The organism is Variovorax sp. LG9.2, from assembly GCF_035018885.1.
GTDB lineage: Bacteria > Pseudomonadota > Gammaproteobacteria > Burkholderiales > Burkholderiaceae_C > Variovorax.
Window position 1 is genome coordinate 56,283 of record NZ_JASJXB010000013.1, and the last position, 85,062, is coordinate 141,344.

An 85,062-nucleotide genomic window follows, 5' to 3' on the forward strand; every position below is an offset into this window, starting at 1 on the left:
CAATTCCGAAAGCCTTTTGGGGCTGCGCGTGCAGATCGATTCGCTCGATCAGCAACTGCTCGAACTGCTAAACCAGCGTGCACACGTCGCCGAACAGGTGGGTGAGATCAAGAAACGCGAGGGCACGCCATTCTTCAGACCCGATCGCGTCGCGCAAGTCATCGAAAAGATGCAGCACACCAATGCGGGTCCGCTGAAGGATTTGCATGTGGCGGCGATCTGGCGCGAAATCATGTCGGCGTGTCTGGCGCTCGAATCGCCCCAACGCGTTGCCGTGCTGGGGCCGGAAGGCACGTTCTGCGAACAGGCTGCCATCGAATACTTCGGCGGCGCAGCCGACCTCGTTTACTGCGCGAGCTTCGATGAGGTCTTTCATGCGACTGCTGCGGGCAGCGCGCAATACGGCGTTGTCGGGGTTGAAAATTCGACCGAGGGCGTCGTTACGCGGTCGCTCGATCTGTTCTTGCATTCGCCCGCTCATGTAGTGGGCGAAGTAAGCCTGCTGATCCGCCACAACCTGCTGCGCACGACCAATGTGCTGGACGACATCGAGGTCGTGCTGGCGCACCCGCAAGCGCTGGCGCAGTGCCAGACATGGCTTTCCAAGCATTTGCCAAATGCCGAGCGTCGCGCGGTGTCCAGCAACGCTGAAGGTGCCCGGCTGGCGTCAACGAATCCGGCCTGGGCTGCTCTCGCGAGCGAGCGCGCGGCGACGCGGTTCGGCTTGCACATCATCGCCCATGCTATTCAGGACGACGCCTACAACCGCACGCGCTTCGCCATCATCTGCCTGCCCGAAACGCTGGCGACACCGCCCATCTCGGGGCGCGACTGCACGAGCCTCGTGGTGTCCGTCACCAACCGTCCTGGCGCGCTGCACGACCTGCTCGTGCCGCTGAAGACCCACGGTGTTTCGATGACCCGATTCGAGTCGCGCCCTGCGCGCACGGGCCAGTGGGAGTATTACTTCTACATCGACCTTGACGGTCATCCGCTGCAACCCAATGTCGCCGCCGCACTTGCCGAACTGCGCACCACGTGCGCGTTCTACAAAATGCTGGGCGCCTACCCTGTGAACGCCTGACGCCGCAATGTTCGAGCAACTCGGTTTGATCGGCTGCGGACTCATGGGCGGCTCGTTTGCGCTGGCGTTGAAACGCGCCAAGCTGGTAAAGCGCGTGGTCGGCTACAGCAAGTCACCGTCAACCACGGAGCGTGCCAAACAACTCGGCGTCATCGACGTTGCAGCGCCCTCCGCGCTGCTCGCCGTATCGGGTGCTGATCTGGTGCTGATCGCGGTGCCCGTCGCTGCATCCGAGGCCACTTTCAAAGCGATCCGTCATGGCCTCTCGCCCGACACGCTGATCATGGACGTCGGCTCCACCAAAGGCGACGTGATCGAGGCGGCGCGGCGCGGGTTGCAAGACCAGTTTTCGAGCTTCGTTCCAGCGCATCCGATCACCGGCAAGGAAGTGGCCGGCATCGAGCATGCCGACGCGGGGCTCTACGCTGGTCGGCAGGTCGTGCTCACGCCAGTGAAGACAACGCTCCGCTCGAAAGTTCAGTGCGCGTCTCAGGTATGGACCGACATCGGCGCGCACGTCGTCACGATGACCCACCAGGATCATGATTTGGCTCTCGCCGCGGTCAGCCACTTGCCGCATCTGGTCGCTTTCGCTTTTACCAACGCAATTGCGGCGCACCCGCACGGCGCGCGCTTCATGGCGCTGGCAGGGCCGGGTTTTCGCGACTTTTCGCGCATCGCCGCCAGCGACCCTGCCGTGTGGCGCGACATCTTGCTGGCCAACCGCGAGCAGGTGCTGTTGCAGTCGCAGGCCTTCCGAAAGCAGCTGACGCAATTCGAGGCGCTGATTGCTTCGGGCGATTCTCAGGCGCTGGAAAACGCGATCGCCGAGGCAAGCCGAACGCGGGCGCAGTGGCAGCCGTCCGGCTCCTCTTCCGGCAACTGACGCCCGATGTTTTCGACGCCATTTCTCGACCTGCCCCCGCTGGTCGCAGCGGCAGGCACGGTGCAACTGCCCGGCTCCAAGAGCATCTCGAACCGGGTGTTGCTGCTGGCCGCGCTCGCGAGCGGCACGACGACGGTGCACGACCTGCTCGATTCCGACGACACGCGCGTGATGCTGGACGCCCTGGTCCAACTCGGGTGCGGTGTGCAGCACGACGGCGGCACCACGCGCATCGAAGGGTTGGGCGGTCAACTCGGCGTCGCTTCGGCGGCCCTCTTTCTCGGCAATGCCGGCACCGCCATGCGGCCGTTGACCGCCGCGTTGGCGCTGCTCGGCGGCGAGTTCGAACTGAGCGGCGTGCCACGCATGCACGAGCGACCGATCGGCGATCTGGTCGACGCGCTCACGCAGTTCGGTTGCCGCATCGATTACCTCGGCAACCCGGGCTACCCGCCGCTGCGGATTCATCCAGTCGACCACGTCGCGCTGGCGCTCGACACGCCGATCCGCGTGCGCGGTGATGTGTCGAGTCAGTTTCTGACGGCCCTGCTCCTGGCGCTGCCGCTGGCCGCGACGCGCGACATAGTGATCGAGGTCATGGGCGAACTGATTTCCAAGCCTTACATCGAAATCACGCTCAATTTGCTTGCGCGCTTCGGCATCTGTGTGCGCCGCGATGGCTGGGAACGTTTCACGATTCCTGCCGGCAGCTGCTATCGCTCGCCAGGCGACATTCATGTCGAGGCCGATGCTTCGTCTGCCAGTTACTTCATTGCTCTGGGTGCGATCGCGACCGGAGGCGCGAAAGCCGCGGATGGCCCGAGCAGCGCAGTGGCCTCGCTCCGCATCGAAGGGGTCGGTGCCGACTCCATCCAGGGCGACATCCGCTTCGTCGAAGCCGCGCGGCAAATGGGCGCCGACATCACGAGCGGCGCCAACTGGCTCGAAGTGCGGCGCGGTGCCTGGCCGCTGAAGGCAATCGACCTCGACGCCAATCACATCCCCGATGCCGCCATGACGCTGGCCGTGATGGCGCTCTACGCCGACGGCCCGAGCACGCTGCGCAACATCGCCAGTTGGCGCGTGAAGGAAACCGATCGTATCGACGCGATGGCGAACGAACTGCACAAGTTGGGCGCCACCGTAGAGGCCGGACCGGACTTCATTCGCGTACATCCCTTGCCAACGGGCGGCTGGCACGCCGCCAGCATCCACACGTATGACGATCACCGCGTCGCCATGTGCTTTTCGCTAGCCGCGTTCAATCCGGATCGAATCGGGGTTCGCATCCTCGATCCACATTGCGTAGCAAAGACCTTTCCCGACTACTTCGAAACGCTGTTTTCGGTGGTCGAGCCTGCATCTGTGCCGGTCATCTGCATCGATGGCCCGACCGCTTCGGGCAAAGGCACGCTGGCGGTCGAAGTTGCGTATCGGCTCGGCTACCACTACCTTGATTCCGGCTCACTCTATCGCGTGACCGGCCTCGCGATGCGACGCCAAGGTTTCATGCCCGAGCCCCAGCACGAAGCGCAAATCGCAGACATGGCGCGCTCGCTGCCGCTGCGTTTCGTCGAAGGCAAGGTCATGCTCGCCGACGAAGACGTGACCGACGCGATTCGCAGCGAAGCCGCCGGTATGGACGCGTCGCGCGTGTCTGCATTGCCGGCCGTGCGCGAGGCCTTGTCCGCCCTGCAAAGGAGCTTTCAGCGGTTGCCCGGACTGGTGGCCGACGGGCGCGACATGGGCACCGTCATCTTCCCCGATGCGCCGCTCAAGGTTTACCTCACGGCCAGTGCCGCCCACCGCGCCGAGCGCAGGTATAAGCAGTTGATTTCAAAGGGTATTTCGACTACACTCGACAGTCTTCGCGCTGACTTGGAGGCACGCGACGCAAGGGACTCATCCCGCAGCGTTGCGCCTCTCAAACCCGCGCAAGATGCCCGCCGCTTGGACAACTCCAGCCTTTCGATCGAACAGTCGGTCGTCCAGGTGTTGGCTTGGTGGCAGCAAACGCAGCCCTTCAAGGAAGCTTGACCGGCTGCGTGGTTCCAGCCGGTCCCTGCCGCGCGACAAGCGCACCGGCCTGCTGGTTTTTTTAACTCAACCCGGGCTACTTGCCCACAACCGCCGTCTACAGAACTTACGCAGCCGCACGCAATTTCGCACTGGCGCCTGCTCACCCTGCCTGACGGAAGGAACCATAAATGTCTGAATCTTTTGCTGAACTGTTCGAAGAATCGCTGAAGCGTTCCGAGATGCGTACTGGCGAGGTCATCACGGCCGAAGTCATCCGCGTCGAACACAACCACGTCGTCGTTAACGCCGGGCTCAAGTCCGAAGCGTACGTGCCGATCGAGGAGTTCAAGAACGACAAGGGCGAGCTCGAAGTGCAGGCCGGCGACTTCGTTTCCGTTGCCATCGGCAGCGTCGAAAACGGCTACGGCGACACCATCCTGTCGCGTGACACCGCCAAGCGTCTCGCTTCATGGCTGGCGCTTGAAAAAGCCCTGGAATCGGGCGACTTCGTCACCGGCACCACCAGCGGCAAGGTCAAGGGCGGCCTGACCGTTCTGGTCAACGGCATCCGCGCATTCCTGCCGGGCTCGCTGATCGACACGCGTCCTATCAAAGACCTGACCCCGTACGAAAACAAGACCCTCGAATTCAAGGTCATCAAGCTCGATCGCAAGCGCAACAACGTGGTCTTGTCGCGTCGCGCCGTGGTCGAAGCCAGCATGGGCGAAGAACGCGCCAAGCTGATGGAAACATTGAAGGAAGGCGCAGTCGTGCGCGGTGTCGTCAAGAACATCACCGAATACGGTGCGTTCGTCGACCTCGGCGGTATCGACGGCCTGCTGCATATCACCGACATGGCATGGCGTCGTGTTCGCCACCCAAGCGAAGTCGTCCAGGCCGGCCAGGAAATCACCGCCAAGATCCTCAAGTTCGACACCGAAAAGAACCGTGTCTCACTGGGTCTGAAGCAAATGGGCGACGACCCATGGATGGGCGTTTCGCGCCGGTACCCTCAATCGACCCGCCTGTTCGGCAAGGTCACGAACATTGCCGACTACGGCGCGTTCGTCGAACTCGAACCCGGCATCGAAGGCCTGGTGCACGTCTCCGAAATGGACTGGACCAACAAGAACATCGCTCCGAACAAGATCGTCTCCCTGGGCGATGAAGTCGAAGTCATGGTCCTGGAAATCGACGAAGACAAGCGCCGGATCAGCCTGGGCATGAAGCAGTGCAAGGCCAATCCGTGGCAAGAGTTCGCGCAAAACACGAAGCGTGGCGACCGCGTCAAGGGCCCGATCAAGTCGATCACCGACTTCGGCGTGTTCGTTGGCCTGGCAGCAGGCATCGACGGCCTGGTTCACCTCTCCGACCTCTCGTGGAACGAAACCGGCGAAGCCGCTGTTCGCAACTACAAAAAGGGCCAGGAAGTCGAAGCGCTCGTGTTGGCAGTCGATGTCGACCGCGAACGCATCAGCCTCGGCATCAAGCAGCTCGACAGCGATCCGTTCACCACCTTCACGACCGTGAACGACAAGGGCCAGATCGTCACCGGCAAGGTCAAGACCGTCGACGCCAAGGGCGCTGAGATCGACCTCGGCGAAGACATCCTCGGCTACCTTCGCGCCAGCGAAATCTCCCGCGACCGCGTGGAAGATGCTCGCAACGTGCTGAAGGAAGGCGACGAAGTCACTGCTGTCGTGTTGAACGTGGACCGCAAGACCCGCAACATCCAGCTGTCGATCAAGCAGAAGGACATGGTCGACGAACAAGGCGCCATGGCCAACCTGAGCCAGCAGTCGGCACGCGAAAACGCGGGCACCACCAGCCTGGGCGCCCTGTTGCGCGCCAAGCTTGACAACAACGACAGCAAGTAAGCTGCGTCCGCAAGACAGAGCCGGCCAGGTGGCCGCTCTGTCTTTTTTTTCGCCTTCGTTTTTCTTGCGGCCTATGACACGCTCTGACCTCGTCGAAGAACTTGCAGCCCGATTCGCGCAACTGACACATCGCGATGCCGAATACGCGGTCAAGACGATTCTCGACGCCATGAGCGAAGCGCTCGTGCGCGGGCATCGCATCGAGATTCGCGGCTTCGGCAGCTTCTCGGTCAATCGGCGACCGCCGCGCATCGGACGCAATCCACGCTCTGGCGAGAGCGTGCAGATCCCCGAAAAGCGGGTGCCGCATTTCAAGCCGGGCAAGGCACTGCGCGAAGCGGTAGATGCTCGCACCGCCGAGCTCGACGCCGCGAGCCGCAAGGCCTGATGGCAAAATCGTCGCGCCAACGGGGATGCGCATGAAATACCTCCTGTGGCTGCTCAAGGCAGCCATTTTTTTTACCCTCTTCGCCTTTGCGCTGAACAACCAGCAAGACGCGACGGTCTATTTCTTCTTCGGTACCTTCTGGCGCGCACCGCTCGTGCTGGTCGTGCTGGCCGCATTCACGGGTGGCCTGGTGGTCGGCGCCCTCGGCATGCTGCCTGGCTGGTGGAAGCACCGCGTCGCCGCAACCCGAATCCCGGAGACGCTCCCCGTCGCAACGGCAGCCCCGGCGGCTAACGTGGAACTGCCTGTGGCACGACAACATGGACTTTGACTTCAGCTGGCTATTGCTCGGCTTGCCGATCGCTTTCGTTCTCGGCTGGCTGGCATCGCGCTTCGACCTGCGACAGTTGAAGCTCGAGAACCGTCAGGCACCCAAGGCCTACTTTCGCGGCCTTAACTTTCTGCTGAACGAACAGCAGGACCAGGCCATCGACGCCTTCATCGAAGCCGTGCAGAACGACCCCGATACGCAGGAACTGCACTTCGCGCTCGGCAACCTTTTTCGACGGCGCGGCGAGTACCAGCGCGCTGTGCGGGTACATGAACATCTGCTCGGACGCGGCGACCTGAGCCGAGCTGACCGCGACCGCGCGCAGCACGCATTGGCGCAAGACTTCCTGCGCGCCGGCCTGCTCGATCGCGCAGAAGCCGCACTGCAAAAGCTCGAAGGCACACGCTATGAGAACGAGGCCCGTTTGTCGTTGTTGGCAATCTACGAGCGCTCGCGCGAATGGGCGCAAGCGGCCGAGGTCGCGCAAAAACTCGATGACTCGGACCAGGCCAGCTACGGCACGCGCCGCGCCCATCATCTGTGCGAGCAAGCCGCCGAGCAGACCGCAGCGGGCGACCTTTCTGCTGCAGCGCAGTTGCTCGCTCAAGCGACCGCTCTGGCGCCGCAAGCCCCACGGCCGGCCATCGACACGGCCAACCTTCAACTGCGCAATGGCGAGTCGGCAGCGGCCTTCGAAACATTGATGGCCCTGTCGGAAGCTGCGCCGCTGGCGTTGCCGCTCTTCGCCGCGTCGTTGCAGCAGGCTGCCGTAGCGTCACAACGTGCCGGAGAAGCGCTCGCGTTGCTGCAGCGCCGTTATGCCGCGTCACCATCGATCGACGTGCTCGAGGCCGTCATCGCGCTGGGCGGCACGCCGATCCTGCCGGACGATCTCACCTCAGCCGAAGCACCGACGCCACGAGACGGCTACATCGCGCATTTGACCCATCAGCCCTCGCTTGTGGCCGCATCGCGCTGGCTCGCGGGGGAAACGCTGACCCACGAACAGTTTCATCCGCAGGTTCAACGTGCGCTTGACCAGGCCACACGGCCACTGATGCGCTACCGGTGTGCCGCTTGCGGCTTCGAGGCGCACCAGTATTTTTGGCACTGCCCAGGCTGCCAGGCATGGGACAGCTACCCGCCGCGACGTGTCGAAGAACTGTGAGTAAGAGCCAACAGAACGCTGAGCCTCACCCCAAGATTTGATGAGTTTTTGCGGCGTGGGTATTGAGACATTTGATTGGGAAATCCCGGTCAACGCCCGTTGTCGCGACTCCGTTGAAACGAAGCCGGCGCGTCTTGCGCCGTGCTTTCACATCAATAAATCAGGGAGTAGTAATCATGTTCAAGAAATTTGCAGCGGCTCTGGCCGCCATGGTGTTCGCAGTCGCTTCGTTCGCCGCAGTCGATGCCAATAAGGGTACGGCCGCAGAACTCGATGGCCTCAAAGGTGTCGGCCCCGCGATGTCGAAGCGCATCATCGATGCGCGCACCACCAGCCAGTTCAAAGACTGGCCCGACCTCATGAGCCGCGTCAAGGGCGTCAAATCCAAGACGGCAACCAAGCTTTCCAACGAAGGCTTGACCATCAACGGTGAAGCTTTCAAGGGCGCAGTCGATGCAGCACCGGCGAAGTCAGCTAAGAGCGCAAAGGTCGCCGTCAAGGAAGACGCCAAGCCGAAGGTCGCCGCCAAGCCGTGATCAGATCACGTGCTGCGATTTCAAAACGAAGTCAGCAGCAAAGAAAAAGCCGCCTTCGGGCGGTTTTTTTGCGTCTGCGTCGTCTGCGTGCTCACGTCGGTGCCGGTGCCGGTGCAATGACGGCATCGGCATGATCGTCCGGCCCTGCGCCGTCATGCTGCAGAACATGACCGGCAAGGACAGCAACGTGATCGCCAAGGCGGCCATTCCGTTCTTCTTTTGTTTGGTAGTCTGCATCGCGCTCATGACGATTTTCCCGAGTATCGTGACCCTCCGTCCCCACCTGATGATGGGCGTAGAAAAGTAACCAAACCATGTTCCTGCAAGGCCTCGCCATCTGCATTGCCGCGTGCGTCGGCGCTTTGTTGCGGTGGGGCGTGCAGCTCTGGCTCAACCCCGGCGGCACCTTGCCGTGGGGCACGCTGGCAGTCAATCTGGTCGGCGGCTTCCTGATCGGAATCTGCATTGCGGCCTTCGACGCCTTTCCCGATATCGACCCTGCCTGGCGCCTGATGGCGATCACCGGCTTTCTCGGCACGCTGACCACGTTTTCCAGCTTCTCCGCCGAGGTGGTCGGCATGCTGCTGCAGGGTCGCGCTGGCCTGGCGCTCGGAACCGTCGCGCTGCATCTCGGCGGCTCGCTCTGCCTGACCTGGCTCGGCTTTCGCGCGGCCCAATCCGTGCTTGCGTGAGTCGGGAAGTGCCTGTGACAGCGCACCCATGCAACGCACACCAAATGCCAAAGTAATACTTCTTCAATAAGGTCCGCCGTCGATTCCCTGGAATAAACACCCGTCTCCATGGTCCAGTTGGCTATCTAGACGTCATCACAGCGCAGCAATCGTTGTTGACGAGTGAGCGGCAGGCCGCGCAATTGATCGGCCAGCGCCTGCTGACATCGGTGTTTCTGGTGAAAGCATTGGGCGGCGACTGGCAGCCAGATGCCAATCTCGAGGCCGGTCGGCAAAGCCCGAAAAACTAGCGCAGTTCGCAAGGCTCGTCCAACAAGGCGGTCGATAGAATCATTCTCGATGCCCCTGGTTTTCCTCGTCGTCCTCCCCTTCGTTGCCAGTCTGCTGGCGGCGCTGCTGCCGTCCAATGCGCGCAATCGGGAGTCGACACTGGCAGGGCTTGTCGCGTTGGGCTGTGCGATTCAAACGGCCTGGTTTTTTCCGCGACTGGCCAACGGCAACGTGCTGCGGCAAGAGATCGAATGGTTGCCCGAACTGGGCCTCAATCTCGTGTTTCGCATGGATGGCTTCGCATGGCTGTTCTGCATGCTGGTGTTGGGCATCGGCGCGCTGGTGGTGCTCTACGCGCGCTACTACATGTCGGCGTCGGACCCGGTGCCACGCTTCTTCTCGTTCTTCCTCGCATTCATGGGCGCGATGATGGGCGTGGTGCTCTCGGGCAACCTGATGCAGATGGTGTTTTTCTGGGAGCTCACCAGCCTCTTCTCTTTCTTGCTGATCGGATACTGGCACCACCGGCGCGACGCCCGACGCGGCGCTCGCATGGCGCTCACCGTGACAGGTGCCGGCGGGCTCTGCCTGTTGGCCGGCGCGCTGGTGCTGGGCCGCATCGTTGGCAGCTACGACCTCGATGTCATACTCGCTTCGGGCCAACTGATCCGTAGCGACACGCTCTACCCGGTCGTGCTGGTGCTGGTGCTGCTCGGCGCCTTCACCAAGAGCGCGCAGTTTCCGTTTCACTTCTGGCTGCCGCGCGCCATGGCGGCGCCGACCCCCGTGTCGGCTTACCTGCATTCGGCCACGATGGTGAAGCTCGGCGTGTTCCTGATGGCCCGGCTGTGGCCGGTCCTGTCGGGCACTGAAGAATGGTTCTGGCTGGTCGGTGGCGCGGGCGCCATCACGCTGCTGCTCGGTGGCTTCATCGCGATGTTCCAGCGCGACCTGAAGGCGCTGCTCGCTTACTCGACCATCTCGCACCTCGGCCTCATCACGCTGCTGCTCGGGCTCAACAGCCCACTGGCTGCGGTGGCAGCCGTCTTCCACATCATGAATCACGCGACCTTCAAGGCGTCGCTGTTCATGGCCGCCGGCATCATCGACCACGAGAGCGGCACGCGGGATATCCGCAAGCTGAGCGGGCTGCTCAAGCTGATGCCGATCACCGGCACGCTGGCGATCATCGCGAGCGCATCAATGGCCGGCGTGCCGCTGCTCAACGGCTTTTTATCGAAGGAAATGTTCTTCGCCGAAACCGTGTTTATTCAATCGACTCCGTTGATCAACTGGGGCCTGCCGATTCTGGCGACGCTCGCGGGCATCTTCAGCGTGACCTATTCGGCGCGCTTCGTGTTCGACGTGTTCTTCGGCCCGACCTGCGCGTCGCCCGACGTGCCACGTACGCCGCACGAGCCGCCGCACTGGATGCGGGTGCCTGTCGAACTGCTGGTGTTGCTTTGTCTGGTCGTCGGCGTCGCGCCCGCCTGGTCGATCGGCGCGCTGCTGGCGACCGCGGCCGCGCCGGTGGTCGGTGGCGAACTGCCCAAATACAGCCTGGCGGTGTGGCACGGTTTCAATCTGCCGCTGATGATGAGCTTCGTCGCGCTGGTCGGTGGTGCGGCGTTGTACCTGCTGCAGCGCAAGCGCCGCGCGGCGGGCGCCCTGGAGCAAACACCGTTGCTGCATCGGTTCGATGGCCAGCGCATGTTCGAGCATGCGCTCGCACAGTTGAGCGAGGCAGGCCGCCGCAGTCGGCGTCTGCTCGGCACGCGCCGGCTGCAGTCGCAACTGCTGCTGCTCATCGGCTTCGCTGTCGTTGCCGCAGGCGCTGCGCTCTGGCAAACGCCGGCGGTACGCGGTGGCCGCGAGTTGCTGCCGTTCTCCCCGATGTTCGCCATGACCTGGCTCATCGGCATCGTGTGCGCGCTGGGCGCAGCGTGGCAGGCCAAGTTCCACCGCCTCGCCGCGCTCATGCTGGCGTCGGGCGCCGGGCTGGTCTGCTGCATCACTTTCATCTGGTTCTCCGCGCCCGACCTGGCGCTGACGCAACTGGTTGTCGAGGCCGTCACCACCGTGCTGATGCTGCTCGGCCTGCGCTGGCTGCCGATGCGCAAAGAGGCAACGCAGCCGGCCCGCACACAGCTGCGGCAATGGAGTCGCCGCGGTCGCGACGTGCTGCTTGCGACAGCGGCGGGCGCGGGTATGGCGTCGCTCGCGTGGCTCTTCATGACGCGGCCGTTTCCGCTCAGCATCTCGCCCTTCTTTCTTGAACATGCACAGACCGAAGGCGGCGGCACCAATGTCGTCAACGTGATGTTGGTCGACTTCCGCGGCTTCGATACCTTCGGCGAGATCACCGTGCTCGGCGTGGTCGCACTCACGATCTACGCACTGCTGCGCCGCTTTCGGCCGGCGCCCGAATCGATGGCCTTGCCGGCGCAACAACGCGCGCAGGACGACGGCAGCAGCGACCTGCTCAACCCGCGGCTCGCCAAAGACACGGCCGTCGGCTACCTGATGGTGCCGGCCGTGCTGGTGCGCCTGCTGCTGCCGCTGGCGGTGCTGGTGTCCATTTACTTCTTCATGCGTGGTCACAACGCGCCGGGCGGCGGCTTTGTCGCCGGGCTGGTGATGTCGGTCGCGCTGCTGCTGCAGTTCATCGTGTCGGGCACCGAATGGGTCGAGGAGCACTTGCGCATCTATCCGCGGCGCTGGATCGCCATCGGCCTGTTGCTGGCGCTGGTGACCGGCGGTGGGTCGGTGGTGTTTGGCTATCCGTTCATGACGACGCACACCGCGCACCTGCATCTGCCCCTGCTGGGCGAAGTGCACGTGCCGAGCGCGCTCTTCTTCGACATCGGCGTGTTCGCACTGGTGCTCGGCGCCACCATGCTGATCCTGACGGCGCTCGCGCACCAATCGGTGCGCAGCCACCGCTGGGCCGAAGAGCAGGACGAGCGCGACGCCGAGGCCAAAGCGTCGGCCTTATCCGCCCCACCCGCGGAGGCCGCTGCCTGATGGAACTCGTTCTCGCCATCGCGATCGGCGTGCTCACCGGCTCCGGCGTCTACCTGCTGCTGCGCCCGCGCACGTTCCAGGTCATCGTCGGTCTCACGCTGATGTCGTATGCCGTCAACCTGTTCATGTTTAGCACCGGCCGGCTGGCGGTCGACAGTGAACCGGTGCTGATGAAGGGGCTCAAGGCCACGCTCGCCAACACCGCCGATCCGATGCCGCAGGCGCTGGTGCTCACCGCCATCGTCATCGGCTTCGCGATGACCGCGTTGTTCCTCGTCGTGCTGCTGGCCTCGCGCGGACTGACCAGCACCGACCACGTCGACGGCGAAGAGGTCCGGCGTGAATGAGCTGACCCACATGCTCGACCGGCTGCTCGAGTTCAGCATGCCGCACCTAGTCGCTGTGCCGATCCTGGTGCCGATGTTCACCGCCGCGCTCATGCTGCTGCTGGGCGAACAGCAGCGACGGCTCAAGTCCGCGGTGAGCGTGATCTCCGGCCTGGTCGGCCTGCTGGCGGCGCTGGCGTTGCTGCGCTGGGTCAACGCACCCGACACCGGCACCGGGCCGGGCTCCATCGGCGTCTACCTGCCCGGTAACTGGAAGGCACCCTTCGGCATCGTGCTGGTGGCTGACCGGCTCTCCACCATGATGGTGGCACTCACCGGCGTGATCGCTTTCGCGGCATCGATCTATTCGACCTCCCGATGGGACCGTGCCGGCGTGCACTTTCATCCCTTGCTGCAACTGCAGTTGATGGGCCTGAATGGCGCGTTCCTCACCGGCGACCTGTTCAACCTCTTCGTGTTCTTCGAGGTGATGCTGGCGGCTTCCTACGGCTTGCTGCTGCACGGCTCTGGCCGTTTGCGGGTGCAGGCAGGCCTGCATTACATCGCGATCAACCTCGCGGCGTCGTCGCTGTTCCTCGTCGGCGCAGCGATGCTCTACGGCGCGACAGGCACGCTGAACATGGCCGACCTCGGCATGCGCATCGCGCAGATCGCGCCGGCCGACCGCGGCCTTGTACATGCGGCGGCCGCCATCCTGGCGACGGCCTTCTTCGCGAAGGCGGGCGCGTGGCCGCTCAACTTCTGGCTGGTGCCGGCGTACAGCGCCGCCGTATCGCCGGTCGGTGCGGTGTTCGCGTTGCTCACCAAGCTCGGCATCTACACGATCCTGCGTTTGTGGACCACGCTCTTCGCGCCCGACACCGGCCTGTCTGCGCAATTCGGCCAGGGCGTGCTCATCGGTGTCGGCCTCGTCACGCTGTGCATCGGCGCGCTCGGTATCGTCGGCACGCAGCGGCTGTCGAACCTCGCCGGCTACAGCGTGCTCATCTCCGCCGGCACGCTGCTCGCTGCGGTCGGGCTGGGCGACCCGGCCGTGTGGTCCGGTGCGCTCTACTACCTGGTGAGTTCGACCCTCGCGGTCAGCGCGTTCTTCCTGCTGATCGACATGATCGAGCGCTGGCGCAACGCCGGCGTGAGCATCGCGCCGCACGAGCAATCGGGCAATGCCCCCTTTTTGGCCGAAGATCTGAAGCCGCTCGCCGGCGTCAACCTCGACGACGAACAGCAGGCGCTCTATGGCCGCGCCATTCCGGCCGGCATCGCGTTCCTCGGCCTGAGCTTCATGGCCTGCACGCTGTTGCTGGCGGGCTTGCCACCGCTCTCCGGCTTCGTCGGCAAGTTCGCGATGCTGTCGGGACTGCTCGATGCACCCGTGGTGACGCCGGCCGGCATCGCCTTCATGGTGCTTCTGATCACCTCGGGCTTCCTGACGTTGCTCGCGTTGAGCCGCGCCGGTATCCGGCATTTCTGGACGCAGGTGCACGCGACCATGCCTTCGTTGCCCGCGCTCGAAGTGCTGCCCGTCGCGGCGCTCCTGGTCGCCGCCGCAGCCTGGACGATTGCCGCCAACCCGGTCATGCACCACGCGATCGAAACCGCCAATGGGTTGCACACGGCCACGGCCTATCGGCACGCGGTGATGAACGCGAGGCAGGTTGCCAATCCAGTACCCAAACGTGCAGCCGCCGCGCCGGGCCCAGTTTCTGGTGAGGTCGTGCAATGAAGCGCTGGCTGCCCTCGCCGCCGCTCTCGCTCGCGCTCTTCATCGTGTGGCTGCTGCTCAACCAGTCGATGGATTTCTCGACGCTGTTGCTCGCCGCCATCCTGTCGATCGCGGTGCCGCTGCTCACGCGCAGCCTGCGCCCCGCCACCGTGCGCATGCAACGGCCCGGCGTCGCGCTGATGCTCGTCGGGCGCGTCATGGTCGACCTGTCGGTGTCGGCATGGATGGTCGCTCGCATGCTGCTCACCCGCCGCACCGCAGACATCCACTCTGCATTCGTCAAGGTGCCGCTCCAGATGCGCGACCCCAACGGCCTGGCCGTGCTGGCGATGATCCTGTGCCTGACGCCCGGTACTGCGTGGGCCGAGCTGTCGTTCGACAGCTCCGTGCTGCTGATCCACGTGTTCGATGTCGACGACGAGGCCGCATTCATCGCGCAAGTGCAGCAAAGGTACGAGCGCCCCCTCATGGAGATTTTCGAATCATGACGCCGGTGCTGCTCTGGGCGCTCAAGCTGGCACTGCTGCTGCTGGCGGTCGCGATGCTGTGCGCGCTCGCCCGCCTGACGATCGGTCCCACCGCTCAGGACCGCATCACCGCGCTCGACTGTCTCTACATCAATGGCATGCTGATGATGCTGGTGCTCGGCATCGTGTACGCGAGCAATGTGTACTTCGAGGCGGCGCTGCTGATCGCGCTGTTCGGCTTCGTCGGCTCGACGGCGTTGGCCAAGTTCTTGTTGCGTGGCGAGGTGATCGAATGAACGACGCTTTTCTCGGCGGCCCGTTGCCGCTTTGGGCAGAGATCGTCACCGCGGTGTTCGTGGTGGTCGGCGCCGCCTTTGCCGCCATCGGCTCATTCGGGCTGGTGCGCCTGCCGACCTTTTTCCGGCGCATCCATGCGCCCACCATCGGCGCCACGCTGGGCGTGTGGTGCATGACGATCGCGACGATCGTCTACTTCTCAGTGCAGGGCGGCAACCTGTTCTTGCACGCTCTTCTCATCACAGTTTTCGTCGCGCTGACGGCACCGGTGACGACGATATTTTTGATGCGAGCGGCCTTGTTCAGAGAGCGACAAAAAGGGGGCGATGTTCCGCCGGCGTCGAAACGCGATTAAGGTGGCGCTCATGAGCAAATCGATCATTGCCCGGCTCGGGCTGTCTGGCCTGCTGGTTCCACTTGGCATGGCCTGCTTCGCCTCCGCGCTCGCGCAAGACGCACCGAAAGTCCCGATCCAGACCGATGACAAGGGCAGCGTCTACGTCGCACCCAATGTTTCGTCGACAGAGACCTCGATGGACGCGAAAGGCGCCACGGTCGGCGTTCAGCAGAAGGACGGCAGCGGTGTCTACACCGGCATGGACACATCGACTCCGCGTCCAACCTATTCGGTAGGCGGCAGCACCGGTGGCAACACGTCTTTCTCGGCGGGAGTCAACTCCAACGGAAAAGAGAACAAGGGCATGAAGGCCGGTATCACCATCAAGTACTGATCGCAGGCCGATGGCCCCGCGGCGCTTCCGAGTCGCTTATTCCTTGCTTATTCCTTCACCGACCCCGTCATCCCGGACACGTAGTACTCGACGAAGAACGAGTAGATGAAAGCCACCGGCAGCGAGCCGAGCAGCGCACCGGCCATGAGCGGGCCCCACTGGTACACGTCGCCCTGCACCAGCTCTGTGACCACGCCGACCGGCAAGGTTTTCATCTCGGATGACGAGATGAAGGTCAGCGCATAGATGAATTCGTTCCACGACAGCGTGAAGGCAAAGATGCCGGCCGAGATCAAGCCCGGCACAGCCAGCGGCAGCACGATCTTGATCAGGATCTGCCAGCGATTAGCGCCATCGATCAGCGCGCACTCTTCGAGCTCGGCCGGGATCGACCTGAAGTAACCCATCAACAGCCAGGTGCAGAAGGGAATCAGGAAAGTCGGGTACGTAAGGATGAGCGCCCAGCGCGAGTCGAACAGGCCGAGGTTGAACACCACATTAGCCAACGGAATGAACAGGATCGACGGCGGCACCATGTACGCCAAGAAGATCGACAGGCCGACCTGCTTGGAGCCGGTAAAGCGCAGCCGTTCGATGGCGTAAGCCGCGAACACCGAGGCTGCGAGCGAGACGAAGGTCGACACGACGGAGACCAGCACCGTGTTCCACAGCCACTGCGGATAAGAGGTTTCGAACAGCAGTTTGTAGAAGTGCCCGAGGGTCGGCTTGATCACCCAGAACGGATTGCCGTCGCGCGACAGCAGCTCCGCATCAGGCTTCACCGAAGTGATCGCCATCCAGTAGAACGGGAACAGCAGCACGATCAAAAAGACCAGCAGCGGCAAATACACCGTCACCATCTTGCGTGGCAACGAGTCCAGAAAACTCATGCCGACGGTGTCGACCTGGTTGTTGGGATTGCTCATTTGTCGCTTCCGCCTTGTTGCCATGCACGGCGTTGGAGGCCGAAGAAACTGAACATCACGCAGGCCAGCAGGAACGGCACCATTGCGATGGCAATGGCGGCGCCCTCACCGAGCGCACCGCCGGAGATGGCACGCTGGAACGACAGGGTCGCCATCAGGTGGGTCGCGTTGAGCGGGCCGCCACGGGTGATGACGTAGATCAACTGGAAGTCGGTGAACGTGAACAGCACCGAGAAAGTCATGACCACCGCGATGATGGGCGTCAGCAGCGGCATCGTCACGTGGCGGAACTGCTGCCACGGCGTCGCCCCGTCGATGGCCGACGCTTCATAGTACGAAGGCGAAATCGTCTGCAGGCCGGCGAGCAAGGTGATGGCCACGAAAGGCACGCCGCGCCACACGTTGGCGATGATGACCGCGATGCGCGCGTTCCACGGGCTACCGAGAAAGTCGATGTACGTATCGATCAGCCCCATCCTGACCAGAGCCCAACTGATGATGGAAAACTGCGAGTCGTAGATCCACCAGAACGCGATGGCCGACAGCGCGGTCGGCACGATATACGGCAGCAGGATCACCGCGCGGAAAAAGGTCTTGAAGCGGATGTTCTTGTTAAGAAGAATTGCAAGCCACAAGCCCAGAATGAACTTGAACACGCTCGCCACGGCTGTGTAGAAGAGCGTGTTGAAAAGTGCGAGCCGCACCACGGCGTCGCCCCACAGGTACTCGTAGTTTTCAAGCCCGACCCAATGGCCGGGGCGACCGACCTTGGCATCGGTGAAGCCCAGGTAGGTGCCCAGCCCCAACGGGTACGTCAAGAACAGCAGCAGCAATACCGCGGCCGGCAACATGAACATGAAGCCGAGCGCGTTGCGACTGTTCTGCATCCTTGCGAGCAGAGGCATCGGGCGCGCCGCGGCGGCTGGCTGCAGCCGACCGCCGTTGGCCCCTGACGATGAAGTGACGACCCGTGGTGTGGACATTTATCTGGCGACTTCTCTGAGCTGGTAAAGCTTGTGGTTAAAGCTTGTAGTAACGCTCGGCGCGCTTCTGTGCGCGCTCGGCGGCTTCCTTCGGCGTCTTGGCGCCGCTGGCGGCTTCAGCCACCATGTTCGGAATGATGAAGTCCGCTGCCGCACCAGCCGAGGCGTAACCCAGCTTGCCGTCGTAGCCCGCAGGACGCAGGTTCTTCACCGAATCGCGGTACGGCGTGTTCTTCGGATCCGAGCTCCAGATCGTGTTCGCTTCGTAAGCGCGCAAGGGCTGCGCGACATACCCGCCGCCACCTTGAAGCCACGGATCGAACTGTTCTTTTTCCATCATGAATCGCAGGAACTCCTTAGATGCCTGCGGAAATTTCGTGTACTTCATGATCATCTGGTTGAAGAACAGATGCGACTCGGTGGGCACGCCGACCGGGCCGATCGGGAACACCGCGTGGTTGATGTCGGCGGCCATCTCCTTGACCTTGGGGTCCGGCGAATTCTTGGCGGCGTAGTAGATCGAGATGCCGTTGTTGGTCACGCTGATCTGGCCATCGAGAAAAGCCTTGTTGTTGTTCGGGTCGAGCCACGACAAGGTGCCAGGAATGAAGTTGGCGTAGAGCTCCTTGCTGTACTCCAGTGCCTTGATGGTCTCCGGGCTGTCGATCACGACCTTGTTGGTCTTGTCGACCAACTTGCCGCCGAATGCCCAGACCAGCCAGTTGGTCCATACGCTGTCGCCGGTCGCATTGCCGAGCGCCATGCCACCGGGCGTGCCCTTTTCTTTCAGCGCCTTGAACAGTTTCAGAAAGTCGTCGGTGTTCTTCGGGAAGGTGTCGAACCCGGCTGCCTTGACCATGCTCTCGCGATACACGATGAGCGAGCCCGAAGCGCCGAGCGGCAAGCCCAGCCACTTCTTGCCGTCGGGCCGCATGAAGGCCTCGCCGGCCGGATACCAGCCGCCGTACTTCTTGCCGAGGTATTCGGCCAAGTCGGTCACGTCGAGCAGCTTGTCGGGGTACAGGTTGGCATCGTCGTTGGTCGACAGAATGATGTCGGGGCCGGCACCGGTGTTGGCCGCCACTGCCGCCTTGGGACGCACGTCTTCCCAGCCCTCGTTGTCGACGCGCACCTCGACACCCGTGACCTCGGTGAATTTCTTGACGTTGGCCATGTAGGCGTCGATATCGCCCTGCACGAAACGGCTCCAGCGCAAAACGCGCAGCTTGGCGCCTTTTTCGGGTTTGAAGGTCATCGTCTGCGCTTGCGCCGACGAAGAAAACAGCGCAGTGCCGGTGCCGAGTGTGGCTACTGCGGCGACGCCGGCAGAGCTTTCCAGAAACTTGCGGCGGTTGAAGTCACTCATTCATGTCTCCTAGGTGTGAACGGGGTCAACAGATAACTCAGGCCACCAGCCGTTCGCCGGTGCCTGCATCGAAAAGGTGTGCGCGCTGCAGGTCGGGCTGCAGATGGATCGTGGTGCCGGGCACGAAGTCGTGGCGCTCGCGGAACACGGCCGACAGCTCGGCGCCTTCATGCCGGCACGACACGAAGGTGTCCATGCCGGTGGGCTCCAACACCACGACCTTCGCAGGGATGCCACCCGCGTCGGCCAGCAACAGGTGCTCGGGCCGTGTGCCGTAGACGACAGGTTGGCCATCGGCACCGCCCGCCTGCAACGGCGCATCGAGCCGCGTGCCGTCATGCAGTTCGACATGCGCTGCACCGGAATTACGGCGCAGCGTGCCGGGCAGGAAGTTCATCGACGGCGACCCGATGAAGCCGGCGACGAACTGATTCGCTGGCCGGTCATACAGCTCGAGCGGACTACCGGTCTGCTCGATGCGGCCATCGCGCATCACCACGATCTTGTCGCCCATCGTCATCGCTTCGATCTGGTCGTGCGTGACATAGATCGACGTCGTCTTCAGGCGCTGATGCAGCTCCTTGATCTCGCTGCGCATCGCGACGCGCAGCTTGGCATCGAGGTTGGAAAGCGGTTCGTCGAACAAAAAGACCTGAGGGTCGCGCACGATGGCGCGACCCATCGCCACGCGTTGCCGCTGACCACCAGACAGTTGTCGCGGATAGCGGTCAAGCAACGGAATCAGCGCCAGAATTTCGGCGGCGCGCTTGACCTTCGACTCGATGATCGACTTGTCGGCCTTGGCCAGCGCGAGCGAGAACGCCATGTTGTCGCGCACCGTCATGTGCGGATACAGCGCGTAGTTCTGGAACACCATCGCGATGTCACGCTCCTTAGGTGGCAAGTCGTTGACGCGCTTTTCGCCGATGCGAATTTCGCCGCCGTTGATTTGCTCCAACCCCGCGATCATGCGCAGCAACGTCGACTTGCCGCAGCCCGAAGGGCCGACCAGCACGGTAAAGGAACCGTCCTTGATGTCGATGTCGACGCCGTGCAGGATCGGGACATCACCGAAGTTCTTCTTGACACCCTGGATCGTGACGCTGGCCATGCAGATGGAATCCTCAAAAATTCTCGAACAAACTTAAAGAATGCGGAGACTCCGCATTGCAGCCAGCGGAGTATCGACATTGCAGCCGTCTATCGCTATCAGGGCAAACCGGTAGGAGAAAACCCCCGAAAATTTGTATGATGACCTGATAACCGTGCTTCATTCCGCTGCTGCCGCACAGGCATCTCCCTCTTCAAAGCCCTTCCATCTGGTGGCCGACCGGCTGTCGGACAGGCTCGCGCTGCGCCTGATTTCGCAGATCGAGTCGGGCGCGTGGCAGCCCGGTGACCGCCTGCCGACCGAGCAGCAACTGGCCGAGTCGCACGGCGTCTCGCGCACCGTCGTGCGAGAGGCAGTGCACCAGCTCAAGTCAAAGGCGCTGGTCATTTCGCGGCAGGGCTCGGGCGTGTACGTGGCGCAAACGCCGGTCAACCGGCCGCTGGTGTTCGACCCGGCGGTGCTCGAGTCGGTTCAGGCTGTCGTGCATGTGGTCGAGGTCCGTCGCGTGCTCGAAGGCGAGATCGCTGCACTGGCCGCCGAACGCGCCACGCGCCCCCAGATCGCGGCCTTGCGTCGTGCACTCAAGGCGATCGACACGGCGGTCTCGGCCGGCCACGACGGCGTTGCCGAAGACCTCGCGTTCCATCGGGTCATCGGCGAATCGACCGGCAATCCGCAGTTCCGCCTGCTGCTCGGCTTTCTGGAGCAGTACCTGCGCGAAGGCATGCGCATTACGCGCGGCAACGAGGCGCGGCGCATCGACTTCATGCAGGCGGTGCAGCACGAGCATCGGGCATTGGTCGAGGCCATCGCCAGTCGCGACGCCACCGCCGCGCGGCACTACGCGACGCAACACATCATCCGCGGCGAAGAGCGGCTGGTCGAAGGCGGCGTCATCACCGGACAGCGCCGCCGTGCCGCGGCGCGTGTCTCGACACGTCAGACCCCAGTACGTCAAATCAAGACGAGACGAACCATTCAAAAGGAGACCCCATGAAATTGCTGATCACCGGAGGCGGCGGCTTCCTCGGCGCGCGACTGGCGCGCACCCTGCTGCGACGCGGCACCTTGGCCGGACAGAGTATCGACAAGCTCGTGCTGACCGACATCGCACCGCCGCCAGCCGACCTGCTTGCCGATCCTCGGGTCGAGGCGCGCACCGGCCCGCTTCTGACGCAAACCGATGCGCTGCGTACCGAGTCCTTCGACGGCGTGTTTCATCTGGCCTCGGCCGTGTCGGGCGAATGCGAAGCCGACTTCGACCTCGGCCTGCGCTCCAACCTCGACAGCACGCGCGCCTTGCTCGATGCCTTGCGCGCCAATGTGAACGACGGCGGCAAGATGGCGCGCGTGGTGTTCTCCAGTTCGGTCGCGGTGTTCGGACCCGACCCGGCGATCACCTTTCCCAAGGTGGTCGCCGACGACACGCTGCCAGCGCCGCAAACGTCCTACGGCGTGCAAAAGCTGATCTGCGAACACCTCATCGCTGACTACACGCGCAAGGGTTACATCGACGGCCGCGCGGCGCGCCTGATGACGGTTACGGTACGCCCTGGCAAGCCGAACGGGGCGGCATCGTCGTTCTTCAGCGGCATCATTCGCGAGCCGCTGGCGGGCGTCGAGTCGATCTGTCCGGTGTCGCCCGACGTGTCGCATCCGATGTCGTCGCCGTCGCGCACGGTCGACGGGCTGATCGCCGTGTACGAAGCCTCGCGCGAAGCTTTCTGCGGCCGGCTCGCACTCAATTTGCCCGCGCTCAACGTGCGCGTGAGCGACATGCTCGAAGCGCTCGAACAGGTGGCCGGCAAGTCGGTGCGCGCGCTGGTGCGCTTCGAGCGCGACGAGCGCGTTGCCGGCATCGTGGCCAACTGGCCGAGCGGCGCAACCGCTGCGCGCGCTGCCGGCCTCGGCTTGCTGCCGCACGAAAATTTTTCAGAAATGATTCAGCAGTACATCGATGACTGCTCCGCCTTGCCGACCGCACAAGAAACCCTCAAGGGGATGAAACGATGACGAAAGCCTCCACGCCCAAAAGCGACCCAAAGAGCAACCCCAAGAGCACGCCCAAGAAGCCGCGCACCAGCCCGCAGCGCCTGCGCTCGCAATCGTGGTTCGACAACCCCGACAACGCCGACATGACGGCGCTCTACATCGAGCGCACGATGAACTTCGGCCTGAGCTTCGACGAGCTGCAGTCGGGCCGGCCGATCATCGGCATCGCCCAGACTGGCTCTGACATCGCACCGTGCAACCGCCACCACATCGTGCTGGCCGAGCGCGTGCGCGAAGGCATCCGCGACGCGGGCGGCATCGCGTTCGAGTTTCCGATCCATCCGATCCAGGAAACCTGCAAGCGCCCGACCGCATCGCTCGACCGCAACCTGCAATACCTCTCGCTCATCGAGGTGCTCTACGGCTACCCTATCGATGGTTGCGTACTTACCACCGGCTGCGACAAGACGACACCGGCGCAGCTGATGGCTGCCGCCACAGTCGACATTCCGGCCATCGCACTCAATTCCGGCCCGATGCTGAACGGCTGGTACAAGGGCGAGCGCACCGGCTCCGGCACCATCGTCTGGAAAGCGCGGGAGCTGATGGCCGCCGGTGAGATCGGCTACCAGGAGTTCCTGAAGCTGGTCGCGTCGTCGGCCCCATCGACTGGTCACTGCAACACGATGGGCACGGCATCGACGATGAACTCGCTGGCCGAGGCACTGGGCATGACCTTGCCCGGCAGCGCGGCGATTCCGGCGCCCTACCGCGACCGGCAGGAGATGGCCTACCTGACCGGCAAGCGCATCGTCGAAATGGTGCGCGAGGACCTGAAGCCATCGGACATCCTGACGCGCGAAGCCTTCGAAAACGCCATCGTCGTCAACTCGGCCATCGGCGGATCGACCAACGCGCCGATTCACCTCAACGCCATCGCCAAGCACATCGGCGTGAAGCTGGACAACGACGACTGGGAAAAGATCGGCTACAAGGTGCCGCTGCTGGTCAACCTGCAGCCAGCCGGCGAATACCTGGGCGAAGACTATTACCGCGCTGGCGGCGTGCCTGCCGTGGTGGCCGAGCTCATTGCGAAGGGCAAGATCAAGCCCGCGATGACGGCCAACGGCAAGACCATCGTAGAGAACTGCGAAGGCCGTTTCACCGACGACCGCGACGTGATCTTCCCGTATGCCAAGCCCATGAAAAAGGACGCTGGTTTCCTGCATTTCAGGGGCAACCTGTTCGACTCGGCCATCATGAAGACCAGCGTGATCACACCGGAATTCCGCACGCGCTACCTTGAAAACGCCGCTGACCCGATGGCGTTCGAAGGGCTGGCTGCGGTGTTCGATGGCCCGGAGGACTACCACCACCGCATCGACGATCCGAAGATGAAGCTGAACGAGCACACCGTGTTGTTCATGCGCGGTGTCGGCCCGGTCGGCTACCCCGGCGCGGCCGAGGTCGTCAACATGCGCGCACCCGACTACCTGCTGAAGAAGGGCGTGACCGCGCTGGCCTGTATCGGCGATGGCCGGCAGTCGGGCACGTCCGGTTCACCGTCGATCCTCAACGCCTCGCCCGAAGCTGCGACCGGAGGCAACCTGGCATTGCTGAAGACCGGCGACCGCGTGCGCATCGACCTGAAAAAGCGCACCGCGAACATGCTGGTGAGCGACGAAGAAATCGCCAGGCGCCGCGCCGCGCTCGAAGCGGCCGGCGGCTACAAGTACCCGGCGAGCCAGACGCCTTGGCAGGAGATCCAACGCAACATCGTCGGCGAGCTGTCCGAAGGCATGGTGCTGAAGCCGGCTGTTAAGTACCAGAAGATCCATGCGACCTTCGGAGTACCGCGCGATAACCATTGATCGGCGAAGGCACGGTGCCGACGGCCTAAGGTCCCGGTTTCCCTACACCTTTTCCGTCGCCTTTTCCCCTGTTTGCCCCGTGTAGACTGCGTGGTTTTTCGCTCTGGACGGTATGGTGCAAGTGCCCCGGCGTGCAGGCTTCAGCGGGTCGACACTCGTTCGCCTCCTCGCCCGACTGACGGACATCGACGTCGCCGACTCCAAACGGTCTTTCGCAGATCGATTGAGTCAGTGGCTCGGCTGGACCGACGCGATCACGCTCTCTTCGGTGTTGAACGGCGAGGTGTCGAATGCACCGTTGCGCCTGCGCAATCCCCTCGCGGCATCGAGCACCGAAGAAGCCGAATGCGCACGCGTGCGGGCCGTGCTGGTCACCGCGATCAACGGAGACCTCGCGCCTTCCCGCAACGCGGCAACGGGCACGACCACCGACTTCGCGCCTTATCGCAGGCGCTACATTGCCCGACAACAGGCTATGGAGACGAATATCGCCGGCCTGCGCAGGCGCGTGCGCGTGGCGTTGGCGAGCAAATCACCGGCCATGGTGCAGCTCGCCGCGCTGGATGCGGTGATGGAGCGGGCGCTGGCCGTGCACGAGCAACGTTTGCTGGCGACGGTGCCGGGCTTGCTCGAGAAGTATTTCAAGCGCCTGGCGCATGGCGAGCCTGAAGCGTGGCGAGACGCATTCGTCAAGGACATGCAAAGCGTGTTGCTCGCCGAGCTGGAGATTCGATTGCAACCAGTCGAAGGGCTGCTCGAAGCCCTTCGAGAGACATAACGGGATGCCATGAGCAGATCACTTCACTTCACAGCGTTTTTCCTCGGCTTGGCAGCCATCTGCTGGGTCGGCATCGGCTACATCGGCGTGAGCCCGCTGGCGCTGGTGATGACGCTGATCATCGGCGGGTTCTATGTGATGGGCGGGCTGGAGCTGTACCGCTTCGATCAGGCGACGTCCACGCTGGCACGCGCGGTGACGGGCACATCCGAAGCGCCGGCTGGCCTTGCCGCATGGCTCGGCCAGCTTCCCGCTTCGTTGCAGAACTCGGTGCGTCTGCGCATCGAAGGCGAGCGCGTTGGCCTGCCTGGCCCGACGCTGACGCCGTACCTCGCAGGCCTGCTGGTGCTGCTCGGCATGCTCGGTACTTTCCTGGGCATGGTCGTCACGCTGAACGGCACCGGCACCGCACTCGAAAGCGCATCGGACCTGCTGTCGATCCGCTCGTCGCTGGCTGCGCCGGTCAAGGGACTGGGCCTGGCTTTCGGAACATCGCTCGCGGGTGTCGCGGCATCGGCCATGCTGGGCCTGGTTTCCGCTCTGTGCCGACGCGACCGGCTGCAGGTTGCGCAGTTGCTCGACACCAAGATCGCGACGACCTTGCGTGTCTTTTCGAGTGCGCACCGGCGCGAAGAATCGTTCAAGCTGCTTCAACGCCAGGCCGAGGTCATGCCGGAACTGGCCGACCGTCTGCAATCCATGATGGCCGCGATGGAAAAGCAGAGTCAGGCGCTGAACGAGAAGCTCGTCGCTGGGCAAGACAGTTTTCATGGGCAGGCCGAGTCCGCTTACGCGAGCTTGGCGTCGGCCGTCGGCGAATCGCTGAAAGAAAGCCTGACCGAAAGCGCCCGCATCGCCGGCGCGACGATTCAACCTGTGGTCGAGGCCACGATGGCCAGCATCGCCAAAGAGACGGCCGCTCTGCACACCCACGTCGCGCATGCAGCGCAGCAGCAACTCGACGGTCTGTCGACCCGCTTCGAGGCCAGCACGGCGAACATAAGCAGTCTCTGGAACACCGCGCTGGTCGAACACCGGCGTACGAGCGAATCGTTGGCCGAAGACCTGGGCACCTCGCTCGATCGGTTCGCAGAAATATTCGAGCAGCGTGCGACATCGCTCGTGCATTCATTGGGCGAAGCGCATGGAGATTTGCAGAACAAGATCGCATCGCAAGACCAGCAACGTCTGGCGTCGTGGACCGAAGCACTGGGCTCGATCGCCGGGTCGCTGCAGCACGAATGGCAGCAGACCGGCACGCAGGCCGCCAGCTTGCAGCAAGAGATCGTGAAGACGCTGGAGCGCACCGCGAGCGACCTGTCGGCCCAGACCGAAGCACATGCGAAGAACACCATCGCGGAGGTCGCGCAACTCGTGCAGGCCGCCTCCGAAGCGCCGCGTGCCGCGGCCGAGGTCATTGCCGAACTCAGGCAGAAGCTGTCGGACAGCATGGTCGGCGACAACGCGCTGCTCGAGGAGCGCGCCCGCATCCTCGGCACACTCTCGACCGTGCTCGACAGCGTCAACCACGCCTCCACCGAACAGCGCGCGGCCATCGATGCGCTGGTTACAACGTCGGCGGATTTGCTGGCGCGTGCCGGCACGCAGTTCACCGCCAAGGTCGACGCCGAATCCGAAAAGATGGCGGGCGTCAGCGCGCAACTCACCGGCAGCGCGGTCGAAGTGGCGAGCCTGGGCGAAGCCTTCGGTCACGCTGTGCAGCTCTTCAGCCAGTCGAACGACAAGCTGGGTGCCCAACTGCAACGCATCGAAGGCGCGCTCGGCAAATCGATGGTGCGCAGCGATGAACAACTTGCCTACTACGTGGCGCAGGCCAGGGAGGTCATCGACCTCAGCATGCTGTCGCAAAGGCAGATCGTCGAAGACCTGCAGCGGCTCGCAGATCAGCGCTCGCTCGTGGGCAGCGAAGCGTGATGAACGAACTTTCCGAAGACAGCGACGGCGGGCTCGAATCGAGCGTGCCGATATGGGCGGTCTTCGGCGACCTGATGTCGGGACTGCTCGGCGCCTTCGTGCTCATCCTGGTGTGCGTGCTTGGCATGCAACTGGAACTCGCGACCAAGCTCGAAGCCGAGGTCAAGCAGCGGCAAGCCGAGTCACAGCGCCGCGAGACCTTGGAAAAGGCGCTGGCCGGGCCCTTGGCTGCGGGCCGCGTGACGCTCAACAACGGGCGCATCGGCATCAGCGGCAATGTGCTGTTCGCGCTCAACTCGGCTGAGCTGCAACCCGAAGGCCGGCAACTGCTGAAGAGCCTGACCACACCGCTGGCGGCCTACCTGCAGTCACGCGACGAAATCCTGATGGTGAGCGGCTTCACCGACGACCGGCAGGTGCGCGGCGGCAATCGACAGTTCGCCGACAACTGGGAGCTGTCGGCGCAACGGGCATTGACGGTGACCCGCACGCTGATCGAAGAAGGTCTTCCGGCAGCGTCGGTCTTTGCCGCGGCTTTCGGCGCCGAGCAGGCCGTGGCATCGAACGCCGATGCGGATGGACGCTCAAAAAATCGGCGCGTCGAGATGGCGCCGACACCGCGGCCTTCTGGTGCCAACAATGCAGCCACTGGCACTGCAAAGGTCCGTGAGTAAGGGCGTCGTCGCGAGCGATGCCGGCGTGGACCACGGCGCCACGCTCGACGCGTTGCGCGCGCGTGGCGATCACCGTATTGACCCCGTGCGCTTCGGGTTCATCGAGGTGCTTGCGCGGCGAGCTTTGCTGCAGCAAGGGGCAGCGCGCCGCATCCTCGACGACAGGCTGGCGCAACTGTTGTCTGCTTACTGCGAGGACGTCGAAAGAGCGAGCCTTGCCAGAGATGCGGCGCAGGCAAAAAGCGATGTTGCAGGCGAACTGCCCGGCCTGCCGGGCGCCCCGGGTACAGGTTCCGCGGTTCGCAGCGCGCTTGCAGAACTGGCCGGTCAACTCGCACCGAGGGCGAACGGTGACGATGGCGCCATCGAGGGCTCGATGACGCGCGCGCTCAAGTACTTCAGAAGCACATGGTCGAAGCTCAGCGCCGAGCGCCATTTGTCCCAATCTCACGCGACGGTGCCGGACAATCCAGGTCCCCTCAACTCGCACCATCTGGTGCACCAGGCACTCAAGTCGATGCGCGATCTTTCGCCGGGTTACCTCAGCCACTTCATGTCGCATGTCGACGCGTTGTTGTGGCTCGACGATGCGAATGCCGTTGCTGCGGTGTCGAGTGCGAGTGCGAGTGCGCAGCGCGACGCGGTTCAGAAGAAGCCTGCGCGCAAAAGCTCTCGCGAGTCCAAAGGCAGCATCTAAAGATTCGCGGGAACAGTCTCCGCGTAGTTTCCGCTCCATGCGGACTGACCGGCTCCGCTGGCAGCGCTGGCTCTTTGCATCGCGGCATTGCCGGCAGCGATGGCGGCCTTCTTGCTGGGCAACGGGCCCATGGCAAAGTCGACGACAAAGGGAGTCTCTTTGGCCGGTGCGCGCCGCACCAGCGTCCAGAAAAAATGTCCGGGAATCGTCTCTTCAACAATCAGATCGAGCGTCTTGCTCATGTTCAAGCTCCAGTTGGTTTGAAGCCATTGGGCACGGCGGACGACATTCGCGGGGAGTGCAAAGTTCACATCTGCGGGAAGTGCGGTGCAAAGCCGCCTCGGTCCTACGGCCGGGTACGCCTGGCCCTACAACGAAGAGCGTTGCATATGAAGATGCCATCACTGCGCACGCCGCAAAGCGTGGTCGGCCTGATCAACCGCAGGGTCGACGAACTGCTCGCCACGCCCGAAATGAAGGCTGTTCTGCAGGGGCAAGGCGCCGAGCCGCTGCCGATGTCGTCGCAGCAAATTTCGAAGATGGTGAACGAGGACTACGTTAAGTGGAAGGGCATCGTCGAAGCATCTGGCGCGACGATCGAATAGACGCACCGTAGGCCACCTCAACCCGCAGCCGGTCCAGCCCTGCTGGGCCGCGCTCTGCTGCTCGGCCTCAGCGGTAGGTTGCCAGAAGGATGCTCGTCTCGGTGTTGCGGATCCCCTTGATCAGCCGCACCCGTTCCAGCACATTCGACAGCTCAGCCATGCTCTCGGCGCGCAACTCGGCCAGCAGATCCCAGCGCCCGTTGGTGTCGTGCAGCGCCTCGACGGCGGGCTCTCCGAGCAGCGCGGCGATGACGGCGCGGGTCTGGTTACCTTCGACCACCACACTCATCCAGGCCTTGATGGTGGCGGGCTCGGCGTCGGGCCTGAGGCGCACTGAATAGCCGACGATCACTTGCTCGTCTTCGAGCTTGCGCAAGCGGTTAGCAACGGTGCCGCGCGAGACGCCAAGCTTCGCAGCCAGCGCCGCGGCAGTCATGCGCGCATCCTTGCGCAACAGTGAAATCAGTTTGCGATCGGTGTCGTCCATGGCCATGGGCGAAGTATCGCCCGGCGGCGTGAACCGGCTGCCGGCTCACGCACTGCGCGCCTTCCGCACCGGCAGCGTTCAGTCGCCGCGCTCAATCGCCGTGCAGCGCCTTCGCCAGCGCCACGTCGGTCTCACGCGGCAGAGTGACCGCGTTCTTGACCGCGAGGATTTCGCCCATGACGCTTACCGCAATCTCCGGCGGCGTCTTGCTGCCGATGTAGATGCCGATCGGGCCGCGCAGGCGCGCCAGCGATTCGGCCGTCTGCTCGAAGTGCTCGATCATGCGGCTGCGCCGCGCCTCGGCGTTGCGGCGCGAGCCGATGGCCCCGACGTAGAAAGCATCGCTTTCCAGTGCTTCGAGCAACGCCAGATCATCGAGCTTGGGGTCGTGCGTGAGCGCGACCACACAGCTGCGACGGTCGGGCTTGAAGGCAGTCACCGCGTCGTCGGGCATCTCGGTCGTGATGGCGACGCCTGGCACCGACCACGACGACCGGTACTCGATCCGCGGGTCGCACAGCGTGACCGCGAAGCCGCTGAACTTGGCCATGGTCGCTAGGTATTCGGCGAGCTGGCCGGCGCCGATCAACAGCATTCGGTACTCGGGGCCGAACGTATTGACCAGTACCTTGTCGTCGACCATGAGTGCGTCGGGCGACGTGGCTTCGGCCAGCCGCACAGCGCCGTCTGCCAGCGAAACGGTGCGCTGCATCAGCTTGCCCGATTCGAGCGCAGCGACGAGCGTTTCCAGCGATGCGACATCGGGGTCGTACTCGAGCAGCAGCTCGAGCGTGCCGCCGCACGGCAAGCCGAAGCGATGCGCCTCATCGGCCGTGATGCCGTATTTGACGAGCGAGGGCGCGCCGCTGGGGATCTCTTGGGCCGCGCCATGCGATCGGCTGTAGCGCGCGATCAGGTCGTCTTCGATGCAGCCGCCCGAGACCGATCCGACCACCGCACCGTCGTCGGCCAGCGCCATGATCGAGCCGACCGGCCGGGGCGACGAGCCCCAGGTGCGCACGACGGTCGTGAGCAGCGCGCGTTTGCCGGCGCGGCGCCAGTCGAGCAGCGTGCGCAGCACCATGACGTCGAGGTTTTCCATGCTGGACCCGTGTGGACGCGTGATCAGGGCGCGCTGTCGGGCGCGCCTTCCTGGGCAACCTTCGGAGCATCGTCGGCAGCAGCCGCGGCGTCCTTGTCGGCCTTCTTTCCGAGCCCGATCTTCTTCATGAAACCGGCCATTGCGCCCGTCTTTTCGGCGGACGGGGCGGTGCCGCCGTCTTCGGTCTGTGCGGCGGGCGGCGGCCCGTAGCGGCTCTGCATCTCGGCTTCGAAACGCTTGAAGAAATCGTCGGCCGTGGATTTGGCCGCGCCGTCGATGAGGCGCTGACCGAGCTGCGCGATCTTGCCGCCGACCGTGGCTTGTACGGTGTACGCCAGTTCACAGCCGGGCTGCGCTTCGACGACCCCGGCACCCTCGGTGTCTGCCCCATCGGTGCTGGGCAAGGGCCGAAGCGTGACACTCGACGCGCCCTTGGCAAAGCCGGCCACGCCGCCCTGCCCCTCGAAGGTCAGCTTGTAGCCGTCCGGTGCAACGATGTCCGACAGCATGACCTTGCCCTGAAACTTGGCCGAAACCGGGCCAATCTTGAGGGCCAATGCCACGCTGTAGGTGTTGTCGCCGGTCAGCTCGAACTTGTCGCAGCCGGGGATGCACTTCTTCAGCGTCTCCGGGTCGTTGAGCGCTTCCCAGGCCTGTTGCTGCGTGATGCCGAGGTGTCGGTTGCCGAGCATTTCCATGTGATTCCCTTTCGTTGTTCGCAGTCGGGCGCTAACGGCCCGAACGCATCAGTTTGGCGAGACTGGCGGCCAGTTCCTCCAGTGCGCCGAGATTGTGGACTGCCAGCATCGCATCCGCATGGCGGTGCAGCACCGTGGCCCCGCGCGCCAGCGGAGCGTACCCGTCGAAGCGCAGCAACGGGTTGAGCCACAGGAGGCGCCGTGAGTGTCGCCTGAGCCAGAGCAATTCGTCTTCGAGCACATGAGGTTCGCCGGTGTCGAGCCCGTCGCTGATGACCAGCACCAGCGTGCGGCGGCCGGTCAGCCGGCGCGCATGCAGCCGGCGCAGGGTGGCGAGGGAATCGCCGAGCCGCGTGCCGCCCGCGAAGTCGTCGATCGCCAGGCTCGCAGCGCCCAGCATCTCGTCGGTGTCGGCCAGTCGAAAGGCCGGCGTGAGATCGGTCAGGTGCGTGCCGAAAGCGAAGACGTCGCGCCGGCCGGCCCGCCGGGTCGACGCATGCAAAAAGGCGAGCAACAGACGCGCATAGCGCTCCATCGACCCTGACACGTCGACCAGCACGAGCAACGGCAGCGGCTGTTCGCGGCGTGCCATGCGCGGAAGCCGCAGCATTTCGCCGCCTGTGCGCGCAGCCTCCTGAAGCACGCCGGGCCAGTGCATGCGTGCGTGCTGGGCAGCACCGCTTGCCACGCGCAGCCGCCGCGAACGTACCGTAGGCACAGGAAGAGAGATGTCGCGCGCAAGCCGCTCGACCAGTCGGTATTCGGAAGCGCCGAGCGCATTGAAGTCGGCGTGCTTGAGCAGGTCGCGGTCGCTGGCGGTCATGGCCGCGTCGAAGTCGACTTCGCGTTCGGTTTGCGCGGCCTTGCTGGGTTCGCGCGGCGCCGTCAGCGCCTCGCGAACGCGAGGACGCCGCTTCGAAGGTTCGGCTTTGCCCTCGGCGCTCGGCAACATCTGCGCCAGCAGCTTGTTGGCCAGCTCAGGATCGCGAAACCAGGCATCGAACAGCTCGCGAAACACCATGCGGTCTTGCTCGCGACTGACCATGACAGCTTCCATGGCAGCACACACATCGGCCCGCTCGTCGACGCCGACCAGCCCGACCGCTTCAGTCGCCAGGCCGATGCGCATGGCGTCGGTTCGCACGCCAGCGCGCCGCAAGGCTCGCCCAAACGCGACGATGTTGCCGGCGAGCTTGCCGCTGCGCGCATCGCCGAGCTGCGGAATCCGGCGGCTCGTGCTCTCCGTGCCTGCAGTGCCCGCCGTACCCGCACGACCGCCCGGAATCATGACGTCGGCTCTTTTTCCGGGAGCAGCAGTTCGGTTGCCAGGGTGTGCGTGAGGGCCGCCACGTCATCGCGTTGCTTGAACAGGATCCCGGCGGTGTCGATCACCACTTCCGGGTCGAGTTCGATTGTGTCGAGGGCGATCAGCGCCCGTGCCCACTCCACGCTTTCGGCGATGCCAGGCGCCCGCTGGAAAGCATTGACGAACGGTGCGCTGCGCAGTTTTCCCATGAAGGCTGCGACCTGCGCCGACAGCGCTTGGCCCGCCTCGGGAACCTGACTGCGCACGATCGCCAGTTCACGGTCGCGATCGGGATAGTCGAGCCAGTGATAGAGGCAGCGCCGCTTGACCGCGTCATTGAGCTCGCGCGTCCGATTGCTGGTGAGCAGGGTGATGGGCGGCACTACGGCCCGGATGGTGCCCAGCTCCGGAATGCTGACCTGGTATTCGCCGAGGTACTCGAGCAGGAAGGCTTCGAACGGTTCGTCCGCGCGGTCGACCTCGTCGATCAGCAGCACCGCGCCGGGCGCGGGCGTTTGCAGTGCCTGCAGCAGCGGACGGCGGATGAGGTAGTGAGGCTGGTACACCTCGGCCTCGACGTCGCGCGCTGCACCGCTGGCCTCAGCCGCGCGCATGTGCAGCAGCTGCGCGGCGTAGTTCCATTCGTAGAGCGCCTCGCGCTGCTCGAGCCCGTCATAGCATTGCAGGCGCAGTAACTGGCGCTGCAGCGCCTTGGACAGCGCCTTGGCAAGTTCGGTCTTGCCGACGCCGGGCTCGCCTTCGAGCAGCAAGGGCCGCTGTAATTTGAGCGCGAGGAATACAGCAGTCGCAAGGCGGCGGTCGGCGTAGTAGCCCGCGAGACGCAGGCCTTCGACGACCGCGTCGATGGTGGGAAACGTCATCCCGAAGCGCTTAGCCGAGCGCCTTGGTCACGGCTCGCTGCGTCAGCACACTGATCAGGTTGGCACGGTACGGCGCGGTGGCGTGCAGGTCGCTGTTGAGATCGGTCGAGTCGATCTTCACGCCGGCTGCGGCTTCGGCCGTGAAGCTCTTGTTGAGCGCGTCTTCCAGGCCTTTGTGCCGGAACACACCATTGGCTGCGCCGGTGATCGCCACCCTCACACCGCCGTCGTACTGCGCGACGAAGACGCCGACCAGCGGAAAGTGCGAAGCCTTTTGCCGCAGCTTTTCGTAGCAGGCGCGCTTGGGCACCGGGAATTTGAAGGCGGTGATGAGTTCGCCTTCTTCGAGCGCCGTAGTGAACATGCCCAGAAAGAAATCATCGGCGGCGATTTCGCGCTTGTCGGTGACGATGGTCGCGCCCGAGGCCAGGACGACGCTGGGGTAGCACGCCGCCGGATCGTTGTTGGCGACCGATCCGCCGATAGTGCCCATGGCACGCACCTGCCGGTCGCCGATGCGCGACGCCAGATCGGCAAGCGCCGGGTAAGCCGCCTTGACGTCGGCGTTATTGGCGACATCGAGGTGCCGCGACATCGCACCGATGGTGAGGGTGGCGCCGTCTTTCTTGATACCGGTCAGCTCTTTGATACCGCTCAGATCGGCCAGCTGTTCGGGCGCCGAAAGCCGCAGCTTCATGGACGCCAGCAAGGTTTGTCCGCCGGCCAACGGCTTGGCGCCTGCACTGGCGAGCCTGGCGGCATCCGCCAAGGTGGTCGGCTTTTCGAGGGTGAATGGATACATGGTGTTCTTCCTTGAATGACGACCGCGGTCAGACGACCGGACGGCCCTGGGTGCTGCCAGCCAGCGACGGTGTTTGCGGTTGTTGCGTAGGCGTGGTGCCGCCCTTTTGCATGGCTTCCCACACGCGATGCGGCGATGCGGGCATGTCGAAGTCGATCACGCCGAGCGGCGCCAGCGCATCCAGCACGGCATTGATGACGGCCGGCGGCGAACCGATGGCACCGGCTTCGCCGCAGCCCTTGGTGCCCAGCGGGTTGTGCGTGCACGGCGTGGAGTGGGTCGCCAGCGTGAACTGCGGAAAGTCTTCGGCGCGTGGCATCGCGTAGTCCATGAAACTGCCGGTGAGCAGCTGGCCGGTCTCGTTGTCGTACACGCAGTTTTCCATCAGCGCCTGGCCGATGCCCTGCACCAGTCCACCATGCACCTGACCCTCGACGATCATCGGATTGATGATGGTGCCGAAGTCGTCCACCGCGGTAAAGCGATCGACCTTGACCTCGCCGGTCTGCTTGTCGATTTCGACTTCGCAGATGTAGGTACCGGCCGGAAAAGTGAAATTGGTCGGATCGTAAAACGCGGTTTCGTCCAGCCCGGGCTCCAGCTTGTCGAGCGGGTAGTTGTGCGGCACGTAGGCCGTCAACGCCACCTGCCCAAAAGGGATCTTCTTGTCGGTGCCCTTGACGGTGAACTCGCCGTTGGCGAACTCGATGTCGGCGTCACTGGCCTCCATCAAATGCGCAGCGATCTTCTTGGCCTTGGTCTCGATCTTGTCGAGCGCCTTCATGATGGCTGCGCCGCCGACCGAGATCGAACGCGAGCCATAAGTTCCCATGCCGAACGGTACGCGGCCGGTATCGCCGTGCACCACGTCGACATTTTCGACCGGGATACCCAGGCGTGCCGCCACGACCTGGGCGAAGGTCGTTTCGTGACCCTGCCCATGGCTGTGCGAGCCGGTGAACACCGTGACGCTGCCTGTCGGATGCACCCGGATCTCGCCGCATTCGAACAGGCCCGCGCGCGCGCCGAGGGCGCCGGCGATGTTCGAGGGTGCGATACCGCAGGCTTCGATGTAGCTCGAGTAGCCCATACCGCGCAGCTTGCCCTGCGCTTCACTGGCGGTGCGTCGCGCAGCAAAGCCGGCGACGTCGGCCAGCTCGTTGGCTTGGTTCAGCAGGGTATGGAAGTCGCCAGTGTCGTACTGCAACGCGACCGGCGTCTGGTACGGAAAGGCAGTGATGAAGTTGCGCGCCCGGATGTCGCTTTGGCTCAGCTTCATTTCCCAGGCGCAGCGCGTCACCAGACGCTCGACCAGATACGTCGCCTCGGGCCGACCCGCGCCGCGGTAGGCATCGACCGGTGCGGTGTTGGTAAACCAGGAGTCCACCTCGACGTAGATCTGCGGCGTGGTGTATTGCCCCGCCAACAGTGTCGCGTAGAGGATGGTCGGCACGGCGGTCGAGAACGTCGAAAGATAGGCACCGAGGTTGCAGTCGGTGTGCACCCGCATCGCCAGGAACTTGCCGTCCTTGTCCATTGCCATTTCCGCATGGCTCACGTGGTCACGGCCATGCGCGTCCGACAGGAAGCACTCCGACCGGTCGCCCGTCCACTTGATGCTGCGGTTCAGTTGCTTGGCCGCCCAGGTCAGGCACACGTCTTCGGCGTACAAATAGATCTTGGAGCCGAAGCCACCGCCGACATCGGGTGCGATGACGCGCACCTTGTGCTCCGGCAGGCCGAGCACGAAGGCCGTCATCAACAGCCGCTCGACGTGTGGATTCTGATTCGACACGTAGAGCACGTAGTCCTCGGTGGCCCGGCTGTAGCTGCCGATGGCCACGCGTGCTTCCATCGGGTTCGGGATAAGCCGGTTGTTGACCAGATCGAGTTTGGTCACATGCGCTGCATTGACAAACGCCGCATCGACTGCCGCCTTGTCCCCGATGGTCCACTTGTAGCACTGGTTGTCGGGTGCTTCGTCATGGATGACGACACCGCTTGCCTTCTTGGCTGCATCGGCGACGCTCACGAGCGCTTGGTGCACGTCGTAGTCGACCACCACCGCTTCGGCCGCGTTCTTCGCCTGCTCGACCGTTTCAGCCACCACCATGGCGACGTGATCGCCGACATAGCGCACCTTCTTGATCGCCAGGATCGGGTGCATCGGCTCCTTCATCGGCGTGCCGTCGGGGTTGTTGATGAGCCAGCCGCAGGGCAGCCCGCCCATTTTTCCCTCGATGTCCTTGCCGCTGAAGATGCCGACCACGCCGGGCATCTTCATGGCCTCGGCAATGTCGATCGACTTGATGGTCGCGTGTGCGTGCGGCGAGCGCACGAAGATGCAGTGCGTCTGGTTCGCCAGGTTGATGTCGTCGGTGTAGTTACCGGCACCGGTCAGAAAACGGTAGTCCTCTTTCCGGCGAAGCGATTCGCCGATGTGCGGCAGGTTGGCAAAGTCGGGTGCGCCCATGGTGATCCCCTTATGCCGTGGCAGTGGCTTTGACCGGACCGGCGAGCATCGCTTCGCCGCCCATCTGCACGGCCTTCACGATGTTCTGGTAACCGGTACAGCGGCACATGTTGCCGTCGAGCAGCGAGCGGATTTCTGTCTCGCTCGACTTCGGGTGGTAGGTGCACAGGTCGATGGCGCTCATGACCATGCCGGGTGTGCAAAAACCGCACTGCAGGCCGTGACACTCCTTGAAGGCCGCCTGCATCGGGTGCATGGTGCCGTCGGCTTCGGCAATACCTTCAATCGTGGTGATGTCGGCGCCGGCGACTTGAGCCACCAGCACGTTGCACGACTTGACCGCCCGACCGTTGACCAGCACGGTGCAGGCGCCGCACTGCGCGGTGTCGCAGCCGACATGGGTGCCGGTAAGGTGGAGATGCTCACGAATCGCGAACACCAGAAACGTATTGGGGGGTGCGTCGACCGTGACCGCGCGGCCGTTGACGGTGAAGGGAACCTGCATGTTGGCTGTCTCCGTGGAAGGTGATGGCTGAGGCGATGCCTGCTTGGGCGATGGCCGTGGTGAAGGCCGCTATGGCGAATGGCATCTTGTCTGCGTGACCATGCCCTCAGCCTAGGCAAAACCCTAGGCGCTTGCGCCACGGCCGCGAAATTCTCAAAATGAAACAGATGCCCGCTTCCGTCCGCCCCTTCAGTCCCACTCCCCCCACGCCGTTTGATGCGTCGCGTTCTGTCGTCATCGCCGAGGCGCGTCGACGCTGGATCGACGGCGAGGCGGTTTCTCGTGATCTGCCGGCCGGCGCCCCGCGCATCGAACCATGGATCACGCGGTCATGGCAGCGTTGCATCGACGCTGGCCAGCGGTCGCAAGACCTCGTCACTTTCGATGCTGTTTCGAAGGCTGTGGCAAAGCGCGTCGCCGAACAGCATCACGCCCTGGTATCCGCGGCGCGACCCGTCATCGAACGCCTTTCTCGTGCCATCGCCGACACCCGCTATTTCGCGATCCTGACCGACGCCGACGGCATCGTCGTCGACGTCGGCAGCCTGCCCAGCGGCACCGATGCAGCCGACCGGCACGCCCGGGACATCGCACGCATCGGCATCGACCTGTCGGAGCGCGCGGTCGGCACCACTGCCATCGGCGCGGCGCTGGCCGAGCACGAGTCGGTCTGGCTGCACGGCGGCGAACATTTCTTCGACGCCACCAGTGTCTATAGCTGCGCTGGCGCGCCGCTCTTCGGGCCGGAGGGGGACTGCATCGGCATGCTCGACCTCACCGGCGTGCAGGTGGCCGAGCGGCCAGAACTGCGGCACCTGGCTTCGCAGTCGGCGCGCGGCATCGAGAACGCGCTGGTGCAGCGCCACCCTTGCGAACTGCTGTTGCATCTGGCGTGGCCCGGCTCGGCGGAAAGCGAATCGAGTGACGGCCTGCTGTGCATCGATGCCGAAGGCAGAGTCACCGGCGCCAATGCGGCCGCGCGGCAGATGCTGCATCAGCCGCTGCTGCGACAGCTCGCGACGCTGCACTGCAACGACCTGTTCGCGCTGCCGTTGGACATGTTGTTCGACGCGGCGCGGCGCGGCGATGCGGTCGAGGTGCCGTTGTGGTCAGGCCTGCGCATGCGGGTGCGGCCACGGCGTGGTGGTCACGATGGGCGCGACCGGCCAGAGGCAGTCGGTGTCAGTGCTGGTGTGTCCGCTGCGGGCGTCGATCGGCCACGTCTGCGCGATGTCGAGACCGCGCTCATCCGCAAAGCCGTGACCGATGCGCGCGGCAATGTCGCCGAGGCGGCGCGCGCGCTAGGAATCAGCCGGGCGACGGTGTACCGGAAGCTGTGGCACGGGAAGATCGCCGGGCGCGGACCGCGGGATCGAACAGACTGACCTTATGTGCGGCACCGAACACTGATCGCGCATCCCAGCTCCTATAGTGGGCAGAGCGCCTTCGAAGCACGAGCTGCCGGTATCCCCAATGCTTTGTGCCCAGTGACATGGAGGTCCTATTGCACCGATTTCTTTCGAGTAACCGCGACGAACTGATCGCGAGGTGCAAGGACAAGGTGGCGCAACGCCCTCTGCGGGCCGCCAGCGAACGGCAACTGGCCCACGGTGTGCCGATGTTCCTGGACCAACTTACCCGAACGCTCGCTGCGGAAGAAGACGATGAACCCGCGCTGAGCATCGCCATCTCCGGACCTTCTGGCGGCGATTCGCTGGCCCTGTCGGAAATCGGTGTGACTGCCACCGCGCACGGCAAGGAACTGCTGGGACTTGGCTACACCGTGGATCAGGTCGTTCATGACTACGGCGACCTGTGTCAGGCGATCACCGACTTGGCATTCGAGCAAGACGCACCGTTTGCCGTGGCCGAATTCCGTACTCTGAATCGCTGCCTGGACAACGCCATCGCCGACGCCGTGACCGAATTCAGTTTTCAGCGCGATGCGCAGATATCGACGCACCAGACCGCAGCCGAAAAGCAAAGGTTGGGCTTTCTGGTGCACGAGCTGCGCAATTCGCTCGGCACGGCCACCCTCGCCGTGCGGGCGCTCGAACTGGGCAATCTGGGAATCGGTGGCGCAACTGGCGCGGTCCTGAAGCGCAGCCTATCTACCCTCGGCCTGTTGATCAGCCGTGCCACGGCCGAAGTCAGGGCCGAAGGGTTGGACCAGCGCCAGGCGTTTTCGGTTGCATCGTTCATCGCCGATGTCGGGCTGGCGGCCCGGCTCGATGTCAATCTGAAATCTTCGATCTTCGATGTGGCTACCGTCGACCCGTTACTGGCGGTCCTCGCGAACCGCGAGCTCTTGCATGCGGCGCTGGCCAACCTGCTGCAGAACGCCTTCAAGTTCACGCACCAAAACTCCGCAGTGACGCTGACCGCCTACGCTTTCGGGGAGCATGTCCTGATCGATGTCGAGGACCATTGCGGTGGACTACCGCCTGGCGGCACCGCCAGGATGTTCGTTCCGTTCAAGCCGAACGAAGACAGCCGGGCCGGTTTGGGACTCGGGCTGTCCATCGCCCGTCAGAGCATCGAAGCGGATCATGGGACGTTGACGGTCCGGGACGTGCCGGGCTCAGGTTGCATATTCACGATCAGCCTGCCTCGCTACACGCTTCAATAGCCATCGGAGTTCGCCATGCATGCACCGAGGGGAGTCATGAATGGACCGGGACCGGCGATTCAGCGATGTCAGAGATCCTCGCCGATCTGCACACGCATCTTGGTGCCAGACTGCCGCTCTATCGTCAGACCCCCGAAGCCCACCCCATACGTCGTCGACGAATCACTCGGACTCTTGACCGAACGGACCGTCTGCCATTCTTCGGCAAGGTGTCGAGTCGACCCGGTGTACACCAGGTCCCCCACCTGCAATTGTTCGATGCATACGTCTTTAACAATAGCCAAAATCATTCCTTCCAGATGTTGAACGAAGTCGCGCCGTCGGCCTGTTGACCTTCGGTTGATTGCGACCCTGCACATCATTCAGCGCCTTTGGGACCTCAATAGCAACCGCGCTGTTCGCAAGGCGAAAGGTCCCACGCGTTGCGCCGGTTGTCATGGAGCCGTCGACGAGCAATGGTGTACGCCAACGCACATACACACGTCGAGCGATGCCCAATACTCTGCGGGCTCGCCCAGGCCGCTCTTGGGCGCTTGCGCCGTTTCGCGCAATCACATAAAGAAGAGACATCCAAAATGACATTCGAAGGCATTCACCGTTTCGATCTCGGCTCGATCCGGTTTGCGTTTTATCCCGATGGCAACGATGGCGGAAGAATCCTCGCCGACATTTCGGAGCAGACGCTCTCGCACGTTTTTGGCAACCGGCTGGGCGGAGAAAGCTGGATCGATTTGTGCGGTCGTCACCGAGACCTGCTCGCAGCCGAAGCATTGGTCCAATACCGCATCGACCCGTCACGTCCAATCGAACTCGCTGTCAAAGATTTTGCGGCGTTCCGCGGTGCCTCCGCAACGTCTACCGCGGTCAGTGCACCCGGCAGATAGAGTCCAGGTGCCCGACTTCAAGCCGCCAGCGCGACGACCAACGACGCCTCATCGATTTCGGCGGTGACGCGACCGCGCACACGCAAACCGCTGCCCGTTCCCGCGAAGCCGACCAATTGCACGCCGCCGCTGAAGACGAGCGAGACTTCATCGCCCGACTCACCCCGCTCCATCGAGGTCACTCTGCCGTCGATGCGATTCGATGGATGCGCCGCGGGCACCGCGTCATCGGCGCGGCAAACGCGGACTGCGGTCGCCTTGCACAGCGCGACCACCCGTATACCGACGACCAGACCAAGCAGTTCGGTGCTCTCACGGGTGATGCGCGCCGTCACCGCTGCATCATTGCCCAACTGCAAAACCACGCGCGAGATCGGACCTGTCGTGTCGATGGCCGCGACGATAGCGGGCAGTTGGTTGCGCATGCTGGTGCGCAGCGCGAGCCGGGTCACCCCCAGTTCCGCCACACGGTCGGCATCGACGCCCGCCGCGATGGCACCAGCGCCCAATGAATCGCGCCAGCGCTGTTGCACAGCCGTGCGCGCCACGTCGAGCGCCTCGGACAGTTCCAGCAATTGCACGCCCTGTGGTGTGAGCGAAGCACCGCCACCTCCCGCGCCGCCGACCGCGCGCTCCACCAGCGGCACGCCCGCCAGGTTGGTCAGCGTATCGATCGCCTGCCACGCGGCCTTGTAGCTCACCGACGCATCGCGAGCAGCTTGAGAAATGCTTCCGCTGCGCCCGATGCCGCGCAGGATATCGATGCGTTTGTCGCTCTGGCTGTGGCCCAGGGCATCGGTGAAACGAGGGGTCTTCATGCGAGGATTGTGCGGGTGACCGAATCGCTATGCCCTCCGCCCGGCCTACAGCAAGTCAGGCGCCAGACAGTTAGCGCCAAAGGCTGGTGCAGGGCACGGTGGTCTTTTCAACAAGGAGATGTCCCCATGAAAAGGCTTTTGCTGATCTTCGCCGCCTCATCGATGCTCGCTGGCTGTATCGCCGTTCCGTACGACCAGGGCCGCCCGCCACCGCCGCCGCGCCCATATGGCGATCGTGATCGCGACGGTGTACCGAACCGGGCTGATCGCGACCGCGATGGCGACGGCATCCCGAATCGCTACGACCGCGCGCCAAACAATCCGAATCGCTAATCGGCTCGCCACCTCGGCGCGCCATCGTTCATCGCCGGAAACCAGAATGCCGTGGTCTGGTTGCGAAGCGGGTTGCTGCTCGATAGAAAGCTAGCGGTAGAACGCCTCGACCTTGCCCTTCAGCTTGATCAACAGCGGCTTGCCCTTGCGGTCGAGCGCCTTGCCCGCGGGCACCTTGATCCAGCCTTCGCTGACGCAGTATTCCTCGACGTCGACCCTGTCTTTTCCGTTGAACGTGATGCCGATGTCGTGATCGAAGACGGCGGCCACGTGGTGCGGACTGCGCGGATCGATGGACAGGTGGTCGGGCAGCGGTGGCTTCTGCGCGGATTCGGTGGCGGTGGCGGTTGTGTCGGTCATGAATGTCGGTCCGGTTCCGGGTTCTTTCGAGTCTCTTCATTTTGAACGCGATTCGAGCAGGCTCGCTTTGCGCGTTCTACACTTTCGCTATTCCACTTTTGCATAGCGCCAGATGAACTCGACTGTCCGGCGCCAAGCAGTCCTTCTTGAACGCCGACCGACTCGCCACAAAGCCTGCTCGACGCGTCGCATTGTTATCATCGTTATTCCATATCTGAATAGCGTTCCGAAGGAGCTGCTTTGATGAAGACGACGACCCGCCGCCTGACCATCCCACTGCGCACCATGGCCTTGTGCGCAGTGCTGCTCGCAGGCAGCGCCGCCTCCCAGGCGCAAGAGCTCGTGGTCTCGGCCGCCGCCAGTTTGACCAACGCGTTCCAAGCCGTCGGCCGGGCCTTCGAGCAGAGCAAGCCGGGTGCCAAGGTCACATTCAACTTCGCGGCATCGGGACCGTTGCTTGCGCAAATCCAGCAAGGCGCGCCGGTCGACGTATTCGCGTCGGCCGACCAGGAAACGATGAACAAGGCCGCAACCGCGAACCTCCTGGCGGCGCCGACGCGGGTCGACTTCGCAGCCAACACGCTGGTGCTCATCGTGCCCGCCACCGCCAAGGAAACGCCCAGGAAGCTCGGCGACTTGAGCGGCGCGACGTACCAACGCGTGTCGACCGGCACGCCGGCCACCGTGCCCGTCGGCCGCTACACCACCGAGGCCATCGAAAAGGCCGGCCTCACCGCCAAGCTGCAGCCCAAGTGGATCTACGGCGAGAGCGTGCGGCAGGTGCTCAACTACGTGGCGCGCGGCGAGGTCGATGCCGGCTTCGTCTACCGCACCGACGCCATGATCGAACCCGACAAGACGCGCATCGCGCTGACGGTGCCGACCACCACGCCGGTGAGCTACCCCATCGCGCAGATCGCGATCAGCAAGCAGCCCGCGCTGGCCGTCGAATTCATCGCCTACGTGCGCAGCGCGCCGGGCCAAGCCATCTTGCAGCGCTTCGGTTTCTCCAAGCCGTGAGTGCGGAGAGCCTGCCCCTTTGCTCACTCCCCTCTGGCTGACGCTCAAAGTTGCCCTCATCGCCACGCTCATTGCGGGCGTGGTGGGCATTGCACTCGGTTGGTGGATGTCGCGGCGCCGGTTCGCCGGCGACAACATCATCGACGCGATCTTGATGCTGCCGATGGTGCTACCGCCCACGGTCATCGGGTACTACCTGATCGTGCTGATCGGCCGAAATGGGGTCTTCGGGCAGTACCTCGATCGCTGGTTCGGCATCAACCTCATCTTCACCTGGCAGGGCGCGGTCATCGCTGCATCGGTCGTGTCGTTTCCGCTGGTCTACAAGGGCGCGCGGGCAGCCTTCGAAGAGGTGGACGGCCGCTTCGCCAACGCGGCACGAACACTCGGTGCCGGCGAGTTCGAAGTCTTCGTGCGCGTCGCGCTGCCGCTGGCGGTGCGTGGCATCGCGGCCGGGCTCATGCTCACCTTCGCGCGCGCCATGGGCGAGTTCGGCGCGACGCTGATGATCGCCGGCAACCTGCCCGGAAAGACGCAAACGCTGTCGATCGCGGTGTACGAAGCGGTGCAAGCCGGCAACGACCAGCTCGCGTTATGGCTCACGCTCGTGATCTCGGTGGTGTGCATCACGGTGCTCGTGGTGTCGAGCCGCTTGCTGCAGGCGCGGCATTGAGATGACTGCGTCACTGCCTTCTATTGCTCCGGCGCTCGACATCGATTTGCGGCTCACGCTTCAGACTGCCGACCGCGTCTTCGAGCTGCATTCACGCTTCACTTCGACCGCTCACCGCACCGCGTTGATGGGTGCATCGGGCTCCGGAAAATCGACCGTGCTGATGGCAATCGCCGGCCTCACGCCCTCGGTGCGCGGCCATGTGCGTATCGGCTCGCATGCGCTACTCGACTCGGCACGCGGCATTGATCTGCCAGCGCGCTCGCGCCGCGTGGGCATGGTGTTCCAGGACTACGCGCTTTTCCCGCACATGACCGTCGCGCAAAACCTGATGTTCGGCGTGCATCGCCTCGGCACGCGGCCCGACGATGCGCAGCAGGCGCGCGTCGATGCGCTGATGCAGCAGTTCGATCTGGTCCGATTGCGCGATGCGATGCCGCGGCACTTGTCCGGCGGTCAGCGGCAGCGCGTGGCGCTGGCCCGCGCACTCGCGGCGGAGCCGCAACTGCTGCTGCTCGACGAGCCGCTGTCGGCGCTCGACGCGCCGCTGCGCGTGCGCCTACGCCGCGAGCTTGCCGAAATGCTCGACCGCGTGCGGGTGCCGACGTTGCTGGTCACGCACGACCCGCAAGACGTCGAAGCGCTGGCGCAATCGGTCATTCATATCGATAACGGGCGGGTCGTCGAGGCGGGCTCTGCCGATGCGTCGCCCGACGTGTCAACCGACGCATTGCCCGTCTTCGTCTCTACCGGAGTTCCTTGACATGCGCGCCTGGACCCTCTTCCGCTTGCTGAGGCACAGCCTGGCATCTTTCGCCACCCGCGACCGATGGTTACCGCGCCGTGTTCTCGTGGCCGGTGATTCGCAGCACAGCAGTCGGCGATGGCGTGCTGGTGCTGTTTGAGCGTGACGGTCATGCGCCACGTGCGCAACCTGGTCCGCATCGAAGTGCGCATTCTGGACTGATTGCATCGGTGCCGGCATCAGCCGCATGTGCTGCACAGTGCCGTCAGAATGAGCGCTTTTCATCCCTGCACACATGATCGTCCGACCCCGACCCCATTGGCTGCGCATGCTCTTCGTGTGGCGCGGGTCGGTGCTTCGCGACATCGCACCGCAACTGCTGGCGACGACGCTGTTCGCCATCGCCATCACCCTGCTCCACGGCCGCGTTTTCCAGTGGAAGATCCCGCTCAATTTCGTGCCCTTCTCGCTCATAGGCCTGACGCTGGCGATCTTTCTCGGCTTCAGGAACAGCACGAGCTACGCGCGGTACTGGGAGGCGCGAACGCTGTGGGGCACCCTGCTCAACGAGACGCGGTCGCTGGTGCGCCAGGCGCTCACGCTGGTCGATGAGCCCGAGCGTGCGTCGGCGTTGACGCAACGGCTGATCGCCTTCGTGCATGCGTTGCGGCATCAGTTGCGCAGTACCGATCCGACGGCGGACCTTGCACGGCTGCTGTCGCCTGCGGAATGCGAGCGACTTTCGGCCGTGCAGTACAAGCCCGCCGTCCTGCTCCTGATGGCTGGCGAATGGCTGCGCGACCAACGGCAAGCCGGCCGACTCGCGCCCGCGTTGCAGCAGGCGATGGAATGGCCGCTCAGCCGCCTCAGTGAAGCACTCGGCGGCTGCGAACGCATTGCCAGCACACCCATTCCGTTCACTTACGCGGTCATCATTCATCGCACGATCTACATCTATTGCGTACTACTGCCCTTTGGCCTGATCGATTCGATCGGCCCCATGACGCCGGTGATCGTGGCCTTCATCGCCTACACCTTCTTTGCGCTCGAAGCGCTCGCCGCAGAGATCGAAGAGCCCTTCGGCGAAGCGGCCAACGACCTCGCTCTCGACGCCATGTCCCACATGATCGAGTCGACATTGCGGGAGATGATGGGGGAACTCGCGGCAACCCCGAAACCGGTTCCAGCCAACTTCATCTTGACTTGAAACCCTTCGCAAGCGCCTGCGAATTGGACGGCGTATGTTCCGTGAGTTCAATTTTTCAAGCCTCGCTTTAAGCCAACGCACCGGAAGCTTTTTATGACCCTCACCCACGCCTACGCGGCCCAGTCCGCCACCACGCCGCTCGCCCCTTTCACCTTCGAGCGCCGCACGCCCACCGCACGCGATGTCGCCATCGACATCCTCCATTGCGGCGTGTGCCACTCCGATCTGCATACTGCCAAGAGCGAATGGGGACCGTCGGTTTTTCCGTGCGTGCCGGGCCATGAAATCGTCGGGCGCGTCACCGCCATTGGCAGTGACGTATCCAAGTTCAAGGTCGGCGACATCGTCGGCGTCGGCTGCATGGTCGACAGCTGCCAGCACTGCCAACCCTGCGCCGACGGGCTCGAACAGTATTGCGACAACGGCATGACCGGCACCTACAACAGCCAGGAGCAGGTCTCGCGCGCCAACACGCTGGGCGGCTACTCCGACCACATCGTCGTCTTCGAAAAGTTCGTGCTGAAAGTAACGCACGACGAAAAAGACCTGGCCGCCGTGGCGCCGCTGCTGTGCGCCGGCATCACGACCTACTCCCCGCTGCGTCACTGGAAAGTCGGCCCGGGACACAAGGTCGGCATCGTCGGTTTGGGCGGCCTGGGGCACATGGGCGTGAAGATCGCCGCGGCACTCGGTGCGCATGTGGTGCTCTTCACCACATCACCAGGCAAATCGGCGGACGCTCTGAGGCTCGGCGCCAAGGAAGTCGTGGTGTCGAAGAACCCCGACGAAATGAAGGCTCATCTCAACAGCTTCGACTTCATCCTCAACACCGTGGCCGTGTCGCACGACCTCGACCCTTTCCTCGCGCTGCTCAAGATGGATGGCACGATGACGCTGGTCGGCGCGCCGAGCACGCCGCATCCTTCCCCTGGCGTCTTCGGCCTGATCACCAAGCGCCGCAGCATCGCCGGCTCGATGATCGGCGGCATCCCGGAGACGCAGGAGATGCTCGACTTTTGCGCCAAGCACAACATCGTTTCGGACATCGAAGTCATCAAGATGCCGCAGATCAACGAAGCCTATGAGCGCATGCTCAAGAGCGACGTCAAGTACCGCTTCGTCATCGACATGTCGACGGTGCAGGAAACTCTCTGATGAAAATCAGCGCACGCAAGCCCTCCCAGGCAAGATCATTTCGGTCGTCCGTGGTCCAGTCACCACTGAAGTGACACTCGAAATTGCAGCCGGAGTCGAGCGTGATGATCAGGACCGACTGAGCGAGCGCTGGCCCACGCTCTTGACGTGACGCAGCCCGAGTAAATTGAGGCGGTCGTGGCCGAAGCCACGCGCCGCTTCGGCCGAGCGGGGCGCTCGTCAACAACGCAGGCTATGGCTATCTCGCTGCCATCGAGGAAAGCGAAGACGCTGAAGTGCGCGCCATGTTCGAGACCAACGTCTTGCGACTCGTCGACATGACGAAGGCGGTGCGGACCGCCCTTCCCTCAACGCACGAACTAGCTCTGCGCTGAAGCCAAGGCCGCGTTGAGCGTCGCACTGGGCCGCATGATGGCGTCGCACTTCTTTGGATCGGCAAGGTAGTAGCCGCCGATGTCGGCAGGCTTGCCTTGCACTGCTGCAAGCTCGTCGACGATCTTCTTTTCGCCGTCGGTGAGGCTCTTGGCCAGCGCGGTGAAACTCGACTGCAATTGCTTGTCGTCCGTTTGTGCCGCGAGCTCTTGCGCCCAGTACATGGCCAGATAGAACTGGCTGCCGCGGTTGTCGAGCTGGCCGGTCTTGGGCGACGGGTTCTTGTTGTTGTCCAGCAGTTTGCCGGTTGCAACATCCAGCGTCTTCGCGAGGATGACGGCCTGCTTGTTGCCGGTCTTCAGGCCCAGGTCTTCGAGCGACACGGCCAGCGCCAGGAACTCGCCAAGGGAATCCCAGCGCAGGTGGTTTTCTTCCACCAGCTGTTGCACATGCTTGGGCGCCGAACCGCCAGCACCGGTCTCGTACATGCCGCCGCCGGCCATCAACGGCACGATCGACAGCATCTTGGCGCTGGTGCCCAGCTCCATGATCGGAAACAGGTCGGTCAGGTAGTCGCGCAGGATGTTGCCGGTCACCGAGATGGTGTCGAGCCCACGAATCACGCGCTCCAGCGTGTAGCGCATCGCGCGCACCTGCGACATGATCTGGATGTCCAGGCCGGTGGTGTCGTGGTCCTTCAGGTAGAGCTTGACCTTCTTGATGACCTCGTTTTCATGCGGGCGGTACGGGTCGAGCCAGAACACGGCGGGCGTGCCCGAATTGCGGGCGCGCGTGACGGCCAGCTTGACCCAGTCGCGGATAGGCGCGTCCTTCACCTGGCACATGCGCCAGATGTCGCCCTTCTCGACGTTTTGCGAGAGCAGCACTTCGCCAGTGGCAAGGTCGACGATGTTGGCCACGCCGTCATCGGGGCACTCGAAGGTCTTGTCGTGCGAACCGTATTCCTCGGCTTGCTGGGCCATCAGGCCGACGTTGGGAACGGTGCCCATGGTCTTGGGGTCGAAGTTGCCGTTCCACTTGCAGAAGTTGATGATCTCCTGGTAGATGCGGGCGAAGGTCGACTCGGGCATCACGGCCTTCACGTCCTTCAGGCGGCCGTCCGCCCCCCACATCTTGCCGCCGTTGCGGATCATCGCGGGCATCGACGCGTCCACGATGATGTCGTTGGGCGAATGGAAGTTGGTGATGCCCTTGGCCGAGTCGACCATCGCCAGCTCGGGCCGATGCTCGTGGCAGGCGTGCAGGTCCTTGATGACCTGCTCACGCTGCGACGACGGCAGCGTCTCGAGCTTGTCGTACAGGTTGACCATGCCGTTGTTGACGTTGACGCCCAGCTCTTCGAACAGCTTGGCGTGCTTCTCGAACGCATCCTTGTAGAAGATGCGCACGCAGTGGCCGAACACGATGGGGTGCGACACCTTCATCATGGTGGCCTTGACGTGCAACGAGAACATCACGCCGGTCTTGTGCGCGTCTTCGATTTCTTTCTCGTAGAAGGCAATCAATTCCTTCTTGCTCATGAACATGCTGTCGATGATCTCGCCGTCTTTCAGCGGCACCTTGGCCTTGAGCACGATGGTCTTCCCGGTCGCGGTGGTGAGTTCCATCTTGACGTCACGCGCCTTGTCGAGCGTCATCGACTTTTCGCCGTGATAGAAGTCGCCGCGGTGCATGTGCGACACATGCGAGCGCGAGGCCTGGCTCCAGTCTGCCATGCTGTGCGGGTGCTTGCGGGCGTAGTTCTTGACGGCCAGCGGCGCGCGACGGTCGGAGTTGCCTTCGCGCAGTACCGGGTTCACGGCGCTGCCGGTGCACTTGCCGTAGCGGGCGCGAATCGCTTTGTCTTCGTCGGTCTTCGGGGCTTCCGGATAGTCGGGCAATGCATAGCCCTTCCCCTGCAGTTCCTTGATGCAGGCCTGAAGCTGCGACACCGATGCGCTGATGTTCGGCAGCTTGATGATGTTGGTGTCCGGCAGCAGCGTGAGCCGGCCGAGTTCTGCCAGGTTGTCGGGCCGGCGCTGGGCTTCGGTCAGAAATTCCGGGAACTCGCCCAGGACGCGGGCCGCCACCGAAATGTCGCTGGTGGTGACCGTGATGCCGGCCGGCGCGGTGAATGCGCGGACGATCGGCAAAAACGCCGCTGTCGCCAGCGCCGGCGCCTCGTCGGTCAGCGTGTAAATGATGGTCGGTTCGGTCGTCGTGCCCATGCGCGTGATTCCTTGGTGAAGATGCGTAATTGTCGCTCTGTCGCCGAGCGGACTGCCAGTCCGAACGCTGGAAAACCCTGATTTCACGAATGCATCGGTCCATTTTTGGATTGAATTGGACTGACCGGCGCTGAAGGTCGAAACTTTTCCCGGACACCATGACTCCACTGACCTACCCCTCGCCTGCACTCTCGGCCCGGTCCTCACCACATGCCGACGCGGCTTCCGTCGTGGGCGACGTGCTGATGCGCCGCGCCGGCGAGCCCGGTGCGCTGCTGCCGATCCTCCACGACGTGCAGGATGCGCTCGGCTACGTCCCTGCCGACCAGGTGCCGCCCATCGCCGAGGCATTGAACGTGTCGCGCGCCGAGGTGCACGGCGTCGTCACTTACTACCACCACTTTCGGAGCGCGCCCGCGGCGCGGCATGTGCTGCAGATCTGCCGCGCCGAGGCGTGTCAGTCGATGGGCGCCAATGCGCTGATGGCGCATGCGGAACTCCGCCTCGGCTGTTCGGCGCACGACAGCGCGAAGAGCAGCACTTCGGCAGATGGCGCCTTCACTCTGGAGCCGGTCTTTTGCCTCGGCTTGTGCGCCTCGTCGCCAGCCTTGCTGCTCGACGATGAATTGCACGCGCGCATGACGCCGCGGGCTTTCGATGCCTTGATCGCCGAAGTCGTCGCTGTTGCCGAGCCGGTCGGGACCACAACATGAATGCGGTCACCGTGTACGTCCCGCGCGATGCTGCCGCACTCGCTGTCGGTGCCGACCGCGTGGCGCGCCGCATTGCAGACGAGGCGCAAATGCGTGGACTCGACGTCCACATCGTGCGCAACGGATCGCGCGGCCTGATGTGGCTCGAACCTCTGGTCGAGGTCGCCACGTCGGCAGGTCGCGCCGCGTACGGGCCGGTGACGCCTGGCGATGTCGCGGGCCTGTTCGATGCCGACTTCATCGTGCCGACCGGCGCCAGGCCACATCCCCTGCATCTCGGCCTGACTGACGACATCCCGTATCTCAAGAACCAGGAGCGCCTGACCTTCGCGCGCATGGGTATCACCGACCCGCTGTCGCTCGCCGACTACGAAGCCCATGAAGGTTACGCCGGCCTGCGCCGTGCGATGACCTTGATGCCCGCGGACATCGTGCAGCAGGTGCTCGACTCGGGCCTCCGCGGGCGCGGTGGCGCAGCATTTCCGGCGGGCATCAAATGGAAGACGGTGCTCGCCACGCCCGCGTCGCAAAAGTACATCGTCTGCAACGCCGACGAAGGCGATTCGGGCACCTTCTCGGACCGCATGACGATGGAGGGCGACCCGTTCATGCTGATCGAGGGCATGACCATCGCTGGCATCGCGACCGGCGCGACGAAAGGCTATGTCTACATCCGCTCAGAGTATCCGCACGCGATCTCCACGATGAACGAGGCCATCGGCATCGCCAACGCGGCCGGCTTTTTCGGCGAAGACATCCTCGGCTCGGGCCACGATTTTTCGCTCGAAGTGCGCAAGGGCGCCGGCTCGTACGTGTGCGGCGAAGAAACCGCGCTGCTCGAAAGCCTCGAAGGCAAGCGCGGCATCGTGCGCGCCAAGCCGCCGCTGCCGGCCATCACCGGCCTCTTCGGCAAGCCGACGCTCATCAACAACGTGATCACGCTGGCCAGCATTCCGGTGATCCTTGCGCGTGGTGCGGCGTTCTATCGCGACTTCGGCGTCGGGCGCTCGCGCGGCACGCTGCCGATTCAGCTGGCCGGCAACATCAAGCACGGCGGACTGGTCGAGAAGGCCTTCGGCGTGACGCTGCGCGAACTGCTCTACGACTACGGCGGCGGCTCGGCGTCGGGCCGGCCGATCAAGGCGGTGCAGGTCGGCGGTCCGCTCGGCGCCTACCTGCCGGAGTCGAAATGGGATTTGCCGCTCGACTACGAAGCGTATGCGGCGGCCGGCGGCACGGTCGGGCATGGCGGCATCGTGGTGCACGACGACACGGCCGATTTGTCGAAGCTGGCACGCTACGCAATGGAGTTCTGCGCCATCGAATCGTGCGGCAAGTGCACGCCCTGCCGCATCGGCTCGACCCGCGGCGTCGAGGTGATCGACAAGATCCGCGCGAACCACGGCCGAGAAGAGCAAGTCATGCACGTCGAGCTGTTGCGCGACCTGTGCGACACGATGCTCCACGGCTCGCTCTGCGCCATGGGTGGCATGACGCCCTTCCCGGTGCTGTCGGCGCTCGACCACTTCCCTCAGGACTTCGGCATCGTCGCGGTCGAATCCATTGCGCCACTGCCTGCCTGAACCGGCCTGAAGCCGTCAAACGAAGTCACCGGACCAACCCATGCTGGACACCCACAAAGACACCGACTACGGCACGCCCCGTCGCGAATCACCGCGCGAGGTCACGCTCGAAATCGACGGCAACGAAGTGACAGTGCCGGCCGGCACGTCGTTGATGCGCGCTGCCGTCGACGCCGGCATCCAGGTGCCCAAGCTCTGCGCCACCGACAGCCTGGAACCCTTCGGCTCTTGCCGCCTGTGCCTGGTCGAGATCGATGGCCGAAAGGGTTATCCGGCCTCGTGCACCACGCCTGCCGAGGCCGGCATGAAGGTGCGCACGCAAACGCCCAAGCTGCAGCAATTGCGCAAGGGCGTGATGGAGCTCTACATCTCCGACCATCCGCTCGACTGCCTGACCTGCGCGGCCAACGGCGACTGCGAACTGCAGGACATGGCGGGCGTGACCGGCTTGCGCAACGTCCGCTACGGCTTCGACGGCGCCAACCATCTGAAGGCGAAGAAAGACGAGTCGAACCCCTACTTCACCTATGACCCAAGCAAGTGCATCGTGTGCAACCGCTGCGTGCGCGCCTGCGAAGAAACGCAGGGCACCTTCGCGCTGACGATCAGCGGCCGCGGCTTCGAGTCGCGCGTGTCGCCGGGGCAAGACGAACCCTTCATGGCGTCGGAATGCGTGAGTTGCGGCGCCTGCGTCTCGGCCTGCCCGACCGCCACGCTGCAGGAGAAGTCGGTCATCTGGCTCGGTCAGCCGGAGCACAGCGTCATCACCACCTGCGCCTACTGCGGCGTGGGTTGCGGCTTCAAAGCGGAGATGAAAGGCAACGAAGTCGTGCGCATGACGCCGTGGAAAGACGGCAAGGCCAACGAGGGCCACTCGTGCGTCAAGGGCCGCTTCGCCTGGGGCTACGCAACGCATCAAGACCGGATGTTGAAGCCGATGATCCGCGAGAAGATCACCGACCCATGGCAGGAGGTGAGCTGGGATGTGGCGGTGGACCACGCGGCCAGCGAGTTCAAGCGGCTGCAGGCCAAGTACGGCAAAGATTCGATCGGTGGCATCACCTCGTCACGCTGCACCAACGAAGAAACCTACCTGGTGCAAAAGCTGGTCCGCACCGCTTTCGGCAACAACAACGTCGACACCTGTGCGCGCGTGTGCCACTCGCCGACCGGCTATGGGCTGGGCCAGACGCTCGGCACGTCCGCCGGCACGCAGACGTTCAAGTCGGTCGAGCAAGCCGACGTGATCGTGGTCATCGGCGCGAACCCGACCGACGGCCATCCGGTGTTCGCGTCGCGCATGAAGAAGCGGCTGCGCGGCAGCGCCACCGTGGCTGGCGCCAGGCTGATCGTGATCGACCCACGCCGCATCGACATCGTGCGCTCGCCGCATGTGCAAGCGGATCACCACTTGCAGCTGAAGCCCGGCACCAACGTGGCGGTGATCACCGCAATGGCGCATGTCGTGGTCACCGAAGGGCTCGTCGCCGAAGCATTCGTGGCCGAACGCTGCGACGCCAAGTCGTTCGGAGAATGGCGCGAATTCGTGGCGCGTGCCGAGAATTCGCCCGAGGCGATGGAAGCGGCGACCGGGGTGCCGTCGGCCGACCTGCGCGCAGCGACACGCCTGTATGCGAATGCCGCGAACGGTGCCATCTACTACGGCCTGGGCGTGACCGAACACAGCCAGGGCTCGACGATGGTGATGGGCATCGCCAACCTCGCGATGGCCACCGGCAACGTCGGCCGTGAAGGTGTGGGCATCAACCCGTTGCGCGGACAGAACAACGTGCAGGGTGCCTGCGACATGGGCTCGTTCCCGCATGAACTGCCCGGCTACCGGCACGTATCCGACAGCATCACGCGCGCGTCGTTCGAAGCAGCGTGGGGTGTCGAGATCAGCCCCGAGCCGGGCCTGCGCATACCCAACATGTTCGATGCGGCGTTGAGCGGCAGCTTCAAGGGTCTGTATTGCGAAGGCGAGGACATCGTGCAGTCGGACCCCAACACGCAGCACGTGGCCGCCGCCATGATGGCGATGGAATGCGTGGTGGTGCAAGACCTCTTTCTGAACGAGACCGCCAAGTACGCGCACGTGTTTTTGCCCGGCTCGTCGTTCCTCGAAAAAGACGGCACTTTCACCAACGCCGAGCGGCGCATTTCGCGCGTGCGCAAAGTGATGCCGCCCAAGGCCGGACTGGCCGATTGGGAAGTGACGCAGAAGCTGGCGCAGGCGCTGGGCTATCCGATGCACTACGCCAGCCCGAAAGAAATCATGGACGAGATCGCCGCGCTGACGCCGACTTTTTCCGGCGTGAGCTACGAGCGGCTCGACGAACTCGGCAGCATCCAGTGGCCGTGCAATGCCGACGCGCCCGAGGGAACGCCGACCATGCACATCGACGCCTTCGTGCGCGGCAAGGGCAAATTCATCGTCACGCAGTACGTGGCGACGGACGAGAAGGTCACGCGCAAATTTCCGCTGCTGCTGACCACTGGCCGCATCCTGTCGCAGTACAACGTCGGCGCGCAAACCCGTCGCACCGACAACAACCAGTGGCACAGCGAAGACCGGCTGGAAATCCATCCGCACGACGCCGAGGAGCGCGGCATCGCGGAAGACGACTGGGTCGGTATCAAGAGCCGTGCCGGGGAGACGGTGCTGCGCGCGACGGTGTCCGAGCGCATGCAGCCGGGTGTGGTCTACACGACATTCCACTTCCCGGAATCGGGTGCCAACGTCATCACCACCGACAACTCCGACTGGGCCACCAACTGCCCTGAATACAAGGTGACAGCGGTGCAGGTCATGCCTGTGATGCAGCCTTCTGCGTGGCAACAGGAATACAGCCGGTTCCACAAGGTGCAGTTGGATCTGTTGGCTGCGCGCGCCGAGCCAGCAGATGTCGCGTCGGCGAAATGACGGTCCTGCGCGATGCAAGTTGATTCGCTGGTACGCATGGCCAACCAGATCGGCACCTTCTTCGAGGCGATGCCCGACCGCGAGGAGGCGCTGGAAGGCATTGCGCAGCACTTAAAGCGATTCTGGGAACCGCGCATGCGGCGTGCGTTACTGGCGCACGTCGACCAAAGTGGCAGAGGCGACACCACCGACTTAAGCGCAATGGTCGTCGAAGCAATCAGCCTGCACCGCGACGTGTTGGGCTGACCAGAGCGCATCGGAAGCGCCCGGCGCCCGGCTCAGGTCTGGACGGTGAACGCCATCGCCAGACCGTTCATGCAGTAGCGCAGGCCGGTCGGCGGCGGACCGTCGTCGAAAACGTGACCCAGGTGGCCGCCGCAGCGCCGGCACAGCACCTCGTCCCGGCTCATGCCCAGGCTGTTGTCAGACGTCTTTTCGACCGAGTTGTCCATCGGCTGGTAGAAGCTGGGCCAGCCGGTGCGGCTGTCGAACTTGGTGGTCGACGAGAACAACGGCAACTTGCAGCCAGCGCACGAGAACGTGCCGGTACGCTTTTCCTTGTCGAGCGGGCTGGAGTACGGCCGCTCGGTGCCCGCCTGGCGAAGCACCTGAAATTGCTCGGGCGTGAGCATCGCCTTCCACTGCGCCTCGGTGTGCGTCACCTCGTAGGCCTTGGCGGCGCGGGCGACCGGAGTGAGCAACAAGCCGGGAAGCGTGCCGAGCGCGCCGGCCGCGAGAGTGAACAGAAATTGCCTGCGGGGTGCCATGGGTTCTCCGATGAGGTGTCTGGTTGACGCAATCCGGAGTTTCGGCGGCGTTTGGTACCCGCTGTGTACGCAGACAAACGCTCCGCGGATTCTTTTACTGGGACTTTTCCGGACAACAAAGCACTGGCGCACCTCCCATAATCTTTCGATGAAGCGCGAATCTTCCTTGCTCGGATGGCCGGCTGGCGCCGGCGAGGCGGCGGCGCTGGCGCGTGGGCTCGATGCCCGTCGCTCGCCTTTGGGGGCTCCACCGGCCTGGCCGCAAGCCTTGCGCACAACGCTGGAATTGATGTTGCCGGCGCATGCGCAGATGGTGCTTTTCTGGGGGCCCGAGCTGGTCGCGCTGTACAACGACGCCTACGCGCCGACCATCGGCCTGAAGCACCCGACAGCCTTCGGAAGGCCGGCGGCAGAAAACTGGGCAGAACTGTGGGACGACCTCGGCCCGCTGTTGAATCAGGTGTTGCAACAGGGCGAGAGTTTTTCGGCCATCGACAGACCGTTCCATATCGATCGCCACGGCCATCTCGAAGAAGTGTTCTTCGACGTGTCGTTCTCCCCCGTGCGCGAGGCCAACGACCACATCGGCGGCGTGCTGTGCCTCGTCAACGAAACCACCGAGCGCGTACACGGTCGCCTGGCACTTGCTGAAAGTGAAACGCGCCTTCGCGATGCGTCACGGCGCACCGCACTTGCCCTGAGCGCGAGCGCCATCGTCGGCACCTGGATGTGGGACGTGCAGACCGACATGGTGTTCGCCGATGAAGCCCTCGCGACGGCTTTTTCCTTGCAGGCGCCGGACAGGCAAGGCGGCCTGCCGATTTCGCGATTTCTGGAAGCGATTCATCCCGATGACCTGTCCAAAGTGCAGGCAGCCATCGCCGAGTCGCTTGCCCAGGGCGCGCCGTACCGCGTCGAGTACCGGGTGCGGACGCTCGACGCTCGCTGGCGGTGGGTGGAGGCCAGCGGTTACGTAGAACACGACGCAATGAACCGGCCCCTGCGCTTTCCTGGCGTGATGGTCGACATCGACAGCCGCAAGCTCGCCGAACAGGCGCTGCGGGAAACCAACAAGCAACTGCGACTGGCGCAGGCGGCGGGCGGCATCGGCGTCTTTCTGCTCGACATCGCGACCAACGAACTGAGTGTGTCGGCAGAGTTCTGTCGCATCTTCGGCGTGCCGGTGCGGCCTGAATTCCAGGCCTCGGTCGTCGAAGCCTTGCGCATCGACGCGGTGGAGCCGATGTCGACTCTGACGAACCGCGTCGATGGCTCGTTGCGCCTCAATGTCGAATACCCCATTCGCCGCGCCGACGATCAGTCGTTGCGCTGGATCGCACGGCGTGCCGAACTGGTTCGCAACGACGCCGGCAAGCCGATGTTGTTGCGCGGCGTGGTGCAGGACATCACAGGGGCCAAGCAGGTCGAAGCCACTTTGCGCCAGAGCGAGGGCCGCTTTCGTGCGCTGGCCCAGGCAGTGCCCAACCAGGTTTGGACCGCAGCAGGAGACGGCCGGCTCGACTGGTTCAACGACCAGGTCTATGAGTACTCCGGCATGCACTTCGAGCAACTCGAAGGCAACGGCTGGGCGACGATCGTCCATCCAGACGACCTGCCCGATGTCGTGTCGCAATGGCAGCTTTCGCTTGCGACGCAATTGCCCTACGCAGCGGAGTTTCGGCTTCGTCGGCTCGACGGCGACTACCGTTGGCATCTGGTGCGCGCCCATCCGGTGCAGGACGGCGACGGTCACGTCGGCGAAACCGGCGAAGGCAGCGCGCCGATGCGCTGGGTCGGTACCAACACCGACATCAACGACCAGAAGGCAGCGCAGGAGCGCCTCGCGCAAAGCGTCGAAGAGCGCACGCGCGACCGCGACCGGCTGTGGCAACTAAGCGCCGACATCATGGTCGTCGGCGACTTCGACGGCATCATTCGGGCGATCAACCCGGCCTGGGAAACGTTGCTCGGCTGGACGGAAGCGGAACTGGTCGGCCAGCCCCTGCTCGATTTTGTGCACCCGGACGACATCGACTCGACGGTGGCCGAAATCGCCAAGCTGTCGCGTGGGCAGATCACGCTGCGCTTTGAAAACCGGTATCGCCACAAGGACGGCAGCTATCGCACGTTGTCATGGAGCGCGGTGCCCGACACGGACTCTCTTCATGCGGTCGGGCGCGACATCACGGCGCTGCGCGACTCCGAGTCGCGGCTGCGCCAAAGCCAGAAGATGGAAGCCATAGGGCAACTCACCGGCGGCATCGCGCACGACTTCAACAACTTGCTCCAAGGAATCACCGGCTCGATCGAGATCGTGCGGCGCCGCGTCGCGCTGGGCCGCACCGACGACCTCGACCGCTACATGAGTTCAGCAACACAGTCGGCGCATCGTGCAGCCGCGCTCATTCAACGGCTGCTGGCCTTCTCGCGGCGCCAGACGCTCAACCCGCGCGCGGTCGATGTCAACGCATTGATCGGCTCGATGGAAGACCTGCTGCGCCGCACGCTGAGTGAGCAGGTGCGGCTCGAGGTGCAGTTGGCCGACGGCGTAGGCGCTGCGTTGGGTGACGAGCCGCAACTCGAAAGCGCCATCCTCAACCTGGCCATCAATGCGCGCGACGCCATGCCGCATGGCGGTGCTCTGATCTTGTCGACCGGCCATGCGACGCTGCGCGAATCCGAGACGCGCCATCACGAAGGCCTGGACGCCGGCGACTACATCGCCATTTCGGTCGCCGACACCGGCACCGGCATGTCGCCTGAAGTCCTGGCCAAGGTGTTCGACCCCTTCTTCACGACCAAGCCCATCGGCCAGGGCACCGGCCTCGGACTTTCCATGGTGTACGGCTTCGCACAACAGTCGCGCGGTCATGTCCGCATCGAAAGCCGCGTCGGCCACGGCACGCGCGTGACGCTCTATTTGCCGCCAGCCCATGCCGACGCCGCTGCAGCCGTCGAGGCGGAGGCCGCAGCCGCTGCGCTTCCACAGGGGCGCGGCGAGGTCGTGATGGTCGTCGAGGACGATCCGGCCGTTCGACTGCTGGTGCTCGACGTGCTGGCCGACCTCGGCTATCGCACCATCGAGGCCGTCGACGGCACCACGGCCATGCCGATATTGCAGTCCGCGGTGCCGATCGATCTGCTGGTCACCGACGTTGGCCTGCCAGGCATCAACGGCCGGCAGTTGGCTGAGTTCGCACGCCAGCAGCGGCCGGGCTTGCACGTGCTTTTCATGACCGGCTATGCGGAACATGCAACGACTCGCGCCGAGTTTCTGGAGCCTGGCATGGACCTGATCGCCAAGCCCTTCGCAATCGACGATTTCGCGCAGCACATCGAGCAGATCGTGCGAGGACCGTCGAGCTGATCGCGTCCGCCCGCGCGACCGATATTCCGGCGCGGCTCGACCGCTTGCCGTGGTCGCGCTGGCACTGGCGCGTGGTCATGGCGCTCGGTATCGCGTGGGTGCTCGACGGACTCGAAGTGACGCTGGTCGGCTCGATCGGCGCGGTGCTCGAGCGTGCCGACACGCTGGCGCTCACCGCGACCGAGATCGGCTGGTCGGGTTCCGTCTACATCGCCGGTGCGGTCGTGGGTGCCCTGCTGTTTGGCCGGCTGACCGACAGGCTCGGCCGCAAGAAGCTGTTTCTCGTCACGCTGGTGGTCTACACGATCGGCACGCTGGCGACGGCGTTCTCGAACGACTTCGCCTTCTTCGCGCTCTGCCGCTTCGTCACCGGACTGGGCATCGGCGGCGAATACGCGGCCATCAACTCGGCCATCGACGAACTCATTCCGGCGCGGCTGCGGGGGCGTGTCAACCTCGCGATCAACGGAAGTTTCTGGGTCGGTGCAGCGCTCGGTGCCGGGCTCAGTCTGGTACTGCTCGACCCGCGCGTGCTCGGGCCGGTGTGGGGCTGGCGCGTCGGCTTCGGACTCGGCGCAGTGCTGGCCGTCGCCATATTGCTGGTACGGCGCGACGTGCCTGAAAGCCCGCGCTGGCTGATCGCGCAAGGCCGCGAAGAGGAAGCTCGCCGCATCCTCGACACCATCGAATGCGAAGTGGCAGCGGAATGCGGGCCGCTGCCACTGGCGGTCGGCCTGACGGTGTCGGGCCGGCGCACGCCGCCAACGATGCGCGAGGTCGCGCACGTGCTGTTGCGCAAGTACCGGCGACGCAGCGTGGTCGCGATGGCCTTGATGATCTCGCAGGCCTTTTTCTACAACGCGATCTTCTTCACCTACGCGCTGGTGCTCACGCGCTTTCATCGCGTACCCGAAGGCCGCGTGGCGCTCTACATCTTTCCGTTCGCGCTCGGTAACGTGCTCGGTCCGTTGCTGCTCGGCCCGCTGTTCGATCGCATCGGGCGTCGCAGGATGATCGCGTTCACCTATGTGCTGTCGGGCGTCGGGCTGGCGCTCACCGGCGGCGCGTTCATGCTGGGTTGGCTCGACGCGTTGACGCAGGCGCTGTGCTGGTCTGCGGTGTTCTTTCTGGCGTCGGCGGCGGCCAGCTCGGCGTATCTGACGGTGAGCGAGGTGTTTCCTCTGGAGATGCGGGCGCTGGCCATCTCGATCTTCTATGCAGTGGGCACAGGCGCGGGTGGTTTCGCTGCGCCGGTGTTGTTCGGCATGCTGATCGAAACCGGCAGCCGCGGCGCGGTGACGGTCGGCTATTGCATCGGCGCCGCGCTGGTCATCGTGGCGGGCTTGCTGGCCCTGCGGATGGGCGTGGACGCGGAACGCAAATCGCTGGAGGATGTGGCGCCGCCGCTGGGCGCGGACTGACTTTGCCTCTGATTTTTACCCGTCGACTGCAGCACTCATGTGCAAAAAAGTGGATGCAGGCGCAGCCTGGCCACCGACCGTCCTCAAACCGCGCAGGTTCTGAATCCGAAGAAGCCATCGTCACGACCCGGCGCGGCAAAGTCGCGCCGCTTGTCGGAGCGCAGCCGGGCGCGGGTCGCGAACGATGCACCGCGCAGCACGCGCGCCTGGCCGAAGGCGGGCACCGGATCGAAGGCACTGCCGGCACTCCACGGGTCGGCCTTGAAGCCGACCCACGGCTGCAAGGTTCCAGCGGTCCACTCCTGCACGTCGGACCACCGAAAGCCACGGCGTGCCGCCGTGTGCGCAGCGATCTCCCATTCGACTTCGGTCGCGACGCGGCGACCGGCCCAGCGGGCCCAGGCATCGGCCTCCCACCAGCTCAAGTGCACGGCACTCTGCTGGCCCGCGGCACGCACCGTGGTGCCGAAGCGGCGTTGCAACACCGAGCCACCGCTGCCATGCCGCGCACCGCCGATCTGCTCGACATAGCGTGGCGCACGACGCCCTTCGACCTGCGCGTTGAGCCAGCGCCATCCCTCGGGATGCCAGAGCGCGCTCGCGTCGTAGCCGCCATCGTCGACGAACTCGATGAATTGGCTCCAGGTGATCGGCTGCGCATCGATCTCGAACTCTGGCACTTCGATGCGGTCGCCGCCGCGTTCCTGTGCAAAGACGAAACCGGCATCGGGCAAACCTAGCTCCCACGTCGTCGCAGGCACCAGCAAGGGTTCACGCGTGACGGCAGTCGGGGTCTGCTCGATGCCGAGCGGCAAACCGAGTGCTTGCGCCGTCACGACCAGCTGCTCGCCGCACAGATCTTCATAGAACAACGCGAGCCGATAGAAGTACAACCCGGCATCCGTTTCTGCCGCGTGCTCCAGCAGCTCGAGCGTGCTCTCCAGCGTTTCGAGCAGATAGGCCTTGGTCTGGCTCAGGTCGGGCAAGTCGGGCAACCAGCGTGTATCGGGCGTGCGCTGCGTCGGGTTCCACCAGCCGTCGGCGTTGGGGTCGATGGCAGCCAGCCGCGTCGGACGCGCCGGGCAATCGGCGCCGAAAGCACGCTGCGTGTTGCGGGCGATCCACCACTCGGAAAACCAGCCGACGTGGCCGGCCATCCAGACCGGCGACGCGACACCCTCTTCGCCCTCTGCATACGCAGCAGCGGCCGGCAACTCGACCGAGCCCCACACGTTTTCGCACAGCGACAGCAGATGCAACGTGTGATTGCGTGCATCGATCAGCGCCAGCGAAAGCAGTTCCCGGCCCGCACGCCGCATGTCGGGCGAGTCGATGGAATATGGCACCGGATGTGCGCTGAACGGCGTCGATGACGGGGGGCTCGAAGGCATGCGCGATTATGGCGACAGCCGTTGCGCACGCTGATGCAGGCTGTAACATGCGCGCTTTTGTCGAGCTCGGAGCAAGCCCCAACGCAAGCTCAAGAGGGCTCCCATCTTGTTGCGATCCGTCGGGAGAAAACCCTTTGTCCGCACTTTTGAGGTTCGCGACAGTCACGGACTGGATCAGCGAAAAATTCGGCAAGCTCGCCGGTTATGCGGTGCTGTTCGCGTCGCTCATTTCGGCCGGCAACGCGCTCATCCGCTGCGGCTTCGACTTCAACAATGCTCCGACGAAGCCGGCGCCACCCCCGGCTTACGAGACGGCGCCATGAACGCGATCGACAGCCCCGCGTTCCCGCGCCTGCTCCGCATCCTCGCGGTGGTGCTGGCGTTCGACGTCGTCGCATTCGGCGTCTGGAGTTTTCCGGCCCTGCGCAGCACGGCGTGGTCGGCTGGCAGCGTGTGGGTCTTCGGCCTGGCATCGGTGTGCGTGATGTGGATGGGCTACTGGATCGTGCGCAGCCGCACCCGGCTCGATGGCGACGTCATGACGCAGACGTGGTTGTGGAACAAGCGCGCGGACGCACACGATGTCGTGCAGCTCAAACTCGTACACATCCGCTGGCTCGAACGTGCCATGGCGCCGCGTTTGCGGGTGCGCCGACGCAATGGCGCGATCATCTGGTTTCACTCGGCCGACCCACGGCTGCTCACCGCTTTCATTGAGCGTGTGGCGCAGTGCGCCATGCAAACTACAGCTTCTGCTGCTGCATGAAGCGATCGAACGTGCCTTCGGTGTAGCGGAACCAAGCGTTTTCGTCACCGAGAAACTTGACCCAGTCTGGGTAGATCTTTTTCCACTCGGGGTTCGTGTGGTTAAGGTCCGAGTAAATCTGCCGCGCCGACTTGAAGGCCGCATTCATCACGTCTTGCGAGAAGGGTCGCAGCTTGGTGCCCGAGCCGACCATTTGCTTCAGCGCGATCGGGTTCTTGGCGTCGTACTTGGCCGTCATCGAGAGGTTGGCCTGTGCGGCCGCCCCTTCGACGATGGCCTTGTACTCGGCCGACAGGCCTTCCCAAGCCTTGCTGTTGATGTAGAAGTCGATTTCCGCACCACCCTCCCACCAGCCGGGGTAGTAGTAGAACGGCGCGACCTTGTTGAAGCCGAGCTGCTGGTCGTCGTAGGGGCCGACCCATTCCAGGCCGTCGAGCGTGCCCTTCTCGAGTGCCGGGTACAGGTCAGCGCCGGGGATGGATTGCGCAATGACACCGAAGGGCTCGAGCACCTTGCCGGCAAACGGATTGGTGCCGAACCTGAGGCCCTTGAGGTCGGCGATCGACTTGATTTCCTTCCGGAACCAGCCACCCATCTGGGCTCCTGTATTGCCGCCCGGCAGGTTGACGATGTTGTACTTGGCATAGAAGGCACGCATCAGCTTCATGCCGTTGCCCTCGTACATCCATGCGTTCTGCTGCCGCGTGTTCATGCCAAAAGGCACTGAGCAGCCGAGGCAAAACGCCGGGTCTTTGCCGTAGAAATAATACGGCGCGGTGTGGGCCATTTCGACCGCCCCGCTTTGCACGCCATCGACCACGCCGAACGCCGGAATAAGTTCGCCGCCTGCATGCATCGATATCTGGAACCTGCCGCCACTCATGTCGCGGACGCTTTTAACGAAGGCCTCGCTGGTGCCGAAGATGGTGTCCAGCGACTTCGGAAAGCTGGAGGCACAACGCCAGCGCACCACCGCCTGGGCGTGCACGGCGGGCGCACTGCCGACGGCGAGGATGCCGGCAATGCCTGCGTTTTTAATGAGAGAACGACGGTCCATTGGGTTGTCTCCTGGGATGCGGGGAACTACGCAAGACGCAGCTGGTGACCGCGTTGACGGCTCTTGAAAGCTGTCGACTCGAAAGCTCGAGGGACCGGAGCATTGTAAAAACCGCCTCCCGCGCGAACGAGCGGGTTTTCCCCGCGAGGTCCCGAGGACGTTCCGGGCGGCGCAGTAACGCCGCGGATCGGATCAACGCTTCAACTCAGCGGCGTGCCTTCGACCGGGAATCGCGCCTCGATAGACGCTTGAATGCCCGCCGCGTCGAGCCCGAGCCCTGACAGCAACTTGACCGGATCGCCATGCTCGATGAAGCGGTCGGGCAAGCCGAGCTGCAGCACAGGCTTCTGGAGGCCGGCCACTTGCAGCGCCTCGAGCACCGCGCTACCCGCGCCGCCCATGATCGCGCCCTCCTCGAGTGTGACGATGGCATCGTGCGACTTGGCCATTTCATTCACCAACGCAACATCCAGCGGCTTGGCCCAACGCATGTTGACGACCGTGGCGTCGAGCGCCTCGGCCGCGACCAGCGCCGGATACAGCAACGTGCCGAAAGCGAGGATCACGATGCCTTTGCCCGTGCGGCGCACTTCGCCCTTGCCGAAAGGCAGCGCATCGAGCGTGATATGCGGCGTAACGCCCGCGCCGGCGCCGCGCGGATAACGCACCGCGACGGGGTGGTTCTGTTCGTAGGCGCTGGTGAGCAGCTGGCGGCACTCCGCCTCGTCGGCCGGGCAAGCGATGCTCATGTTCGGGATGCAGCGCAAGAAGGGAATGTCGTAGGCGCCTGCGTGCGTGGCGCCGTCAGCGCCCACCAGCCCAGCGCGATCGAGCGCGAACACGACAGGCAAATTCTGGATCGCAACGTCGTGGATCAGCTGGTCGTAGGCACGCTGCAGAAAGGTCGAGTAAATGGCAACGACCGGCTTCAGCCCTTCGCAAGCCAGGCCGGCCGCGAAAGTGACGGCATGCTGCTCAGCAATGCCGACGTCGTAATAGCGATCCGGAAAACGCTGCTCGAACTCGACCAGCCCCGAGCCCTCGCGCATCGCCGGTGTGATGCCGACCAGGCGACCGTCCTGCGCGGCCGTGTCGCACAACCACTGGCCGAAGACTTGCGTGAACGTCAGCTTGGGTTGCGTGGTCGGCTTGACGATGCCAATGCTCGGATCGAACTTGCCAGGGCCGTGATAGGCCACGGGATCGGCCTCGGCCAGCTTGTAGCCCTGGCCCTTTTTGGTGACGACGTGCAGGAACTGCGGGCCGTGCAGATGCTTCAGGTTCTCGAGCGTAGGCACCAGCGAATCGAGGTCGTGCCCATCGATCGGGCCGACGTAGTTGAAGCCGAACTGCTCGAACAGCGTGGCTGGCACGACCATGCCCTTGGCATGCTGCTCGAAGCGCTTGGCAAGCTCGAACAACGGCGGCGCGCCGCGCAGCACGCTCTTGCCGACGTTCTTCGCGGCGGCGTAGAAATTGCCGCTCATCAGCTGCGCCAAATAGCGGTTGAGCGCACCGACCGGCGGGCTGATCGACATGTCGTTGTCGTTCAGGATCACCAGCAGCTTGCAGTCGGCCACGCCTGCATTGTTGAGCGCCTCGAAAGCCATGCCGGCGGTGAGTGCGCCGTCGCCGATGATCGCCACGGCATGGCGTTCTTCGCCCTTTTGCTTGGCGGCCATCGCCATGCCGAGCGCAGCCGAAATACTGGTCGACGAATGCGCCGTGCCGAAGGTGTCGTACTCGCTTTCGCTGCGCTGCGGAAAGCCTGAGATTCCGCCCTGCTGCCGCAGCGTCGGCATGCGCTCACGCCGGCCGGTCAGGATCTTGTGCGGATAGGTCTGATGACCCACGTCCCACACCAGGCGGTCGTGCGGCGTGTTGAAGACGTGGTGCAGCGCGACGGTCAGCTCCACCGTGCCCAGGTTCGAACTAAGGTGGCCACCGGTGCGCGACACGTTGTCGAGCACGCAGGCACGCACCTCGTCGGCCAGTTGCTGTAACTGCGCGCGGTCGTATTGGCGGATCGGAGACGGGTCGTGGAGAGTGGGGAGCAGCGGAGCCATGAAGAGTTGTTGTTATCGGTCGCGATCGACGACCATATGGGCCAGCGCTCGCAGCGCGTTGGTGTCGGGCAATGCGCTGCGTTCGAGCGCCGCCAGAGCCGCAGTCAGAAGTTGTTGCGCCTGCGCGCGTGCGCCGTCCAGACCCAGCAAGGAGACGTAAGTGGGTTTGTCGCTGGCCGCATCCTTGCCGGCGGTTTTGCCAAGCGTGTGCGAATCGGCAGTGACGTCGAGGATGTCGTCGACCACCTGGAACGCGAGCCCGATAGCAGCGCCATAGTCACGCATCGCGGCCAGTGCAGGCGCGGGCACGCTGGCAGCGCACGCCGCGCCCATCTCGACGCTGCCTTGCAGCAGCGCGCCGGTCTTCATGCGATGCATTTCGCGGAGTTGCGGCTCGTCGAGCGAGCGCCCGACGCTGGCCAGGTCGATAGCCTGGCCACCGGCCATGCCCTGGCTACCAGCGGCACGTGCCAGCAGGCGGCACAGCAGGGCCTGCATCACCGGAGGTACCGCATCGCCCGCAGCGTTCGGGTCATCGGCATCGGGAGTCAGCAGCTCGAACGCCAACGCCTGCAACGCATCACCGGCCAACAGCGCATCGGCCTCGCCGAACTTGACGTGCACCGTGGGCTTGCCGCGGCGAAGAATGTCGTTGTCCATGCACGGCAGGTCGTCGTGCACGAGGGAATAGGCGTGGATGAGCTCGGCGGCACAGGCGGCGCGCAGGGCGGCGTCGGGCCGGCCGTGCACAGCCTCGCTGGCCGCCATCACCAGCAACGGCCGGAGGCGCTTACCGCCGTCTAGCACCGCGTACCGCATCGCATCGCCCAGCAGCAGCGGCGCATCGACGCCGACCCAACGCGACAGGGCCCCCTCGACGTTAGCCAGATGCGGCTCGCTCCAGGCGGCGAGGCGCGCGGCATCCCACCGCGCGGCAGGCATAGCAGACGGGTCTGTCATCGCTGCGTGCGAACTCATTCGGCGGTCCACACCTTCAGGCTGCCAGCGTCGAGCACCTTGATCTGGTCTTCGACGGCTTGCAGCTTGTCGCGGCAGAACGTCAGCAAGGCCGCGCCGCGCTGGTAGCTGACCAGCAGCTGGTCGAGCGGCAACTGGCCCGATTCGAGCTCAGCTACCAACTGTTCGAGCTCCTGAACGCCGGCTTCGTAGGTTGCGGGCAACGCGATCGTGACTGGCTGGAGAGAAGGCACCTTGGGCATGCGGAAATCGATTGTTCGTGTGGAGAAGCTGGAAGATAGCCCGGTCGGGGTAAGGCATTTTAGGTCGGGGCACGATTCGGGGGCGGCAGGTACAATCGCGTCCCTGCCCGACGGTTTATCCGTTCATCTTTTTCTCTCCCTGTGGGGAGCTTGGTCAGGTCCCCCATGTCTGATTTAAGTCTTCAACTGCAGCAGGCCGCGAGCCCCCTTCACGTTTCTGCGTACTTCGACGAGGCGCTATACGCCCGCGAGCTGCAAACGTTGTTTGCCCAAGGCCCGCGCTACGTCGGCCATAGTCTGGCCGTGCCCGAGCCGGGCAACTTCCATACGCTGCCCCAGGAACACCACGGCCGTGCACTCGTGCATACGCCCAAGGGCATCGAGCTGATTTCGAACGTGTGCCGCCATCGGCAGGCGCTGATCCTGCAGGGCCGCGGCCAGCTCGCCACGCAAGCCGGCGGCAACATCGTTTGCCCGCTGCACCGCTGGACCTACGCCGCTGCAGACCCTCGAACCACCGGCACGCTAATCGGCGCGCCGCATTTCGACCAGGACCCCTGCCTGAACCTGCATAACTACCCACTGACCGAGTGGAACGGCCTGCTGTTCGAGCGCAATGCGAGCGCCGATGGCACGAGCCGCGACGTCGCTGCCGACATGGCCAGCCTGGGCCCGCGTGCCGACCTCGACTTCACCGGCTACGCGCTCGACCGGGTCGAACTGCACGAGTGCAACTACAACTGGAAGACCTTCATCGAGGTCTACCTCGAGGACTATCACGTGGGCCCGTTTCATCCGGGTCTCGGCAGCTTCGTCACCTGCGACGACCTGCGCTGGGAGTTCAACCGGCATTTCTCTGTGCAAACGGTCGGCGTCGCCAATCGGCTGGGCCGCGCGGGCAGCCCGGTCTATCAAAAATGGCAGGAGCAACTGCTGAAGTACCGTGAAGGCAAGCCGCCCAAGTACGGCGCGATCTGGCTCACCTACTACCCGCACGTGATGGTCGAGTGGTATCCGCATGTGTTGACGGTGTCGACGCTTCACCCGATCAGTCCGACGAAAACGCTCAACATGGTGGAGTTTTTCTACCCTGAAGAAATCGTCGCTTTCGAGCGCGAGTTCGTGGAAGCGCAACAGGCAGCCTACATGGAAACCTGCGTCGAAGACGACGAGATCGCCGAGCGCATGGATGCCGGGCGGCGCGCGCTCATGCTGCGTGGCGACGACGAGAGCGGGCCTTACCAGAGCCCGATGGAAGACGGCATGCAGCAGTTTCACGAGTGGTATCGGCGGGAGATGCACACCACGACGCAGCCGCGCTGATGCAGGCGCTATGGATGGTGCTGGCCTCGTTGCTGTTCGCCAGCATGGGCGTCTGCGTGAAGATCGCATCGGCCTGGTTCTCCAGCTCTGAACTGGTCTTCTATCGCGGCATGGTCGGCATCGTTTTCCTGGCGGCGATCGCCCGAAGCCGCGGCGTCTCGCTCGCGACGAAGTACCCGGGCATGCACGCATGGCGCAGCACGGTCGGCGTACTCTCGCTTGGCGCCTGGTTCTACGCCATCGCCCACATGCCGCTCGCCACCGCGATGACGCTCAACTACATGAGCAGCATCTGGATAGCGGTGTTTCTGGTCGGGGGCGCACTGCTCGCCTGGGTGCCGGTGCCGGGTCGCGACGGCAGCCTGCCCAAGCCGCCACTACAGGGTCCGCTGGTGCTGGCCGTGATCGCCAGCTTCTGCGGCGTGGTGATGGTGCTGAAGCCTACCGTCGGCGACAACCAGGGCTTTGCCGGCTTGATGGGCTTGATGTCGGGGCTGACCGCCGCCTTCGCCTATATGCAGGTCGTCGCGCTCTCGCGCCTGGGCGAACCCGAGACCCGCACGGTGTTCTATTTCGCGGTCGGTTCTGCCGTGGTGGGTCTGGCGGCGGCGTTGACGACCGGCTTTTCGGCATGGAACTGGATGCACGCGATATGGCTGCTGCCGGTCGGCGTGCTGGCGTCGCTCGGACAACTCTGCATGACCCGCGCCTACGCCAGCGCCAAGACCGAAGGCGGTACGCTGACGGTCGCCAACCTGCAATATTCGGGAATCGTGTTTTCAGGCATCTTCAGCGTGCTCGTATTCGGGGACCGCATCGATGGCGCGGGCTGGGCCGGCATGGCACTGATCGTGGCGAGCGGCATCGCAGCGACTGTGTTGCGCCAACGCTCGCTACCGAAGGCGCCGGCTGAGGAACACTGAAAACATCGAAGAAGTTGAAGAAGTTGAAGAAGAGCGAAGGACTTTTATGTACGCCACCCTGATCTCCGTCGAGCAAACGCAAGCACTGCAAAAAGCGGGCGCAGCGATGATGATTTTCGACTGTACCTTCGCACTGATGCAGCCCGAGGCAGGCATTGCGGAGTACCGCGCCTCGCACATTCCCGGTGCGGTCTATGCCAACCTCGATACCGACCTGAGCGCACCGCACGGCGCCCCGAGCAGCGACGGCACCGTGCTGGTCGCGAACGACGAAGGCGAACCGTCGTCGGGCGGGCGCCACCCTTTGCCGAGCCGCGAGAAATTCGTGTCCTGGTTGTCGAGCGTCGGCTTCCGCGACGACATGCAGGCTGTCGTGTACGACCGCAACGGCGCCAACTACTGCGGCCGCTTGTGGTGGATGTTGAAGTGGATCGGCCATGACGCGGTGGCTGTGCTCGACGGCGGCTTGCAGGCATGGCAAGCCGAAGGGGGTGCGGTGACCGATCGCGAAGAACCGGCGCGTTTCCAGTCCAACTTTGTCGCGAGTACGCCGCGCCTTGCGCTGGTCCAAACGGCTGAAGTGGTGGCGCATCTCGGCGACGGATCACGGACGTTGATCGATGCACGCGCCGGTGCCCGATATCGCGGCGAGGTCGAACCACTCGACCCGATTGCCGGCCATATCCCGGGCGCGTTGAACCGGCCTTTCAGCGACAACCTCGGCCCCGACGGCAAGTTCAAACCGGCGGCCCAGCTGCGGGCGGAATTCGAAGCGTTGCTTGCCGGCCGAGACGCCGCCACCGTCATTCACCATTGCGGTAGCGGCGTGAGCGCGCTGCCCAATTTGCTGGCGATGGAAATTGCCGGGCTGGGTCCGACCGGCCTGTACGCCGGCAGTTGGAGCGAATGGAGCAATACGCCGGGCCTGCCGACGCGCCATGGCGCCGCACCGTAAAGCTGTCTTGTCGACATTGAAACGGATTGCAAAGCCATTGAAAAGAAGGCGTTGAACGACAGGCGCCGCCGATACCCACTGTCACATCCTGCGTCGGCGAGCGCGCTAGGGTGGACGTTGATTGGGGAGCACCTCGCTCTTCAGAAAGCGTTCCATGTACCAAACCCCTTCAGGCCTGACAAAAGGCTTCAAAAGCGCCAAGACCGCCATCGCAGCACTCTGCATTCCGGCGTTGATGCTGGCCGGATGCGACAAGATTGGCAGCACATCGGCACCGGCCGCCGCGCCCGTGGTTGCGGCCACGCCCGCGGTCGAAACGCCGGCACCGTCCATAGTTGCCCAGCCCGTTACCGCACCCGTAGCACCCGCCTACATGCCTCCCGGCGCCGAACAGCTGTATCAAATGGTCGCGCCCATCGCGCTGTATCCGGACAAGCTTGTCGCGCAGGTATTGGCCGGCTCGACCTACCCCGACCAGGTCACTGCGGCCGATGCGTGGATTGTGCAGAACGGTGGGTTGAAGGCCGGTCCGCTGGCCGATGCCGCCGAGCGGCAATCCTGGGACCCGAGCATCAAGTCGCTCACCGCATTCAAGCGCGTGCTCGACCAGATGGCGAAGAACCTGCCATGGACCACCGCCCTGGGGCAGGCCTACTACAACGACCCGGACGACGTGATGAATGCGATCCAGGTCATGCGTCAGCGCGCATCGCGTGCAGGTCAACTAAGAAGCACGCCCAAGCTGCGCGTGGCGACCGCATCGGCGCCCAGCAACTACACGCCCGACCCGAACGCCCCTGTTTATTACGCCGGACCGGCCGTCATCGAGCCGCCGCCGCAGTACATCACCATCGAGCCCGCGCAGCCCGACGTGGTCTACGTGCCGAGCTACGACCCGGAAGTCATCTATGGCGAGCCGGTCGCGGCTTACCCAGGGTATGCCTACGCGCCGCCGGTGTACGTCGAACAGCGCGATCCTCGCTATTCGAATGGGCAGATCGCCGCGGCGGGTGCGGTGACTTTTGGCCTGGGTGTGGTGGTCGGCTCTGCGCTGGAGCGCCACGGCTGGGGCTGGAACTCGTGGGGCATGAACTGGGGACGCCCTGACACCTACCGCGGTGGCAATCGACCGCAAGGCGTTCGCGGCTTCGACCGGCCGGCCGTGGTCTACAACCAGTCGACCTATATTCCGCGCGCCGAGTTCGCGGGCGGCAGCAGCGCACGCGGACCGCAGCAGATGCAGCTACAGCAGGCTCAACAAGCTCAAGCGCTCGCACAACAGCAGCAGCAGGTCCAGCAAGCCCAGCAGAATCAGCAAAGGGCCCAACAGCAGTTGCAGATTCAACAGGCGCAGCAAGCGCAACAGGCACAGGCACAGGCACAGCAAGCACGAGGGCAGCAACAGCAACAAGCGATGCAAGCGCAAGCGCAGCAGCAAGCACAACAAGCGCAGCTTCGCCAACAGGAGCAGGTACGTCGACAGCAGACCCAGCAGGCGCAGGTGAATCAACAGCAAGCGCAGCAGGTCCAGCAGCAACAAGCTCAGCGGGCACAACAGGATCAGGCGAGGCGCGAACAAGGCCAGCAGCAGGCAGCACAGCAACAGCAGGAGCAGGCGCAGCAACAACAACAACAACAACAACAACAACAGCGCCAACTGCAACAGCAACAGCAACAGCAACAGGCTGCGCAAGAACAGTCACGCCGCCAGCAAGAACAAGGTCAACGGGCGCAGCAGGTTCAGACTCAGCAAGCACAACAAGCGCAGGCTCAACAATCGCAGGCACGCCAACAGCAAGAGCAGCAGGAGCAAGCGCGTCGTCAGCAGGCTCAGGTGAATCAGCAGCAAGCGCAGGCACAGCAAGCGCAACAAGCCCAACAAGCTCAAGCGCGTCAGCAGCAGGCCCAGGCACAACAAACACAGGCTCAAGCTCAGGAACGGCAACAACAAGCTCAGGCGCAACAGGCACGGCAGGCCCAAGCTCATGCGCAACAGCAACAGCAACAGCAGGCGCAAGCCCAGGCCCGCCAGCAACAGGCGCAGGCTCAACAAGCACAGCAGGCTCAGGTACAACAACAACAACAACAACAGCAGCAGCAGCAGCAGCAGCAGCAGCAGCAACAGCAACAGCAACAAGCTCAGATGCAGCGACAGCAGCAGGCGCAACAACAGCAACAACAAGCCCAGCAGCAGGCACAGCAGCAAGCGCAAGCTCAGCAACAACGCCGCGCGCAGGAGCAACAGGTACGTGCCGCAGGGCGGCCTCCGGGTGGCCGCCCTGACGATCCGAATCGCTGACCGACAGTGCCCTCGCTCGCAGAACCGCGTTTCGTTGGCAGCGCGCTAGCGATGCAGGTCGGGCCGAAAAGAGCGCGGCAAGCCGATGGCATCTCGCGACCGCGCGAACTCGCCTCAGGGCCGCAGGGGCGCACGCGTTCCGGCCGCACGCCCACGCCGACGACGTATGCCGGGATCACCTGCAGGATCGGAAGGTGCCGAAGCCGCCGCACCGGCCATGGCAGAGGGTGCCGGCCATTGCTCTCGGCACAACATCAGCCGCTGCGCCGGCACGGCTCTTGCCCAATTCGTCGAGCGTTTGCGGTATCCCAAGACCGCCTGGTTCGGTGCGTTGACGGCGCCGCGCCTTTGTGGCCGAAGGCACCGGTCGCTCAGTCCGGCGCGTTCAGCACCCGATCGCTCTCTTCGTCCGAGGGCACGTTGTCGGCGTCGAGCCCGCTCGCCTCGCTCAGGTCGAGGCCCGTCTCTTCTTCAAGCTCGTCCATGCCTTCGTTCTCCGGCGAATCGAATTCCTCTCCGAGCAACGGTGCGTCTTTGGGGATGTCGGTGGGTTCGCCAGAGCGGCGGGTGGGGTCCACGTTGGGCATGTTCGGCTCTCCTTTGACTGCGGCTTCAGAAATCGAAGCACGTGGGCGCATAGTGCACCCGCCGGCCGACTTTGGCGATTCAGCCGCGGGGAAGAATCGATGTCGGAAAAGGCCGTGCGAGTGCGATGTCATCGGGCATCAGGAACCGCACCGCACCCTGTTCATGGCCATGCGCCTGGTGATCGCCATGACCCGCATGCTCGCCGTGCGCCAGTCGGCTCACGAGCGTGACCAGCACGATCCCCGCCACCAGCCACACGATTTGCGCCGCCGTCTGGCGCGCCGGCAAGCGCCGCTGCAATTGCGGAATCAAATCGGCCAGCGCGACGTAGACGAAGCTGCTGCCGGCCAGCACCAGAAAGTACGGCAGCCACGCGTGAAGCTGGTCGACCAGCCACCAGCCGACGATGCCACCGAGCGCGGTCATGGTGCCGGCGAGCGACACCTTGAGGAGCGCAGCACGCGGGTTGGGCGAACTCTGCCGCAACACGACCAGGTCGCCGATGTGGTGCGGCACTTCGTGCGCCAGCACCGCCACCGCGGCCACTAGGCCCAGCTTCAAGTCCGCGGTGAACGCCGAGGCGATCAGGATGCCGTCGCCGAAGCAGTGCACGCTGTCGCCCGTGAGCACGGCCCAGCCGCCGGCCTTGGAAGGACGTCCGTGGTCGTGCGTGTCGTCGTGCCCATGCGAATGGTCATGACTGTGATCGCCGTGATCATGGACGTTCGCATCCGCCTGGTGATGCTCGTGCCCGTGGTGCCACAGCTCCGCCTTGTCGAGCAGAAAGAAAAACACGAGCCCGAACAGCAGCACCGCGAACAGCACCGCCGGCTCGATGCCGCTTTCGAAGGCCTCGGGCAGCAGGTGCATGAAGGCAGTCGCGAGCAGCGCGCCGGCGGCAAGACTCAACAGGTGCTGCGGATTGACGCCGCCAGCGTCGCGCCGCACGCCGACGCGCATCAGCAAAGCGGCCAGCCAGACGCTGCCGATGCCGGAGACCAGCGTCGCCGCGATGATTGCAATCAGGTTCATGGCTCTTCTAAAAATAAAAAAAGCCGCCCCGAGGGACGGCTTCGATAGTCGATCGGACCGAAAAGTCGACGGCGTCAGGTCACGCCGTGCGCCTTGAACCGCGCCACGTCGCGCTTCCATCGGCTTTCCGCCGGCCCTGCATATAAATCGGCCGGTATGCCGCATGAACCGCGTGGCCGGCTTCCGGGAACACGGCAAATTCGGAAGTTTTGGCTCCCGCAGTTCCAGTCGCCGAAGCAGCTTTCATCTTATCAATGCTGTCAAGCGGGATGCCCCGTCCTTGCCACCATATAGGCCGAGCAACCGCGCGCTCAAGGTCGCGGCGATGTCGATCGATCAATGCAACTTGCATCAATGCGCCTTGTCCCAGTTCGACCCGAAGCCGATTTCCGCCAGCAGCGGCACCTTGAGCACCGCGACCCCCGCCATGATCTTCGGCACCTCGGTGCGTACCCAATCGACTTCTGCCTCCGGCACTTCGAACACCAGCTCGTCGTGCACCTGCATGATCATCTTCGTCGCACGCTCCTCGGCGTCGAGCACGCGCTGCACCTCAACCATGCTCAGCTTGATGAGGTCGGCCGCCGTACCTTGCATCGGCGCATTGATGGCCGCGCGCTCGGCGCCGCCGCGGCGCGGGCCATTGGGTGAGTTGATTTCCGGCAGGTACAGGCGCCGACCGAACACGGTCTCGACATACCCTTGCGCCTTGGCTGTGAGCTTGGTCTCGTCCATGTACGCCTTCACGCCCGGATAGCGCGCAAAGTAGCGCTCGATGTACGAGGCTGCTGCCTTGGTCTCGATGCCCAGATTGCGCGCCAGACCGAAGCTGCTCATGCCGTAGATGAGGCCGAAGTTGATGACCTTGGCATAGCGGCGCTGCTCACTCGACACCTGCTCGGGCGTACCGCCGAAGACTTCGGCGGCTGTGGCGCGGTGCACGTCGATGCCGTCGGTAAAGGCGCGCAGCAGCGACTCGTCGCTGCTCAGATGCGCCATGATGCGCAGCTCGATTTGCGAGTAGTCGGCGCTGGCGATCACGCTACCGGCCGGCGCCACAAAGGCTTCGCGCACGCGCCGGCCCTCGGCGGTTTTGACGGGGATGTTCTGCAGGTTCGGATCGTTGCTGCTGAGGCGACCCGTCACGGCCACGGCCTGCGCATAGTGCGTGTGGACGCGGCCGGTGCGCGGGTTGGCGAGTTGGCCGAGCTTGTCGGTGTAGGTGCCCTTGAGCTTGGATAGGCCACGATGCTCCAGGATCTTGGCCGGCAACGGAAAGTCTTCAGCAAGTTTTTCGAGCACCTCTTCATCGGTGCTGGGCGCGCCACTCGGTGTCTTCTTGACCACCGGCAGGCCGAGTTTGGTGAAGAAGATTTCGGCGATCTGCTTTGGCGAGCCGAGGTTGAAGGGCTGGCCCGCGAGTTCATAAGCTTCGGTTTCGAGCGCCATGATGCGCAAGCCGAGTTCGTGGCTTTGCGTGGCCAGCATCGGCGCGTCGATCAGCACGCCGGTGCGCTCGATGCGGTAGAGCGATTCGCTGCTGCGCATTTCCAGCTCATAGATGAAGCGCAGTTTGGCATCGGCTTCGAGCAGCGGCCACAGCACGCGGTGCACATCGAGCGTCTGGTCCGAGTCTTCGCACGAATATTCGGCGGCCTTGGCGATGTCGACCTGGCTGAACGAAATCTGATGCGCGCCCTTGCCGCACAGGTCTTCGTAGTCGATTCCGCTGCGGCCCAGGTGGCGCTCGGCCAGGCTGGCCAAGCCGTGCGGCCGATGCACTTCAAGCACGTAGCTTTGCAGCATGGTGTCGTGCGCGTAGCCCTGCACTTCGATGCCGTGGTTGGCAAAAACATGGCGGTCGTATTTGACGTGCTGGCCGAGCTTCTGTTTAGCGCCGTTTTCAAGCCAGGGCTTGAGGCGCGCCAGCACCTCGTCGCGCGGCAGTTGCGCCGGTGCGTCGGGGTAGTTATGGGCCAGCGGAATGTAGGCGGCCTCGCCGGGCTTGACGCTGAAACTGACGCCGACAATTTCGGCGCGCATCGCGTCGAGCGAGGTGGTTTCGGTGTCTACCGCGACCAGTTCGGCGGCTTCGACGCGCGCCAGCCAGCTGTCGAAAAGTTCCCAACTCAAGATCGTGTCGTAGGCCAGGTTACTGACCGGTTCGGCCAGCGCGTTGGCGTCGAGCACGGAACTTTCCCCCGATGCTTGTCCCTCTGCAAACAGGTCGCCGTTGTTGCTTTCAGCAATGCTTTTACCGCCCTTGCGCTGCTTGTTTTCAGCGATCAGTTCGGGTGGCACGGCATGCGTTTCCAGCGTCCTGACCAAGCCCTTGAAGCCGTACTTTTTGTAGAAGGTCTTGAGGCCGTCGACCTGCTGCTCGCCGATGGCGATGCTGGCCAACGACGGCAGGCCGGTGACGTGGCCGTCCAGATCGCAATCGGTACGGATGGTCACCAACCGCTTGCCCTGCGGCAACCAGTCGAGCGCCTTGCGCAGGTTCTCGCCGGCCTGCCCCTTGATCTCGTCGGCATGCACCAGCAGTTCATCGAGCGAGCCGTACTGCATCAGCCATTTGGCGGCGGTCTTGGGTCCGACCTTGTCGACGCCGGGCACGTTGTCGACCGTGTCGCCTACCAGCGTCTGATAGTCCACCATCAGGTGCGGCGGCACGCCGAACTCGGCCGTCACCCCGGCCACGTCGCGCTTCTTGCCGTTCATGGTGTCGATGATGGTCACGTGCTCGTCGACCAGTTGACTCATGTCCTTGTCGCCACTCGACACGACCACCTCGATCGACTGCCGCGCCGCCGTGCGGGCCAGCGTGCCGATAACGTCGTCAGCCTCGACATCGGGCACGGTGAGTACCGCCCAGCCCAACAGCTGCACGACCTCGTGGATGGCCGGCACCTGACTGCGCAAATCGTCCGGCATCGGGGAGCGATGCGCTTTGTAGTCGGGGTACCAGTCGTCGCGGAACGTCTTGCCGGGCGCGTCGAACACGCAGGCGGCGTAGTCCGCGCGCACCTCGCGCCGGAGTGCCTGCATCATGTTGATCATTCCGCGGATGGCCCCGGTGGCCGGACTGGTCGGGTCGCCCGGCACGGCGCGCAAGTCCGGCATGGCGTGGAAGGCGCGGTACAAATAGCTCGAACCATCGACGAGCAGCAGCGTTTTCTTGTCTGTCATCTCACCATTTTGCCGCGTGCGGCGGACGCATCGACGAGGCCCCGGTTCGGCATCGGCCGATGTCACCTGCTTACAACTGGGGGGGGCACACGCCACCTACAATCACATACATGTTCTCCACCGATTCCTCCTTCGCCCGCCGCGCCGTCGCCCTCGTGCTCTGCGCAGTGCCATTCGGCCTGGCGACCATGGCGGTGGCGCAAACCCCGGCAGCCGCTGCACCTGCGACACCCGCCGCCCCCGACGCCGCGCAAAGCCAGGAGCAGTCCTCGCCTCGGCAGAACCAGAAGATCGAGAACATCCACGTCGAAGACAGCAGCGCCACGGTCGACGAGGTGCGCTATGGCGGCCGCACGCAGAGCATCAATGTCAAGCCCAAGTCGAACATGCCGGGCTACGAGGTGCTGCAACCTGGAACCGGTGGATCCGGCCCCGGCAACAACGACGCGAGCAACACCAACGGCAACGGGCCGCGCGTCTGGAACGTCCTCAAGTTCTGAACGCCTGGCGCCGTGGCGGTCTTTACTGAAGTCGGATTCGACCCCGCGGACGAGCTTGTCCGGCGCTTAGGGCTCGGTGCCTTGCGCGAGCTGCGCGGCATCGAAGGCGGCATCGAGAACACCAACTACTTCGCGACCACTGAACAGGGCGAATACGTCCTCACGGTGTTCGAGCGGCTCGGTTTTCAGCAGTTGCCGTATTACCTTTGCCTTATGAAGCATCTGGCCGAGCGCGGCATTCCGGTGCCGGCGCCTGCTGCCGATCCGACTGTGGTGTCCGGCGCCATTGGAGTCGTTGCTGCACTCGGTGCACAAGCCAAGACCCAGGCGTTGAAAGTGCCATCGATCGCACCCTGCGCGCTGCTGCACACCCTGAACGGCAAGCCCGCCGCCGTGGTGCAACGACTGGCCGGCAAGAGCGAACTCGCGCCCACGGCGGCCCACTGCGCCGAGTTGGGCCGCATGCTGGCGCGAATGCACCTGGCCGGACGCGATTTCGACCGCCTGCAGCCCAATCTGCGTGGCCTCGCATGGTGGAACGACACGGCGCCTGTGGTGCTGCCGTACCTCGAAGCCTCTCAGGCCGCATTGCTGCGCGGCGAACTCGCGTACCAGAACCATGTGGCCGAGTCGTCGGGCTACGCCGCTTTGCCACGCGGACCGGTGCACGCCGACTTGTTCCGCGACAACGCGATGTTCGCTACCGGGGTCGATGGCGAATGCAGCGACGGCGAATTCAGCGACGGCCAAAGCAGCGCACCACGCCTGACGGGCATTTTCGATTTCTACTTCGCCGGCACCGACACCTGGCTGTTCGACCTGGCCGTGTGCCTGAACGACTGGGCGATCGACCTTCCCACCGGCGAGCACGATGCGTCGCGGGCCGATGCGCTGTTGGCCGCGTATGCCACCGTACGGCCGCTCACCGGCCCGGAGCGCGCGTTGTTGCCCGCCCTGCTGCGCGCGGCCGCCCTGCGCTTCTGGATATCGCGGCTGTGGGACTACCACCTGCCGCGCGAAGCCAGCATGCTCAAGCCGCACGACCCGACCCACTTCGAGCGGGTGCTGCGCCAGCGCGCGCGGCATCCCGACGCGCTGCAGATGCCGATATCTGCAGCAGACCCGACTCCGGCTCTTATTCCGATCTTCACTTCGGTGGAAGCGCCCGCGACGGCACAAACCGCCGCAGCTACCGCCTGACCTCGAAACAATGAAACTTCACATCGTGCCGGCCCGCACCGGCGCCGAATGGGTCAAGCTCGGCCTCCGGACTTTCTGGCGGCAACCGCTGGCCTTCGTCTCTCTTTTTTTCCTCTTCATGGCGGCGATTTCGGCCGTTTCCCAGGTGCCGCTGCTTGGCAGCTTGCTCGCGCCCGTGCTGCTGCCCTTCATGACACTGGGGCTGATGGTCGCGACTTCTGTCGCGTACATCAACGACACGCAGAAGCCGACCGCGCCTGCCATGTTCATCGCGGCCTTCGCTGCGATGCGCAGCAAGTGGCGTCCGATGCTGGTGCTCGGCGTGATCTCGGCGGCGTATTTCGTGGCGGCCGTGTTGCTGTCCATCCTGGTCGACGGCGGCCAATTGGCCAGGGTCTACCTGCTCGACGCCGACATCACACCCGAGGCTGCCGCAAGCGCCCAGTTCCAGACAGCGCGCGTGCTGGTGATGTGCCTCAACCTGCCACTCTCGCTTGCGATGTGGCACGCACCGGCGCTGGTGCATTGGCACAGCGTCGAACCGGTCAAGAGCCTGTTCTTCAGCCTGGTCGCGCTGTTTCGCAACTTCAGCGCTTATGCGATGTTCTGCCTGGCATGGTTCGGCGTGTTCCTCATCGGCGGCATCGTGCTCGGCTTGATGGCAACGCTGCTGGTCGCGCTCGGTGGCATGGGAATGGGCGAAGGCGCCTCGGCCGTCGGCGGCGCGATGATGGTCGGCAGTGCGCTGATCCTGGCGGCGATGTCGCTCAGCTCGACGTGGTTCACTTTCAGGGACAGCTTCGATACCGACTGAACGCGGCTACTTCGCCGCCGGCCCGGTGTCCGGCTCGATTCTGGGCTCTACGGCTTGCGCTTTGAGTCCGCTCAGCAGCGACCACGCCATCCCGCCCAGCAAGAGCAAACCGACACCGAGCGCACTCCATAGCCAGAGCTTGCGCGACGACGGTGCGGGCTCTACTTTCGATTCCGTCTCGACAACGGCAGGCATCGCGGGCACCGCCACTGTTGGGCCCAGTGCCAACGTCACGCTCGCTCCATCCAGCGCCGGCGTGCGGCCAGGCTGGTAGCCCGGCATCAACTGCGCCAGCGGCAAGGGACCGGGCCCGTCAAGTGCAGCTTGTGCATTGGCGTTCCAGCCCAAGACGAAAGGCGGCTGGCCTTGCGCCAGGAACACGAGCGCGCGCGGACGTGCGCCGAAGAGCAACGATGGCGGGCTGGCGCCAAGGGCCGCTATCGGACCATCTGTGCGAAGGCGCAGCCGGGTGTGTACGCCACCGTCCATCGGGATGGCAGACGATCGCGCTTCGCCGGCTGGCTGATTAAGGCGGAACACCGTGGTGTCGGCCAGCAGCGTTTCGGTGGCAGCAGGCGTTTCACCGAAACGGCCCCTCGGCTCCCGCGACGCGTGCAGCCCATGTCGCAGCACAAAGAGCGCGTTGCGGGGACTAGCCCGCCGCTGGTCTACGGCTGAGCTCAGCTCCGCCACGCTCGACAGGCGAACCGGCGCCAGTGTGTTCGCCTGACCAAGCACGATGCGCAGACTCTGCAGAGGAAGGCCGTGCGGTGCTGGATAGTCGCAGAAATCGACGCCGCAGGCAGCAGGCCGGACCTCGTTCCCCCAGGCAATGGCAGGCACCGAGCGTTCCGGCTGCTGGACGCTATCGAGCCAGGCCGCACTCAGTTGCGGTGCCAGCGCAGGGTTCTGCCAACGCAGGCGCAAAAACCGCGTGCGAACCTGATCGAGCTCTACGGCGAGTCTTTCGATGGTCTGCTCGCCGTGGCGCAGTCGCACCAGTTGATCGTCGGCGCCGAGCCGATGCCACTGCCGCAGGTCGTCGCTGCCTTCGAGCGTGTACGGAAACAGCCCCATCGGGCCGGCCGCCAGCTCGAACCGGATCTGCACCAATGCGCCGGTGACCTGGCTGGCGTCGATCACCCATTCGGCAACCGGGGCAGGCAGCGCAACAGCCTTAGCAGCCGACGGCGCGGCGCCCACCCTGGCCAACGCGATCGAACCGTCGGGGCGCATCTTGAGCAAGAGCAATTCGTCGGCGGGCGCGGTGGATGTACCGCCCGAGGCACTTGTCGATGCGGACGGCGACGCGAACAGCGGCGCACGCGACGAAGCGGGTACGGCTTGCGCGGCTTCAGCCTCGCCATCAAGCCAGCCGAAGGGCGCCGCCTGGCCGGCACCGTTGCGCACGCGCAGGTCGCGCAAATCGTCGAAGGCCGCGAGGCCATGCAGGGCAGGCGGCAGCTCGAGACGATAAAAAGGGCCGTTGCCATGCAGCGTGATCGGGCTTTGTGCATGCGCAGAGCTTGCGGTGGTCAGTGCCAGCGCAAGTGCCAATGGCAGCGCCAGCGCGAGCGATAGCGCGGCGGTGAACCGTCGGGATTGAATCATGCCCGCACCTCGACCGGTGCGCTGCGCCGCAGCGTCGGCACCGGCGCGAAGTAGCCGACCAGCAGCAGCAAGGTGCCCACGCCGATGAACGAGACGATGCGAAACAAGCTGCCCTGATTCGCCAGCTCGACGAAGAACAGCTTGAACACCACCACCCCCAGCAACGCGACACCCGCCATCCAGACGATGCGCGTGCCCCGGCGGTTGCCCAGCACCATCGCGAGTACGCCGCAGATCGCCCAGGCGATCGACAACGCGGCTTGGGTCAGGGTCGACAGGTACAACGCGTTCAGGTTCCACGCGACATCGGCGTAGTGATGGCATGCGCGCAGCACCGCGCCGGTCAGCAAGGCCCACGCCGTGAGCGCGGCAACGCCCTTTGCCCAAGGTGGTGGCAACCGCATGTCGGCACTGGCCGGCAGTGCCTTCCACCAGATTACGAGCGCAGCCAACACCAGCCACTGCGCCATTTCGAGCGGGTTGAGCACTGGAACGAATGGCAATGGCGCAGCGTCGCCCGCGCTCAGCACGTTGGTCGCCCAGCACCAGCAAAGCAGGCAGAGCGCCACCGGTTGCAGCGCGAATTCAAGGTAGACACTCCGGTACTCGGTGAGCGGCCAGCGCGACAGCAAAAGGCGAAAGCGCAACGCCCACAGCACGATGACCGGCACGAGCACCCAACCCAGCAGCGGCCATGCCGAATAGGCGTCGCCCAGATTGCCAAGTTGCCATTGGCACTCGCGCGCAGCCATCAGCAAGAAGAACCAGAGCCCTGCGACATGCAGGATGCGCTGCAATGCAGGCTGCAGCCAGCGGCGTTGCGCATGCAGCAACCGGACATGCCACAGCAACGCCAGCGGCCAGGCCAGCCAGCCGAACCCGGTCGAGGGCGGCGTTACGCCGAAGGGCAGGCCGATCAGCGCAGCGGCCATGAACATCGGCAAGGTCAGCACGGTGATCTGACCAAGCTGTCGCCAGTCGCGCCGCGCAGCCACAACGCTGGCCACCATCGAGCTCAGCAACATCACGCCGACGATAGCGGCCGGTACGCGGTCCCACTGGCTTTGCGCAGCCAGCACGCGCACGCTTTCGCCCATGGTGGCAGCGATCCACCAACCCGCACCCCAGAGCAACGAAGCCCACAGCACGGGTGCGTGGACACACCAGTGATTGGCCCACCGCGCGACCGCCGCAGCGGCGTCGGTGTTCCGTGCAAGCGCTGCGTAGCGTGCCTGTGCACGCAGCCAGTCTGCGGCGACCAAGGCGGTCGAGCCCAATGCGAGCGGCGTCCAGAATCCAAGATTGGCAAACGCCGGTCGGACTTCGTCCCATGACGCAGCGGTACCGACGAACAGCATCGCCGCCACGAAGTGAAGCACCATTGCCAGCACCGCCAGCGGACGGTGCGCCATGCGGAGAGACAGCCACAGCACGACGGCCGCGGTAAACGGCCAGATCAGTGCAGCGTGTGCCAGATCGACACCGAACAACATCGCCATGTGCAGCAGGCTGACACCGGCAAGCAGGCTGACGACCTGCAGCATCGACCAGCGCGGCGGCGTGCCAGCGACCAATGCATCGCGATGCACGTGCCACATCGCCCAGGCCGCCGTGGCCAGCAGGCTGAAAGCGACCAGGCCGGCCGCTGCCGTGCCTTGCCAGCCACTCGCGAATGCGGCGGCATCGGCAGCGCCAGGCTGCAGGCCGGCGATCAGCGCGACGACCGAAAGCGCCTGGATCGAATGGGCGATCGGGCGCAGCGGCAACAGCATCCAGCGCACACCCGCCGCAAAACAGAGCAGTGCGAGCAACGCGGCAGCAGCGGGCGCCCACAGCGCCGTGAGAGTCAGCCAGCACACCGTGGTGAAAGCTGCCATGGCAGCCCAAGGCAGGCCTGTGCTGGCGATGGCTTCCCAGTCATCGCTCCCGGAATCGGTGGGCTTTCCAGCGCGCAGGTACAACGCCCACATGGCGAAGAGCTCGGCTCCAATGCATGCGGCAGCGCCGACACTGCCAGCCAGCAGCGAGGCGCCTTCAGCACCGATTTGCAGTGAGGTGGCGAACACCAGCACCGTCAGCGATTGCATCGCAAACGCGATGAGGCGCAGCGGCTGCAGCGAGGCACGCAGCGCGATGGCATAGGCCGCAAGCGCCATCAGCCCGGTCGCCACAGCGGCCCAGGGTTGGGGCAGCAGCATGAACGGCCCCAGCGTCAGCGCGGCCATGCCGACCCAGGGCAATGCCAGCCCGGTTGCCACGTCCCACGGCTGAGGGTTCGACCGCGCAACCGGGCGCTGAAGCAGCCACGTGATCAAGATGCTGGCGCCAAGGCCGAGCGCCGCGACGAAAGGCCCCTGCAGCAGCGGCCCACCCGCTTCGCCCATTTCGTGAGCGTGAATGGCGAGGCCGAAAGCAACGGCGGCAAGTGCCTGCAAGACCAGCGCCACCGGCTGCAGGGGCGCCATGCCGCGACGCCGGCCGAGCGCGAAGGCCGCCAACGCGAGCAGCGAGCTGGCCGTGGCCGCCCATGGCGGCGTCAGCGTTTGCCAAGGTAGCAATGCGAGAGCGGCCATGCCGACCCACGGCAGCACGCTGCCGGCGCGAGATTCCCAGTTCAGCAGCTCGTGCAACCGGGCGCGCCGAAGCAATGTCAGGCTGGTGAACACGCCAGCAGAGACCATCAGCGGCCCGAGAAAACTTCCGTGCAGCAAGGGGTGTCCGGCAGCGCCATCGACCGACGTTGCGCGCAGCAGTTGCACAAGGGAGCCTGCGAGAAGCGCGAACGAGAACGCCCGCGCATAGGGTCTCGCCTGCCGCACGCCCAGCCAATACATCCCCGCCGCCTCGATTGCCCACGTCGCGCCGGTCCACTGACCTTCGAGACCCAGCGGGATGGCCAGTGTCGCGAAGATCACGCCGACGATTGCATAGGCCTCGGCCAGCAGGCGCAGACCACGCGGCTGGCTGACAAAAACGACCCAGCCCAGCGACAGATAGAAGGCACCGAAGCCAAGCGCAGAGAAAGCAGCACCGAACTCCCACTGACGCGTCATCAGATACTGCAGGCCGAAAGCAGCCATGGGTGCACCGAACACCAGCGCGCTGTCGACCCGACCGACACGCCGCAGCGTCGCGACCGCGCGCTCGGCAAGCGGCAGCTTGTCGTCGGGCGGTGCTTCGAACAAGGTTCGACGAGCGAACAGCAAACCAATCGCTGCGAACAGCACGAACAAAGCGATCAGAAAGACTTGCACCGTGCCGTATTGGTCGGGCGTGTAGTACCGCTGTGCCCACGCACTCGCGAGAGTGAATGTGCCGACAGCACCGATCAGGTTCAACAGCCGCCAGGCCTTGAACCAGGCGACCAGAAAAATGCCGATGTCGAGGACCAGCATGTAGCTCAACAGCCCGATCGCGTTGTTGCTGCCGGTCGATGCGAGCACCGGCGCGGCGAAACCTTCCAGCGCCGCCACGATGGCCAGCACCGGCGCGTTTTGCGCCACGGCCAGTACGGCACTGAGTACAGCGACCGCGAATAGAAAGCCGAAGCCGATCGTGGGCGGCAACAACTCGTGGACCTTCATCGCGGCTAACGTCGTGAGGTAGAAAACGCCAATGCCTGCACCCTGAAGAATCAGCGCATAACTCGCGCGTTTGCGGCGCAGGAACCAGCCCAACGCCAGCAGGGAGGCGCCCACCAACACCACGCCGGCGTAGCGCAATTCGATCGGCACCGTCACGCGCTCCGCGGTGTAGCGCAGCAAGAACGCCAAACCGAGAAACAGGATCAGCACACCGAGCTTGACCAACACGTTGCCACCAAAGATCAGGCTGCGAATGGGTGCTGGCAGGCGGTCGCGAAGCGGCACGGCCGGAGGAGGAGGAGGAGGTGGTGGTG

Annotated in this window: 75 protein-coding genes and 4 pseudogenes (1 of these 79 cut by a window edge); 51 read left to right on the forward strand and 28 right to left on the reverse strand. The window is 64.3% G+C overall.

From position 1 onward, the window contains the following. The 18 genes and pseudogenes from pheA to QN413_RS15060 all read left to right on the forward strand — a co-directional run. Positions 1-1,084 carry the 3' portion of a prephenate dehydratase gene (gene pheA, locus QN413_RS14975; protein ID WP_323497377.1) on the forward strand. The gene continues 38 nt to the left of window position 1, outside the view, so the window shows 1,084 of its 1,122 coding nt (coding positions 39-1,122); its start codon lies beyond the left edge, outside the window; its stop codon occupies positions 1,082-1,084. A 7-nt stretch (positions 1,085-1,091) separates the two neighbouring features. Then, a complete protein-coding gene (locus QN413_RS14980; protein ID WP_323497378.1) occupies positions 1,092-1,970 on the forward strand; it encodes a prephenate dehydrogenase in 879 nt (292 codons plus the stop codon). 6 nt (positions 1,971-1,976) lie between these two features. After that, a complete protein-coding gene (locus QN413_RS14985) occupies positions 1,977-4,007 on the forward strand; it encodes a bifunctional 3-phosphoshikimate 1-carboxyvinyltransferase/cytidylate kinase (RefSeq protein ID WP_323497379.1) in 2,031 nt (676 codons plus the stop codon). 170 nt (positions 4,008-4,177) lie between these two features. Next, positions 4,178-5,866, forward strand: coding sequence for a 30S ribosomal protein S1 (gene rpsA, locus QN413_RS14990; RefSeq protein ID WP_187051070.1), 1,689 nt, complete (start codon positions 4,178-4,180; stop codon positions 5,864-5,866). Between the two features lie 73 nt (positions 5,867-5,939). Beyond that, entirely contained in the window at positions 5,940-6,254 is a 315-nt protein-coding gene (locus QN413_RS14995; RefSeq protein ID WP_187051069.1) for an integration host factor subunit beta, read from the forward strand. Positions 6,255-6,285: 31 nt separating this feature from the next. After that, a complete protein-coding gene (locus QN413_RS15000; RefSeq protein ID WP_187051068.1) occupies positions 6,286-6,585 on the forward strand; it encodes a LapA family protein in 300 nt (99 codons plus the stop codon). Further along, positions 6,575-7,753: a lipopolysaccharide assembly protein LapB gene (gene lapB / locus QN413_RS15005; RefSeq protein WP_187051067.1), complete on the forward strand. Its 1,179-nt coding sequence runs from the start codon at positions 6,575-6,577 to the stop codon at positions 7,751-7,753. Before QN413_RS15000 ends, lapB begins: the two co-directional genes overlap by 11 nt. A 176-nt stretch (positions 7,754-7,929) precedes the next feature. Next, entirely contained in the window at positions 7,930-8,289 is a 360-nt protein-coding gene (locus QN413_RS15010) for a ComEA family DNA-binding protein (RefSeq protein ID WP_323497380.1), read from the forward strand. 154 nt (positions 8,290-8,443) lie between these two features. After that, positions 8,444-8,596 (forward strand): annotated as a pseudogene (locus QN413_RS15015) (C4-dicarboxylate ABC transporter permease); the annotation flags it as partial. Between the two features lie 7 nt (positions 8,597-8,603). Next, positions 8,604-8,981 carry a fluoride efflux transporter CrcB gene (gene crcB / locus QN413_RS15020; RefSeq protein ID WP_323497381.1) on the forward strand — a complete coding sequence of 126 codons (378 nt, stop codon included), beginning with the start codon at positions 8,604-8,606 and terminating at the stop codon, positions 8,979-8,981. A gap of 110 nt (positions 8,982-9,091) precedes the next feature. Next, positions 9,092-9,271, forward strand: a pseudogene (locus QN413_RS15025) (RND transporter); the annotation flags it as partial. A gap of 49 nt (positions 9,272-9,320) precedes the next feature. Next, entirely contained in the window at positions 9,321-12,275 is a 2,955-nt protein-coding gene (locus QN413_RS15030) for a monovalent cation/H+ antiporter subunit A (protein ID WP_323497382.1), read from the forward strand. Then, the gene (locus QN413_RS15035; RefSeq protein WP_323497383.1) at positions 12,275-12,622 is read left to right on the forward strand and encodes a Na+/H+ antiporter subunit C; all 348 of its coding nucleotides are present in this window, start codon (positions 12,275-12,277) and stop codon (positions 12,620-12,622) included. Before QN413_RS15030 ends, QN413_RS15035 begins: the two co-directional genes overlap by 1 nt. Before the next feature lie 37 nt (positions 12,623-12,659). After that, on the forward strand, positions 12,660-14,345 hold the full coding sequence (locus QN413_RS15040) for a monovalent cation/H+ antiporter subunit D (protein ID WP_323497445.1): 1,686 nt from the start codon (positions 12,660-12,662) through the stop codon (positions 14,343-14,345). Continuing rightward, positions 14,342-14,833: a Na+/H+ antiporter subunit E gene (locus QN413_RS15045; RefSeq protein WP_323497384.1), complete on the forward strand. Its 492-nt coding sequence runs from the start codon at positions 14,342-14,344 to the stop codon at positions 14,831-14,833. The genes QN413_RS15040 and QN413_RS15045 overlap by 4 nt, the downstream gene beginning before the upstream one ends. Beyond that, a complete protein-coding gene (locus tag QN413_RS15050) occupies positions 14,830-15,108 on the forward strand; it encodes a K+/H+ antiporter subunit F (protein WP_187051061.1) in 279 nt (92 codons plus the stop codon). The genes QN413_RS15045 and QN413_RS15050 overlap by 4 nt, the downstream gene beginning before the upstream one ends. After that, entirely contained in the window at positions 15,105-15,464 is a 360-nt protein-coding gene (gene mnhG, locus QN413_RS15055; RefSeq protein WP_323497385.1) for a monovalent cation/H(+) antiporter subunit G, read from the forward strand. The genes QN413_RS15050 and mnhG overlap by 4 nt, the downstream gene beginning before the upstream one ends. Positions 15,465-15,474: 10 nt before the next feature. Then, complete coding sequence (locus tag QN413_RS15060; protein WP_323497386.1) at positions 15,475-15,840, forward strand: hypothetical protein; 366 nt, start codon at positions 15,475-15,477, stop codon at positions 15,838-15,840. A gap of 47 nt (positions 15,841-15,887) precedes the next feature. On the opposite strand, the gene QN413_RS15065 is transcribed toward QN413_RS15060, so the two are convergent. The 4 genes from QN413_RS15065 to QN413_RS15080 all read right to left on the reverse strand — a co-directional run bounded on the left by QN413_RS15065 (position 15,888) and on the right by QN413_RS15080 (position 20,226). Further along, positions 15,888-16,766 carry a carbohydrate ABC transporter permease gene (locus QN413_RS15065; RefSeq protein ID WP_323497387.1) on the reverse strand — a complete coding sequence of 293 codons (879 nt, stop codon included), beginning with the start codon at positions 16,764-16,766 and terminating at the stop codon, positions 15,888-15,890. Then, positions 16,763-17,665, reverse strand: coding sequence for a sugar ABC transporter permease (locus QN413_RS15070; protein WP_323497446.1), 903 nt, complete (start codon positions 17,663-17,665; stop codon positions 16,763-16,765). The genes QN413_RS15065 and QN413_RS15070 overlap by 4 nt, the downstream gene beginning before the upstream one ends. Positions 17,666-17,786: 121 nt before the next feature. Beyond that, the gene (locus QN413_RS15075) at positions 17,787-19,115 is read right to left on the reverse strand and encodes an ABC transporter substrate-binding protein (protein WP_323497388.1); all 1,329 of its coding nucleotides are present in this window, start codon (positions 19,113-19,115) and stop codon (positions 17,787-17,789) included. 37 nt (positions 19,116-19,152) lie between these two features. Then, the gene (locus QN413_RS15080; protein ID WP_323497389.1) at positions 19,153-20,226 is read right to left on the reverse strand and encodes a sn-glycerol-3-phosphate ABC transporter ATP-binding protein UgpC; all 1,074 of its coding nucleotides are present in this window, start codon (positions 20,224-20,226) and stop codon (positions 19,153-19,155) included. A 154-nt stretch (positions 20,227-20,380) separates the two neighbouring features. On the opposite strand from QN413_RS15080, the gene QN413_RS15085 reads away from it, so the two are divergent. The 7 genes from QN413_RS15085 (at position 20,381) to QN413_RS15115 (ending at position 28,173) form a co-directional block, all read left to right on the forward strand. Beyond that, positions 20,381-21,223 (forward strand): FadR/GntR family transcriptional regulator, encoded by an 843-nt coding sequence (locus tag QN413_RS15085; protein ID WP_323497390.1) that lies wholly within the window; start codon positions 20,381-20,383, stop codon positions 21,221-21,223. Beyond that, entirely contained in the window at positions 21,220-22,239 is a 1,020-nt protein-coding gene (gene denD, locus QN413_RS15090; RefSeq protein WP_323497391.1) for a D-erythronate dehydrogenase, read from the forward strand. The genes QN413_RS15085 and denD overlap by 4 nt, the downstream gene beginning before the upstream one ends. Further along, entirely contained in the window at positions 22,236-24,089 is a 1,854-nt protein-coding gene (locus QN413_RS15095; RefSeq protein ID WP_323497392.1) for an IlvD/Edd family dehydratase, read from the forward strand. The genes denD and QN413_RS15095 overlap by 4 nt, the downstream gene beginning before the upstream one ends. Before the next feature lie 112 nt (positions 24,090-24,201). Then, complete coding sequence (locus QN413_RS15100; protein WP_323497393.1) at positions 24,202-24,867, forward strand: DUF3348 domain-containing protein; 666 nt, start codon at positions 24,202-24,204, stop codon at positions 24,865-24,867. Between the two features lie 9 nt (positions 24,868-24,876). Further along, a complete protein-coding gene (locus tag QN413_RS15105) occupies positions 24,877-26,802 on the forward strand; it encodes a DUF802 domain-containing protein (protein WP_323497394.1) in 1,926 nt (641 codons plus the stop codon). Then, positions 26,802-27,476, forward strand: coding sequence for an OmpA family protein (locus tag QN413_RS15110; RefSeq protein WP_323497395.1), 675 nt, complete (start codon positions 26,802-26,804; stop codon positions 27,474-27,476). The genes QN413_RS15105 and QN413_RS15110 overlap by 1 nt, the downstream gene beginning before the upstream one ends. Beyond that, positions 27,469-28,173, forward strand: coding sequence for a DUF2894 domain-containing protein (locus QN413_RS15115; RefSeq protein ID WP_323497396.1), 705 nt, complete (start codon positions 27,469-27,471; stop codon positions 28,171-28,173). The genes QN413_RS15110 and QN413_RS15115 overlap by 8 nt, the downstream gene beginning before the upstream one ends. Here the strand turns inward: QN413_RS15115 and QN413_RS15120 are convergent. Beyond that, the gene (locus tag QN413_RS15120) at positions 28,170-28,415 is read right to left on the reverse strand and encodes a hypothetical protein (protein WP_323497397.1); all 246 of its coding nucleotides are present in this window, start codon (positions 28,413-28,415) and stop codon (positions 28,170-28,172) included. The genes QN413_RS15115 and QN413_RS15120 overlap by 4 nt on opposite strands. Before the next feature lie 147 nt (positions 28,416-28,562). On the opposite strand from QN413_RS15120, the gene QN413_RS15125 reads away from it, so the two are divergent. After that, positions 28,563-28,778, forward strand: coding sequence for a hypothetical protein (locus QN413_RS15125; protein WP_323497398.1), 216 nt, complete (start codon positions 28,563-28,565; stop codon positions 28,776-28,778). Between the two features lie 67 nt (positions 28,779-28,845). Here QN413_RS15125 and QN413_RS15130 read toward each other — a convergent pair whose 3' ends face one another. The 8 genes from QN413_RS15130 to QN413_RS15165 form a co-directional block, all read right to left on the reverse strand. Further along, positions 28,846-29,265 (reverse strand): Lrp/AsnC family transcriptional regulator, encoded by a 420-nt coding sequence (locus tag QN413_RS15130; RefSeq protein WP_323497447.1) that lies wholly within the window; start codon positions 29,263-29,265, stop codon positions 28,846-28,848. Positions 29,266-29,356: 91 nt separating this feature from the next. Beyond that, on the reverse strand, positions 29,357-30,367 hold the full coding sequence (locus QN413_RS15135) for an XdhC family protein (RefSeq protein ID WP_323497399.1): 1,011 nt from the start codon (positions 30,365-30,367) through the stop codon (positions 29,357-29,359). Between the two features lie 23 nt (positions 30,368-30,390). Beyond that, complete coding sequence (locus tag QN413_RS15140; protein WP_323497400.1) at positions 30,391-31,065, reverse strand: carbon monoxide dehydrogenase subunit G; 675 nt, start codon at positions 31,063-31,065, stop codon at positions 30,391-30,393. Between the two features lie 31 nt (positions 31,066-31,096). After that, positions 31,097-32,353 (reverse strand): vWA domain-containing protein, encoded by a 1,257-nt coding sequence (locus QN413_RS15145; RefSeq protein ID WP_323497401.1) that lies wholly within the window; start codon positions 32,351-32,353, stop codon positions 31,097-31,099. Next, positions 32,350-33,252, reverse strand: coding sequence for a MoxR family ATPase (locus tag QN413_RS15150; protein ID WP_323497402.1), 903 nt, complete (start codon positions 33,250-33,252; stop codon positions 32,350-32,352). The genes QN413_RS15145 and QN413_RS15150 overlap by 4 nt, the downstream gene beginning before the upstream one ends. Before the next feature lie 10 nt (positions 33,253-33,262). Beyond that, entirely contained in the window at positions 33,263-34,054 is a 792-nt protein-coding gene (locus QN413_RS15155; protein WP_323497403.1) for a xanthine dehydrogenase family protein subunit M, read from the reverse strand. Positions 34,055-34,082: 28 nt separating this feature from the next. Then, positions 34,083-36,527: a xanthine dehydrogenase family protein molybdopterin-binding subunit gene (locus QN413_RS15160; RefSeq protein WP_323497404.1), complete on the reverse strand. Its 2,445-nt coding sequence runs from the start codon at positions 36,525-36,527 to the stop codon at positions 34,083-34,085. Positions 36,528-36,537: 10 nt separating this feature from the next. Further along, positions 36,538-37,032: a (2Fe-2S)-binding protein gene (locus tag QN413_RS15165; protein ID WP_187051045.1), complete on the reverse strand. Its 495-nt coding sequence runs from the start codon at positions 37,030-37,032 to the stop codon at positions 36,538-36,540. A gap of 167 nt (positions 37,033-37,199) precedes the next feature. Here QN413_RS15165 and QN413_RS15170 point away from each other — a divergent pair, with 167 nt between their 5' ends. The 3 genes from QN413_RS15170 to QN413_RS15180 all read left to right on the forward strand — a co-directional run bounded on the left by QN413_RS15170 (position 37,200) and on the right by QN413_RS15180 (position 40,545). Further along, positions 37,200-38,417 carry a helix-turn-helix domain-containing protein gene (locus QN413_RS15170; RefSeq protein WP_416352191.1) on the forward strand — a complete coding sequence of 406 codons (1,218 nt, stop codon included), beginning with the start codon at positions 37,200-37,202 and terminating at the stop codon, positions 38,415-38,417. Positions 38,418-38,524: 107 nt separating this feature from the next. Next, the gene (locus QN413_RS15175; protein ID WP_416352189.1) at positions 38,525-39,661 is read left to right on the forward strand and encodes a sensor histidine kinase; all 1,137 of its coding nucleotides are present in this window, start codon (positions 38,525-38,527) and stop codon (positions 39,659-39,661) included. A 575-nt stretch (positions 39,662-40,236) separates the two neighbouring features. Then, entirely contained in the window at positions 40,237-40,545 is a 309-nt protein-coding gene (locus QN413_RS15180; RefSeq protein WP_323497407.1) for a hypothetical protein, read from the forward strand. A gap of 17 nt (positions 40,546-40,562) precedes the next feature. Here the strand turns inward: QN413_RS15180 and QN413_RS15185 are convergent, their stop codons facing one another. Further along, positions 40,563-41,363: a TOBE domain-containing protein gene (locus QN413_RS15185; protein ID WP_323497408.1), complete on the reverse strand. Its 801-nt coding sequence runs from the start codon at positions 41,361-41,363 to the stop codon at positions 40,563-40,565. A gap of 126 nt (positions 41,364-41,489) precedes the next feature. Between QN413_RS15185 and QN413_RS15190 the strand changes: the two genes are divergently transcribed. Next, a complete protein-coding gene (locus tag QN413_RS15190; RefSeq protein ID WP_323497409.1) occupies positions 41,490-41,696 on the forward strand; it encodes a thrombospondin type 3 repeat-containing protein in 207 nt (68 codons plus the stop codon). A gap of 90 nt (positions 41,697-41,786) precedes the next feature. Here QN413_RS15190 and QN413_RS15195 read toward each other — a convergent pair whose 3' ends face one another. Continuing rightward, positions 41,787-42,056: a DUF3297 family protein gene (locus QN413_RS15195; protein ID WP_323497410.1), complete on the reverse strand. Its 270-nt coding sequence runs from the start codon at positions 42,054-42,056 to the stop codon at positions 41,787-41,789. A gap of 243 nt (positions 42,057-42,299) precedes the next feature. Here QN413_RS15195 and modA point away from each other — a divergent pair, with 243 nt between their 5' ends. From modA to QN413_RS15225, 6 genes and pseudogenes are all read left to right on the forward strand, one after another. Next, a complete protein-coding gene (gene modA / locus QN413_RS15200; RefSeq protein ID WP_323497411.1) occupies positions 42,300-43,076 on the forward strand; it encodes a molybdate ABC transporter substrate-binding protein in 777 nt (258 codons plus the stop codon). A 19-nt stretch (positions 43,077-43,095) separates the two neighbouring features. Continuing rightward, the gene (gene modB, locus QN413_RS15205; protein WP_323497412.1) at positions 43,096-43,749 is read left to right on the forward strand and encodes a molybdate ABC transporter permease subunit; all 654 of its coding nucleotides are present in this window, start codon (positions 43,096-43,098) and stop codon (positions 43,747-43,749) included. Between the two features lies 1 nt (position 43,750). Further along, positions 43,751-44,512: an ATP-binding cassette domain-containing protein gene (locus QN413_RS15210; RefSeq protein WP_323497413.1), complete on the forward strand. Its 762-nt coding sequence runs from the start codon at positions 43,751-43,753 to the stop codon at positions 44,510-44,512. 277 nt (positions 44,513-44,789) lie between these two features. Then, positions 44,790-45,701, forward strand: a complete 912-nt coding sequence (locus QN413_RS15215; RefSeq protein WP_323497414.1) for a bestrophin family protein — start codon at positions 44,790-44,792, stop codon at positions 45,699-45,701. Positions 45,702-45,794: 93 nt separating this feature from the next. Beyond that, positions 45,795-46,856, forward strand: a complete 1,062-nt coding sequence (locus QN413_RS15220; RefSeq protein ID WP_323497415.1) for an NAD(P)-dependent alcohol dehydrogenase — start codon at positions 45,795-45,797, stop codon at positions 46,854-46,856. Between the two features lie 111 nt (positions 46,857-46,967). Then, a pseudogene (locus QN413_RS15225) lies at positions 46,968-47,188 on the forward strand (SDR family NAD(P)-dependent oxidoreductase); the annotation flags it as partial. Positions 47,189-47,215: 27 nt separating this feature from the next. Here the strand turns inward: QN413_RS15225 and QN413_RS15230 are convergent. Next, complete coding sequence (locus QN413_RS15230; protein ID WP_323497416.1) at positions 47,216-49,456, reverse strand: NADP-dependent isocitrate dehydrogenase; 2,241 nt, start codon at positions 49,454-49,456, stop codon at positions 47,216-47,218. A gap of 158 nt (positions 49,457-49,614) precedes the next feature. On the opposite strand from QN413_RS15230, the gene QN413_RS15235 reads away from it, so the two are divergent. Genes QN413_RS15235 through QN413_RS15250 form a run of 4 tightly spaced genes read left to right on the forward strand, consistent with a single transcriptional unit; the run spans position 49,615 to position 54,921 of the window. Continuing rightward, a complete protein-coding gene (locus QN413_RS15235) occupies positions 49,615-50,169 on the forward strand; it encodes a formate dehydrogenase subunit gamma (protein WP_323497417.1) in 555 nt (184 codons plus the stop codon). Further along, complete coding sequence (locus QN413_RS15240; RefSeq protein ID WP_323497418.1) at positions 50,166-51,752, forward strand: NADH-quinone oxidoreductase subunit NuoF; 1,587 nt, start codon at positions 50,166-50,168, stop codon at positions 51,750-51,752. The genes QN413_RS15235 and QN413_RS15240 overlap by 4 nt, the downstream gene beginning before the upstream one ends. 40 nt (positions 51,753-51,792) lie before the next feature. After that, complete coding sequence (gene fdhF, locus QN413_RS15245; protein ID WP_323497419.1) at positions 51,793-54,675, forward strand: formate dehydrogenase subunit alpha; 2,883 nt, start codon at positions 51,793-51,795, stop codon at positions 54,673-54,675. A gap of 12 nt (positions 54,676-54,687) precedes the next feature. Continuing rightward, a complete protein-coding gene (locus tag QN413_RS15250; protein WP_323497420.1) occupies positions 54,688-54,921 on the forward strand; it encodes a formate dehydrogenase subunit delta in 234 nt (77 codons plus the stop codon). A 32-nt stretch (positions 54,922-54,953) separates the two neighbouring features. Here the strand turns inward: QN413_RS15250 and msrB are convergent, their stop codons facing one another. Next, complete coding sequence (gene msrB, locus QN413_RS15255) at positions 54,954-55,442, reverse strand: peptide-methionine (R)-S-oxide reductase MsrB (protein WP_323497421.1); 489 nt, start codon at positions 55,440-55,442, stop codon at positions 54,954-54,956. A gap of 148 nt (positions 55,443-55,590) precedes the next feature. Between msrB and QN413_RS15260 the strand changes: the two genes are divergently transcribed. Beyond that, a complete protein-coding gene (locus tag QN413_RS15260) occupies positions 55,591-58,809 on the forward strand; it encodes a PAS domain-containing protein (protein WP_323497422.1) in 3,219 nt (1,072 codons plus the stop codon). Positions 58,810-58,886: 77 nt separating this feature from the next. After that, positions 58,887-60,230, forward strand: a complete 1,344-nt coding sequence (locus QN413_RS15265) for an MFS transporter (protein ID WP_323497423.1) — start codon at positions 58,887-58,889, stop codon at positions 60,228-60,230. 83 nt (positions 60,231-60,313) lie between these two features. Here QN413_RS15265 and QN413_RS15270 read toward each other — a convergent pair whose 3' ends face one another. Further along, positions 60,314-61,621, reverse strand: coding sequence for an SUMF1/EgtB/PvdO family nonheme iron enzyme (locus QN413_RS15270; protein WP_323497424.1), 1,308 nt, complete (start codon positions 61,619-61,621; stop codon positions 60,314-60,316). A gap of 134 nt (positions 61,622-61,755) precedes the next feature. Between QN413_RS15270 and QN413_RS15275 the strand changes: the two genes are divergently transcribed. Both QN413_RS15275 and QN413_RS15280 read left to right on the forward strand, forming a co-directional pair. Beyond that, positions 61,756-61,944 (forward strand): hypothetical protein, encoded by a 189-nt coding sequence (locus tag QN413_RS15275; protein ID WP_323497425.1) that lies wholly within the window; start codon positions 61,756-61,758, stop codon positions 61,942-61,944. Then, positions 61,941-62,387, forward strand: coding sequence for a hypothetical protein (locus QN413_RS15280; protein WP_323497426.1), 447 nt, complete (start codon positions 61,941-61,943; stop codon positions 62,385-62,387). Before QN413_RS15275 ends, QN413_RS15280 begins: the two co-directional genes overlap by 4 nt. Here QN413_RS15280 and QN413_RS15285 read toward each other — a convergent pair. The 4 genes from QN413_RS15285 to xseB all read right to left on the reverse strand — a co-directional run bounded on the left by QN413_RS15285 (position 62,365) and on the right by xseB (position 66,730). Next, a complete protein-coding gene (locus QN413_RS15285; protein WP_323497427.1) occupies positions 62,365-63,444 on the reverse strand; it encodes a TRAP transporter substrate-binding protein DctP in 1,080 nt (359 codons plus the stop codon). The two genes, QN413_RS15280 and QN413_RS15285, sit on opposite strands and share 23 nt — an antisense overlap. A 200-nt stretch (positions 63,445-63,644) precedes the next feature. Beyond that, positions 63,645-65,510 carry a 1-deoxy-D-xylulose-5-phosphate synthase gene (gene dxs / locus QN413_RS15290; protein ID WP_323497428.1) on the reverse strand — a complete coding sequence of 622 codons (1,866 nt, stop codon included), beginning with the start codon at positions 65,508-65,510 and terminating at the stop codon, positions 63,645-63,647. 12 nt (positions 65,511-65,522) lie between these two features. Beyond that, on the reverse strand, positions 65,523-66,452 hold the full coding sequence (locus tag QN413_RS15295; RefSeq protein WP_323497448.1) for a farnesyl diphosphate synthase: 930 nt from the start codon (positions 66,450-66,452) through the stop codon (positions 65,523-65,525). A 32-nt stretch (positions 66,453-66,484) separates the two neighbouring features. Next, positions 66,485-66,730, reverse strand: coding sequence for an exodeoxyribonuclease VII small subunit (xseB, locus tag QN413_RS15300; RefSeq protein WP_187051022.1), 246 nt, complete (start codon positions 66,728-66,730; stop codon positions 66,485-66,487). A gap of 165 nt (positions 66,731-66,895) precedes the next feature. Here xseB and QN413_RS15305 point away from each other — a divergent pair, with 165 nt between their 5' ends. The 4 genes from QN413_RS15305 to QN413_RS15320 all read left to right on the forward strand — a co-directional run bounded on the left by QN413_RS15305 (position 66,896) and on the right by QN413_RS15320 (position 72,230). Next, positions 66,896-68,053, forward strand: a complete 1,158-nt coding sequence (locus QN413_RS15305; RefSeq protein ID WP_323497429.1) for an aromatic ring-hydroxylating dioxygenase subunit alpha — start codon at positions 66,896-66,898, stop codon at positions 68,051-68,053. Next, positions 68,053-68,976 carry a DMT family transporter gene (locus QN413_RS15310; protein WP_323497430.1) on the forward strand — a complete coding sequence of 308 codons (924 nt, stop codon included), beginning with the start codon at positions 68,053-68,055 and terminating at the stop codon, positions 68,974-68,976. Before QN413_RS15305 ends, QN413_RS15310 begins: the two co-directional genes overlap by 1 nt. Before the next feature lie 46 nt (positions 68,977-69,022). Then, positions 69,023-69,931 carry a sulfurtransferase gene (locus QN413_RS15315; protein WP_323497431.1) on the forward strand — a complete coding sequence of 303 codons (909 nt, stop codon included), beginning with the start codon at positions 69,023-69,025 and terminating at the stop codon, positions 69,929-69,931. A 154-nt stretch (positions 69,932-70,085) separates the two neighbouring features. Then, positions 70,086-72,230: a DUF3300 domain-containing protein gene (locus QN413_RS15320; protein WP_323497432.1), complete on the forward strand. Its 2,145-nt coding sequence runs from the start codon at positions 70,086-70,088 to the stop codon at positions 72,228-72,230. 371 nt (positions 72,231-72,601) lie between these two features. Here the strand turns inward: QN413_RS15320 and QN413_RS15325 are convergent, their stop codons facing one another. The 4 genes and pseudogenes from QN413_RS15325 to polA form a co-directional block, all read right to left on the reverse strand. Further along, positions 72,602-72,817, reverse strand: coding sequence for a hypothetical protein (locus QN413_RS15325; protein WP_187055154.1), 216 nt, complete (start codon positions 72,815-72,817; stop codon positions 72,602-72,604). A 79-nt stretch (positions 72,818-72,896) separates the two neighbouring features. Then, the gene (locus QN413_RS15330) at positions 72,897-73,850 is read right to left on the reverse strand and encodes a ZIP family metal transporter (RefSeq protein WP_323497433.1); all 954 of its coding nucleotides are present in this window, start codon (positions 73,848-73,850) and stop codon (positions 72,897-72,899) included. A gap of 74 nt (positions 73,851-73,924) precedes the next feature. Then, positions 73,925-74,183: pseudogene (locus QN413_RS15335) on the reverse strand (dienelactone hydrolase family protein); the annotation flags it as partial. An 18-nt stretch (positions 74,184-74,201) separates the two neighbouring features. Further along, a complete protein-coding gene (polA, locus tag QN413_RS15340; protein WP_323497434.1) occupies positions 74,202-77,039 on the reverse strand; it encodes a DNA polymerase I in 2,838 nt (945 codons plus the stop codon). A 110-nt stretch (positions 77,040-77,149) separates the two neighbouring features. Here polA and QN413_RS15345 point away from each other — a divergent pair, with 110 nt between their 5' ends. Genes QN413_RS15345 through QN413_RS15355 form a run of 3 tightly spaced genes read left to right on the forward strand, consistent with a single transcriptional unit; the run spans position 77,150 to position 79,553 of the window. After that, positions 77,150-77,539 (forward strand): hypothetical protein, encoded by a 390-nt coding sequence (locus QN413_RS15345; RefSeq protein ID WP_323497435.1) that lies wholly within the window; start codon positions 77,150-77,152, stop codon positions 77,537-77,539. A gap of 12 nt (positions 77,540-77,551) precedes the next feature. Next, positions 77,552-78,739: a homoserine kinase gene (locus QN413_RS15350; RefSeq protein ID WP_323497436.1), complete on the forward strand. Its 1,188-nt coding sequence runs from the start codon at positions 77,552-77,554 to the stop codon at positions 78,737-78,739. 10 nt (positions 78,740-78,749) lie between these two features. Continuing rightward, positions 78,750-79,553, forward strand: a complete 804-nt coding sequence (locus QN413_RS15355) for a BPSS1780 family membrane protein (RefSeq protein WP_323497437.1) — start codon at positions 78,750-78,752, stop codon at positions 79,551-79,553. Between the two features lie 6 nt (positions 79,554-79,559). On the opposite strand, the gene QN413_RS15360 is transcribed toward QN413_RS15355, so the two are convergent. After that, positions 79,560-81,164 (reverse strand): DUF3999 family protein, encoded by a 1,605-nt coding sequence (locus QN413_RS15360; RefSeq protein ID WP_323497438.1) that lies wholly within the window; start codon positions 81,162-81,164, stop codon positions 79,560-79,562. Beyond that, on the reverse strand, positions 81,161-85,033 hold the full coding sequence (locus tag QN413_RS15365; RefSeq protein ID WP_323497439.1) for a DUF2339 domain-containing protein: 3,873 nt from the start codon (positions 85,031-85,033) through the stop codon (positions 81,161-81,163). The genes QN413_RS15360 and QN413_RS15365 overlap by 4 nt, the downstream gene beginning before the upstream one ends. Positions 85,034-85,062: the final 29 nt, after the last annotated feature.

Bases quoted from the DNA above. Each gene is read 5' to 3' on its own strand.
- QN413_RS14980 (WP_323497378.1), top strand. From the start codon at position 1,092: ATGTTCGAGCAACTCGGTTTGATCGGCTGCGGACTCATGGGCGGCTCG.
- QN413_RS14985 (WP_323497379.1), top strand. From the start codon at position 1,977: ATGTTTTCGACGCCATTTCTCGACCTGCCCCCGCTGGTCGCAGCGGCA.
- rpsA (WP_187051070.1), top strand. From the start codon at position 4,178: ATGTCTGAATCTTTTGCTGAACTGTTCGAAGAATCGCTGAAGCGTTCC.
- QN413_RS14995 (WP_187051069.1), top strand. From the start codon at position 5,940: ATGACACGCTCTGACCTCGTCGAAGAACTTGCAGCCCGATTCGCGCAA.
- QN413_RS15000 (WP_187051068.1), top strand. From the start codon at position 6,286: ATGAAATACCTCCTGTGGCTGCTCAAGGCAGCCATTTTTTTTACCCTC.
- lapB (WP_187051067.1), top strand. From the start codon at position 6,575: ATGGACTTTGACTTCAGCTGGCTATTGCTCGGCTTGCCGATCGCTTTC.
- QN413_RS15010 (WP_323497380.1), top strand. From the start codon at position 7,930: ATGTTCAAGAAATTTGCAGCGGCTCTGGCCGCCATGGTGTTCGCAGTC.
- crcB (WP_323497381.1), top strand. From the start codon at position 8,604: ATGTTCCTGCAAGGCCTCGCCATCTGCATTGCCGCGTGCGTCGGCGCT.
- QN413_RS15030 (WP_323497382.1), top strand. From the start codon at position 9,321: ATGCCCCTGGTTTTCCTCGTCGTCCTCCCCTTCGTTGCCAGTCTGCTG.
- QN413_RS15035 (WP_323497383.1), top strand. From the start codon at position 12,275: ATGGAACTCGTTCTCGCCATCGCGATCGGCGTGCTCACCGGCTCCGGC.
- QN413_RS15040 (WP_323497445.1), top strand. From the start codon at position 12,660: ATGCCGCACCTAGTCGCTGTGCCGATCCTGGTGCCGATGTTCACCGCC.
- QN413_RS15045 (WP_323497384.1), top strand. From the start codon at position 14,342: ATGAAGCGCTGGCTGCCCTCGCCGCCGCTCTCGCTCGCGCTCTTCATC.
- QN413_RS15050 (WP_187051061.1), top strand. From the start codon at position 14,830: ATGACGCCGGTGCTGCTCTGGGCGCTCAAGCTGGCACTGCTGCTGCTG.
- mnhG (WP_323497385.1), top strand. From the start codon at position 15,105: ATGAACGACGCTTTTCTCGGCGGCCCGTTGCCGCTTTGGGCAGAGATC.
- QN413_RS15060 (WP_323497386.1), top strand. From the start codon at position 15,475: ATGAGCAAATCGATCATTGCCCGGCTCGGGCTGTCTGGCCTGCTGGTT.
- QN413_RS15065 (WP_323497387.1), bottom strand. From the start codon at position 16,766: ATGAGCAATCCCAACAACCAGGTCGACACCGTCGGCATGAGTTTTCTG.
- QN413_RS15075 (WP_323497388.1), bottom strand. From the start codon at position 19,115: ATGAGTGACTTCAACCGCCGCAAGTTTCTGGAAAGCTCTGCCGGCGTC.
- QN413_RS15080 (WP_323497389.1), bottom strand. From the start codon at position 20,226: ATGGCCAGCGTCACGATCCAGGGTGTCAAGAAGAACTTCGGTGATGTC.
- denD (WP_323497391.1), top strand. From the start codon at position 21,220: ATGAAATTGCTGATCACCGGAGGCGGCGGCTTCCTCGGCGCGCGACTG.
- QN413_RS15095 (WP_323497392.1), top strand. From the start codon at position 22,236: ATGACGAAAGCCTCCACGCCCAAAAGCGACCCAAAGAGCAACCCCAAG.
- QN413_RS15100 (WP_323497393.1), top strand. From the start codon at position 24,202: ATGGTGCAAGTGCCCCGGCGTGCAGGCTTCAGCGGGTCGACACTCGTT.
- QN413_RS15105 (WP_323497394.1), top strand. From the start codon at position 24,877: ATGAGCAGATCACTTCACTTCACAGCGTTTTTCCTCGGCTTGGCAGCC.
- QN413_RS15110 (WP_323497395.1), top strand. From the start codon at position 26,802: ATGAACGAACTTTCCGAAGACAGCGACGGCGGGCTCGAATCGAGCGTG.
- QN413_RS15120 (WP_323497397.1), bottom strand. From the start codon at position 28,415: ATGAGCAAGACGCTCGATCTGATTGTTGAAGAGACGATTCCCGGACAT.
- QN413_RS15125 (WP_323497398.1), top strand. From the start codon at position 28,563: ATGAAGATGCCATCACTGCGCACGCCGCAAAGCGTGGTCGGCCTGATC.
- QN413_RS15130 (WP_323497447.1), bottom strand. From the start codon at position 29,265: ATGGACGACACCGATCGCAAACTGATTTCACTGTTGCGCAAGGATGCG.
- QN413_RS15135 (WP_323497399.1), bottom strand. From the start codon at position 30,367: ATGGAAAACCTCGACGTCATGGTGCTGCGCACGCTGCTCGACTGGCGC.
- QN413_RS15140 (WP_323497400.1), bottom strand. From the start codon at position 31,065: ATGGAAATGCTCGGCAACCGACACCTCGGCATCACGCAGCAACAGGCC.
- QN413_RS15145 (WP_323497401.1), bottom strand. From the start codon at position 32,353: ATGATTCCGGGCGGTCGTGCGGGTACGGCGGGCACTGCAGGCACGGAG.
- QN413_RS15150 (WP_323497402.1), bottom strand. From the start codon at position 33,252: ATGACGTTTCCCACCATCGACGCGGTCGTCGAAGGCCTGCGTCTCGCG.
- QN413_RS15155 (WP_323497403.1), bottom strand. From the start codon at position 34,054: ATGTATCCATTCACCCTCGAAAAGCCGACCACCTTGGCGGATGCCGCC.
- QN413_RS15160 (WP_323497404.1), bottom strand. From the start codon at position 36,527: ATGGGCGCACCCGACTTTGCCAACCTGCCGCACATCGGCGAATCGCTT.
- QN413_RS15165 (WP_187051045.1), bottom strand. From the start codon at position 37,032: ATGCAGGTTCCCTTCACCGTCAACGGCCGCGCGGTCACGGTCGACGCA.
- QN413_RS15170 (WP_416352191.1), top strand. From the start codon at position 37,200: ATGCCCGCTTCCGTCCGCCCCTTCAGTCCCACTCCCCCCACGCCGTTT.
- QN413_RS15175 (WP_416352189.1), top strand. From the start codon at position 38,525: ATGGAGGTCCTATTGCACCGATTTCTTTCGAGTAACCGCGACGAACTG.
- QN413_RS15180 (WP_323497407.1), top strand. From the start codon at position 40,237: ATGACATTCGAAGGCATTCACCGTTTCGATCTCGGCTCGATCCGGTTT.
- QN413_RS15185 (WP_323497408.1), bottom strand. From the start codon at position 41,363: ATGAAGACCCCTCGTTTCACCGATGCCCTGGGCCACAGCCAGAGCGAC.
- QN413_RS15190 (WP_323497409.1), top strand. From the start codon at position 41,490: ATGAAAAGGCTTTTGCTGATCTTCGCCGCCTCATCGATGCTCGCTGGC.
- QN413_RS15195 (WP_323497410.1), bottom strand. From the start codon at position 42,056: ATGACCGACACAACCGCCACCGCCACCGAATCCGCGCAGAAGCCACCG.
- modA (WP_323497411.1), top strand. From the start codon at position 42,300: ATGAAGACGACGACCCGCCGCCTGACCATCCCACTGCGCACCATGGCC.
- QN413_RS15210 (WP_323497413.1), top strand. From the start codon at position 43,751: ATGACTGCGTCACTGCCTTCTATTGCTCCGGCGCTCGACATCGATTTG.
- QN413_RS15215 (WP_323497414.1), top strand. From the start codon at position 44,790: ATGATCGTCCGACCCCGACCCCATTGGCTGCGCATGCTCTTCGTGTGG.
- QN413_RS15220 (WP_323497415.1), top strand. From the start codon at position 45,795: ATGACCCTCACCCACGCCTACGCGGCCCAGTCCGCCACCACGCCGCTC.
- QN413_RS15230 (WP_323497416.1), bottom strand. From the start codon at position 49,456: ATGGGCACGACGACCGAACCGACCATCATTTACACGCTGACCGACGAG.
- QN413_RS15235 (WP_323497417.1), top strand. From the start codon at position 49,615: ATGACTCCACTGACCTACCCCTCGCCTGCACTCTCGGCCCGGTCCTCA.
- QN413_RS15240 (WP_323497418.1), top strand. From the start codon at position 50,166: ATGAATGCGGTCACCGTGTACGTCCCGCGCGATGCTGCCGCACTCGCT.
- fdhF (WP_323497419.1), top strand. From the start codon at position 51,793: ATGCTGGACACCCACAAAGACACCGACTACGGCACGCCCCGTCGCGAA.
- QN413_RS15250 (WP_323497420.1), top strand. From the start codon at position 54,688: ATGCAAGTTGATTCGCTGGTACGCATGGCCAACCAGATCGGCACCTTC.
- msrB (WP_323497421.1), bottom strand. From the start codon at position 55,442: ATGGCACCCCGCAGGCAATTTCTGTTCACTCTCGCGGCCGGCGCGCTC.
- QN413_RS15260 (WP_323497422.1), top strand. From the start codon at position 55,591: ATGAAGCGCGAATCTTCCTTGCTCGGATGGCCGGCTGGCGCCGGCGAG.
- QN413_RS15265 (WP_323497423.1), top strand. From the start codon at position 58,887: ATGGCGCTCGGTATCGCGTGGGTGCTCGACGGACTCGAAGTGACGCTG.
- QN413_RS15270 (WP_323497424.1), bottom strand. From the start codon at position 61,621: ATGCCTTCGAGCCCCCCGTCATCGACGCCGTTCAGCGCACATCCGGTG.
- QN413_RS15280 (WP_323497426.1), top strand. From the start codon at position 61,941: ATGAACGCGATCGACAGCCCCGCGTTCCCGCGCCTGCTCCGCATCCTC.
- QN413_RS15285 (WP_323497427.1), bottom strand. From the start codon at position 63,444: ATGGACCGTCGTTCTCTCATTAAAAACGCAGGCATTGCCGGCATCCTC.
- dxs (WP_323497428.1), bottom strand. From the start codon at position 65,510: ATGGCTCCGCTGCTCCCCACTCTCCACGACCCGTCTCCGATCCGCCAA.
- QN413_RS15295 (WP_323497448.1), bottom strand. From the start codon at position 66,452: ATGCCTGCCGCGCGGTGGGATGCCGCGCGCCTCGCCGCCTGGAGCGAG.
- xseB (WP_187051022.1), bottom strand. From the start codon at position 66,730: ATGCCCAAGGTGCCTTCTCTCCAGCCAGTCACGATCGCGTTGCCCGCA.
- QN413_RS15305 (WP_323497429.1), top strand. From the start codon at position 66,896: ATGTCTGATTTAAGTCTTCAACTGCAGCAGGCCGCGAGCCCCCTTCAC.
- QN413_RS15310 (WP_323497430.1), top strand. From the start codon at position 68,053: ATGCAGGCGCTATGGATGGTGCTGGCCTCGTTGCTGTTCGCCAGCATG.
- QN413_RS15315 (WP_323497431.1), top strand. From the start codon at position 69,023: ATGTACGCCACCCTGATCTCCGTCGAGCAAACGCAAGCACTGCAAAAA.
- QN413_RS15320 (WP_323497432.1), top strand. From the start codon at position 70,086: ATGTACCAAACCCCTTCAGGCCTGACAAAAGGCTTCAAAAGCGCCAAG.
- QN413_RS15325 (WP_187055154.1), bottom strand. From the start codon at position 72,817: ATGCCCAACGTGGACCCCACCCGCCGCTCTGGCGAACCCACCGACATC.
- QN413_RS15330 (WP_323497433.1), bottom strand. From the start codon at position 73,850: ATGAACCTGATTGCAATCATCGCGGCGACGCTGGTCTCCGGCATCGGC.
- polA (WP_323497434.1), bottom strand. From the start codon at position 77,039: ATGACAGACAAGAAAACGCTGCTGCTCGTCGATGGTTCGAGCTATTTG.
- QN413_RS15345 (WP_323497435.1), top strand. From the start codon at position 77,150: ATGTTCTCCACCGATTCCTCCTTCGCCCGCCGCGCCGTCGCCCTCGTG.
- QN413_RS15355 (WP_323497437.1), top strand. From the start codon at position 78,750: ATGAAACTTCACATCGTGCCGGCCCGCACCGGCGCCGAATGGGTCAAG.
- QN413_RS15360 (WP_323497438.1), bottom strand. From the start codon at position 81,164: ATGATTCAATCCCGACGGTTCACCGCCGCGCTATCGCTCGCGCTGGCG.